At 67.9% G+C, this 103,938-nt stretch carries 97 protein-coding genes and 3 tRNA genes; 29 read left to right on the plus strand and 71 right to left on the minus strand.

What is annotated here, in order from left to right:
- Positions 1 to 140: 140 nt before the first annotated feature.
- From A5756_RS10565 to A5756_RS10575, 3 genes are all read right to left on the minus strand, one after another.
- Positions 141 to 1,019, minus strand: coding sequence for a DUF4436 domain-containing protein (locus A5756_RS10565; RefSeq protein ID WP_066951897.1), 879 nt, complete (start codon positions 1,017 to 1,019; stop codon positions 141 to 143).
- Between the two features lie 216 nt (positions 1,020 to 1,235).
- Complete coding sequence (locus tag A5756_RS10570; RefSeq protein WP_066951900.1) at positions 1,236 to 2,150, minus strand: formylglycine-generating enzyme family protein; 915 nt, start codon at positions 2,148 to 2,150, stop codon at positions 1,236 to 1,238.
- Positions 2,151 to 2,170: 20 nt separating this feature from the next.
- On the minus strand, positions 2,171 to 3,124 hold the full coding sequence (locus A5756_RS10575) for a DUF4436 domain-containing protein (protein WP_066951903.1): 954 nt from the start codon (positions 3,122 to 3,124) through the stop codon (positions 2,171 to 2,173).
- 339 nt (positions 3,125 to 3,463) lie between these two features.
- Here A5756_RS10575 and pstS point away from each other — a divergent pair, with 339 nt between their 5' ends.
- On the plus strand, positions 3,464 to 4,594 hold the full coding sequence (gene pstS / locus A5756_RS10580) for a phosphate ABC transporter substrate-binding protein PstS (RefSeq protein WP_066952045.1): 1,131 nt from the start codon (positions 3,464 to 3,466) through the stop codon (positions 4,592 to 4,594).
- Positions 4,595 to 4,597: 3 nt separating this feature from the next.
- Here the strand turns inward: pstS and A5756_RS10585 are convergent, their stop codons facing one another.
- The 15 genes from A5756_RS10585 to A5756_RS10655 form a co-directional block, all read right to left on the minus strand.
- Positions 4,598 to 5,533, minus strand: coding sequence for a DUF4436 domain-containing protein (locus A5756_RS10585; RefSeq protein WP_066951906.1), 936 nt, complete (start codon positions 5,531 to 5,533; stop codon positions 4,598 to 4,600).
- 43 nt (positions 5,534 to 5,576) lie between these two features.
- Positions 5,577 to 6,251, minus strand: coding sequence for a hypothetical protein (locus A5756_RS26220; RefSeq protein WP_232001820.1), 675 nt, complete (start codon positions 6,249 to 6,251; stop codon positions 5,577 to 5,579).
- Positions 6,226 to 8,586, minus strand: a complete 2,361-nt coding sequence (locus A5756_RS10595) for an arylsulfatase (RefSeq protein ID WP_066951909.1) — start codon at positions 8,584 to 8,586, stop codon at positions 6,226 to 6,228. The genes A5756_RS26220 and A5756_RS10595 overlap by 26 nt, the downstream gene beginning before the upstream one ends.
- Positions 8,587 to 8,702: 116 nt before the next feature.
- Positions 8,703 to 9,062, minus strand: a complete 360-nt coding sequence (rpsQ, locus tag A5756_RS10600; RefSeq protein WP_197505364.1) for a 30S ribosomal protein S17 — start codon at positions 9,060 to 9,062, stop codon at positions 8,703 to 8,705.
- The gene (gene rpmC / locus A5756_RS10605; RefSeq protein WP_066951916.1) at positions 9,059 to 9,292 is read right to left on the minus strand and encodes a 50S ribosomal protein L29; all 234 of its coding nucleotides are present in this window, start codon (positions 9,290 to 9,292) and stop codon (positions 9,059 to 9,061) included. Before rpmC ends, rpsQ begins: the two co-directional genes overlap by 4 nt.
- A complete protein-coding gene (rplP, locus tag A5756_RS10610; protein ID WP_007167840.1) occupies positions 9,292 to 9,708 on the minus strand; it encodes a 50S ribosomal protein L16 in 417 nt (138 codons plus the stop codon). The genes rpmC and rplP overlap by 1 nt, the downstream gene beginning before the upstream one ends.
- A 3-nt stretch (positions 9,709 to 9,711) precedes the next feature.
- A complete protein-coding gene (rpsC, locus tag A5756_RS10615; protein WP_066951917.1) occupies positions 9,712 to 10,551 on the minus strand; it encodes a 30S ribosomal protein S3 in 840 nt (279 codons plus the stop codon).
- A complete protein-coding gene (gene rplV, locus A5756_RS10620; protein ID WP_066951918.1) occupies positions 10,551 to 11,105 on the minus strand; it encodes a 50S ribosomal protein L22 in 555 nt (184 codons plus the stop codon). Before rplV ends, rpsC begins: the two co-directional genes overlap by 1 nt.
- A complete protein-coding gene (gene rpsS / locus A5756_RS10625; RefSeq protein WP_066951921.1) occupies positions 11,102 to 11,383 on the minus strand; it encodes a 30S ribosomal protein S19 in 282 nt (93 codons plus the stop codon). Before rpsS ends, rplV begins: the two co-directional genes overlap by 4 nt.
- Positions 11,384 to 11,412: 29 nt before the next feature.
- Complete coding sequence (gene rplB / locus A5756_RS10630) at positions 11,413 to 12,255, minus strand: 50S ribosomal protein L2 (protein WP_066951922.1); 843 nt, start codon at positions 12,253 to 12,255, stop codon at positions 11,413 to 11,415.
- Positions 12,256 to 12,284: 29 nt separating this feature from the next.
- Positions 12,285 to 12,587, minus strand: coding sequence for a 50S ribosomal protein L23 (rplW, locus tag A5756_RS10635; protein ID WP_066951923.1), 303 nt, complete (start codon positions 12,585 to 12,587; stop codon positions 12,285 to 12,287).
- The gene (gene rplD, locus A5756_RS10640) at positions 12,588 to 13,268 is read right to left on the minus strand and encodes a 50S ribosomal protein L4 (protein ID WP_066951925.1); all 681 of its coding nucleotides are present in this window, start codon (positions 13,266 to 13,268) and stop codon (positions 12,588 to 12,590) included. It lies immediately after the preceding gene.
- Entirely contained in the window at positions 13,268 to 13,921 is a 654-nt protein-coding gene (gene rplC, locus A5756_RS10645) for a 50S ribosomal protein L3 (RefSeq protein WP_066951926.1), read from the minus strand. The genes rplD and rplC overlap by 1 nt, the downstream gene beginning before the upstream one ends.
- Before the next feature lie 15 nt (positions 13,922 to 13,936).
- Positions 13,937 to 14,242, minus strand: a complete 306-nt coding sequence (rpsJ, locus tag A5756_RS10650) for a 30S ribosomal protein S10 (RefSeq protein WP_003873519.1) — start codon at positions 14,240 to 14,242, stop codon at positions 13,937 to 13,939.
- A 384-nt stretch (positions 14,243 to 14,626) separates the two neighbouring features.
- Entirely contained in the window at positions 14,627 to 15,235 is a 609-nt protein-coding gene (locus tag A5756_RS10655; protein ID WP_082948155.1) for a TetR/AcrR family transcriptional regulator, read from the minus strand.
- A 143-nt stretch (positions 15,236 to 15,378) separates the two neighbouring features.
- Here A5756_RS10655 and A5756_RS10660 point away from each other — a divergent pair, with 143 nt between their 5' ends.
- Complete coding sequence (locus A5756_RS10660) at positions 15,379 to 16,974, plus strand: MFS transporter (protein ID WP_066951928.1); 1,596 nt, start codon at positions 15,379 to 15,381, stop codon at positions 16,972 to 16,974.
- Between the two features lie 651 nt (positions 16,975 to 17,625).
- Here the strand turns inward: A5756_RS10660 and mftG are convergent.
- The 7 genes from mftG to mftA form a co-directional block, all read right to left on the minus strand.
- Entirely contained in the window at positions 17,626 to 19,065 is a 1,440-nt protein-coding gene (gene mftG / locus A5756_RS10670; RefSeq protein WP_066951931.1) for a mycofactocin system GMC family oxidoreductase MftG, read from the minus strand.
- A 19-nt stretch (positions 19,066 to 19,084) separates the two neighbouring features.
- Positions 19,085 to 20,497 carry a mycofactocin biosynthesis glycosyltransferase MftF gene (mftF, locus tag A5756_RS10675; RefSeq protein ID WP_066951933.1) on the minus strand — a complete coding sequence of 471 codons (1,413 nt, stop codon included), beginning with the start codon at positions 20,495 to 20,497 and terminating at the stop codon, positions 19,085 to 19,087.
- Complete coding sequence (gene mftE, locus A5756_RS10680; protein ID WP_066951935.1) at positions 20,494 to 21,237, minus strand: mycofactocin biosynthesis peptidyl-dipeptidase MftE; 744 nt, start codon at positions 21,235 to 21,237, stop codon at positions 20,494 to 20,496. The genes mftF and mftE overlap by 4 nt, the downstream gene beginning before the upstream one ends.
- 163 nt (positions 21,238 to 21,400) lie before the next feature.
- Positions 21,401 to 22,591: a pre-mycofactocin synthase MftD gene (gene mftD / locus A5756_RS10685; protein ID WP_066951937.1), complete on the minus strand. Its 1,191-nt coding sequence runs from the start codon at positions 22,589 to 22,591 to the stop codon at positions 21,401 to 21,403.
- A gap of 2 nt (positions 22,592 to 22,593) precedes the next feature.
- Entirely contained in the window at positions 22,594 to 23,790 is a 1,197-nt protein-coding gene (gene mftC, locus A5756_RS10690) for a mycofactocin radical SAM maturase (protein WP_066951938.1), read from the minus strand.
- Positions 23,787 to 24,059, minus strand: coding sequence for a mycofactocin biosynthesis chaperone MftB (mftB, locus tag A5756_RS10695; protein ID WP_231588695.1), 273 nt, complete (start codon positions 24,057 to 24,059; stop codon positions 23,787 to 23,789). Before mftB ends, mftC begins: the two co-directional genes overlap by 4 nt.
- Positions 24,060 to 24,064: 5 nt before the next feature.
- Positions 24,065 to 24,154: a mycofactocin precursor MftA gene (gene mftA / locus A5756_RS25870; protein WP_040621348.1), complete on the minus strand. Its 90-nt coding sequence runs from the start codon at positions 24,152 to 24,154 to the stop codon at positions 24,065 to 24,067.
- A 99-nt stretch (positions 24,155 to 24,253) separates the two neighbouring features.
- On the opposite strand from mftA, the gene mftR reads away from it, so the two are divergent.
- Together mftR and A5756_RS10710 are read left to right on the plus strand one after the other, a co-directional pair.
- On the plus strand, positions 24,254 to 24,850 hold the full coding sequence (gene mftR, locus A5756_RS10705) for a mycofactocin system transcriptional regulator (RefSeq protein WP_197505763.1): 597 nt from the start codon (positions 24,254 to 24,256) through the stop codon (positions 24,848 to 24,850).
- Positions 24,847 to 25,890: a DUF2332 domain-containing protein gene (locus A5756_RS10710; protein ID WP_066951939.1), complete on the plus strand. Its 1,044-nt coding sequence runs from the start codon at positions 24,847 to 24,849 to the stop codon at positions 25,888 to 25,890. The genes mftR and A5756_RS10710 overlap by 4 nt, the downstream gene beginning before the upstream one ends.
- A 45-nt stretch (positions 25,891 to 25,935) precedes the next feature.
- Here A5756_RS10710 and A5756_RS10715 read toward each other — a convergent pair whose 3' ends face one another.
- From A5756_RS10715 to A5756_RS10755, 9 genes are all read right to left on the minus strand, one after another.
- Positions 25,936 to 27,111, minus strand: coding sequence for an NAD(P)/FAD-dependent oxidoreductase (locus A5756_RS10715; protein ID WP_066951940.1), 1,176 nt, complete (start codon positions 27,109 to 27,111; stop codon positions 25,936 to 25,938).
- Positions 27,112 to 27,136: 25 nt separating this feature from the next.
- Complete coding sequence (locus A5756_RS10720; RefSeq protein ID WP_066951941.1) at positions 27,137 to 27,964, minus strand: mycofactocin-coupled SDR family oxidoreductase; 828 nt, start codon at positions 27,962 to 27,964, stop codon at positions 27,137 to 27,139.
- Positions 27,965 to 28,013: 49 nt separating this feature from the next.
- Positions 28,014 to 28,853, minus strand: coding sequence for an SHOCT domain-containing protein (locus A5756_RS10725; RefSeq protein ID WP_066951942.1), 840 nt, complete (start codon positions 28,851 to 28,853; stop codon positions 28,014 to 28,016).
- Between the two features lie 89 nt (positions 28,854 to 28,942).
- The gene (locus tag A5756_RS25445; RefSeq protein ID WP_082959048.1) at positions 28,943 to 29,695 is read right to left on the minus strand and encodes a PE family protein; all 753 of its coding nucleotides are present in this window, start codon (positions 29,693 to 29,695) and stop codon (positions 28,943 to 28,945) included.
- A 133-nt stretch (positions 29,696 to 29,828) separates the two neighbouring features.
- On the minus strand, positions 29,829 to 31,019 hold the full coding sequence (gene tuf / locus A5756_RS10735) for an elongation factor Tu (RefSeq protein WP_066951944.1): 1,191 nt from the start codon (positions 31,017 to 31,019) through the stop codon (positions 29,829 to 29,831).
- Between the two features lie 109 nt (positions 31,020 to 31,128).
- Positions 31,129 to 33,234, minus strand: a complete 2,106-nt coding sequence (gene fusA, locus A5756_RS10740) for an elongation factor G (RefSeq protein ID WP_082948158.1) — start codon at positions 33,232 to 33,234, stop codon at positions 31,129 to 31,131.
- A gap of 70 nt (positions 33,235 to 33,304) precedes the next feature.
- Positions 33,305 to 33,775 carry a 30S ribosomal protein S7 gene (rpsG, locus tag A5756_RS10745; protein ID WP_007167813.1) on the minus strand — a complete coding sequence of 157 codons (471 nt, stop codon included), beginning with the start codon at positions 33,773 to 33,775 and terminating at the stop codon, positions 33,305 to 33,307.
- Positions 33,775 to 34,149 (minus strand): 30S ribosomal protein S12, encoded by a 375-nt coding sequence (rpsL, locus tag A5756_RS10750; RefSeq protein ID WP_007167812.1) that lies wholly within the window; start codon positions 34,147 to 34,149, stop codon positions 33,775 to 33,777. Before rpsL ends, rpsG begins: the two co-directional genes overlap by 1 nt.
- 232 nt (positions 34,150 to 34,381) lie before the next feature.
- Positions 34,382 to 35,026: a TetR/AcrR family transcriptional regulator gene (locus A5756_RS10755; RefSeq protein WP_066951946.1), complete on the minus strand. Its 645-nt coding sequence runs from the start codon at positions 35,024 to 35,026 to the stop codon at positions 34,382 to 34,384.
- Positions 35,027 to 35,164: 138 nt separating this feature from the next.
- Here A5756_RS10755 and A5756_RS10760 point away from each other — a divergent pair, with 138 nt between their 5' ends.
- The 3 genes from A5756_RS10760 to A5756_RS10770 all read left to right on the plus strand — a co-directional run bounded on the left by A5756_RS10760 (position 35,165) and on the right by A5756_RS10770 (position 37,023).
- The gene (locus tag A5756_RS10760) at positions 35,165 to 35,533 is read left to right on the plus strand and encodes a DUF3060 domain-containing protein (RefSeq protein ID WP_066951948.1); all 369 of its coding nucleotides are present in this window, start codon (positions 35,165 to 35,167) and stop codon (positions 35,531 to 35,533) included.
- A gap of 62 nt (positions 35,534 to 35,595) precedes the next feature.
- Entirely contained in the window at positions 35,596 to 36,081 is a 486-nt protein-coding gene (locus A5756_RS10765) for a DUF3060 domain-containing protein (RefSeq protein WP_066951950.1), read from the plus strand.
- A gap of 201 nt (positions 36,082 to 36,282) precedes the next feature.
- A complete protein-coding gene (locus A5756_RS10770; RefSeq protein WP_066951952.1) occupies positions 36,283 to 37,023 on the plus strand; it encodes a DUF732 domain-containing protein in 741 nt (246 codons plus the stop codon).
- 20 nt (positions 37,024 to 37,043) lie between these two features.
- Here A5756_RS10770 and A5756_RS10775 read toward each other — a convergent pair whose 3' ends face one another.
- The 11 genes from A5756_RS10775 to A5756_RS10825 all read right to left on the minus strand — a co-directional run bounded on the left by A5756_RS10775 (position 37,044) and on the right by A5756_RS10825 (position 54,199).
- A complete protein-coding gene (locus A5756_RS10775; protein ID WP_066951954.1) occupies positions 37,044 to 37,811 on the minus strand; it encodes a crotonase/enoyl-CoA hydratase family protein in 768 nt (255 codons plus the stop codon).
- Positions 37,808 to 38,527 carry a PaaX family transcriptional regulator C-terminal domain-containing protein gene (locus tag A5756_RS10780; RefSeq protein ID WP_066951956.1) on the minus strand — a complete coding sequence of 240 codons (720 nt, stop codon included), beginning with the start codon at positions 38,525 to 38,527 and terminating at the stop codon, positions 37,808 to 37,810. The genes A5756_RS10775 and A5756_RS10780 overlap by 4 nt, the downstream gene beginning before the upstream one ends.
- A 2-nt stretch (positions 38,528 to 38,529) precedes the next feature.
- Entirely contained in the window at positions 38,530 to 39,468 is a 939-nt protein-coding gene (locus A5756_RS10785) for a crotonase/enoyl-CoA hydratase family protein (RefSeq protein WP_066951958.1), read from the minus strand.
- Positions 39,469 to 39,476: 8 nt separating this feature from the next.
- Positions 39,477 to 41,105, minus strand: coding sequence for an acyl-CoA dehydrogenase family protein (locus tag A5756_RS10790; RefSeq protein WP_066951960.1), 1,629 nt, complete (start codon positions 41,103 to 41,105; stop codon positions 39,477 to 39,479).
- Positions 41,106 to 41,156: 51 nt separating this feature from the next.
- Positions 41,157 to 41,996 carry a PHB depolymerase family esterase gene (locus A5756_RS10795; protein WP_066951962.1) on the minus strand — a complete coding sequence of 280 codons (840 nt, stop codon included), beginning with the start codon at positions 41,994 to 41,996 and terminating at the stop codon, positions 41,157 to 41,159.
- A 10-nt stretch (positions 41,997 to 42,006) separates the two neighbouring features.
- Positions 42,007 to 42,762, minus strand: a complete 756-nt coding sequence (locus A5756_RS10800) for a deoxyribonuclease IV (RefSeq protein WP_066951964.1) — start codon at positions 42,760 to 42,762, stop codon at positions 42,007 to 42,009.
- Between the two features lie 27 nt (positions 42,763 to 42,789).
- Entirely contained in the window at positions 42,790 to 43,437 is a 648-nt protein-coding gene (locus tag A5756_RS10805) for a dihydrofolate reductase family protein (RefSeq protein WP_066951965.1), read from the minus strand.
- Positions 43,438 to 43,621: 184 nt separating this feature from the next.
- Positions 43,622 to 47,569 (minus strand): DNA-directed RNA polymerase subunit beta', encoded by a 3,948-nt coding sequence (locus tag A5756_RS10810; RefSeq protein WP_066951966.1) that lies wholly within the window; start codon positions 47,567 to 47,569, stop codon positions 43,622 to 43,624.
- 41 nt (positions 47,570 to 47,610) lie between these two features.
- Positions 47,611 to 51,132, minus strand: a complete 3,522-nt coding sequence (locus A5756_RS10815; RefSeq protein WP_156659432.1) for a DNA-directed RNA polymerase subunit beta — start codon at positions 51,130 to 51,132, stop codon at positions 47,611 to 47,613.
- A gap of 393 nt (positions 51,133 to 51,525) precedes the next feature.
- Positions 51,526 to 52,536, minus strand: coding sequence for an ABC transporter ATP-binding protein (locus A5756_RS10820; RefSeq protein ID WP_066951969.1), 1,011 nt, complete (start codon positions 52,534 to 52,536; stop codon positions 51,526 to 51,528).
- Between the two features lie 169 nt (positions 52,537 to 52,705).
- Positions 52,706 to 54,199: a carotenoid oxygenase family protein gene (locus tag A5756_RS10825; RefSeq protein WP_066951971.1), complete on the minus strand. Its 1,494-nt coding sequence runs from the start codon at positions 54,197 to 54,199 to the stop codon at positions 52,706 to 52,708.
- A gap of 71 nt (positions 54,200 to 54,270) precedes the next feature.
- Here A5756_RS10825 and A5756_RS10830 point away from each other — a divergent pair, with 71 nt between their 5' ends.
- On the plus strand, positions 54,271 to 54,963 hold the full coding sequence (locus A5756_RS10830; RefSeq protein ID WP_066952055.1) for a TetR/AcrR family transcriptional regulator: 693 nt from the start codon (positions 54,271 to 54,273) through the stop codon (positions 54,961 to 54,963).
- 56 nt (positions 54,964 to 55,019) lie between these two features.
- Here the strand turns inward: A5756_RS10830 and rplL are convergent, their stop codons facing one another.
- From rplL to A5756_RS10855, 5 genes are all read right to left on the minus strand, one after another.
- Entirely contained in the window at positions 55,020 to 55,412 is a 393-nt protein-coding gene (rplL, locus tag A5756_RS10835; RefSeq protein ID WP_066951972.1) for a 50S ribosomal protein L7/L12, read from the minus strand.
- A 33-nt stretch (positions 55,413 to 55,445) separates the two neighbouring features.
- Positions 55,446 to 56,039 carry a 50S ribosomal protein L10 gene (gene rplJ / locus A5756_RS10840; protein WP_066951974.1) on the minus strand — a complete coding sequence of 198 codons (594 nt, stop codon included), beginning with the start codon at positions 56,037 to 56,039 and terminating at the stop codon, positions 55,446 to 55,448.
- A 266-nt stretch (positions 56,040 to 56,305) separates the two neighbouring features.
- Positions 56,306 to 57,214 (minus strand): ROK family protein, encoded by a 909-nt coding sequence (locus A5756_RS10845; protein ID WP_066951976.1) that lies wholly within the window; start codon positions 57,212 to 57,214, stop codon positions 56,306 to 56,308.
- Between the two features lie 5 nt (positions 57,215 to 57,219).
- Positions 57,220 to 57,831, minus strand: a complete 612-nt coding sequence (locus A5756_RS10850; RefSeq protein WP_066951978.1) for a malonyl CoA-ACP transacylase — start codon at positions 57,829 to 57,831, stop codon at positions 57,220 to 57,222.
- Positions 57,828 to 62,000 carry an NEW3 domain-containing protein gene (locus tag A5756_RS10855; RefSeq protein WP_066951980.1) on the minus strand — a complete coding sequence of 1,391 codons (4,173 nt, stop codon included), beginning with the start codon at positions 61,998 to 62,000 and terminating at the stop codon, positions 57,828 to 57,830. The genes A5756_RS10850 and A5756_RS10855 overlap by 4 nt, the downstream gene beginning before the upstream one ends.
- Before the next feature lie 45 nt (positions 62,001 to 62,045).
- Between A5756_RS10855 and A5756_RS10860 the strand changes: the two genes are divergently transcribed.
- The 9 genes from A5756_RS10860 (at position 62,046) to A5756_RS10900 (ending at position 70,455) form a co-directional block, all read left to right on the plus strand.
- Positions 62,046 to 62,579 (plus strand): DinB family protein, encoded by a 534-nt coding sequence (locus tag A5756_RS10860; RefSeq protein WP_066951983.1) that lies wholly within the window; start codon positions 62,046 to 62,048, stop codon positions 62,577 to 62,579.
- Positions 62,580 to 62,581: 2 nt separating this feature from the next.
- Positions 62,582 to 63,175, plus strand: coding sequence for a DinB family protein (locus tag A5756_RS10865; protein ID WP_066951985.1), 594 nt, complete (start codon positions 62,582 to 62,584; stop codon positions 63,173 to 63,175).
- 42 nt (positions 63,176 to 63,217) lie between these two features.
- Positions 63,218 to 64,564, plus strand: coding sequence for an AarF/ABC1/UbiB kinase family protein (locus A5756_RS10870; RefSeq protein WP_066951987.1), 1,347 nt, complete (start codon positions 63,218 to 63,220; stop codon positions 64,562 to 64,564).
- Between the two features lie 10 nt (positions 64,565 to 64,574).
- Positions 64,575 to 65,480, plus strand: a complete 906-nt coding sequence (locus A5756_RS10875; protein ID WP_066951989.1) for an alpha/beta fold hydrolase — start codon at positions 64,575 to 64,577, stop codon at positions 65,478 to 65,480.
- Positions 65,481 to 65,567: 87 nt separating this feature from the next.
- Positions 65,568 to 66,428, plus strand: a complete 861-nt coding sequence (locus A5756_RS10880; RefSeq protein ID WP_066951991.1) for a cyclopropane mycolic acid synthase family methyltransferase — start codon at positions 65,568 to 65,570, stop codon at positions 66,426 to 66,428.
- A gap of 145 nt (positions 66,429 to 66,573) precedes the next feature.
- A complete protein-coding gene (locus A5756_RS10885) occupies positions 66,574 to 67,455 on the plus strand; it encodes a cyclopropane mycolic acid synthase family methyltransferase (protein ID WP_066951993.1) in 882 nt (293 codons plus the stop codon).
- A gap of 83 nt (positions 67,456 to 67,538) precedes the next feature.
- Complete coding sequence (mmaA4, locus tag A5756_RS10890) at positions 67,539 to 68,435, plus strand: hydroxymycolate synthase MmaA4 (RefSeq protein ID WP_066952057.1); 897 nt, start codon at positions 67,539 to 67,541, stop codon at positions 68,433 to 68,435.
- Positions 68,436 to 68,529: 94 nt separating this feature from the next.
- Entirely contained in the window at positions 68,530 to 69,225 is a 696-nt protein-coding gene (locus A5756_RS10895) for a YciI family protein (protein ID WP_066951995.1), read from the plus strand.
- A 9-nt stretch (positions 69,226 to 69,234) separates the two neighbouring features.
- Positions 69,235 to 70,455, plus strand: a complete 1,221-nt coding sequence (locus A5756_RS10900) for an RNA polymerase sigma factor (protein ID WP_066951996.1) — start codon at positions 69,235 to 69,237, stop codon at positions 70,453 to 70,455.
- Between the two features lie 3 nt (positions 70,456 to 70,458).
- On the opposite strand, the gene rplA is transcribed toward A5756_RS10900, so the two are convergent.
- The 11 genes from rplA to A5756_RS10955 all read right to left on the minus strand — a co-directional run bounded on the left by rplA (position 70,459) and on the right by A5756_RS10955 (position 75,212).
- Positions 70,459 to 71,166, minus strand: a complete 708-nt coding sequence (gene rplA / locus A5756_RS10905; RefSeq protein ID WP_066951999.1) for a 50S ribosomal protein L1 — start codon at positions 71,164 to 71,166, stop codon at positions 70,459 to 70,461.
- A gap of 74 nt (positions 71,167 to 71,240) precedes the next feature.
- Positions 71,241 to 71,669, minus strand: coding sequence for a 50S ribosomal protein L11 (gene rplK, locus A5756_RS10910; RefSeq protein WP_066952006.1), 429 nt, complete (start codon positions 71,667 to 71,669; stop codon positions 71,241 to 71,243).
- A 44-nt stretch (positions 71,670 to 71,713) separates the two neighbouring features.
- Positions 71,714 to 72,496: a transcription termination/antitermination protein NusG gene (gene nusG / locus A5756_RS10915; RefSeq protein ID WP_066952007.1), complete on the minus strand. Its 783-nt coding sequence runs from the start codon at positions 72,494 to 72,496 to the stop codon at positions 71,714 to 71,716.
- Positions 72,497 to 72,523: 27 nt separating this feature from the next.
- Positions 72,524 to 72,979, minus strand: a complete 456-nt coding sequence (gene secE, locus A5756_RS10920) for a preprotein translocase subunit SecE (protein WP_066952009.1) — start codon at positions 72,977 to 72,979, stop codon at positions 72,524 to 72,526.
- Between the two features lie 147 nt (positions 72,980 to 73,126).
- A tRNA-Trp gene (locus A5756_RS10925) sits at positions 73,127 to 73,199 on the minus strand.
- 145 nt (positions 73,200 to 73,344) lie between these two features.
- Entirely contained in the window at positions 73,345 to 73,845 is a 501-nt protein-coding gene (gene hadC, locus A5756_RS10930) for a (3R)-hydroxyacyl-ACP dehydratase subunit HadC (RefSeq protein WP_066952012.1), read from the minus strand.
- 13 nt (positions 73,846 to 73,858) lie between these two features.
- A complete protein-coding gene (gene hadB / locus A5756_RS10935; protein ID WP_066952014.1) occupies positions 73,859 to 74,287 on the minus strand; it encodes a (3R)-hydroxyacyl-ACP dehydratase subunit HadB in 429 nt (142 codons plus the stop codon).
- Positions 74,274 to 74,753, minus strand: coding sequence for a (3R)-hydroxyacyl-ACP dehydratase subunit HadA (gene hadA / locus A5756_RS10940; protein WP_066952016.1), 480 nt, complete (start codon positions 74,751 to 74,753; stop codon positions 74,274 to 74,276). Before hadA ends, hadB begins: the two co-directional genes overlap by 14 nt.
- 49 nt (positions 74,754 to 74,802) lie before the next feature.
- The gene (rpmG, locus tag A5756_RS10945; RefSeq protein ID WP_007167776.1) at positions 74,803 to 74,970 is read right to left on the minus strand and encodes a 50S ribosomal protein L33; all 168 of its coding nucleotides are present in this window, start codon (positions 74,968 to 74,970) and stop codon (positions 74,803 to 74,805) included.
- Between the two features lie 43 nt (positions 74,971 to 75,013).
- Positions 75,014 to 75,087 (minus strand) — tRNA-Met (locus A5756_RS10950).
- Between the two features lie 52 nt (positions 75,088 to 75,139).
- A tRNA-Thr gene (locus A5756_RS10955) sits at positions 75,140 to 75,212 on the minus strand.
- A gap of 135 nt (positions 75,213 to 75,347) precedes the next feature.
- Between A5756_RS10955 and A5756_RS10960 the strand changes: the two genes are divergently transcribed.
- From A5756_RS10960 to A5756_RS10980, 5 genes are all read left to right on the plus strand, one after another.
- Positions 75,348 to 76,061: an MBL fold metallo-hydrolase gene (locus A5756_RS10960; RefSeq protein WP_066952018.1), complete on the plus strand. Its 714-nt coding sequence runs from the start codon at positions 75,348 to 75,350 to the stop codon at positions 76,059 to 76,061.
- Positions 76,062 to 76,130: 69 nt separating this feature from the next.
- Positions 76,131 to 76,964, plus strand: a complete 834-nt coding sequence (locus A5756_RS10965) for a hypothetical protein (protein ID WP_066952020.1) — start codon at positions 76,131 to 76,133, stop codon at positions 76,962 to 76,964.
- Between the two features lie 20 nt (positions 76,965 to 76,984).
- Positions 76,985 to 77,680: a crotonase/enoyl-CoA hydratase family protein gene (locus A5756_RS10970; RefSeq protein WP_066952022.1), complete on the plus strand. Its 696-nt coding sequence runs from the start codon at positions 76,985 to 76,987 to the stop codon at positions 77,678 to 77,680.
- Positions 77,681 to 77,730: 50 nt separating this feature from the next.
- Complete coding sequence (locus A5756_RS10975) at positions 77,731 to 80,184, plus strand: molybdopterin oxidoreductase family protein (RefSeq protein WP_066952024.1); 2,454 nt, start codon at positions 77,731 to 77,733, stop codon at positions 80,182 to 80,184.
- Positions 80,181 to 80,660, plus strand: coding sequence for a hypothetical protein (locus tag A5756_RS10980; RefSeq protein WP_066952026.1), 480 nt, complete (start codon positions 80,181 to 80,183; stop codon positions 80,658 to 80,660). The genes A5756_RS10975 and A5756_RS10980 overlap by 4 nt, the downstream gene beginning before the upstream one ends.
- Positions 80,661 to 80,765: 105 nt before the next feature.
- Here the strand turns inward: A5756_RS10980 and A5756_RS10985 are convergent, their stop codons facing one another.
- The 4 genes from A5756_RS10985 to A5756_RS11000 are packed head-to-tail and all read right to left on the minus strand — an operon-like array spanning position 80,766 to position 83,561.
- The gene (locus tag A5756_RS10985) at positions 80,766 to 81,761 is read right to left on the minus strand and encodes a patatin-like phospholipase family protein (protein WP_066952028.1); all 996 of its coding nucleotides are present in this window, start codon (positions 81,759 to 81,761) and stop codon (positions 80,766 to 80,768) included.
- A gap of 1 nt (position 81,762) precedes the next feature.
- Positions 81,763 to 82,230 (minus strand): cyanase, encoded by a 468-nt coding sequence (gene cynS, locus A5756_RS10990; protein ID WP_066952030.1) that lies wholly within the window; start codon positions 82,228 to 82,230, stop codon positions 81,763 to 81,765.
- Positions 82,231 to 82,271: 41 nt separating this feature from the next.
- Positions 82,272 to 83,021: a class I SAM-dependent methyltransferase gene (locus A5756_RS10995; RefSeq protein ID WP_066952031.1), complete on the minus strand. Its 750-nt coding sequence runs from the start codon at positions 83,019 to 83,021 to the stop codon at positions 82,272 to 82,274.
- A gap of 24 nt (positions 83,022 to 83,045) precedes the next feature.
- Positions 83,046 to 83,561: a nitroreductase family protein gene (locus tag A5756_RS11000; RefSeq protein WP_066952032.1), complete on the minus strand. Its 516-nt coding sequence runs from the start codon at positions 83,559 to 83,561 to the stop codon at positions 83,046 to 83,048.
- A gap of 178 nt (positions 83,562 to 83,739) precedes the next feature.
- Here A5756_RS11000 and A5756_RS11005 point away from each other — a divergent pair, with 178 nt between their 5' ends.
- On the plus strand, positions 83,740 to 84,606 hold the full coding sequence (locus tag A5756_RS11005) for a cyclopropane mycolic acid synthase family methyltransferase (protein ID WP_066952033.1): 867 nt from the start codon (positions 83,740 to 83,742) through the stop codon (positions 84,604 to 84,606).
- A gap of 7 nt (positions 84,607 to 84,613) precedes the next feature.
- On the opposite strand, the gene A5756_RS11010 is transcribed toward A5756_RS11005, so the two are convergent.
- Positions 84,614 to 85,048 (minus strand): SRPBCC family protein, encoded by a 435-nt coding sequence (locus tag A5756_RS11010; protein ID WP_066952035.1) that lies wholly within the window; start codon positions 85,046 to 85,048, stop codon positions 84,614 to 84,616.
- A complete protein-coding gene (locus A5756_RS11015) occupies positions 85,048 to 85,881 on the minus strand; it encodes a lysophospholipid acyltransferase family protein (protein ID WP_066952036.1) in 834 nt (277 codons plus the stop codon). The genes A5756_RS11010 and A5756_RS11015 overlap by 1 nt, the downstream gene beginning before the upstream one ends.
- 156 nt (positions 85,882 to 86,037) lie before the next feature.
- On the opposite strand from A5756_RS11015, the gene recC reads away from it, so the two are divergent.
- The 3 genes from recC to recD are packed head-to-tail and all read left to right on the plus strand — an operon-like array spanning position 86,038 to position 94,374.
- Positions 86,038 to 89,337, plus strand: a complete 3,300-nt coding sequence (gene recC / locus A5756_RS11020) for an exodeoxyribonuclease V subunit gamma (RefSeq protein WP_066952037.1) — start codon at positions 86,038 to 86,040, stop codon at positions 89,335 to 89,337.
- Between the two features lie 13 nt (positions 89,338 to 89,350).
- Positions 89,351 to 92,650: an exodeoxyribonuclease V subunit beta gene (gene recB, locus A5756_RS11025; protein ID WP_066952062.1), complete on the plus strand. Its 3,300-nt coding sequence runs from the start codon at positions 89,351 to 89,353 to the stop codon at positions 92,648 to 92,650.
- Positions 92,651 to 92,676: 26 nt separating this feature from the next.
- Positions 92,677 to 94,374 carry an exodeoxyribonuclease V subunit alpha gene (gene recD / locus A5756_RS11030; protein ID WP_066952060.1) on the plus strand — a complete coding sequence of 566 codons (1,698 nt, stop codon included), beginning with the start codon at positions 92,677 to 92,679 and terminating at the stop codon, positions 94,372 to 94,374.
- Here recD and A5756_RS11035 read toward each other — a convergent pair.
- Together A5756_RS11035 and A5756_RS11040 are read right to left on the minus strand one after the other, a co-directional pair.
- Positions 94,371 to 94,931: a phospholipase D-like domain-containing protein gene (locus A5756_RS11035; RefSeq protein WP_066952038.1), complete on the minus strand. Its 561-nt coding sequence runs from the start codon at positions 94,929 to 94,931 to the stop codon at positions 94,371 to 94,373. The genes recD and A5756_RS11035 overlap by 4 nt on opposite strands.
- Before the next feature lie 12 nt (positions 94,932 to 94,943).
- Complete coding sequence (locus A5756_RS11040; protein ID WP_066952039.1) at positions 94,944 to 96,062, minus strand: DUF2235 domain-containing protein; 1,119 nt, start codon at positions 96,060 to 96,062, stop codon at positions 94,944 to 94,946.
- A 110-nt stretch (positions 96,063 to 96,172) separates the two neighbouring features.
- On the opposite strand from A5756_RS11040, the gene A5756_RS11045 reads away from it, so the two are divergent.
- Positions 96,173 to 96,895: a TVP38/TMEM64 family protein gene (locus A5756_RS11045; protein ID WP_066952040.1), complete on the plus strand. Its 723-nt coding sequence runs from the start codon at positions 96,173 to 96,175 to the stop codon at positions 96,893 to 96,895.
- Here A5756_RS11045 and A5756_RS11050 read toward each other — a convergent pair.
- Positions 96,892 to 97,839 (minus strand): class I SAM-dependent methyltransferase, encoded by a 948-nt coding sequence (locus A5756_RS11050; RefSeq protein WP_066952064.1) that lies wholly within the window; start codon positions 97,837 to 97,839, stop codon positions 96,892 to 96,894. The genes A5756_RS11045 and A5756_RS11050 overlap by 4 nt on opposite strands.
- Before the next feature lie 161 nt (positions 97,840 to 98,000).
- On the opposite strand from A5756_RS11050, the gene A5756_RS11055 reads away from it, so the two are divergent.
- Complete coding sequence (locus A5756_RS11055; RefSeq protein WP_066952042.1) at positions 98,001 to 100,379, plus strand: lysylphosphatidylglycerol synthase transmembrane domain-containing protein; 2,379 nt, start codon at positions 98,001 to 98,003, stop codon at positions 100,377 to 100,379.
- Between the two features lie 13 nt (positions 100,380 to 100,392).
- Here A5756_RS11055 and A5756_RS11060 read toward each other — a convergent pair whose 3' ends face one another.
- The gene (locus tag A5756_RS11060) at positions 100,393 to 103,026 is read right to left on the minus strand and encodes a GH92 family glycosyl hydrolase (protein WP_066952043.1); all 2,634 of its coding nucleotides are present in this window, start codon (positions 103,024 to 103,026) and stop codon (positions 100,393 to 100,395) included.
- 188 nt (positions 103,027 to 103,214) lie between these two features.
- Here A5756_RS11060 and A5756_RS11065 point away from each other — a divergent pair, with 188 nt between their 5' ends.
- Positions 103,215 to 103,889 (plus strand): LpqN/LpqT family lipoprotein, encoded by a 675-nt coding sequence (locus A5756_RS11065; RefSeq protein ID WP_066952044.1) that lies wholly within the window; start codon positions 103,215 to 103,217, stop codon positions 103,887 to 103,889.
- Positions 103,890 to 103,938 lie beyond the last annotated feature (49 nt).

Raw genomic sequence — 103,938 nt, forward strand, 5'->3', positions numbered from 1 at the left:
CGCCGCCGACTCCGCCGTCGCAGACGGATACCGCCGCTCGAAGTGCTCATCGAACTCCGCGATCACCGCGGGCGACGACACCCTCGATTCGAACATACATTCGATTATGCCAGGGCGGTCTGACAACACCTACCTGCCCACTAGTCCCCTTGCCGGACCCAGGCAAAGATGTACAAGCTCATCGCCGTGACGAGCGCGATCAGCACCCATTGAACGATGGCCTGGTCGATCCACGAACCGGGCGGTGGTGCGCCGGGAAGGATGTTGCGCAGCGGGACGATGGCGAACAGGTTCGCGGCGTACCAGGTGGCGAACGGCGGCAGAAACTTCCTTCTGCCCAGCGCCATCGGAATGGCGACCAGCAGCGCCAGGGTGGGCAGGCTGATGAGGACCAGGCAGATGCCCAGGTCGAAGATCAGCGGGCCCTTGGCCCTCTTCAGGGTGATGACCACGTTCCCGTTGTCGGTGCCGCGCTGCGTCGGGAGCGCTCCGGGGTCGTGGACGCGGTTGACGGTGATGTCCCACCCGTCCAACTCCCCAGTCACCTCGACCCGGGCGGGCACCTTCTTCAGGTTGTCGCCCGACCCGACGAAGGCGTCGGCGGAGATCGGCTCGGTCCGGTAGGAGTCGAACGGCCAGTTGCCCGGATCGCCGTGCGCCACGACCGTGGTGCTGAGTTGCGCCGGCGCCTTGCCCTTCGGGTAGTGCAGGTCGCCCAGGTCGCTCGTCGGGTACAGGCGCACGGCGACGTCGGTGCCCAACACGTCGAATCTGTTGTCGTACGCCGAAATCCCCGGATAGACAAGCACATTCACCGCGAGCCGCTTGGCGACCGGCTTCAATTCCTCGACCTGCAGCTGCACGATGGTCGCGTCGCCCCCGCCCTGGCCCAGGTCCAGCGGAGGCAGCGGCCCCTCGGACCTCTCCAGCCAGTGGACGCCGAACAGGGAGAGCATGTAGGCCGTGACGACCACCGCCAGGACGGCGACCCCGATCACGATGCGCGGCCGCTTCGCCATGTGTTTGCGGGCCGGCGGTGCGGACGGTGTCGGTGCGTCCGATGGGGGCGGCGGTGCCGGCGCCGCGGGAGCCTCGGCGGTCATTGGTGAGCCGCTGATGTTTCAGGGCTCGTCGAGGGCCACACGTGGTCAGATGCTAGCGAACTCGCGCACACCGTGCGCGCCGATGCACGCCCCGTCACTCGCCGTCCATGCGGCGGTAACCCGCTCGTCGTTTCAGGTGTGGGCGGCGCCCCCGGGAACGGCCCGCGTTTGCTGCGTGACGCAGCGGAACCCGATGTGGGTGGTCGCGGTGTCCTGCGACTGCGGTGACCGCGCGGCCGGACGATAGCGGTGGCAGTACTCCGGCGCGCACAGGTGCGAACCGCCCTTCAGCGTCTGGCTGACGGCCGGATCCGCCGGCCCCGTTGGGGCGCAACACGCCTTCGGCGGCTCGTCGAGGCGGTGGTGCGCGGAGAACCTGGTGGCGGTCCACTCCCACACGTTGCCGATCATGTCGAGCAGGCCGAACCCGTTGGGGGGGAACGTGCCCACCGGCGATGTGCCCACCCAGCCCAGGGCGCCGTCGTTGCGGTATGGGAAGCGACCCTGCCAGGTGTTGGCCATCAGCCGACCGTCGGGGTTGGGTTCGTCCCCCCACGCGTACGTGCCCGCGCTCCCGCCGCGGGCGGCGTACTCCCACTCGGCCTCAGTCGGCAGCCGCCGACCGGCCCACCGCGCGTACGCGGCGGCGTCGGGGTAGGCCACCTGCACCACCGGGTGATCGGCCAACTCGGCGATGTCGCTGTCCGGGCCGAACGGGTGCCGCCAATTCGCACCCGGCACCCAGTCCCACCACTGCCGCCAGTCGCGCAGGTCGACCGGGCCGGGAGTGGGACGAAAGACCATGGCGCCCGGACGCAGATCGGCCGGGTCCGCCCCCGGGTACAGCGCCGGGTCGATGGGTTGCTCGGCAACCGTCACATAGCCTGTCGCGGAGACGAATTCGGCGAACTGCGCGTTGGTCACCGGGTGTCGCTCCACCGCGAATGAGGCCACGGTGACGGTGTGGATCGGCGCCTCTTCGGGATAGAAGCTGGTGCACCCCATGCGGAACGATCCGCCCGGTAGGTCGACCAGCTCGGTGAGCACCAGTCCAGGGTACGAGCGGCTCAGTCGGATTGCCGATACCACGTGAGCATGTACAGCCCCATCGCCCCGACAAGCGCGAGCAGCACCCAGATCACCAACGCCTGGTCGATCCATGCCCCGGGTGGTGGCGAGCCGGGAAGGAAGTTGCGGATGGGTATGACGGCGAACAGCATCGCCGCGAACCATGTCACGAAGGGCGGCACGAATTTGCGCCTCCCCAAGGCGATCTGGATGGCCACCGCGAACGCCAAGGTCGGCAGGGCGAAGAGGACAAGGCAGATGCCGAGGTCGAAGATCAGCGGACCTTTGGCCCGGTGCAGCGTGATGACCACGTTGTCCGGCCGGTCCGATTCCTGGCTGGCTTCACCGACGCGCTGGACGCTCACGTCCCAGCCATCCAACGCGCCGGTGACCTCGACCCGGGCGGGGATGTATTGGCGGGCGTCGCCCTGGCCAACGAGAACATCGGCCGAGAGTGTATCCGTGCGATACGAATCGAACGGCCAGTCGTTGGGGTTTCCGTGTGCCTCGATCGTGGTGGCAACCTGCGCCGGCGACTTCCCCGCCGGGTATTGCAGATCGCCCAGGTCGTTGGGCGGATCCATCCGGACCGCGGTGTCGGTCTTCAACACGTCAAGGCGTTTGTCGAACATCGAGTCTTCGGGTATCACAAGCACTTTCACCGTCAGGCGATTGGCGATGGTGTCCAGCTTCTCAAGGCGGACCAACACGACGGTGTCACCGGTTGCGTTCAAGTCCGGCGGCTTGAGTGGGGCCCCGGAATTGGCCAGCAGGTGGAAGCCGAACAGGGACAACGCATAGACCGCAACGAAGGCCAGCAGGGCGCCGAGGCCGATGACGAGGCGCCGCCTGGGCTTGCGCGACTGCGTTTCGGGCCGCGCCAACGTCGTAGTGCCGGGCGAAGGCGTTGCTGGCGTTGCGGGCTGCTGCTGCGGCGGCGTGTGATGGGTCATCTTCCTGCCTTCGTCGAGGTTGACCGATCCGCCGCCCTGGGCGGCACGAGACAGATGGTAGCGAACTCGATGTGCTCGCGGGGCGAAAATAGATATCGGTCGCCATCAGGCATGTTGAGCCGACGCCGCCAGCGGCAGGCCGCCGGGCAGCGAATCCTTCCCAGGGCGACTCATCCGCTCCCCGCGCACACCGGCATCTCGCATGGCCAAAGGATCAGTTCACCCGATGTTTGTTTGCTTGCCGGCTGGGATAACGGTAATTCTCGACGTGTGTCGAAATGGGGCGAAGCCCCTCTGCTCGCCGTCGCCGCCGGGCCCCACCCCCAGGAGCCAACCAACGTGAAGCGCAATCTACCGGCGGCAGCCATCAGCCTGTTCGCTGCGGCGGCAGTGGCGGTCTCAGCATGCAGCACCGACTCCCACCCGACGCTGGCGTATGCCGCCGGCGCAAAGGTGGAGTGCGGCGGCAAGCAGGCTCTGACCGCCAGCGGCTCGACCGCGCAGGCCAACGCGATGACGAAGTTCGTCGCCGCCTACGGGAAGGTCTGCGCCGGGCAGACCCTCAACTACACCGCGAACGGATCGGGCGCCGGAATCAGCGACTTCCTCGCCGGCAAAACGGATTTCGGCGGGTCGGACACGCCGCTGTCCGGAGACCAATATGCCGCGGCCAAACAACGCTGCGGCGGAGCCGACGCGTGGAACCTCCCGGTGGTGTTCGGCCCGCTGGCCATCACCTACAACCTCGGCTCGGTCGACTCCTTGGTGCTCGACGCGCCGACGATAGCCAAGATCTTCGACGGCACCATCACCCGATGGGATGACCCGGCGCTTACCGCGCTCAACGCATCGATGCCGGCCGAAGAGATCCGTGTCATCTACCGCAGCGACGCGTCCGGGACCACCGACAACTTCCAGTCCTACCTGCAGGCCGCGTCCGGCGGGGCCTGGAGCAAGGGCGCCGGCAAGGCGTTCAACGGCGGCGTCGGCACCGGCGCCGCCGGCAACAACGGCACCGCGGCACTGGTGAAATCGACCGAGGGCGCAATCAGTTACAACGAGCTGTCTTTCGCGCTGCAGCAAGGGCTTTACGCCGCCGAGATCAAAACCCCGGCGAGCCGCAGGTCGCTCCGGCCGGTGCGGATCGGCACCGACACCGTCGGCAAGACCATCACCGGCGCCAAGATCGTCGGCAGCGGCAACGACCTGGTGCTCGACATCTCGTCGTTCTACAACCCCGCCCAGCCGGACGTCTACCCGATCGTCTTGGCCACCTACGAGATCGTCTGCTCGAAGTACCCGACGCTGGACGTCGCCAAGGCGGTCAAGGCGTTCCTGCAGGCGGCGATCGGACCCGGCCAGGTGGAGCTGGCGAACAGCGGCTACATCCCGCTGTCGCCCAACTTCCAGGCCAGGGTCTCGAGCGCCGTCGACGCGATCAGCTCGATGGAGGCACCGAATCCGGAGTAGGCGTCAGGCCCTCTTCGGCGGCTTTTTCTCGCGGGATCGCCACCAGGCGACGATGAACAGGGACATCGCAGTGACCAGCCCTATCAGTACCCATAGGACGACGGCCTGGTCGATCCAGGAACCCGGCGGTGGAGATCCTGGCAGGAAGTTGCGCAGCGGGACGACGGCGAACAGCAGCGCTGCGAACCAGGTTCCCAACGGCGGCAGGAAGGTGGTCCGGCCCAACGCCATCGGGATGGCCACCCACAATGCGAGCACCGGCAGGGCGATGAGGACCAGGCAGATGCCGACGTCGAAGATCAGCGCGCCCTTGGACCGTTGCAGCGTGATGATCAAGTCGTCCTGCACATCGGGGTTGGCGTCCTCGGGGTCGTGGACGCGGGTGACGGTGGCGTCCCAGCCGTCCAACTTTCCGGTCGCCTCGACGCGGGCAGGTGCCTTCTCGCGGCTGGCGCCGGTACCGGTGAACACGTCGGCGGCGATGACCTCGGTCTTGTAGGCGTCGAACGGCCAGTTGGCGGGATCGCCGTGCGCGACGATGGTCGTGCTGACCTGCGCCGGCGATTTTCCTACCGGGTATTGCAGGTCGCCGAGGTCGTTGTCGGGATACAGGCGCACCGCGGCGTCGGTGGTCAGCACCCCGAAGTTCTTGTCGTACAACGAATCCTTGGGGTAGACGGTCACATTCACCGTCAGGCGGTTCGCGACGGTATCCAGCTTCTCCAGGCGGACCTGAACGACGCTGTCTTCGGCCTCCACCTTGCTCAAATCCACCGAGGGAAGCGGGGGCGCCGACTTTGCCAGCAGGTGCACGGCGATCAGCGAGAGAGCGTAGATGACGATGAGGGAGGCGACTATTCCAAAAGCGATGGCGATTTGCCGACCCCGGTGGTCGGCGGGCGCCGGCGGCGCGGGAGGCGCCGGAGTCCCGGCGGTCATTGAGGCATCACGGGCCAAATGCTAACAGGGACAACGGCGAATTTCAGGGGATAATGACGGCGAATTGCTGCATTACCGTCGATTTAGCCGCTTCGAAACCGGGCGCTTTGCCGGGCCCCTCCAGATGGATGGCGACCAGGTACGCCTGGGTGTTGGTCCAGATGTGGGCGATGCGGTCGGCGAACTCGTTTGCTCCGGCCCCGCCATTGGTCCCGCTGAGCAGCTGGCTGCTGTAGCCGCAGAATTGGGCCGCTGTGACGGTGACCTTGGCCCCGGGGTGCGCCGTCCCCAAGTCGGTGGCATAACGCAGGAACGCGCCACCGGGGTCGAGGTCGGTGCGGGCGATGGTCACCCGTACCGACATGCCGTCGGGGCCGGTCGACGTCAACGCCACGTCGCCCGTGCCGGGAACCGCATTCCAGCCGTCGGGCAACGGGACCGTGAGCACGGGCGCCACCGGGTCCGCCACGGAGGCCTTGGTCATCGACCCGCTGGTGGGCGGCGGGAAGCACACCAAGGCATTGGGCGGAATGTGGTCGGGCAGGGTGGTCTCGATGCCGGGCACCGGCTCGGCCGGGTCGGAAGCTCGCGTGGTGGCCGAAGTTGACGAGGCGGTGCCACCGATGGCCGTTCCGCCGGTGGTCTTCTCACATCCCACCGCAGCGAGCGCCAACAAGCACAGCACCAGGGCTTCAGTCGCGCGAAAAGGCAAGCGCAATTTCGGCTTCCACGTCTACATAGGGCCGGCCGGACAGGTCGACGGTGACCTGCGCGATGGTGCCCCCGGTGAACGAGAACGGCGCTTTGTAGCGGCTGCACACTGCCGAGCCGCCGTTGCGGCCGACGGTGATCCCGGCACCCGCGATCCCGAACGTTCCGGGATGGGTCTGCACGTCCGCGAGCGTGCCGACCACTTCGTCGTCGATGAACAACGTGACGTCGCCGAGCGGCGTGTGGCTGTCCGGGACGGTCCCGGTCCGCGAATAATTCACGCCGAGCAGATGCCTGCCGAGCGGCACCGCGCCCGATGAGGAGACCGTCTGCTGGCGCTCGCCCAGGAAGTTGTAGACGTAATGCAGCCGCCCGTCCTGGATGAACAACACGTGCCCGCCGTGGGCGCCGCCGTGTTTGAACAGCACCCCTTCCGCGCCGGTGGTGTCCACGCTCACCTCGGCCAGCACCGCGAACGACCTGCCGCGGATTTCTGCGGCGGCGCCGCTGCTCACGTCCGCGCAGTCGGGATAGTAGATGTAGCTGGTCCGGTCACCGACGAGGTAAGGGCGAAATCGCGTCATCGTCTCCAGGATGTTCAGGTCCGACAGCGGCAACCCGTTGTACTTGGCGGCCTCGGAGAACCACATCGCCTTGAGTTCTTCGAGTTTGTCCGGGTGCTCGGCGGCCAGGTCGTGACACTGGCTGCGGTCGGCCTCGATGTGGAACAGCTCCCAGCGGTCGGCGTCGAAGTGCGACCAGCCCGCCGGCGTGGCCGCGTGGACGGTGTTGGCGAACCAGCCCTGATGCCAGATGCCGCGGGTGCCGAGCATGGAATAGAACTGGGTCTGCTTCCCGGTGTTGGCGGCCGAATCAGCAAGGGCCGCTTTGAAACTCACGCCGTCCAGTGGCTTCTGCGCGATGCCCCGCACGGTGTCGGGGGGCGTCATGCCCAGCAGGTCGTAGACCGTGGGCGTGATGTCGCAGACGTTGACGTAGTTGTCGCGGATCTCCCCATGTGCGGCAACACCATTGGGCCACGAGATGATCGCCGTGTCGGCGATGCCGCCCTCGTGCGACGCGTACCGCTTGTACAGCTTGTACGGGGTGTTGAAGGCCATCGCCCAGCCGATCGGGTAATGGTTGTAGGTCTCCGGGCCGCCGAGGTGGTCGAACAGCTTCATGCTCTCTTCGACGGTGTCGATGTAGCCGTTGAAGAACTTGCCCTCGTTGACCGATCCGTTCGGGCCGCCCTCCCCGCTGGCGCCGTTGTCGGAGATCACCACGATGAGGGTGTTGTCCAGTTGACCGGATTCCTCCAAATAGTCCAGGATGCGGCCGATTTGGGCGTCGGTGTAGCTGAGGAAGCCGGCAAACACCTCGGCCATTCGGGAGAACAGCTTCTTCTCGTCGGCGTTCAGCGAGCCCCACGGCCGCACCGTGTCCTGCAGCGGCCAGGGCTCGCCCTGCGGTCCCTTGACGTCCAGGTACGGGTTGACCGGCGACAACTCGGTGTCCGGCGGCACGATGCCCATCGACTTCTGGTTTTCCAGCACGATCTCGCGGTAGGCCTCGTAGCCCATGTCGAAGCGGCCGGCGTAATGGTCCGCCCATTCTTTGAAGACGTGGTGCGGCGCGTGCCCGGCGCCCGGGCACACGTAGCTGAACCAGGGCTTGTCCGGCGCGATCACCTTGGCGTCGCGGATGAACTCGATGGTCTTGTCGGCGATGTCCTTCGAAAGGTGATAGCCGTCTTCCGGCGTGCCCGGCGGGTTGACCGGATGGTTGTCGTAGACCAGGTCGGGATACCACTGGTCGGTCTCGCCGCCCAGGAAACCGTAGAACCGCTCGAAGCCGCGCGAGATGGGCCAATGTCGTTTCGTCGAAGCGAGATTGGATTCTTCGAGCGGCGTCAGGTGCCACTTGCCGACGCAGTACGTGTTGTAGCCGCGCTCGGCCAGCACTTCGGAGAGCAGCGCGGTATCGAACGGGATCCGGCCGTTGGCGTTGGGGAAGGCGTCGGTGAACTCCTCGATGGTGGCCATGCCGACGGTGGTGGCGTTGCGGCCGGTCAACAACGACGCCCGGGTCGGCGAGCACAGCGCGGTGGTGTGAAATTGCGACAGCCGTACACCACGCTCGGCGATGCGGGTCATGGCGGGCATCTCGACCAGGCCGCCGAAACAGTCCCACGTCGCGATGCCGGTGTCGTCCCAGACCAGGTACAGGATGTTGGGCGAGTTCTCCGGTGCGGTCGGGGCGGCGTACGGGCCCCAGTCCGGCTCGGAGTCCCGGATATCCAGCTCGATCTTGCCTTGAAAGGCATGGGAGTCAGGCGACATGCGCCGAGCGTAGCGCCACCGCGGGAATTCCGATCCTTTTTCCCTGCGGCGTTACGCTCGGCACAGCGAAACGCCCGAGACCCTAAGGTCCCGGGCGTTTCGATGTCCCGTGGGGGCTACTTGGCCTTCTCGAGGATTTCGACGAGCCGCCACCGTTTGGTCGCCGACGTCGGACGCGTCTCCATCAGCGAGACGCGGTCGCCGATGCCCGCGGTGCTGTTCTCGTCGTGCGCCTTCACCTTCTTGGTGGTACGGATGATCTTGCCGTACAGCGGGTGACGCACGCGGTCTTCCAGCTCGACCACGATGGTCTTCTGCATCTTGTCGCTCACCACGTAACCGATGCGGACCTTGCGCCGGCCACGCACCTTCGGGTTGGCCGGAGTGTGCTTGGGGCCCTTCTCTTTCGAGGCGGTGTCCTTTGCGGCCGCCTTCGGAGCCGCCTTCGGGGCCGCCTTCTTCGCTTCTGCCATCAGGATTCCTTACCGTCGGGCCCGGAAGCCAGGCCCAGTTCTCGTTCGCGCAGCACGGTGTACACGCGCGCGATCTCCTGTCGCACCGCGCGCAGCCGGCGGTTGTTGGACAGCTGCCCCGTCGCCATCTGGAAACGCAGGTTGAACAGCTCTTCCTTGGATTCGCGCAGACGCTCGGTCAGCTCCTCGTCGGTGAGCTCACGCAGTTCGCCAGGCGAAATTCCCACTGCCATCAGAACTGATCCTCTCGGGTCACGATGCGTGCCTTGATCGGCAGCTTGTGGATTGCACGGGTAAGGGCCGCCCGGGCCACCTGCTCGTTGGGGTAGCTCAGCTCGAACAGCACGCGGCCCGGCTTGACGTTGACCACCCACCATTCCGGCGAGCCCTTACCCGAACCCATCCGGGTTTCGGCGGGCTTCTTGGTCAGCGGGCGGTCCGGGAAGACGTTGATCCACACCTTGCCGCCACGCTTGATGTGGCGGTTGATCGCGATACGCGCGGACTCGATCTGCCGGTTGGTGACGTAGGCGTGCTCCAGGGCCTGGATGCCGTAGTCACCGAAGTTCACCGCCGTGCCGCCGCTGGCGATGCCACGCTGGCGGGGGTGGTGCTGCTTGCGGTGTTTAACCCTGCGGGGAATCAACATGATTCAGCTCTCCGTGCTCTGCGGTTCTGCGGCGGGCGCGGCCTCGGCCGCTGCGGCCGCAGTGCTTTCTTCGGCGCCCGCGGCGGCCCGGCCGGCCTCGGTGCTGGTCGCCGTGGTCCCCGACGCACCGCTGCGCCGGGGGCGCGTGCCCGACGGACGCTCGCGGCGCGGACGGTCGGCGCCCGCCGGAGCGGCTACGGCCAGTTCGCGTTTCCCGCCGACGATGTCGCCCTTGTAGATCCACACCTTCACACCGATCCGGCCGAAGGTGGTCTTGGCCTCGTACAGGCCGTAGTCGATGTCGGCGCGCAGCGTGTGCAGCGGCACCCGCCCCTCGCGGTAGAACTCCGAGCGGCTCATCTCCGCACCGCCCAGGCGACCCGAGCACTGCACCCGGATGCCCTTGACGTTGGGCTGACGCATCGCCGACTGGATGGCCTTACGCATCGCGCGGCGGAACGCCACCCGGTTGCTCAGCTGCTCGGCGACGCCCTGGGCCACCAATTGCGCCTGGGACTCAGGATTGCGGACTTCGAGGATGTTGAGCTGAACCTGCTTGCCGGTCAGCTTCTCCAGGTCCGCACGGATGCGGTCGGCCTCGGTGCCGCGGCGGCCGATGACGATGCCGGGGCGCGCGGTGTGGATGTCGACGCGCACCCGGTCGCGGGTGCGCTCGATCTCCACGTCGGCGATGCCGGCGCGCTCCAGCCCGGTGGACAGCAGCTTGCGGATCGCGACGTCTTCCTTGACGTAGTCCGCGTACTGCTTGTCGGCGTACCAGCGGGACTTCCAGTCGGTGGTGATACCCAGCCGGAAGCCGTGCGGATTTATCTTCTGGCCCACTAGTCTGAGCCTCCCTTCGCTTCCGAGGTCTCAGCAGTTGCCTTCGAAGTCTTCGCCTCGGCGGTTTTCGCCGCAGCCTTCTTCGCGGGTGCCTTCTTGGCGGGTGCCTTGGTGGCGGCCTTCTTCGCGGGCGCCTTCGCGGCGGCCTTGCTGGCCTCGGCGCGGCGGGCCCTCGTCGACTTCGCCGAACGCTGGTCCTTGGCCGGCCGGCTCTCCACCACGACCGTGATGTGGCTGGTGCGCTTGCGGATCCGGAATGCGCGACCCTGGGCGCGCGGACGAATGCGCTTGGCGGTCGGGCCCTCGTCGGCGTACACCGTGGCGACCACCAGGGTGGCCGGGTCCAGCCCGTTGTTGTTCTGCGCGTTCGCCGCGGCGCTGGCGATCACCTTGGCTACCGGCTCGCTGGCCGCCTGGGGCGCCCAGCGCAGGATGTCGAGCGCGTCGGCCACCGACCGGCCCCGCACCAGGTCGATCACCCGGCGTGCCTTCGTCGGTGAGACCCGCACGAACCGCGCCTTGGCGACCGCCGACGGGAATTCAGTTGTGGTCATCGCCGTTTGGCCTTCCGGTCGTCCTTGATGTGTCCCTTGAAGGTTCGCGTCGGCGCGAATTCACCAAGCTTGTGACCGACCATCGACTCGGTGACGAACACCGGGACGTGCTTGCGTCCGTCGTGGACGGCAAAGGTGTGACCGATGAAGTCCGGGATGATCGTCGAACGCCGAGACCAGGTCTTGATGACCTGCTTGGTGTTCTTCTCGTTCTGAACGTCCACCTTCTTGAGGAGGTGGCCGTCGACGAACGGGCCCTTCTTCAGGCTGCGTGGCATGTGCTTGTACTCCTAGTCCCGGAACTTCCTCAGCGACCGTGCTTCTTGCCGGTGCGCCGGCGCCGGACGATGAGTTTGTTGCTGGCCTTGTTCGGGTGGCGGGTGCGGCCCTCCGGCTTGCCCCACGGGCTCACCGGGTGGCGACCACCGGAGGTCTTGCCCTCACCACCACCGTGCGGGTGGTCCACCGGGTTCATGACCACACCACGGACCGAGGGGCGCTTGCCCTTCCACCGCATCCGGCCGGCCTTGCCCCAGTTGATGTTTGCCTGCTCGGCGTTGCCCACCTCGCCGACCGTGGCGCGGCAGCGCACGTCGACGCGGCGGATTTCACCGCTGGGCATACGCAGCGACGCGTAGGTGCCCTCTTTACCGAGCAGCTGGATGCTCGAGCCGGCGGACCGGGCCAGCTTGGCGCCACCGCCCGGCCGCAGTTCCACGGCGTGGATCACGGTACCGGCGGGGATGTTGCGCAGTGGCAGGTTGTTGCCGGGCTTGATGTCGGCGTTCGCGCCCGACTCCACCACGTCGCCCTGCGAAAGGCCTTGCGGCGCGATGATGTAACGCTTCTCGCCGTCCAGGAAGTGCAGTAGCGCGATGTTGGCGGTCCGGTTCGGGTCGTACTCGATGTGCGCGACCTTGGCGTTGACGCCGTCCTTGTCGTTGCGACGGAAGTCGATCACCCGGTAGGCCCGCTTGTGGCCGCCGCCCTTGTGGCGGGTGGTGATGCGGCCGTGTGCGTTACGGCCACCGTGGCCGTGCAGCGGGCGCACCAACGACTTCTCCGGCTCCGACCGGGTGACCTCGGCGAAGTCGGACACGCTGGAGCCGCGGCGGCCGGGGGTCGTCGGCTTGTACTTACGAATTGCCATGTCTAATCAGGTCTTTCTCTCGCGCGCGGCTAGGCCGGGGCCCCGAACAGGTCGATGGGCTTGCTACCGGGCGCCAGCGTGACGATGGCCCGCTTAGTGCCCTTGCGCTTGCCGTATCCGGTCCTGGTGCGCTTGCGCTTACCCTGCCGGTTTGCGGTGTTCACCGATGCGACCTTGACAGAGAAGATCTTCTCGATGGCGATCTTGATCTGCGTCTTGTTCGAATCGGGGTGCACCACAAAGGTGTACACGTTGTCGTCCAGCAGCCCGTAGGACTTTTCCGAGATGACCGGGGCCAGGATGATGTCGCGGGGGTCGGTGATGGTCGCCATCTACGCCGTTACCTCCTCGGTGCTAGCGGTGCTGGCGCCCGCCTGGGCACTGATGTAGGCGTTGAGCGCCTCAACGCTGAACACCACGTCGTCGGAGCGCAGCACGTCATAGGTGTTGAGCTGGTCGGGCGTCAGGATGTGCACACCGGGCAGGTTGCGCACGCTCTTGGCGCCGGCCTCGTCGCTGCGGCCGATCACGATCAGCACCTTCTTGCGGTCGGTCAGCGTGCCCAGAAATGCCCTGGCGTTCTTGGTCGACGGCGTCTGGCCCGACACCAGCTCGGTGACCGCATGAATGCGGCCGTTGCGCGCCCGGTCCGACAAGGCGCCGCGCAACGCCGCGACGATCATCTTCTTGGGGGTGCGCTGGGCGTAATCGCGGGGCTTGGGGCCGTGCACGACGCCACCGCCGGTGAACTGCGGGGCCCGCGTCGAACCCTGACGGGCACGACCGGTTCCCTTCTGCCGGTATGGCTTACGTCCACCGCCGCTGACCTCGCCGCGGGTCTTGGTCGAGTGCGTGCCCTGGCGAGCCGCCGCCCGCTGCGCGGTGACCACCTGGTGCATCAACGCGATATTGGCCGGGGCGTCGAACAATTCGGCCGGCAATTCGACGGAGCCGTCGACCTTGCCGTCCGGCGTCTTGACGTCAATCTTGAGTGTCTGGCCTTTGGTCGCCATTACTTCTCACCTCGTTTGATCGCGCTGCGGACCACCACGAGCCCACCGGTGCGGCCTGGGACCGCGCCCTTGATCAGCAGCACGCCGTTCTCGGCATCAACCTTGTGCACCACCAGGTTCTGCACGGTCACCCGGTCGTTACCCATCCGGCCGGCCATCCGGGTGCCCTTGAAGACGCGCGCGGGAGTGGCGCAGCCGCCGATGGAACCGGGACGGCGGTGCACCGCCTGCGCACCGTGGCTGGCGCCCTGGCCCTTGAAGCCGTGGCGCTTCATGGTGCCGGCGAAGCCCTTGCCCTTGGAGGTACCGGTCACGTCGACATCGGCGCCGTCGGCGAAGATCTCCGCCGTCAGCTCCTGGCCGACTTCGTATTCGCTGGTCGCGGCCTCGTCATCCAGCCGCAGCTCGGCGAGGTGCCGGCGCGGGTTCACGCCCGCGGCGCTGTACTGACCGGTCACCGGCTTGTTCACCTTGCGGGGGCTGATCTCGCCGTAGGCCAGCTGGACGGCGCTGTAGCCGTCGCGCTCGGGCGTGCGGATGCGGGTGACCACGTTGGGCCCCGCTTTGACCACCGTCACGGGGACGACCCGGTTGTTCTCGTCGAACACCTGCGTCATGCCCAGCTTGGTACCCAGAATGCCTTTTCTTGCCATGAGTTCACCAAGCCCCTACTGGATGTTGACGTCGACACTGGCCGGAAGGTCGATGCGCATCAGCGCGTCGACGGTCTTCGGCGTCGGGTCGAGGATGTCGATCAACCGCTTGTGAGTACGCATCTCGAAGTGCTCCCGCGAGTCCTTGTACTTATGCGGAGAGCGAATGACGCAGTACACGTTCTTCTCAGTCGGCAGCGGCACCGGACCTACGACACTGGCACCCGTGCGGACGACGGTCTCGACGATTTTGCGCGCCGATGCGTCGATGGCCTCATGGTCGTAGGCCTTGAGCCTGATGCGGATCTTTTGTCCCGCCACGCTTCTCCTACCCTCACTCCACTTACAAAAATCCGTGTCCGGACCTGGTGCTCCCAGCGCGCTGATCGAGCCCGGGTCAACCCTGGGCCGATCGAGCGTCGCGCCGGATACTGCGCCGCTGTTTACCTGTCGTGGTCCACCGGCCCCCGCGGTCGGGTGTGTCACCCTCACGCAGCCTGGACCGCGGCAAAATTTGTCGCGCTCCAAGGATGGGACCGGACGCGCCCGTTTGGGCGCTGGTCGTATGCCCGACCAGGCGCAAACCCGGCCCAAGGCAACCTGAACAGTATGCCCTAGATCGTGGGTTTGGCCAAATCCCGGCCGAACGCCGCCGACGCGGCCCCGCCGGGCGGCCAACCCGCTGGTCAGCGGCCGTAGCCGGCCTCAGGCACCCGCCGATTCGACGCTCGCCGCGTCGGCCCGGTTGTGTGCGCGCTGAACATAGAGGAAACCGTCGACGGACGCGAGCGCGCACTCGCGGTAATCGAAGTCGGGAAGCGTGGAAAGGCGCCCCAGCACCAGGGGGCCGATGAGGAGCGCGATGGCCCGGGAGCGGTCCACCTCGCCGAGTTCGGCGGCCTCCGGGCTGTCGAAGATGGCGTCGAACGGGGCCGCGTACTGCTGGGCGATGCGCTCGCGCAGCGTGGTGATCGCCGCGCTGTCCGCCGCCTGACTGTCGCGGGGTTCCGGCATCTCGTCCAGGTCGCGGCCCAGGGCCAGCCACGACATCGCCGTCATGACGGCGGGCGCCTGGGCCACCGACTCGGCCTGCGCCAACACCACCGCCACCAGGCGGTCGCGCAGCGAACCCTCGGCCGGCGGCGCGGGTGACGGTGGGATGAGGCTGTTGAAAGCCGCTGCCAGCAAATCGTTTCCGCTCGGGAAGTGGCGATACAACGTGGCCCTCGCGACGTTGGCGGTACGGGTGACCGCGTCGACGGTCACCGCGCTGGGACCACCTGAACTCAGCAGCGCGGCGGCGGCCTCGAGCAAACGGGCCCGCGAGCGCGCTGGGCGGGGGTCGCTGGTACTGCCAGTGATTGTGATCCACCTCCCTGTTTGGAAACGAGACTATCGGTCTACCTACAAGACTGTCGGTCTCGAAACTTCCCAACGCCACCGTGAGGAGGCGCATCATGGTCGAAACCCTGGTCCGGCCTGACCAGCGTACTGATGCGGTCAGCATCGGCAATAGTCCCCGAGCGCGAAACTGGACGCTGGCCGTCGCCTGCATGGGAGTCGCCCTGGTTGTCGCCTCGATGACGGCCTTGAACACCGCGCTGGGAGACCTCGCGGTGGCCACCTCGGCCACCCAGTCCCAGCTGAACTGGATCGTCGACGGATACACCGTGGCCCTGGCGTGTCTGCTCTTGCCCGCCGGCGCGATCGGCGACCGCTACGGCAGGCGCGGCGCCCTGCTGATCGGTTTGGTGGTCTTCTCGGTCGGCTCGATGGCTCCGGCGATGCTGCACAGCCCGGCGCAGATCATCGCCGGCCGCGCGGCGGCCGGGATCGGCGCCGCCTTCGTGATGCCGGCGACGCTGTCGCTGCTGAGCGTGGCCTATCCGAAAGCCCAGCGCACCAAGGCGGTTGGGATCTGGGCCGGCACGGCCGGATCCGGTGGCGTGCTGGGCATGATCGGTTCCGGTTTGCTGCTTCGCTTTTGGGACTGGCACGCGATCTTCTGGTCACTGGGCGCCGCCGGGCTGGTGATCTTCGCGCTGGCGTGCACCGTCGCTTCGTCCCGCGACAGCGGCGCCCCGCGGATCGATGGGCTGGGCGCGGTCCTGATCGGCGCCGCGCTGGCGATCGCCGTGGCGGCGATCCTGGAAGCGCCGACCCGCGGATGGAGCGACCCCCTGGTCTGGGGCGGGCTTGTCGCGGGCGCGGTGCTCGCGGCGGCGTTCGGTGCCGTCGAGCTGCGCCTCGCCTGGCGCAGCAGGCAACCCCTGCTCGACGTCCGGTTGTTCGCCGACCCGAATTTCGCCACCGGCGTCGCCGCGATCGTCATCCTGTTCGGCGCCACGTTCGGGTTCTTCTACATCGGCATGCAATACGTGCAACAGATCATGGGCTACTCGGCCCTGGCGACGGCAATCTCCTTCGGCCCGTTCATGGTGCCGCTGGGCATCTTCTCGGCGCTGTCGTTCTGGTACGTGCCCAAGCTGGGCCTGCGGCTGGTGCTGTTCATCGGCACGCTGCTGATGGCGGTCGGCTTCGCGTGCATGTACCGGTTGAACCTGCACTCTTCCTATCTGGAATTCGCCTGGCCCACACTGATCCTGGCAACCGGCATCGGAATCTGCACGGCACCGACGACATCGGCGATCATGGGAGCGGTGCCCGACGAGAAGCAGGGCGTCGCCTCCGCGGTGAACGATACGTCCCGGGAGATGGGCGGCGCGTTGGGAATCGCGGTGGCGGGTTCGATTCTGGCCGGCCGCTATTCGCACGAGCTCGCCCCGAAGCTGGCGGGCTTTCCCGGGCCGGTCCGGGGGCCGGCCACCGATTCGCTGGCCAAGGCGGTCGAGGTGGCGGGCCGGATGGGGCCCCAGGGCCGCCAGCTGGCCGACATCAGCAAGTCCGCGTTCCTGGCGGCCTTGCACGCGTCGACCATCACGATGGCCGTGATCGTCGCCGCCGCCGCGCTGCTGATCGCGGTTTGGGCGCCGGGCCGCGACGGCCGGCAGCTTCGGCCGGTACGCGGGATGCTGTCCGGCCGCCATCGCTGACACGCCGCCGGGGCGCGACCGCTTCGGCCAATGCTGTTGTCCGACAGCGGGTTCAACGCTTGAAAATGTCTGCCGGTTCTGGTATCACCAGACGTATATCGACAGATACAGATCATCTCTGCGAGCGAGGTGGATGTGGTGTTGATGGGTGTTGCGAGCGTGGTCGAGCCGGTATGCCCGGTGATGCATGAGGCGGCGGCGATCGTGGAGGCCGAATGGGTACGCCTGAGGCGAGAGAGCGAGCCGGCTCGGCACCCCAGCTGTGAGTTTCCCACGGCGCGGCGCTGCCGGCGCCAGACGAGCACCCTGGTGTCCACCGAATCGACGCGCGCCGGCCGCGCGGCGCACACCCTCGGGCGGCGGACTCGCTGGCCGGCCTCCCTGATCTGGGCCCGGCAGCGTTCACCTCCGGCCTGCCGGCATGTTTCACGCATCGGCGAAGGGAGGTAACCGAGAAGAGACAAGCACGGGTAATCGAACAGTGAAATGGCGACCGTGCAGTCCACGAATATTGCGACGCTATTGTCGCGTGACGCACCACCTGCGCGCGCACTGCCACTCGACGTGGCCATCTACGTGGACCGCATGAACAATCGCCGCTCGCGGGGCGGGCCTCATGCCTCAGCCTTGAGGCCCGCCCTCACGCACGCATCACCGAACGAATTCGGCGGCGCGATGACCGAGCATGACGATGCTGGCGTGCGGCCCCCGGCTGGTGATTTCGGGCAGGATCGAGCCGTCGATCACCCAAAGGTTGTCGATACCGTGCACCCGGCAGCGATGGTCTACGACGGCTCGCGGGTCGGTATCGGCGCCCATCGGCGCTGTGCCGCAGAGATGTTGCGACGTGGACCATACGGGTTCACCGACATGCGTTGCGGTACGCGCCAATTCGCGGGCAAGTTCGGCGCCTTGGCGTAGCGCCGCGACGTCTTCGGGCTCGCTGTCGTAGCGGTGCTCGATGCGGGGCGCCGCCTCGGGATCCGCCGACGCCAGCGCAATACGCCCCCGTGCGCGCGGCCGCATGAGCGCAACCCCGATGTGCGGCCAGTCGGCATGACCGGCGGTGCCGTCCCCGGTCATCGCGACGAATCCCCCTGTGTACGGTCTGATCTCGAGCCCGTCGGCGGTGCTGAGTACGACTTCGAGCACCGGCCGGCCGGGAGCCACCGTCCAGTCGGTGGGCAACACCCATTCGGGGTGATCGCTGAACGACGTCCCCACCGGCAGCGGCTTCACCACGGGTACGCCGACGGACCGCAGCCCCTTCTCGGCTCCGATGCCGGAGAGCATCAGCAGCTGCGCCGTTTGGATGGCACCGGCACACAGCACGATCCGGTCCGCGGTCAGCGTCAAGCGGCCGTGCGGGCCGATCGCGTCGACACCCGCGGCGGCGGCGCCGGCGAAGCGCAACCGCGCGGCGCGCGTCCGGGAGTGCAATGTCAGATTCGGCCGGCGCAGCGCCGGCAGCAGAAATCCCGCGCCGGATCCGGTACGCACACCGTCCACGATGTTGAGCGGGACGGCGCCTACTCCCGAAACCAGTTCCGGCCCACAGTCATTGAGATCTTCGATCCAGTCGAACCCGGCGCGCTGCGCGGCGGTGATGAAACGCTCGGTGGTTCCCGTCATTTCGTGGGTACGACGGACCCGGATGGGACCGCTGTCGCCATGGGCCGGCCCGCTGAAGTCCAGGTCGGTCTCGATGGCGCGGAAGCTTTCGAGGACGTCGGACCAGGCCCAGCCGGGTAGCGATAACCGGTCGAAGTCGCGCGGCAATCCGCGGCAGAAGTAGCCGCCATTGATTGCGCCCGAGCCACCGACCGTCGCCCCGCGCACGATCGGATGCGCGCGCATGGGTCGATCGGTCAGGCTGGTCTGATAACGGCACACCAGCGGGCTGCCGACCCCGATCGGCAGCTGCAACCCGTTCGCGGTCTGAGCGAGCAATCCCGGATCATCGAGGGCCGGCCCCGCCTCGAGGACGGTCACCGCGCAGCCCGGCTCGGCAGAAAGACGTTCGGCGACAACCGATCCAGCGCTACCGGCACCGACGATCAGCACGTCGCTGTGCGGGGCGGCCTTACTCAAGGGCGGGTCAAGGTGGCGGCTAGCTCCGAATCTGGGGTTTCAGCGCCCGCAGGTTGCGCTCCCGCACCACTCCCCACCACAACCCGAGGCCGTACGCCAGGTCGTCGACACGCTTGAGCAACAGATAGGTCAACAGGCCGATCGGTTCGGCATCGTCGCCGATGGCGTCGCGGCGCCGCAGCCAGTCCACCACGCCGTCCATGATCGCCGCGACCAGCACGACGCGTCGGAAGTGTCGCGACAGCGTGGCGGCAAGCAGCGCCACCGGCCAATAGTGCCGACACAGGGCCGACGCCAGCTGCAGTGCCGCCGACCACAGGCCACGGGTCGCGATCATCGCCACGTCGGCGATGGACGTCTCGGCGCCGCGCATCGCCCTGGCGATCCTGCGGCCGGTCAGGACGGCGACGACGATGGACGCCAGCTGGGACAGGCTGGTCCCGAACGCCATCAGGATCCAGGTCATCAGCGCCCAGCCGGAGATCACCACCGGGGCCGTCTTGTCCGGGTGGCGAACCGAGAGCGGGGCCGCCGATCCACCATAGAACGCCTTGCGCGCGAGCCAATCCCGCAGTTCGGTGCGGTGGTCGTGGGCGACCAGCGCGATGGGTTCGTAGCGCAGCCGGGCGCCGGCCTCGATGAGCCGCCAACACAGGTCGACGTCTTCGCCGGATTGCAGGGTCTCGTCGAACCCGCCGACACTGCGCAGGGCGGAGCACCGACAGATGATCGCCGCGCTGGGCACGTAGGACACCTGGCTGTGGGGCAGCACCGGCGCTTCGCGCTCGCCGAGGTCGAGCGACGAGTGCAGCGCCTCGTAACGGGCCACCACATTCTCACTGTGCGACAAACCGACGATGCGCGGCGCGGACAGGGCCACGGTGGGATCGCAGAAATGCCCGAGCAGCGCCTCCAGCCAGCCGCGCCGCGGAGCGACGTCGGAATCCAGAAACGCGACGTAGTCGGTCCTGCAGGCGGCCAACCCGGTGTTGCGGGCGGCGGCCGGGCCTCTGGAGCGGGCGTGCCGCAACACTTCGACGTCGCAGTGCGCGCCGACGAAGTCGTCGGGCTCGATCGGCGGGCTCGAACCGTCGTCCACCACGATGACCCGCAGGCCGCGCAGCGAGCTCACCAAGCGGCGCACCCCGGAAAGGTTGTCGCGCACCGGAATTACCACGGTGACGTCGTGGTGCGACGGGCCGCCCGCCGGCCGCGGATGCGCCACCGTGGCGTCGAGCAGGGTGCGGGCCAGCTGGGCGCTGACGTCGTCGCGAACCTTCAGCCGGCCGTCGCACAGCATGTCCTGGGCGGCCGGCGCCAGCTTCAGCAGCCGGGTCGGTGAACCACCGAGCAGCGCCGAGCCATCGCCGAGCACCCGCACCCGCCGGTCGACCTGGACGGCGAAGCCATCCGGCAGCCGGGTCGCCGTCATGTAAGCATCCCGTCGCGCCCGGGCGACCACCGGGCCACTCGCCGGACACAGCCGTCGACCATCTCGGCAAGGATGCGCTTGCCTTCGGCGGCGGTCGCGGTTGTCGGGTCCCCCAGCACGCCCACGGGGCTGACCGCCGCGACTCCCCCGCGCCGCATCGACGGGAGTAATTCCGGCAGCGGCGCCCGGTTGCCGGTGAGCCATCGGTCGGTCAGCACGTCGCCGGGCGAGATGTGCAGCAACATCGATGTTTCGGTGTGCCCGGCGTGGGCATCGCCACCGTCGGCCAGGCATGGGCACCAGCCGGCGTCGCGTCCCTCGGCCCGCAGCCGCGCCACCGCAGCGGTCAGCGCGGCGACGTTGCCGCCGTGGCCGTTGACGAAGACCAGGCGATTGGCCCAGCTAGCGGCCGACCGGCCGTACTCCACGAGCAGCATCGTCAGGGCTTCGGTGCCGATGGAGATCGTTCCGGCGAAACTCTGGTGCTCGCCGCTGGCGCCGTAGGCGATGGCCGGCGCCAGCAACCACTCGCGCTCGAGGATCGCTTCGAGACCGGCCCGAACCCCCCGGGCGACCGCGGTGGCGATCCGGGTGTCGGTGTCCAACGGCAGATGCGGGCCGTGCTGTTCGGTCGACCCCAGCGGGATCAATATCGACGGCGAGGTGCCCGATAGCTGGCTTGACGTCGCCATTGCCAATTCGCCGAGTACGGGCACTCGGTGATGGTAGGACGAATTCACCTGGCGTGCACCAATTGTTGTTCGGAGAAAACATTTTTTTTCTGACTGGTTCATCAGGGGTTCTAAATTTGTGCTCGTTCGTCACGGGTACCACGCGTGTACCACCGTTTCGGGGCCGCCGAGCATTCCGGATAAATCTGCCCGGGATTCGGTGATTAGCCGATCAGGCGTCCCCGCCGGACGGGACCCCGAGCGCCCGGGTGAAGCCGGCGGGCACCAAGATGTCCTCCGGGCCGAGGTCGTGGACGCTGGCGTGGCCCAGACCCATCAGCGCCGAGTCGATGCCCCCGCGCAGGATGTCGAGCACGTTCTCCACGCCCGCCTGGCCGGCCGCGGCGAGGCCCCACAGGTAGGCGCGGCCGATCATCACCGCGCGCGCCCCGAGCGCCACGGCCTTGACGACGTCGCTGCCGCGGCGGATGCCACCATCGAGCAGCACCTCGACCTCATCGCCCACCGCGGCGGCCACGGCGGGCAGCGCGCGGATGGAGGCCGGCGTGCCGTCGAGGTTGTTACCACCGTGGTTCGACACCGAAATCGCCGAAACCCCGGCATCCACAGCCCTTTTCGCGTCGTCAACACGCATCACGCCCTTGAGCATGAAGGGACCGCCCCACAGCTCGCGTAGCCACGCGATGTCCTCCCACGTCGGGGGCGGCGTACCCATCCACTCGCCGTAGGCCGCGAAGAAGGGCGGGCCGGGTTCACCGGGGCGACCCTGGTTGGGCACCCGCAAATCCGGCGGGCGCAGTGTCTTGCCGTATTTCCACAGCCAGCGTGGCTTGAACACCGCTTCCGGAGACTGCCGCAGGACGGTCCGCAGGTTCATCGCTTCGGGAATCTGGGGACTACCCCAGTCGCGCCCGTGGGAGAACGACCAGTCGGTGGTGACGATCAAACCGACCGCACCGGCCTGGCGCGCCCGTTCCACCCGCTCGGCGATCGCGTCGCGCCCGCCCAGCCAGTACACCTGGAAGAAGATTTTGGGATTGGCGGCGACGACCTCCTCGATCGGTTTGCTGGCGAAAGAGGACAGGCCCATCGCCGTTCCCCGCGACGCCGCTGCCCGCGCGACCGCGACCTCACCGTCCGGGTCGACCGCCTGGACACCGGTTGGCGAAATCAGCACCGGCATCGAAATATCTTGTCCCATCACGGTAGTCGATAGGTCGCGCTTTTCCTGCGCGCCCACGACGTGCGGGGCGAATCCCAGTTCACCGAACGCCGCGACGTTATCGGAGACAGTGACTCCCTTTTCGCTTCCCGCAAGCAGCGCCGAGTAGACGGATTTCGGCAGTCGCCGCTTCGCGCGCTGCTGCGCGATGGCAACGGTTTCAAACCACTGGCCGGCCATGGTCACACCGGGCTTTCGTTGCACAGCCGCGCGGGTGGCACGTCCGGTGGCCGCACGGACAGCGTCAAGGGCACCGGCTGGCGAACGCGCCGCCCGTGGGAATGGTCGGCCCGGGGGCGCGGCGTCTCGCGCCGGCGGGCCAGCGCCGACGCGCTGTGGCCCTGGACGCACTCGGGATCCGGCCCGTCCATCGGCAGGCCGGTGAAGAACTTGGCCGCCATGCAGCCGCCCCGGCAGGCGTCGTAGTGGCCGCAGCTGCCACACGCGCCCGCGGACTGCGGTTCGCGGAGCTCACGGAACAGCGGTGCGTTCTTCCAGACCTGGTCGAATCCACCGTCCGACAGCACATTTCCGGCCAGGAAGCGGTCGTGGATGGCGAACGGGCAGGCGTACACGTCGCCCACCGGGTCGATCAGGCACACCACCCGGCCGGCACCGCACATGTTCAGCCCGGCCAGCGCGCCGGAGGACCCCAGCGGCGACAGGTGGAAGAAGGAGTCGCCGGTGAGGACCCGCTCCCCCTTGGCGACCAGCCAGTCGTAGAGCTGCACCTGCTGCTCGGCGGTGGGGTGCAGGTCCTCCCAGACGTCGGCGCCGCGGCCCGAGGGACGCAGCCGGGTGATCCGCAGGGTGGCACCGTAACGGCTTGCCAGCGCGGCGAATTCGTCGAGTTGGTCGACGTTGTGCCGGGTGACCACGACGGAGATCTTCGCGTCGGCGAAGCCTGCACTGGCCAGGTTCTCCAGCGCGCGCACGGCCATGGCGAAGGACCCCGGGCCCCGGACCGCGTCGTTGACCTCCGCGGTGGCCCCGTCGAGCGAGATCTGGACATCGACGTAGTCGCTGGCGGCCAGCCGGGCGGCGACCTCTTCGGTGATGCGGACCCCGTTGGTGGAGAACTTCACCCCGACGTGGTGCGCGGTGGCGTAATCGACCAGCTCCCAGAAGTCCGGGCGCACGGTCGGCTCACCGCCGCCGATGTTGACGTAGAACACCTGCATGCGTTCGAGCTCGTCGATGATGTCCATGCACTGCCGGGTGGACAGCTCCCGCGGATCACGTTTACCCGAGGACGACAGGCAGTGCACGCACGCCAGGTTGCAGGCGTACGTCAGCTCCCACGTCAGGCAGATTGGCGCATCCAGCCCGCTCTCGAACTGCTCGATGAGCCGCGGCACTCTGGCCAGTCCGGCGGTCATGGAACCTCCTGAGGTACCAACATCTTCGAATCGGCCAACACGCCCAGCGCGTGTAGGTACGGCGCCTCACCCGAGTCGTCCACACCCGCCGCGCGGCAGGCGGAATGCACATCGGGATGGTCGGCCAGCGACCGCACCACCGTCAGGATGGTGCGGTTCTTGAGAAAAGACAGCTTGCGGGTGCCGAAGTGATAGAGCAGCGCCCCGAACGGTTCGGGTCGAACCGCCACCTGGGGGTGCAACCGCCAGCCGCGGTCGGGGTCGAACACGCGGGTCAGTACACCCCGCACATGCCGTCGATGGACACCTCTTCGACCAGGGTCTCGGCGACGAGCTGGGTCTCGGTCTCGGTTTCGTGGTCCACGGGTCATTGCCTTTCGTCGGTTCTTGACAACGATGGGGATCGAGTCACAAGCTTCGTCAGAATATGGCATCGAGTGCCGAAATGGAAGGGCGGGGTGTCATGGTGCCGCAGCCACGGGTGGGCCGTCGCCGCTCGACGACTCCGCACCACATCACCGACGTGGCCATCGAACTGTTCAGCGCCCGCGGTTTCGCCGACGTCAGCGTCGACGACGTCGCGCAGGCCGCCGGCATCTCGCGGCGGACGCTGTTCCGCTACTACGCGTCCAAGAACGCCATCCCCTGGGGCGACTTCGACACCCACCTCGCGCACCTGCGCGACCTGCTCGACAACGTCGATCCGCGGGTGCCACTGGGCCAGGCTCTGCGCGATGCGCTGTTGGCGTTCAACACCTTTGACGAGTCCGAGACCGCGCGGCACCGCCAGCGGATGCGGGTGATCCTGCAGACGGCCGAACTGCAGGCCTATTCGATGACGATGTACGCGGGCTGGCGCGAGGTGATCGCCGGCTTCGTGGCCCGCCGGTCGGACAGCAAGACGACCGACCTGCTGCCCCAGACCGCCGCCTGGACCATGCTCGCGGTAGCGCTGTCGGCCTACGAGCATTGGTTGGGTGACGAGTCCGTCCCGCTGCCGACCGCGCTGGGCAACGCGTTTGACGTCGTCGGCGCCGGACTTGACAGGCTGGATCGGTGACCGGTGACCACCTGCTGCACACCCTGCGCGCGCAGGGACGGTTTTGCGCCGGCTCGGGCTCACCGATGTATGGGGAGCTTTTCGAGCTGGTGGCCATCGACGTCGCGGCCGGCGGCGTCTTCGCCGCCATCTTGTCCGGGCACGAGGACGACCCGTCGCGCCTTGCGGTGCCGCTGCGTCTGCTCGGCGGGCTGCACCGATTGGTGCTCGACGGCCGGGCAGCGCAATTGCGCCGGTGGTATCCCAGCACCGGGGGCAGCTGGGACGCCGAGTCGGCGTGGCCGGAGATCAAGGACGTCGCGGCCGGCCACTCCGAGGCGCTGCGGGCGGCGTTGCGGCAACCGCCCCAGACCAACGAGGTCGGGCGGTCCGCCGCGCTCATCGGTGGCCTGTTGCGCGTCAACCGTGAATTCGACCTGCCGATAAGGCTTTTCGAGATCGGATCGAGCGCGGGGCTGAACCTGCGCGGAGACCATTACGGTTACCGATTCGCCGGCGGCCAGTGGGGGCCGGATGATTCGCCGGTGACCATCGAGGATGCGTGGCGCGGCGCGCTGCCGCACGGCCGGGTACGGATCATCGAGCGGCACGGCTATGACATCGCACCCATCGACGTCACCGGGGCCGCCGGGGAGCTCACCGTGTTGAGCTACGTGTGGCCCGACCAGAGCGCCCGACTAGAGCGGTTGCGCGGCGCCATCGAGGTCGCCCGGCGGGTGCCGGCCGGGCTGGAGCGCCAGACGGCGGCCGACGCGGTCGCCGGCCTCACCCTGGCCGCGGGCGCGCTGACGGTGCTGTGGCATTCAATCACCTGGCAATACCTGTCCGACGGGGAGCGGGACACGGTCCGCGCCCGCGTTCACGCGCTGGGCGAGCAGGCGGATGAGCGATCGCCGTTCGTCCACCTCACCCTGGAGCCGGCGCGTGACCGGCCCGACTCACCAATCCGGTTCCTGGTGCGGGCGCGCCGCTGGCCGGGCGGCGACCTGGAGATTCTCGGCGAATGCCATCCGCATGGACCGCCGGTGCGCTGGCTGTGAGCGGTGGACACGAAAACTGCTGGGGCGCAGCGGCTTCCGCCAGAGTCAGCCCAGCACGTCCGCGATGGGCGCGCCGGCGGAGATCTTGGCGCGCACCTTCATGACTTTGCCCGGCATCCCGCCGCCCACCACCCCGACCAGCACCCCGTCGCGCTCGTAATAGGCCAGGAACTTGCGGCCGTCGTCTTCGACGAGGTGGACGGTGTCGGTGGCTTCGGGCTCTCCGAGGCACTGGATCTTGACGTCGTACTGGTCGCTCCAGAAGTAGGGGACGACCACGGCCGACGAGACGTCCTGCCCCAGCATCGCGGGCACCACCACGCGGGTCTGGTCGGCGACGTTGCTCCAATGTTCTACGCGCGCTTGATGTCCGGTCGCGTCGCGCCAGGACGCGACGTCACCGAGCGCCCACACGTTCGGCGCGCTGGTTCGTCCGGCCTCGTCGCAGAGCACGCCGTTGTCGACCTCGACGCCGCTGCCCTCGAGCCACCCCGTGGCGGGGCGGGATCCGATGCCGACGACCACCAGGTCCGCGGCGAGCTCGGTGCCGTCGCTCAGCACCACGGTGTCCACCCGCTCGTCGCCGCGCACTTCGGCCACCCCGACACCGAGGCGCACGTCGACCCCCTCCGCGCGGTGCAGGCGCGCGACCAGCTCGCCGATTCGCTCGCCGAGCACCGACGCCAGGGGCGTCGGCTGCGGCTCAACCAACACGACGTCCACCCCGAGGCTCCGTAGGCTGGCCGCCACCTCACAGCCGATGAAGCCGGCGCCGACGACGACAGCACGCTGGCACGCGGAGGCGTGCTCACGCAGCGCCATGCTCTCGTCGAACGTGCGCAGCACCCGGATGCCCGCCAGATCGGGCAGCGTCGGAATGCGCCGCGGCACCAAGCCGGTCGCGATGACGAGTTCGTCGTAGCCGATCACGGACCCGTCGGCCAGCGTCACCGTCTGGGCCACGGTGTCCAGGCCGGTGGCCGCCGCACCCAGCCGCAGGGTGATGTCGTTCTCGTCGTACCACTCGCGCGGTTTGAGGGCCACGTCGTCGACCTCTTTGCGCAGCACCTCTTTTGACAGCGGCGGGCGATCGTAGGGCACGTGCGCCTCGTCGCTGATGATCGTGACGCGGCCGGCGTACTCGGACCGCCGCAGCTGCTCGGCGGTCCGGGCGGCGGCCAGACCCCCACCGACGATCACGATTCCTTTGCTAGCGGTCACGTGGAGTTCATACCACGATCGCCGGTCAATACTTCAAGGCGCCCTTGTCCACGGGGATCTGGGTGCCGGTCACCGTGCCCGACCCGTCGCCAGCTAGCCATGCCACGACATCGGCCACCTCGTCGGGCGTCATGAAGCCGTTGGGCTGCAAGGGCATCGGGGGAAAGCTGTGCACGAAGCTGGGATGGCGGGCAAAAATCTCCATCATCGCCTCCGGCTCGATCATCGGGGTATCGACCGAGTAGGGGTGGATGGAGTTGACCCGGATGTTGTATTCGCCGAGCTCGATGGCGAGGGTGTTGGTCAGCGCGGTGAGTCCGTGCTTGCTGGCCGAGTAATGCCCGTTGCCAGGAGTGGCTTTCAGCCCCGCCGACGAGCTGACCACCACGATCGACCCCCCGTTGCCGGCCTCGATCATTGCGGGCACGGTGGCGCGCAGTGTGCGCCAGGTGCCGGTCAGGTTGACCCCGATCACCGTGTCCCACTGCTCATCGGTCAGCTCCCAAAGCCGGCCCCAGCTCAGGACTCCCGCGTTGGCCACCACGATGTCGAGCCGTCCGAATTGTTCGACGCCGTCGGCCACCAGTTGGCGCAGCGCGGCGTCGTCCCGGATGTCCGCTTCACGGGCCAGCACCTTGCGGCCCTCGGCTTCCACCAGGCGGACGGTCTCGCTGAGGTCCTCCGGCGTGGCCGGCGCGTAGGTCAGGCTCGTCGACGCCGAGGCGCAGATGTCGAGCGCGATGATGTCGGCGCCCTCCCGGGCCAGCCGCACCGCGTGCGAACGGCCCTGGGCGCGGGCGGCGCCGGTAATGAAAGCCACCCGCCCCTGCAGTGATCCAGTTTGTCCCGCCACGCAGCCAGGCTAGCAGCGAAACTGAAACCTGTTCTAACTCGCCCGCCGATCAGATTTCGGAGATGATCTGGGCCCGCCGGCTGTTGTACTCCTGGTCGGTCAGCGCGCCGCTGGCGCGCAACGTCTCGAGCTCCTGAAGCCGCTGAGCGATCGATGGCTGCGGGGGCGTCACCACCGGGGCCGGGCCGGCGGCAGCGGCCGGCTGGGCGGCCTGCGTGGCCGGCGCCTGTTGTTCGGCCGCGCGGCGCACCACCGCCTGGACCTGCTGGCGCAGCGCCGGGTTCGACCGGATGTCGACCATCCGGTTGAGCGGAACGTTGTTGGCCTTGAGGATCTGCAGGATCTCCATCAACGGGCCGGCCTGCCCGCTCAGGTCGTAGGTCCTGTTGTCCTCGGCCACGGTGAACTGCGCCGGCACCAGACCGTTGACCAACGCGCTTCGCTCCCAGTCGATTCGGTACTCGTTGGTGGTGGGGTTGACCAGCACCACCACCTTGCGGGCGCTCAGGTTGCCGAGCCGGGTCACGCTCGCGATCACCCGGTCTTCGCTGTCGAACGGCAGAAAACCCGGCCCGGAGATGTGCAGGTTCACCTTCACCACCTGCTGATTGTTGATCCACGTCCCCGTCTCGGTGACGCCGGTGATTTGAGCGAGCGCCAGCACCCCGTGCTGTTCGAGCTCCGCCGTCTTGGCCGAGGACTTCGCGCCGTAGTTGGCCAGCGCCAGCGCGATCAGCACGTCGGCCACCGTGATGAGCAGGCCGACGTAGAACATCCACTGCAGCAGGCTGCCCAGGCCGAGGGTGAAGTAGACGATCAGGAAAATCGGCCCGACCAGGCCGCCGCACAGCAAAACCACCAACTGTGCTTTCAGATAGCGCGCCAACACGAGTGTCTCCTTACCCTTGCTGGGATTTTCGTGTCAGGTTAGCCCTCGCGGTGTCACCGCGCGCGCCATAAACGCAAACCGGTCCGGCCTCAGTCCACCTTGGGAATCAGTGCCGGGGCGGGGCGCGTCGAAGACTCCGCCGACGTCGTCGCGGTGGGCGAATGGGCCGACACCATCTTCACCGGCGTGCCGGTCGATACCGGCATCGCCGGGGCCGCGGCGGCCGGCGGTGTCTGCACCTGCGCCGGCGTCGACGCGAGCGGATTGACCGGCGCCGGGGCCGGCGCCGCGGGCTGCGTGGTGGCCGGGGTATAGGCGGGGGCCACCATCCGCACCGGCGTCGCCGAAGTGGTGGCCGGGGCCACTGCGGCCGGCCCCGTGGTGGCCGCGGCTACGGTCGGGCTGGCGGGTGCCTGCGCCCCGGCGATCGCCGAGGCCGGCGCGACCGCCGACATCAGGGGACCCGCCGGTACACCCGGCGCCGAACCGCCCGCGGCCGTCGCCGCAGGCAGCTGTGCCGCCATCGACGCGGGGGCCGCCGCGGACTGCAGGGGCGTTGTGTTGGCGGCCTCGGTGGCGAGATACTGCGCAGCGCCGCCGTTCATCAGCTGCACGAACTGGTTGTGGAACGCCGCGGCTTGAGCGCTGAGCGCCTGGTAAACCTGAGAATGCGCGTCGAACAGCGCCGCGATGCCAGCCGACACCTCGTCGGCACCCGGGGCCAGCACGCTCGAGGTCGGCCCCAGCGCCATCGAGTTCGCCGACGTGATCGTCCAGCCGATCCTGGCTAAATCCGACGCCGCGGCGGCGACGTACTCGGGCGTCGCGAATACGAAGGACATCCGAACCTCCCGGCCATCTTCCCCCGACACCCTTGTCCCGGAATCGTAGCGGAATCGTCAAGATCCGGCCCGGTAAAACGCGTAAAGCCCGGACCGCCGAAATCGGCAATCCGGGCCCTACGGCGAACTGGATCTACTTGATGATCTTGACGACCCGGCCGGCGCCGACGGTGCGGCCACCCTCGCGGATCGCGAACCGCAGACCGTCGTCCATGGCGACGGGCTGGATCAGCTTGACCGAGATGTTGGTGTTGTCACCGGGCATCACCATTTCGGTGCCCTCCGGCAGCGTCACCACACCGGTCACGTCGGTGGTGCGGAAGTAGAACTGCGGGCGGTAGTTGTTGAAGAACGGCGTGTGCCGGCCGCCCTCGTCCTTGGACAGGATGTAGACGCTGCCCTCGAACTCGGTGTGCGGCGTGGTGGTGCCGGGCTTCACGACGACCTGACCGCGCTCGACGTCCTCGCGCTTGATGCCACGCAGCAACAGTCCGACGTTGTCGCCGGCCTGTCCCTGGTCGAGCAGCTTGCGGAACATCTCCACACCGGTGACGGTGGTCTTGGTGCTGGTCGGCTTGATACCGACGATCTCGACTTCCTCGTTCACGTTGATCACACCGCGCTCGACACGACCGGTGACCACGGTGCCACGACCGGTGATCGTGAAGACGTCCTCCACGGGCATCAGGAACGGCTTCTCGGTCTCGCGGACGGGGTCCGGGATCGACTCGTCGACGGCCTCCATCAGCTGCTCGACCGACTCCACCCACTTGGCGTCGCCCTCGAGCGCCTTCAGCGCCGAGACCCGAACCACCGGGGCGTCCTCGTCGAACTCCTGGGCGGCCAGCAGTTCGCGGACCTCCATCTCGACGAGCTCGAGCAGCTCCTCGTCGTCGACCATGTCGGCCTTGTTCAGGGCGACCAGGATGTAGGGCACCCCGACCTGACGCGCGAGCAGCACGTGCTCACGGGTCTGCGGCATCGGGCCGTCGGTGGCGGCAACCACCAGGATCGCGCCGTCCATCTGGGCCGCACCGGTGATCATGTTCTTGATGTAGTCGGCGTGACCCGGGGCGTCGACGTGGGCATAGTGCCGCTTGTCGGTCTGGTACTCCACGTGGGAGATGTTGATCGTGATACCGCGCTGACGCTCCTCGGGAGCGTTGTCGATCTGGTCGAACGCGCGGGACTCGTTCAGGTCCGGGTACTTGTCGTGCAGAACCTTGGTGATAGCCGCGGTCAGCGTCGTCTTGCCGTGGTCAACGTGACCGATGGTCCCAATGTTGACGTGCGGCTTCGTCCGCTCGAACTTCGCCTTCGCCACTTCGTTGTCCTCCTGGACTGTTGGTGCTCGTTAAAGCAGTGTTGGTGTTTTCAGTTGTGCCGCGCCCAAGGCTTTGCAATGACCCGGCAAGATTACTCCGAGGCGATATTTACTGACCCGTCGCCTTCGCGATGATCTCCTTCGACACGTTCGCCGGTACTTCGGCGTACGAGTCGAACACCATGGAGTAGTTCGCCCGGCCTTGGGTCTTGGACCTCAGGTCGCCGACGTAGCCGAACATCTCCGACAGCGGCACGTGCGCCTTGACGACGCGTGCACCGCTCCGCTCCTCCATGGCCTGGATCTGGCCACGGCGGGAGTTCAAGTCGCCGATCACGTCGCCCATGTAGTCCTCGGGCGTGGTGACCTCGACGGCCATGATCGGTTCCAGGATCACCGGCTGGGCCTGCTGCGCAGCCTTCTTCAGCACCTGCGAACCGGCGATCTTGAACGCCATCTCCGACGAGTCCACCTCATGGAAGGCGCCGTCGAGCAGGGTGACCTTCAAGTTCACCAGCGGGTAGCCGGCCAGCACGCCGTACTGCATCGCGTCCTGGGCGCCGGCGTCCACCGACGGGATGTACTCGCGCGGGATGCGGCCACCGGTGACCTTGTTCTCGAACTCGTAGGTCGCACCGTCCTCGCCATGGAACGGCTCGAGGTTGATCAGCACCTTCGCGAACTGTCCCGAGCCGCCGGTCTGCTTCTTATGGGTGAACTCGACCTTCTCCACCAGCCGCTTGATGGTCTCCTTGTAGGCGACCTGCGGCTTGCCGACGTTGGCCTCGACCTTGAACTCGCGGCGCATGCGGTCCACCAGGATGTCCAGGTGGAGTTCGCCCATGCCACCGATCACGGTCTGGCCGGTCTCGGCGTCCTGGTGGACCTTGAACGTCGGGTCCTCCTCGGCGAGCTTCTGGATCGACAGGCTCAGCTTCTCCTGGTCGCTCTTGGTCTTGGGCTCGATGGCCACCTCGATGACCGGGTCCGGGAACGTCATGGACTCGAGCACGACTTGGTCGTTCGGGTCGCTCAGGGTGTCGCCGGTGGTGGTGTCCTTCAGGCCGATCACCGCGTAGATGTGACCCGCCGATGCGGTCTCCACCGGGTTCTCCTTGTTGGAGTGCATCTGGAACAGCTTGCCCAGCCGCTCCTTCTTGCCCTTGGTGGAGTTGATGACCTGGCTGCCGGAATCGACCTTGCCCGAGTACACCCGGACGTAGGTCAGCTTGCCGAAGAACGGGTGCGTCGCGACCTTGAAGGCCAGCGCCGAGAACGGCTCGTCGGTCGACGGCTTGCGGATGACCTCGACGTCCTCCTTGCCGGGCGCGTGGCCGACGGCCGGGGGCACGTCCAGCGGCGAGGGCAGGTAGTCGATGACCGCGTCCAGCATCGGCTGCACGCCCTTGTTCTTGAACGCGCTGCCGCACAGCACCGGGTAGGCCTCCGAGCTGATGGTCAGCTTGCGGATCGCGCCCTTGATCTCCTCGACGGTGAGCTCCTCGCCGCCGAAATACTTCTCCAGCAGCGCCTCGTCGGTCTCGGCGACCGCCTCGAGCAGCTTGGTGCGGTACTCGTCGGCCTTCTCCTGCAGGTCGGCGGGAATGTCGACCACGTCGTACTTCTCGCCGAGCTTGGCCTCGGCGCTCCACACCTTGGCCTTCATCTCGACCAGGTCGACGACGCCCTCGAAGTCGCCCTCGGAGCCGACAGGCAGCTGGATCGGGATGACGTTCGCGCCCAGGCGCTCCTCCATGGTGCGGACCGAGAAGTAGAAGTCGGCGCCGATCTTGTCCATCTTGTTGACGAAGCAGATCCGCGGGACGTCGTACTTGTCGGCCTGGCGCCACACCTGCTCGGACTGCGGCTCGACGCCCTCCTTGCCGTCGAAGACGGCGACCGCGCCGTCGAGCACGCGCAGGCTGCGCTCCACCTCGACGGTGAAGTCGACGTGGCCGGGGGTGTCGATGATGTTGATCTGGTTGTCGTTCCAGAAGCAGGTGGTGGCGGCGGAGGTGATGGTGATCCCCCGCTCCTGTTCCTGCTCCATCCAGTCCATCGTGGCGGCGCCGTCGTGGACCTCACCGATCTTGTAGCTGATACCGGTGTAATAGAGGATGCGCTCCGTCGTCGTCGTCTTGCCGGCGTCGATATGCGCCATGATGCCGATGTTGCGGACCTTGGTGAGGTCGGTCAGCACGTCCTTCTGTGCCACAGAAGTCTTCCCACTCTTTCGATTGCTTGGTTGCTGTCTATTTAGCCTCCGGCATCATCGCCGGAAGCTGTCACCAGCGATAATGCGCGAACGCGCGGTTGGCCTCGGCCATCTTGTGGGTGTCCTCACGCCGCTTGACGGAGGCCCCCAGGCCGTTGCTGGCGTCCAGGATCTCGTTCGCCAGCCGCTCGACCATCGTCTTCTCCCGGCGTTGCCGCGAGAAGCTGACAAGCCAGCGCAGCGCGAGCGTGGTGGACCGGTCCGGACGGACCTCGACCGGCACCTGGTAGGTCGCACCGCCGACGCGGCGGCTGCGCACCTCCAGCGCGGGCTTGACGTTGTCGAGAGCGCGCTTGAGCGTGATCACAGGATCGGTGCCCGTCTTGTCCCGGGCGTTCTCGAGCGCACCATAAACAATGCGCTCGGCCAGCGATTTCTTCCCCTGCAGGAGAACTTTGTTCACCAGCTGGGTGACCAGCTGCGACCCGTAGACCGGATCGTTGACCAACGGACGCTTCGGCGCGGGCCCCTTGCGCGGCATCAGCTCTTCTCCTTCTTCGCGCCGTAACGGCTGCGGGCCTGCTTGCGGTTCTTGACCCCCTGGGTGTCGAGGGAACCGCGGATGATCTTGTACCGCACACCGGGCAGGTCCTTGACTCGGCCACCACGCACCAGCACCATCGAGTGCTCCTGCAGGTTGTGGCCCTCGCCCGGGATGTAGGCGGTGACCTCGACCTGGCTCGTCAGCTTCACGCGCGCAACCTTCCGAAGCGCCGAGTTCGGCTTCTTCGGGGTGGTGGTGTACACGCGAGTGCATACGCCACGGCGCTGCGGGCTGCCCTTCAGGGCCGCGGTCTTGACCTTGGCGATCTTGTCGCGGCGACCCTTGCGGACCAGCTGCTGAATCGTTGGCATCTACCGGCTTTCTGTGTTCATGTTGTGCGTTTTTCGGCTGTTCTCAAGTCTTCGTACTGCAGTTTTGTCCGGCCGCACTACCCCGCGGCCGGGTGTGTCGCACGCGCCGCGCACCAGAGAAGATCCGATGCATCGTGGACATGCGAATTCGCCCGGCATTCACTTCCTTACGGTTAGGCGCCGTAAGCCGCCAGGCACGAGCCTCCACAATACCCGCCGCCGGTCTTGCAGGTCAAAGCGGCGGTTGACCGTGCGCGACGCGCCGTTCCAGACCCGCCGCCAGCCGCAGCACCATGTCCGAGAACAGCGCGTCGGTGTCGATGTCGTCCATGACACCGGTCATTTCCAGAAGCACGAAGCCGTGCAGCGCGGACCAGAACTCCAGGGCCGCGTGGAACGCCTCGTCGCCGTCGAGACCGTAGGAGGACAGCACCGAGATCACCGGCGCGGCAGCGCCTCGGGTGGCCGCCGTGTACTCCGGATCGTCACCACCCAGCGGCATCCGGGTGAACGCCGAGTACCGGCCGGGGTGGTGATGGGCGTAGCTGCGGTAGGCGCCCGCCATGACCAGCACCGCGTCGTCACGGGCGCGGCCCTCGCCGACCCTGTTCAGCATCGTGATGATGTCGTCGATGACGCGGATCCGCACCGCGCGGCGCAGATCCTCCAGGCTGTCGACGTGGTTGTAGAGCGACGGTCCCTTGGTGCCCAGCTGCATCGCCAGCGCGTTGATGGTGAGGGCGTCCCAGCCCTCCCGGTCCAGGAAGGTGAGCGCGCCGTCGATGATGCCTTCGCGGCTCAGCTTTGCCGGGCGCGAGCCGGTTCTCCCCGCGCGCGGGCGCCCGCCCGCCGACGGCGTTTCCGGCTGAGCTGCCATGGCGGGGCCCTTCGCTTGCGATGATCGTGGTGCTTAACTAATGACTCTAGTTGACGCCAACCGCGAAACCGTTTCAGCCATGGCCGGATGGACGTAATCTCATCGAGCAGATCCACCCGTCACAAAAGGGGGCCCGCAGTGAACTGGACAACCGCCGCCGGGTCGCTGGCAACCTGCGTCGTCACCGTCGTCGCAGCACCCGCTCCCCCGGCTCACGCGAAGAACGGCGACACCCACGTCGTCGGGCAGGGCATCCAGCAGACGCTGGACTGCAACGACGCCACGCTGTTCGTCAACGGCTCCTTCAACAACGTCACCGCGCTGGGCAACTGCTACGCGGTCACGGTGATGGGCTCGTCCAACACCGTCGTCGCCGACTCGGTCTCGCACGACATCACTGTCTACGGCTACGACCAGACGGTGTTCTACCACAACGGCACGCCGTTCATCTGGGACCGCGGCCGCGAGCTGGGCATGACCAATCGGCTCCAGCAGGTGCCCGGCTGAACCACACACCACATCGCCACTCAAACCGTAGCTGCCATCCAATCGAGGGGAATCGAGAAACAATGTCCGCCCACATCTTTGCCCGCCCCTCGGGGTTGACCGCGCTCGCCGTGGTGCCGGCCGTCGCGTCCGTGTTGCTGGCCGGCTGCAGTTCGACCGCCAACCCGCCCGCCGGTTCCACGACCACAACGAAGAGCAGCACGACGACGACGAGCGCCGGGGCGGCCCCCACCACGGGGTCGAGCGGCGCGAGCACCACCGCGTCGGTGGAGATCGGCAACACGCTCAACTACGGGTCGATGGGCACCACCGCGACGCTTGACTGCGCCAGCGGCAAGTCGCTGAATGTGGGCGGTTCCAACAACACCCTGACCGTCACCGGCAGCTGCGTGACGGTGACCGTCGGCGGCACGGACAACAAGATCACTCTGGACAAGGTCGACACCCGCATCAGCGTGGTCGGGTTGAACAACACCATCACCTATAAAGACGGTGAGCCCAAGGTCGACAACCTGGGTTCGGGCAACACCATCACCAAGGGCGGCTAGCCGGCAATCGTGCGCAGGTAGCCTGCGAACGCGGGTTTTACCGTTGCGCCACAACGACTTTCATACCCCGATGCGTTGCGGTCGGGGCGCATGCCGCCGCTACTGCTGGGGCCGCGCGGTGTTTGACCCACACACCGCGCCGCCGAGGTGCCACGGGCAGATCCGGGGCATATGATTCTGCCAGCAGAACGGAAGCCAGCCATGTTCACCAGTACCAGCAATCACGCCCGCGCACTGGTTGCGGCCGTCGTGGTACTGACCGGCGTCGTGATGCTGCCCCACGGCGCGGCGGCGGCCGATCCCAACCCCGACGACCAGTTTTTGGCGCTGCTCGACCAGAAGCAGATCCCCGCCCTCGAGAACGTGCCGAGCCTCATCGCCACCGCCCACAGAATTTGTCGCCAACTCGATGGCGGAATGCCGGCGGACGGCGTCGTTGCCGACATGCGGGAACGGGCGTTCAATGCCAACGGGGCCGGCGGCCAATACCCTCCCGACCGCGTCGCGCGCACCATTGCCCGCTTCATCTCCGCCTCAGTCGAGGCCTACTGTCCGAACAACCAACCGAAGATTGCTTCCCTTCAGGCCATGGCGAATCCGGTGCCCGGCTCGAACGAATCGATGCCGCGGAGCCCCTCGTACATCGCAGCCAGCTGGTGGAGCGACCTTCGAGACCCGCAATCGGCAATGCGCATGGTCCCCTTGGGGGAAACCGGCCAGCCCGACCCACCGCAACTTCCCCCACCGCCGCCGCCGACGGCCCAGATCCTGACGCCACCCGCGCCGGTCGCGACGCCGTCTCCACGGCAACAACCGCCACCCCCGGCGCAGGAACCGCAACCGCAGGCGCCTGCTGCTCCCGCGCCCGGCGGTAGCGGCGCTGGTCCGGAGTCGCCGCCCACGCCGCCCACACCGCCCGGCAGGGTGCGGCTCGCGCCGTAAGGGACCGAACGATGCGCCGGCTAGCCGGCGGATGCCCCGTGCCGGCCCGCGCCCGCGGCGAACCGTCCGGCCCCCTCGTTCGCCTCGGCGGCGACGCGGGAGATGCTGGCGAATTCGAAGTCGATCGCCTCGGGTTCCGTTGTCCCCCATTGGTGTAGCGCCGAAAGCCGGTCGGACCGCAGGCACTGCTGCGGTAGCGCGGCCAGTTGCGCCGCCAGTTCCTCCGCCGCCTGCCGCGCCTGGCCGTTGGGCACGACGCGGTTGGCCAAGCCCATCGCCAGGGCTTCGTCGGCCTTGACGCCGCGGCCGGTGAGAATCATGTCCATCGCGCGGCTGTGCCCGATCAGCCGCGGCAGCCGCACGGTGCCGCCGTCGATCAACGGTACCCCCCACCGGCGGCAGAACACCCCGAACACGGCGTCCTCCTCGGCCACCCGCAGGTCGCACCAGACGGCCAACTCCAGGCCCCCTGCGACGGCGTAGCCGCTGACCGCGGCGATCACGGGTTTGGACAACACCATCCGCGTGGGACCCATCGGGCCCGGGCCCGTCCGGTGCACGGCGTTCGCGTCCGGTGTGCCGAAGGCCTTCAAATCAGCCCCGGCACAAAATGTTCCACCGTCTCCCCACAAGACGGCGACCGACGCCGTGTCGTCGCGGTCGAATTCGTCGAACGCCGCGTACAGGGCCGCGGCGGTGGGGCCGTTGACCGCGTTGCGCGCCGCCGGGCGGTTCAGGATCACCGTCGTCACCGGGCCGTTGCGTTCGATACGCACCGGATCGTTCATTTTGCCTCCGCAAATAGTGGTTCGCGCCGCTCGAGCAACTCGGTGGCGAAGTCGTGGTAAGCCGCGCGCAGCCGAGCGCCGGGCCAGTCGTCCGGCAGTAGTTCGTCGGGTAACACCGGGTCGGTGAGCAGGTGTCGCACCGTCGCCGCCGCGACCACGAATCGGCCGGGAATGTCTGGTGCGGTGGCCATCTCGTCGAGCATGCGGCTGCCGGCCCGGGCCCAGGCCGGCAGGTCCCACAGCTGGGCGGCGAGCTGCGCGGGATCGTCGTCGCGTGCCCGCAGGACGCGCACGCGAGCGTCGATCTCGGGGTCGAGGTCGAGCTCGAGGTTGTCGGGTCGCATCCAGACGCCTTCGCGCAGTTCGCCGAAGCGCTTGCCGTGCAGGGCGGTTCGAAGCGCCGCCCGGGTGCGTGCGTCGCCGCCCACGCTGGTCACGATCAGCGTGATCCACTCCCCGCGCCACGGCCTGACTCGCGGGTTGATGGCGTCGTCCTGCCGCCGCTGGCGGGCCAGCAGGCGATCCGAGAGCCGGTAGCCGTCGGCGGAGCGGATCAGGTCGCCCGCGCCTACCATCCGGGTCAGCGCCACCCGCAGGGTGGTCTCTTTGATGCCGAAATCGGCAGTGAGCCTGACCAATTCACTCGCGCTGGCGCAAGCCGGGTGGGCCCCCAGCAGCACGCTGAGCACCACCGACCGGGCCGTCATGGTGGGCATGGCTACACCTGAGACGCGCGGCGGCCGTAGTCACCGAAAGGTTCGTCGCGATGCCGCACCGCGTCCCGGAAGCCGTGCTCCACGGCGTCGGCCACGAAGGCGTGGCCCTCGGGCGTATGCCGGGCAACGCCGTCGAACACGGTGCTGACCATCCTGCTGGTGCCCACACCTTGTTGCAGCAAAGCCGAATTCAGCGCGAGCTTGACCATCATCAGCTGATTGACGGGCACCGCGGCGATCCGCTGGACGAGCCGTTCGGTGCGCTCGTCGAGGTCCGCCGGGTCCGGCGCCTCGACCGCCAGGCCCCATTCGGCGGCTTGCGCGCCGGTTATGCAATCACCGGTGAACAGCAGGCGCTTGGCGCGCTGGTCGCCGAGCCGGTGCGCCCACAGCCCGGCCGCCGGGACGCCCCACACCCGCGTGGGCGGATAGCCGATCTTGGCGTCGGCGGCGGCGATCACCTGGTCGGCATGCAACGCGATGTCGGTGCCCCCGGCCACGCAGTAACCGTGGATCTTGACGACCGTCGGCTTGTCGGCGTGCATCAGGCTGGAGAAACCACGCACGAACCGGCTCATCATCTGGTAGTCGATCATCGGGTCCCAGGGCTGGTCGGGTAAGTGGTTGACCGCCTGGGTTTTTCCGCTCAGCACGGTGCCCGCATAGGCCCCGGTCCCGCCGGCCGATCCGGTGCGGTCGGCGTAGGCGCTCAGGTCGAAACCCGCGCAGAACCCCTCGCCGCGGCCGGACACCAGGATGACGTGCACATTGGGGTCGAGGTCGGCGCGCTCGACCAGCGCCGAGAGCTCCAGCGGGGTGTCCGCGACGATCGCGTTGCCCTTCTCCGGCCGGTTGAAGGTGATCCGGGCAACCCGGTCGGTGACCTCGTAGGTCATGGTCTTCAGGTTGTCGAAGTCGACCGGCCTGATCGCGTGAGTCATATTGGAGCTCAGCCCTTGACCAGGGCACGCTCGAGGATCGGGGCCAGATCCAGGCCGGCGGGCATGGTGCCGTACGCCCCACCCCACTGGCGGTCGAGCCGGGTCGTCAGGAAGGCCTCGGCGACGGCGGGGTGGCCGTGGCGCACCAGCAGCGAGCCCTGCAGCGCCAGACAGATGTCCTCGGCCACCTTGCGGGCCCGGTGCGCGATACTGTCCAGGTCGGTCAGGTCCTGCCGCAGGCGCTCGACGTGACCGCCCAGTCGCGGGTCCGCGCCGGCGCTTTCGGCCAGTTCGGTGAACAGCACATCGACGCATTCGGGCCGAGTTGCCATGGCGCGCAACGTGTCCAGCGCGCTGACGTTGCCCGACCCCTCCCAGATTCCCATCAGCGGCGCCTCGCGGAACAGCCGCGGCATGCCCGAGTCCTCGACGTAGCCGTTGCCGCCCAGGCATTCCAGCGCTTCGGCGGCGTGCGGGGTGGCTCGCTTGCACACCCAGTACTTGCTGGCCGCCAGGCCGATGCGGCGCAGCAGCGCCTCCTGGTCGTCGCCGCGCAACGCCTTGTCGGTGGCGCCGGCCATCCGCATCGCGACGATGGTCGCGGCCTCGGCCTCCACGGCGAGGTCGGCCAGGACGTTGCGCATCAGCGGCTGGTCGATCAGGTAGGCGCCGAACGCCTTTCGGTGCTGCGCGTGGTGGATCGCGCGGGTCAATCCGGTGCGCATGCTGGTGGCGCTGCCCAGGGTGCAATCCAGCCGGGTCAGGTTGACCATCTCGATGATGGTGGGGACGCCGCGGCCCTCCTCGCCCACCAACCACGCGGTGGCGCCATCGTATTCGACCTCACTGGATGCGTTCGCGTGGTTGCCGAGCTTGTCCTTGAGCCGCTGCAGGAACATTCGGTTGCGGCTGCCATCGGGCAGCACCCGCGGCAGCAGGAAGCACGACAGCCCGCCCGGGGCCTGCGCGAGGACGAGGAAGATGTCGCACATCGGCGCCGAGGTGAACCACTTGTGGCCGGTCAAGCTGTAGCTGCCGTCGCCGTTCGGGGTCGCCTGCGTGGTGCCGGCGCGCACGTCGGATCCGCCCTGCTTCTCGGTCATCGACATGCCGGCGGTGATGCCGCGCTTGGTGGTGGCCAGCTTGAGTTCGGGGTCGTATTCGCGGCTGGTCAGCAGGGGCTCGTAGACCGCCGCGAGCTCTGGGTTGTAGCGCAGCGCGGGAACGACGGCGTAGGTCATCGAGATCGGGCAGGTGTGGCCGGGCTCGACGTTCCAGACCGACATCTTCGCCGCGCGCACCACGTGCGCGCCCGGGCGGTCGTCGGCCCACGGTGCGGCGTGGATGCCGGTGGCGATCGCCGTGCGCATCAGCTCGTGGTAGGCCGGGTCGTACTCGACCTCGTCGATCCGGTGGCCGTACTTGTCGTGGGTGTGCAGGATGGGCCGGTTGCGGTCGGCGAGCTCGCCCCATCGCTGCGCTTCGCGGCCACCCGCGATCGCGCCCACCTCGTTCACCTCTTCTGAGCCCCATCCCCCGCCCTCGCGGATCAGAGCCTCGATGAGCACCGTGGACGTCGCGGGGTTGTAGTTCTCCAGCGGAGGGACCTGGTTGGTGACGACATGCGTATCCGACATGCCACTCATGTTACATTTTTCCGACAGCCGCACAAGAGGTGTAATAGGGCGTCATCGTGGGTGCGCGGCGAAGAATTCCCAAAGCGTCCGCGCGGCGAACGGGGGCCACTCGTGGCCGCCCGCCTCGATCGTGATCAGCGTGACGCCTCGGCTGCCCGCACATCCCGCCGTCGACGTGGTGAGGGGGCCATTCATCGTGGTGGCCGGGGCGGCGCACTGATCGACGTTGCGCCAGAACGCATTCACGTCGGGTACCGAGGGCCCGTTGATGACGCTGAAACCCTGCCCGCCGCCATAGGGCACCAGCCGGTCTGCCGTGCCGTGGATGTGCATGATCGACATCGGACGTGGGTTGGGGCAGCGGTTCAGCTGCGTGCCGGCCACCGGACCGATCGCCGCGAAGATATCGGTGGTGCACGCCAGCGTGTAGGCCATGATGCCGCCGTTACTCATGCCGCTGACATAGATGCGGGCGGGGTCGGTGCCGAGGTGCTTGGCGACGTCGGCGACGGCCGCGCTGACGAAGGCGACGTCGTCGACGCCCTCCCGGCCCGGCCGGCCGCAGCAGCCCTCCCCGTCGACATTCCAGGCCCGGTCGAGTCCATCCGGGTAGGCGACGACGAACTTGGCCGAATCGGCCAATTCGTCCCAGCCGTAATCCCTTTCGACTTGCCTCGCGCTCCCGGAATAGCCGTGCAGCACCACGACGAGCGGCGCCGAAGCCGGTGCTCCCGGGGGCTCGTAGAGCCGATAGCTGCGATCGTGTCCGCCCACATTGATGTGGTGCAAGCTGGTGCCCTTGACGAAGCCCGAGGGCGGCTCAGGTTTCAGCGGCGAACAACCCACAGCCAGAAGGACTACCCCCAGAAGCGCCGCGAGCCGACCGAGCACGGGCCGTAACTCAGCCGCTGGTCTTTTCCCGCAGGAACGCGATGTCGTCCTTGCGGCCCTCGTCCGCCGTCTCGCAGATGACGGGCGCGTCCGCCGACCTGACGACCGCGGCCAGCAGCTCGGGATCGATCTGGCCGGTGCCGAAGTTGGCGTGCCGGTCGGCACCCGAGCCGGCGGCGTCGCGCGAGTCGTTGCAGTGCACCAGGTCGATGCGTCCGGTCAGGGCCCTGATCCTGTCGACCGCATCAATCAGCGCCTCCCCGGCGGCCCATGCGTGACAGGTGTCCAGGCAGAATCCAATGCCCTTGTCGCCGATGCGATCCCAGAGCCTGCCGATGGTGTCGAAGTGGCGGGCCATCGCATGGTCGCCGCCGGCGGTGTTCTCCAGGAACACCTGCACGTCTGTTTCCAGATAGTCCAGCGCCTTGACCCAGCGCTCGAAGCCGGCATCCATGTCGTTGTCGTCGGCATGGCCGCCGTGCACGATCACGGCGGTCGCGTTGATCTCCGAGGCGGCGTCGCAGGTGTCCTGCAGGATCTTGCGCGACGGGATGCGGATACGGTTGTTGGCCGATGCCACGTTGATCAGATACGGCGCGTGGACGTACAGCGGGATGGTGGACGCCTTGAGCACCTCGGCGTCGTCGCGCGGCTTGGGCTTCTTCCAGCTCTGCGGGTTACCCAGGAAGAACTGCACCGCGTCGGCGCCGTCCGCCTGCGCGGCGGCCAGCGGGTCGTCGTTGTGGACGTGTGAACCGATGAGCACGCGGCCAGTGTAGTTGGCGAGCGGCCGTCATCGCCGCCAGAACAAGTGATGCGTGACCCCACTGGCGCTGGGCACGACCTCGTGGTGGAACCTGTCCTCGAGCTCTTCAGGGGACTCCCAGAGGCGCGATCCGGCGCCGATCTCCACATCCGCGACCGCAACGTGAAGAGCGTCGACGACGCCCGCGTCCAGAAATCGGCGCACGGTGCTCGCGCCACCGCCGAGCCGGACATCCTTGCCGCCGGCGGCGAGCTTCGCCTGCTCCAGGACGCTCATCGGATCTCCCGAGACGAAGTGAAATGTCGTGTCCGACAGTGCCAACGGCGGGCGGTCATAGTGCGTCATGACGAACACCGGGGTATGGAACGGCGGCTCGTCACCCCACCACCCCTGCCAGTCGGGGTGGTCCTGCCATCGGCCGCGGTACGGGCTGAACTTGTTGCGACCCATGATCTCCGCGCCGATGTTGTTGGTGAAGTCGCGGATGAAGTAGTCGTCGAGGCCGCGATTCCCGCCGGGCTCGCTGCGGCCCACCCAACTCGCGGTCGCGCCGGCCCAGGCGAACAGGGCACCTTGGTCGGCGTCGCCGAACGGGCGCTCGAAGCACTGGTTGAGCCCGGCGCCGAACCCATCACGCGACAACATGAAATTCTGGACTCTGAGCAGTTGGGCCACGCATTCCTCCTGAGGTCTTCTACGGTCAATAGGTAGACCTGGACCGATGGCGGAACTCATCGCCGTTGGCCGCTTCGACTGACGAGCAGACACGAAATCGCGCCGGCGCAGCCAGATTCATGCAATATCTGCTCGCGAACAAGAAAAGAGCCCCCGCACTGGGCGGGAGCTCTTTCTCGTCGAACTAGCGGTAGTCGCTGTAGCCGTAGTCGTCCAGCGGCACCGCGGCACCGGTGGCCTGGCCGAAGTCCGGGCTGTAGTACTGATCCTCGTAGGACGGGATCGTGTACGCGGCGGCCCGAGCCTCCTCGGTCGGCTGCACCTGGATGTTGCGGTACCGGTTGATACCGGTACCGGCCGGGATCAGCTTTCCGATGATCACGTTCTCCTTCAGACCCTGCAGCTTGTCGCTGCGGCAGTTGATCGCCGCATCGGTCAGCACGCGCGTGGTCTCCTGGAAGGACGCCGCGCTCAGCCACGAGTCCGTGGCGAGGCTCGCCTTCGTGATACCCATCAGCACCGGACGTCCGGCGGCGGGCTCGCCGCCCTCGGCCACCACCCGGCGGTTCTCCGCCTCGAACTCCGCACGATCGATCAGCGACCCGGGCAGGAACTCCGTCGCGCCCGAGTCGATGATGGTGACGCGGCGCAGCATCTGGCGCACGATCACCTCGATGTGCTTGTCGTGGATCGACACACCCTGAGCCCGGTAGACCTCCTGGACCTCGCGGACCAGGTGGATCTGCACCTCGCGGGGGCCCTGCACGCGCAGCACCTCGTGCGGGTCGGCCGAGCCCTCCATCAGCTGCTGGCCCACCTCGACGTGGTCGCCGTCGGAAAGCACCCGCTCGGAACCGTCGTCGTGTTTGAACACCCGCAACCGCTGCCGCTTGGAGAGCTTGTCGTAGACGACCTCCTCGCTCCCGTCGTCGGGAATGACGGTGATCTTGTAGAAGCGCTCACCCTCCTCGAGGCGGATCCGCCCGGTCAGGTCGGCGATCGGGGCCTTGCCGCGCGGGACGCGGGCCTCGAACAGCTCCTGCACCCGGGGCAGACCGCCGGTGATGTCCTCACCGACACCACCCTGGTGGAAGGTACGCATGGTCAGCTGCGTGCCGGGCTCACCGATGGACTGGGCGGCGACGATACCGACGGCCTCGCCGATGTCGACCAGTTTTCCGGTGGCCATGGACCGCCCGTAGCAGGTCGCGCACACGCCGGTGCCGGTGGTACACGTCAGCACCGAGCGCACCTTGACCTGCGTGATGCCGGCCGCCAGCAGGGCGTCGATCTCCGGGTCACCCAGGTCTTCACCGCGGCGCACGACGACGTTGCCGGCCTCGTCGACCGCGTCGGCGCCCAGAGTCCGTGCGTACGCCGAGGTTTCGATGTACGGGTCGCGGATCAGGGTGCCGTCGGGCTGACGCTCGGCCAGCTCGACGAGGATGCCGCGCTCGGTCTCGCAGTCGTGCTCGCGGACGATGACGTCCTGGCTGACGTCCACCAGACGACGGGTCAGGTAACCCGAGTCGGCGGTACGCAACGCGGTGTCCGCCAGGCCCTTTCGAGCACCGTGCGTGTTGATGAAGTACTCCAGCACGGTCAGGCCCTCGCGGAACGACGACTTGACCGGACGCGGGATGAACTCACCCTTCGGGTTGGTCACCAGGCCCTTCATGCCGGCCAGCGTTCGGGTCTGGGTGAAGTTACCCGTGGCACCCGAGTCGACGATCGTGATGATCGGGTTGTCGGCAGGGTAGTGCTCGCGGAGCGCCTGACCGACCTCGTCGGTGGCTTCCTTCCAGATCTCCACCAGTGCCTCGTTGCGCTCGTCGTGGTTCAAAGCGCCGCGCTGGAACTGCTTTTCGACCTTCTCGGCCCGCTCCTCGTACTGGTCGAGGATCTCCTTCTTGCGGGGCGGCACCAACACGTCGGCCATCGAGACCGTGACACCGCTGCGGGTCGCCCAGTAGAAACCGGCGTCCTTCAGCTTGTCCACGGTCTGCGCGACCACGATCATCGGGTAGCGCTCGGCGAGGTCGTTGATGATGGCGGCCTGCACCTTCTTGTGCATCTGCTTGTTCACGAACGGGTAAGCCACCGGCAGCAGCTCGTTGAACAGCACCCGGCCCAGCGTGGTCTCGGCCATCCAGGAGTCGCCCGGCTGCCAACCGTTGGGGAACAGCTCCGCTTCGATCTCGGCGGGCGGACGCAGCTGCGTCAGTCGCACCTTGATCTTGGCCCGCACCGAGAGCACGCCGCGGTCGGCGGCCATGATCGCCTCGGCCGGCGAGGAGTACACGCCGACCTCCGGCTGATCCTTTGCGGCCGCCCGGAATTCGCCCTTGTCGCCGTCGACCTCGGTGGTGAGGAAGTACAGGCCGGTCACCATGTCCAGCCGCGGCATGGCCAGCGGACGCCCGGACGCGGGCGACAGGATGTTGTTACTGGACAGCATCAGGATGCGCGCCTCGGCCTGCGCCTCCGCGCTCAGCGGCAGGTGCACCGCCATCTGGTCACCGTCGAAGTCGGCGTTGAACGCCTCACACACCAACGGGTGCAGCTGAATCGCCTTGCCTTCCACCAGCATCGGCTCGAAGGCCTGGATGCCCAGCCGGTGCAGGGTGGGTGCGCGGTTCAGCAGCACCGGGTGCTCGGCGATGACCTCTTCGAGGACGTCCCACACCTGGGGACGCTGCCGCTCCACCATGCGCTTGGCGCTCTTGATGTTCTGCGCATGGTTGAGGTCGACGAGCCGCTTCATCACGAACGGCTTGAACAGCTCCAGCGCCATCAGCTTGGGCAGACCGCACTGGTGGAGCTTGAGCTGCGGGCCGACCACGATGACCGAACGGCCCGAGTAGTCGACACGCTTACCGAGCAGGTTCTGGCGGAACCGGCCCTGCTTACCCTTGAGCAGATCGCTCAGCGACTTCAGCGGACGGTTGCCAGGCCCGGTGACCGGGCGGCCGCGGCGACCGTTGTCGAACAGCGCGTCGACGGACTCCTGCAGCATCCGCTTCTCGTTGTTGACGATGATCTCGGGCGCACCGAGGTCGATCAGCCTCTTGAGGCGGTTGTTGCGGTTGATCACGCGGCGGTACAGGTCATTCAGGTCGCTGGTGGCGAACCGGCCACCGTCGAGCTGCACCATCGGACGCAGCTCCGGCGGGATGACCGGCACCGCGTCGAGCACCATGCCCATCGGCGAGTTGCCCGACTGTTGGAAGGCCGCGACCACCTTCAGGCGCTTGAGCGCACGAAGTTTCTTCTGCCCCTTACCGTTTCGGATGACGTCACGCAGGATGTCGGCCTCGGCGTCGATGTCGAAGTTCTCGATCAGCTTCTGGATCGACTCCGCGCCCATGGCGCCGGTGAAGTATTCACCGTAACGGTCGACGAGCTCCCGGTAGAGGTTCTCGTCGACGATCAGCTGCTTGGGGGCCAGTTTGGTGAAGGTGCTCCAGATGTCCTCCAGCCGGTCCAGCTCACGCTGGGCCCGGTCCCGAAGCTGGCGCATCTCCCGCTCGCCGCCGTCGCGAACCTTGCGGCGGGCGTCGGCCTTGGCGCCCTCGGCCTCCAGCTCGGCCAGGTCGGCCTCGAGCTTCTGCGCGCGGGCCTCCAGGTCGGCGTCGCGCTGGTCCTCAACGGCCTTGCGCTCCACCATCATTTCCGCCTCGAGCGTGGACAGCTCGTTGTGCCGCATCTCGTCGTCGACCGACGTGATCACGTACGCCGCGAAGTAGATGATCTTCTCGAGATCCTTCGGGGCCAGGTCGAGCAGGTAGCCGAGCCGGCTCGGCACACCCTTGAAGTACCAGATGTGCGTGACGGGCGCGGCCAGCTCAATGTGGCCCATCCGCTCGCGGCGGACCTTGGCGCGGGTCACCTCGACGCCGCAGCGCTCGCAGATGATGCCCTTGAAGCGGACGCGCTTGTACTTGCCGCAGTAGCACTCCCAGTCGCGAGTCGGTCCGAAGATCTTCTCGCAGAACAGGCCGTCCTTCTCAGGCTTCAGCGTGCGGTAGTTGATTGTCTCCGGCTTCTTGACCTCGCCGTAAGACCATTGCCTGATGTCCTCCGCGGTGGCCAGGCCGATACGGAGTTCATCGAAGAAGTTGACGTCGAGCACGTAACTCCCTTTCCCCTTGCGGGTTTAGTAACTAAAAGTGATTAAGCCAGGTCCTCAACGGAGGCGGATTCGTTGCGCGACAAGTTGATTCCCAAGTTGGCCGCAGCCCGCTCGAGGTCCTCGTCCTCGCCTTCGCGCAATTCGATCGCTGCGCCGTCCGACGAGAGCACCTCGACGTTCAGACACAGCGACTGCAGCTCCTTGAGCAGCACCTTGAACGACTCGGGGATGCCCGGCTCGGGGATGTTCTCGCCCTTGACGATCGCCTCGTACACCTTGACCCGGCCGACCGTGTCGTCGGACTTGATGGTCAACAGCTCCTGCAGCGTGTACGCGGCGCCGTAGGCCTGCATGGCCCAGCACTCCATCTCACCGAACCGCTGGCCACCGAACTGCGCCTTACCACCCAGCGGCTGCTGGGTGATCATCGAGTACGGACCGGTGGAGCGGGCGTGGATCTTGTCGTCCACCAGGTGGTGCAGCTTCATGATGTACATGAAGCCCACCGTCACCGGGTACGGGAACGGCTCACCGCTGCGGCCGTCGAAGAGCACCGCCTTGCCGTCGCCGTTCACCATCACCTCGTTGTCCCGGTTGGGCAGCGTGCAGGACAGCAGCCCCTGCAGCTCCGCCTCCCGGGCGCCGTCGAACACCGGCGTCGACACGATGGCGTTGGGCTCCGCGCTCTGCAGCTCCTTGGGCAGGTTGGCGGCCCAATCGGGCGAACCCTCGATGTTCCAGCCGGACTTGGCCACCCACCCGAGGTGGGTTTCCAGGATCTGGCCGATGTTCATCCGTCGCGGCACACCGTGGGTGTTCAAGATGATGTCCACCGGCGTGCCGTCCGGCAGGAACGGCATGTCCTCGACGGGCAGGATCTTGCCGATCACGCCCTTGTTGCCGTGCCGGCCGGCGAGCTTGTCGCCGTCGGAGATCTTCCGCTTCTGGGCCACGTAGACGCGCACCAGCTCGTTGACACCGGCGGGCAGCTCGTCGTCGTCCTCGCGGGAGAACACCCGGATGCCGATGACCTTGCCGGACTCGCCGTGCGGCACCTTCAGCGAAGTGTCACGGACCTCACGGGCCTTCTCACCGAAGATCGCCCGCAGCAGCCGCTCCTCCGGGGTCAGCTCGGTCTCCCCCTTCGGGGTGACCTTGCCGACCAGGATGTCGCCGTCGCGGACCTCGGCGCCGATGCGGACGATGCCGCGCTCGTCGAGGTCAGCCAGCACCTCGTCGGAGACGTTCGGGATGTCCCGGGTGATCTCCTCGGCGCCCAGCTTGGTGTCGCGGGCATCGATCTCGTGCTCCTCGATGTGGATCGAGGTGAGCACGTCCTCTTCGACCAGGCGGTTGGAGAGGATGATCGCGTCCTCGTAGTTGTGGCCCTCCCACGGCATGATCGCCACGAGCAGGTTCTTGCCCAGGGCCATCTCGCCGTTCTCGGTGCAGGGGCCGTCGGCGATGACCTGGCCGGCCTCGACCCGGTCCCCGGCGTCCACGATCGGCGACTGGTTGGCGCACGTCCCGTGGTTGGAGCGCTCGAACTTACGCATCCGGTAGGTGTGCCGGGTGCCGTCGTCGGCCATCACGGTGATGTAGTCGGCGGAGACCTCCTCGATCACCCCGGCCTTGTCCGCGACGACGACGTCGCCGGCGTCGATCGCGGCGCGCAGCTCCATGCCGGTGCCCACCAGCGGCGCCTCGCTGCGCACCAGCGGAACCGCCTGGCGCTGCATGTTGGCGCCCATCAGGGCACGGTTGGCGTCGTCGTGCTCGAGGAACGGGATCATGGCCGTGGCCACCGACACCATCTGGCGCGGCGAGACGTCCATGTAGTCCACCTCGGACGACGGCACGTACTCGACCTCGCCCGCCTTGCGGCGCACCAGTACGCGCGACTCTTCGAACCGGCCGCTGTCGTCGATCGGCGAGTTGGCCTGCGCCACGACGTGGCGGTCCTCCTCGTCGGCGGTCAGATAGTGGATCTCGTCGGTGACCACACCGTCGACCACCTTGCGGTAGGGCGTCTCGATGAAGCCGAACGGGTTGACCCGCGCGTACACCGACAGCGAGCCGATCAGACCGATGTTGGGACCCTCGGGGGTCTCGATCGGGCACATCCGGCCGTAGTGCGACGGGTGCACGTCGCGCACCTCCAGCCCGGCCCGCTCACGGGACAGACCACCGGGGCCCAGCGCCGACAACCGGCGCTTGTGGGTGAGACCCGACAGCGGGTTGTTCTGGTCCATGAACTGGGAGAGCTGGCTGGTGCCGAAGAACTCCTTGATGGCGGCGACCACCGGCCGGATGTTGATCAGCGTCTGCGGCGTGATCGCCTCGACGTCCTGCGTGGTCATCCGCTCGCGGACGACCCGCTCCATCCGGGACATGCCGACCCGGATCTGGTTCTGGATCAACTCGCCGACGGTACGCAGCCGGCGGTTGCCGAAGTGGTCGATGTCGTCGGTTTCCACCGGCACCTCGATGCCACCCGGGACCGTCATGACGGCGGCCTGGCCATCCGTACGGGCGTGGTGCAGGCGAACCAGGTACTCGATGGTGGCGACGACGTCTTCCTCGGTCAGCGTCGACGACGTGATCGGCTCACCGGCGTGCAGGCCCAACTTCTTGTTGACCTTGTAGCGGCCGACGCGGGCCAGGTCGTAGCGCTTCTCCTTGAAGAACAGGTTCTCCAGCAGCGTCTGCGCGGACTCCTTGGTCGGCGGCTCGCCCGGACGCAGCTTGCGGTAGATGTCCAGCAGCGCCTCGTCGGTGCCGGCGGTGTTGTCCTTCTCCAGCGTGCCCATCATGATCTCGGAGAAGCCGAACCGCTCGTGGATCCGCTCGTTAGTCCACCCGAGCGCCTTGAGCAGCACGGTGACGGGCTGGCGCCGCTTGCGGTCGATGCGCACGCCGACGGTGTCGCGCTTGTCGACGTCGAACTCCAGCCACGCGCCGCGGCTGGGGATCACCTTGACGCTGTGCAGCAGCTTCTCGGTGGACTTGTCGATGCTCTCGTCGAAGTACACGCCGGGCGAACGGACCAGCTGGCTGACGACCACGCGCTCGGTCCCGTTGATGATGAAGGTGCCCTTCTCGGTCATCATCGGGAAGTCACCCATGAACACCGTCTGGCTCTTGATCTCGCCGGTGTTGTTGTTGATGAACTCGGCCGTGACGAACAGCGGGGCCGCGTACGTCATGTCCTTGTCTTTGCACTCGTCGACCGGCGCCTTGACCTCGTCGAAGCGGGGGTCGGAGAACGACAGCGACATCGAGCCGGAGAAGTCCTCGATCGGGGAGAGCTCGTCGAGCACCTCCTCGAGACCACCCACCGGCTTGACGTCGCCGCGGGCGGCCGCGGCCTCGCGCCAGCGGGGCGAGCCGATCAACCACTCGAAGGAGTCGATCTGCACGTCGAGCAGGCCGGGAACCTCGAGCGGTTCGCGGAGCTTGGCGAAAGAAACTCGGTTAGGCGCTCCGGGTACGGAGCCGTTTAAGGAACTTCCATTAGAGGAACTTTGTGGGCGATCCGTTTTGCTCTGGCGGGAATCAGCCAAGATGCATCCTTCCAGCACCTCGTGCGACTCACGAGAACCGGAACCACCGGTCTGTTCGCCGCGAATTGTGTCGGTTTGGCCGGCGAACGATCTGTCCGAATCTCACGCGCACAACTAAAGAACCAAGCCGCTAGAGGGGGCTCAGGCTTAGACCACGTTGTCAAGTGGCGGGTGAGGTGGGCAGGAGGTAGCCAGCGCAACGTCCAACAATAGCGCAGGGCGGCGCATTCCTCAACTGTCCAGCACAAGCGATCCAGGGACATCGGCGCTGGCTGGCATCTCGACTTTCCACTGGATACATGCTGCCCAACAGACTGGCCGGTTTACGGCTCGTCGTCAAGAGGGCGGGCCGGGGAGTTACGCGAAGTTATCGCGAAAACTCGGACCGGGTCTTTAGTCGCCGACTTCGTGCGCGCGGTACTTGTGGGTGCCCTCCATGTCGTCGATGATCGCGGCCTGCGCCTTCTGCGGCAGGGTGTGCAGAATCTCGCGCACCCGGGCCTGGCGGCGGGCGACGGCCTTGCGCTCCGGCATACCCGGCGAGGCGACGATCTGCGGGGGCACTCCCTCGATCTCCTCGACACCGCCGGCGTGCTGGCCGGCCTCGAGGGCGGCCTGCTCCTCGGCCATGGTCGACTCGTCCTTTTCCTCGGACATGCCGATCGGCCCGATGCGGCGGCCGTTGAGGAACTGCCGCACGACCGGCTCGTCGCTGGTCAGCAGCACCTCGCGCGGGCCGAACATGACCAGCTTGCGCCGGAAAAGCATGCCCATGTTGTCCGGCACGGTGCGGGCGATGTTGATGTTGTGCGTGACGATCAGGACGGTGGCGTCGATTTGGGCGTTGATGTCGAGGATCAGCTGGCTCAGGTAGGCGGTGCGAACCGGGTCCAGACCCGAGTCGGGCTCGTCGCAAAGGATGATCTGCGGGTCCATCACCAGGGCGCGGGCCAGGCTGGCGCGCTTGCGCATACCACCCGAGATCTCGCCGGGGAACTTCTTCTCGTCGCCGCCCAGACCCACCAGGGTCAGCTTCTCCATGACGATGTCACGGATCTCGCCTTCCTTCTTCTTGGTGTGCTCGCGCAGCGGGAAGGCGGCGTTGTCGAACAGGTTCATCGAACCGAACAGCGCGCCGTCCTGGAACATGACGCCGAACAGCGTGCGGATCTCGTAGAGCTCCTTGGCCGAGCACTGCAGGATGTCGGTGCCGTCGATGACGACCGAGCCGCGCTCCGGCCGCAGCAGACCGATCAGGGACTTCAGGAACACCGATTTGCCGGTACCCGACGGCCCCAGCAGGACGCTGACCTCCCCGGCGGGGATCTCCAGCGTCACGTCTTCCCAAATCCTCGACGACCCGAAGGACTTCGTGAGGCCGTTCACCTCAATAGCGACACCCATCAGAGATCCTTCCGTCGACGCGCATGCCCGCCACCTGCCCTTTTATGTGGCATGAGTCACTGTAGCGCACGCTTGCTGCACGGCATCAGGGTTGCGCGGCACAGCCGACAAAAATTGGCTGACCTGAGATCCGGCCGCGCTCGGCGCCGGGCGTGCTATTCAACTCACGTTAGCCAGTGGGCGCCCAGTTGCCGTGGAAGCCCATCGGCACCCGCTGCGGCAGGTGCACGGTAGCCACCGGCTCGAGCGTCGCGGCGTCCAGCAAGACCAACTGGCCTTCGTCGCGGCCACGGTGATAGCCGTAGCCCAGCAGAATGCCGTCGTCCTCGGCTCGTTTTGTCGTGCCGGCGCCGGGGTTGGGCACAAAGGACATCTCGCCGAGCAAAAGGTCCGGATCGAGCGGCGCGACGACGCTGCCCCCGGTCGCGTAGTCGTGCTTGTACAGTGCCGGCGCGGCGCCCTGGAAGGACGCGCCGACGGTGTAGCCGAAGCGGTGTTCCCGGCCCAGCAGCGTCTCGTTGATCCGCGGGAATTCCTGCGGCCGGTCGTCGCGGCATTCGGTGCTCACCGCGCCGCTCGCGAGGTTGATGGTCCAGCGTTCGAGGGTCGGCGGGGATTCGCCGGGCCCGCGCCGGTCGCGGTCGAACATTCGCGCGTACCGCACCACGTCGAGCACCAAAATCTCGGTCCCGTCCCGCATCTCGGAGTAGGCGTTGAGTGGGTGGTAGACGTAGCAGGGTTCGATGTCGAACCAGCGGATGTCGGAGTTTGCGCCCTCGCGCGGCATGACCCCGATGCGCGCCGGGTAGTCGGGGTCCCAGGCGTACGGCATCCGGTCGGAGTGCTTCGGGTTCCGGTTCATCATCGCGCTGATCGGGCTCGGCACCCGTACGCGCCCGATCAGCGACTGCATCACCAGCCGGGCCGGCAGGCCGAGCCAGCGGGGCATGGCCGCCGGCAGCACCTGCATCGGGTCGAACGTCACCGGCAGGTCGTAGACGACGACGTAGGAGTCGGTCAGCGAGAAGTCGTGCATCATCGGCGACCCCGACACCTCGATGTCCACCGTGCGGCGCGCGCGCCCCTGGGTGTCGATCACCGAATACTGCACGGTCCGCCCGCGGGCGAACGAGTAAGAGACGGCGTGCAATTCGCCGGTGCGCGGATCGCGGTGCGGGTGGGCGGTGTAGCCGCCGGCCAGGGTGCCGTCGAAGTCGCAGGTCCCGATGGTGTCCAGCTCGTTGGTCAGCTCGTAGTTGGCCACACCGCCCTCGACCAGAGCCAGCGTGCGCCCGGCGTGGGCCAGGACGTTGGTGTTGGCGCCCAGCGAGAGCATCCCCGCCCGGGGGTCGAGCCGGCGCGGCGTCGGCTCGCCCAGGGCGCCGCACACCGACAGGCTGCGTACCCAGCGGTTGCGGTACCACTGGGCTTTCCCGTCGCGCAGCGCGACACCGTGCACCATCCCGTCGCCGCTGAACCAGTGATAGGTGGCGGGGTCGACCTCCTCGGCCGGGTTGGGTCCGTTGCGCAGATAGCGTCCGTCGAGGTGCTCCGGGATGTGCCCCGTGACCGGCAGGTCGGTGGCGGTCACTTCGGCGCGCACCGGCGCCAGCAAGCCCTCCAGATAGGGATTCCGGGTTTCGGCGGTTTGCACTGACGTCATCGCTGAGCTCCTATAACATCGATATGACGCTGTTATAGGTAACGTACGCCGCGGATGGGAAGATGGCAACGATGACTTCACAAGCGACTTCGGGCACCACGCCGGCCGGGCAACGCAGTGTCCGGGACGAGATGCTGTCCGCGGCCGTCGACCTGCTGAACGAGCATGGGCCCGACGCCCTGCAGACCCGCAAGGTCGCCGGCGCGGCGGGGACGTCGACGATGGCGGTGTACACCCATTTCGGCGGGATGCGGGGCCTGATCGCCGAGGTGGCCGCGGAGGGGCTGCGGCAGTTCGACGCCGCGCTGACCGTGCCGGAGACGGCCGACCCGGTCGCCGATGTGTTCGCTCTCGGCGCCGCGTACCGGCGCTATGCGATCGAGCGACCGCACATGTATCGCCTGATGTTCGGCAGTACCAGCGCTCATGGCATCCATGCCCCGGCGGGCAACGTCCTGGCCCTCACGGTCGCCGAGATCGAGCGGCACGTTCCCAGCTTCGCGCATGTGGTTCGCGCAGTGCAGCGGTCGGTGCGGGCGGGGCGAATCACCGTTGGTTCCGCAGCCGACGACGCGACCGTCGTTTCCACAGCCGCCCAGTTCTGGGCGTTGCTTCACGGATTCGTCATGCTCGAACTGGCCGGCTTCTACGGCGACGACGGCGCCGCCGTCGTGCCGGTGATGGACGAAATGACGTTGAAACTGTTTGTGGCGCTGGGTGATTCACCAGAACGGGTGGCGCAATCCCTGCGGTCGGCGGGCTGAGCACACGAAACCCCCGGGGGCGCCGCAGCGCGGTCCCGGGGGTTTTGCGAGTGGAGCTACTTGACGGTGACGGTGGCGCCGGCGGCCTCGAGCTTGGTCTTGGCCTCCTCTGCGGCCTCCTTGGCGACCTTCTCCAGCAGCGGCTTGGGCGCGCCGTCGACCAGGTCCTTGGCCTCCTTGAGGCCCAGGCCGGAGACGATCTCGCGGACCACCTTGATGACGCCGATCTTCTTGTCGCCGGCGGCCTCGAGGATGACGTCGAACTCGGACTGCTCCTCGGCGGCCTCGGCGGGGGCGCCACCGGCGGCCGGGCCGGCCGCGGCGACGGCGACCGGGGCGGCCGCGGTGACCTCGAAGGTCTCCTCGAACTTCTTGACGAAGTCGGAGAGCTCCAACAGGGTCATTTCCTTGAAGGCGTCGAGCAGGTCGTCGGTAGACATTTTCGCCATGGTGTGTGGGTCCTTCCTAATTTCCGGTTGGGGTTATTCGGCTTCGGCCGGGGTTTCCGGAGCCTCAGTGGGTGCTTCCGAAGCTGGTTCTGGGGCGGCCACCGCAGGCGCCTCTGCCGCCTTCTTTTCCTGCAGGGCGGCCGCGAGGCGGGCAACCTGCGAGGCGGGCGCGTTGAACAGGCCGGCGGCCTTGGCGAGGTTGCCCTTCATGGCGCCGGCCAGCTTGGCCAGCAGCACCTCGCGCGACTCCAGGTCGGCGATGCGCTCGACCTCGGCGACGGTCAACGCGCGGCCGTCCATGTAGCCGCCCTTGATGACCAGCGCCTTGTTGTCCTTGGCGAAGGTCTTAATCGCCTTGGCCGCGTCGACCGGTTCCCCGGTAACGAACGCGATGGCGGTGGGCCCGGCGAACAGTTCGTCGAGACCTTCCACGCCGGCTTCCGACGCCGCGCGCTTGATCAGCGTGTTCTTGGCCACCGAGTAGGTGGCCGATCCGCTCAGCGACCGGCGCAGGTCGGCCAGGTTGGCCACGGTCAAACCGCGGTACTCGGTGATCAGGGTCGCGGTCGCCTCCCTGAACTGCTCGGCGATGTCTGCAACGGCGGTGGCTTTGTCAGCCCTGGCCATGCGTACCTCCTGAAGTGAAAGCGATCCGACGTGTCGTCTGTGATTCACCCTTAGAACGAAGTACGCCCCGGCGCAGGATGCGGCCGGGGCGTGAAAGACGCCGGCGCGTGCCGGCGTTGTTGCCTCGTCCTCCTGCGTGGGCCGCCGGGATGCTCCCGGACCTTCAACCGATTTCTCGGTGACCGACGGTCTTCGGTGGATCGGCCATCAGGATAGCCTGACCCGCCCCCGTCAGCCAAAACGGGGCCTTAAGACGGCCGGGGCGGTCAGCCGAGGGCCGCCAGCCGGGCGGCGCCGACCAGTCCGGCCGCACCGCCGAGTTCGGCGGGCACCACCCGCAGACCGACCAGGAAGTCCAGCCTGGCGTACTCGGCCAGCTTCGCCCGCAAGGGGTCGAAGAGCAGCCGGCCGGAGTTCGCGACTCCTCCCCCGATGACGACGATATCCAGGTCGCAGACCGCGCCGACCGAGGCGATCATCGCCGCGAGCGCGGTAGCTCCCCGGCGGAACGCCCGAGTGGCGACGGCCTCACCCGCCGCCGCCGCGGCGGCCAGGTCCCGGGCGCCCGCGGCGGGCGGCGCGGACCAACCGTTTGCCCGCGCCCAACGCACCATCGACGGTCCGGACGCGATGGTCTCGACGCAGCCGCGACCGCCGCACACGCAGGGCGGCCCCTCGTCCTCCACCACCACGTGCCCGACGTGGCCGGCATTGCCGGTGCGGCCGGTGTAGGGGACGCCGCCGAGCACCAATCCGCCGCCCACACCGGTGGACACCACCATGCCCAGCAGGAAATCGGCGCCGCGACCCGCGCCGCGCCAATGCTCACCCAGCGCCATGCACAACCCGTCGCCGCCGAGCCGTACCGGCACACCCGGCACGGCGGCGGCCACCCTGTCGCGCAGCGGAAAGCCTTGCCAGCCCTTGATGTTGATGGGGCTGACGGTTCCGCGGCGCAGGTCGATGGGGCCGGCTGAACCGATGCCCACGGCGGCGACCGCACCGTCGGCCGCGCGCAGCGCGTCGGCGATGGCCGCGTCGACCGCCGCCCAGACCTCGTCCGCTCCGCCGCCGGCCGGCGTGGGCCGGATGACGGTGTGCACCAGCGCGCCATCGGGATCGACGAGGCCGGCGGCGATCTTGGTGCCGCCGATGTCCAGACAAAGGGTGAGCATCGCGATCAGTGCCGATGGACGTTGTCGGGTTGGCGGGGGTCGCCGGGATGCTCGTAGCCGGGAGCGAGCCGCACCAGCTCGGCGCGCCGCGCGTCCAGCCAGACCCGGAAGGCGCGCCGCCGCGCGGCGCCCCGCAGCCGGTCGGCGATCGCCGGCCGGACGTCGTCCAGCGGCGGGCCGACCGGTGCGGGGACCCGCCAGCCGTGCTGCTCGTGACGCGGTTCGGCGAACCGGAGCGGGTTGCGGGCGTGGTAGGCGGCCACCTCCTCGTCGGTGACGCTCGCCGCGGCGGTGATGTCGGCGAAGAGCGCTCGCGCACGCGCGTCGGCCAGCGCGGCCGCGGCGATGCTGCCGAGCTCCAGCCGGGCCGTCGCGTCGGGCAGCAGTTCGGCCTCGCTCGGCGCACCCGCCCCGGTCAGGCCGCGCGCGTCGGCCTCGGCCGCGACAACCCGCCCGGTCACGATCAGCTGGGTCAGCCAGCGCCGCAGTTGACGCCCCTCCGCGGTGCCGCCGGCCGGGAGCGCGGCCGCGGCCCGCCCGCCGCGCAGCCGCGCCTCGGCCGCGTCGACCTCGTCGACAAGCACCGGAACGCCGGCCACCGTCGCGACCACGCTCATGTCACCGTCACCCGTATCGCCGGGGTGTAGACCAGCCGGCCGGCGCAGCCGAACCGGACCAGGGCCCACCACTCGCCGCGGTCCAGCCCGGCCGGCGGGCTCACGTCGAAGTGAACGTCAACGGTGCCGTGGGCGGGCAGCACGGCACCCACCGCGGCGGGGCCCAGCCACTCCCACGTGCCCCACGGGCTGATCAGGTGCGCCTCGAGCGCCAGGTCCGCCCCGGCGTGGGTGCCGACCCTTACGCTCAGCGCCGCCGTACCGCCGGCGGTCACCTCGACGTCAGCCGGCCCGTCGACCAGGTAGACCGGCTGCGCCTCGTGGCACGCGCCGACCTCGACCAGGCAGACATCCTCGACCGTCTGTCGCCACGCGGGCGGGACGTCTTCCCCGCCGATGCGGAGCTGGGCGCGGACCGGGTACAGCCCCGGCTGGGCGTGGGCGGGCACCGACACCGCCACGTCGGTCTCGCGGTATTCGCCGCTGCGCAGTGTCAGGGGGAGCTCGTCGGGCTTGGCCGACCAGCCCTGCGGACACACCAGGGTGACCGCCCCGGTCAGGGTCGTGTCGCTGCAGTCGCTGGCCGCCGTGAGGCGCAGCATGACCTCGCCGCCGGGCTCGGCGGCCACCCGCGCGGGATGCAGATGAGCGACGGCCGGCAGCCCGCCGAGCGGCGCGGGGCCCCGGTTGTGCAGCCAGTAGCGCGCGTACAACGGCTGCGCGGTTTCGGCCTGCGGGGCCAGCGCGCCCGAACCCGTCCGCACGGGGGGCGCTCGGAATCGGGCCAGCACGGTGGCCACCTGATAGCCGTGCAGGTCGAGCGGCCGGCTGCCGGCGCGCGGCGATTCGAGTAGGTCGGCGTCGCGGAAGTCGCTCACCTCGCCGATGTCCGAACCGATCACCACGCTGGTTGGCGACCCCGTCGTCTCCACGAGTCGCAGGGCCACCGCGCTCGGGGCGACGGGCCGGGCGCTGCCCGCCGTGAGCGGGTTGCCGGCCGCCTTGAGCGCCGCCAGCTGCACCCGGCCGGCGGGCTCGACGCTCAGCAGGGATCCCGCCGCGGGCAACGCGCCCCCCGCCCGGCCGGATGCGCACGCCAGCAGCGGGTGGGAGAACTGTGCGCTGCGGCCGGGGATCTCGGCGCGCCGCCAGTCGCCGGCCCCGCAGACCAGCGCGTAGTCGAAAACGTGTGTCCAGTGCTGCAGTTGAAAGTTCGAGCCGTCCGGGGCGGTCCGGCGCGGCTCGTCGATCCAGATGCCCGACGGCCAACCGGTGCAGGACCGCATCAACGCGGTGTGCAGGGTGCCCTCGGCGTCGACGGCGAAGCTGGGCACGCCCCGGTTGAGCAGGGCGACGGTGCGGTCCTCGAATTCGCCGGTTCCCGCCGGCGCGCGCTGCGTGACGACGACTTCGGCGTCGCCGAGGTCGTCGGCCACCGACGCGATCTCGGCGGCCAGGCTCTCCGCGTCGCGGCCGGCGATCACCAGCACCGGCAGCGCGTCCGGCGCGCGCAGATCGGCGCTCGGCACCCACACCGCGGCCAACGGCGTCGCGGCCGGCACCCAGACCCTGGCCCGTCCCGTCGTCGCCAACTGGCGGTCGAGGTCTTCCGCGTACACCGGGTCCGCCTGCGCCAGCACCGCCTTGGTGAACGCGTTGCGGGCCGGTCCGCCCAGCGCGATGCGCACATCGGGCAGGTTCGAATCGACGTCGAGGTGGCCGTAGCGCTGCTTGTCCGCGCCGCTGCAGGTCGCCGTCACCCCGGCGCGGACCAGCGCAACCATCAGCTCGCGCGCGAGCGGACCGGACACCGCCTCGTCCGGCGACACCACCTCGGCCACCGAGATCGCGCGCACGGCTTGGCTGTGCGGCGAGCCCACCCGCACGCGCGCCGCCGAGGACAGGCCGAACCAGCCGTAGGCGGGGTTGTCCAGCGTCCACGGGTGCCGCGCGGTGTCCACCGATTCGGTCCCGTCGTGCAGCAACCCGAAACCCCGCCCCACGACGGCGTCACCGACCTCGCTGACCGGCATGGCGCCCGGCAGCGGGCACGGCCAGCGCAGCCGCACCAGGCGGTCGGCCCCGGTGAATTCGTCGATGGTGGTGCGGCAGTCCACCCGCGGCACCCCGCGCCACAGCGTCAGAGTCTGGGTGTAGCGCGCCACCGTGTCGATCCGCCCGGTGACGACGATCCGCTGCCCCAGCGGGCCGTGGTAGGTCCGCGCCCGCGCCGGTGAATCCGACGAGCAGACCACCGGCCCCTTGGGCAGCAGGTGCCACGGGCCCTCGGCCTGCGTCGGGTGCGCCGCGTATTCCTCGTAGACCGCGAGCTCGTTGCCCACCCGGCCCTCGGCGACCAGCTCGCGGCCGTCCGCGACCAGGGACACGACTCCCCCGCCGCGCGCCGGGTCGACCTCCAAGCGGTAGTGCTCGTTCGCGATCGCCGAGCCCGCCACGGGTTGCCAGCCGCTCGGGCCGTCATCGGGAACCAGCCGGTAGGCCCGCCACCCCATCGACGGCACCTCCCGCGCCAGCCAGGTGACCGACCGGCCGCCGTGCTCGACGTGCGCGGGCGACTCGGCACCGTCGGCGTCCAGCACCCGGACCCCGCCCGCGAGCGGCGCGTCGAGCCGCGCGGTGACGACGTCGGTCCGCTTCTGCGCCAGCGGATTCCACACGACGACGTCACCGCCGACCGCGCTGGACAGCAACGCCAGCGAGGCGTCACGCGTCGCTCGGCCCAGCTCCCACGCGTCGCGCCAGCCGGTCAGCAGGTCGAGGTAGACCTGGTCGGATTCCGAGCCGGTGATGCCGTCGTGGTGCGCCCCGTACGCGAGCTGCACCCACGCCTTGGCCAGCGCCGCCTGCGGGTACTCGGCGCCGGCCAACAGCCCGGCGAACACGGCGAACCGCTCGGCCTGCAGGACGGCGTTCTCCGCGGCCCGGTTCGCCTGCTTGGTGTCGATGAAGGACACGTCCTTGCCGGTGTAGATCGGGTTCATGTCCCGGGTCTGCGGCGACGGCGCGCGGCCGCGCTCGGCCAGTCCGGCGCGCACGGCCGCGAAGAACTCCCGCGGCAGCGCGCACACGAAGCGCGGCCAGGTGTAGCGGGCGGCCCAGTCGCGGTGGATGGCGGTCACCCACTTGTTCGGCGGCGTGTAGTCGGTGCCGACGGGCAGCAGCACGTTGCGCGTCAGCGCGACCCTTTTCAGCTGATCGAAGAGCGCAAAGGTGGCATCCTCGGCCTCGGCCACCGACGTGGCCGAGTCCATCCACCAGCCCGCCGAGTAGTGCGCGGGCATGTAGTGGGTGAGCAGCCCGCGGCCCGACGGCGAAATCCACTCGAACTCGCTGCTGAACTGCATCCGCTCGACGTCCCCGCCGCCCAGCGCCGGGCCCCACTGGTGGTGCGGGCCGCGGGCCCACGAGCTCGACGTCAGCCCGGCGTCGGCGGCCAGCCCGGGGAATTGCGGATCGTGGCCGAACACGTCCAGCTGCCAGGCGGTGGCCGGATCGGCGCCCAGCACGTCACGCTGAAAACCGATGCCGTGCACCAGGTTTCGAATGGTTGTTTCCGGGCTGGTCAGGTTGGTGTTGGGTTCGTTGTATGTGCCGCCCATCACCTCGACGCGACCCTGCGCGATGAACCGGCGCAGGTCGGCGCGGTCCTCGGGCCGGGTGTCCCAATAGGGCTTGAGGTAGTCGACCTCGGCCAGCACGAACTTGTACTCGGGCTCGCGGCGGGCCATTTCCAGGTGGGCGTGCACCAGCTCGAAGCCGTTCGTCTGCCGGGCGCGCCCCGGCGGGTCCTCGGTCCACTCGCTGGTGTAGGCGCCCTGGGTGTTCCACCACACCGGGTCGTAGTGGAAGTGGCTGACCATGAACATGGTCCAGCCGGGCTCGGCCACGACGAAGTCGAACGGCAGGGCGGCGCCGGCGGCGTCGACGCGCGCGGCCCGGCGCTCACCGGCGACCGGATCGCGCAGCGCGACCGGGACCTCGACCACCTCGCGGCCGGGCTGCGCGAGCGCCTCCCCGCCCAGCCCGTCGCCGCCGACGCGGACCGGCGTCGGCTCGGCGCACCCGGAGACGGCCACGCGCACCACCTGCAGCGGCGCATCCGGCGGCCCGACGAACAGCTCGGTCGAGAGGGCCGAAACCAGCTGCATCCCCGAACCTTACGGGTGTCACCCCCTGCTGGAAAGCTAGGCGCCATGGCGGACATCACCACCCAACTGGCCGACCAGCTCGACTGGCACTGGCGGGGACACCTGCGCCCTCGGCTGGAAGGCCTGACCGATCACGAGTATTTCTGGCGGCCGGTGCCGAACTGCTGGACGGTACAGCCGGACGGGTCGGTGGACTACACCTACCCGGCCCCCTCCCCGCCGCCGTTCACCACGATCGCCTGGCGCATGGCACACGTCATCGTCGGAGTTTTCGCCATGCGCAACCACAACCACTTCGGTGGCCCGCCCGCCGACTACCTGAGTTGGAACTACGCCACCGACGCCGTCACCGCATTGAGACAGCTCGATGACTGTTACGCCACGTGGATCAACGGAGTGCGGTCGCTCTCGGCGGCGGATCTCAGCCGGCGCTGCGGTCCGGCGGAGGGGCCCTACGCTGAGCACCAGCTGAGCGAGCTCGTCCTGCACATCAACCGGGAAGCGATCCACCACGGCGCCGAGATCGCTTGTCTTCGAGACCTCTACGTCCATCGCCAGATCACCGACCGGAAGGCCTGAGAATGCCCGCTCTTGCCCGGCCCGTAGCCGACGAACGCAGCGCCCTGCGCGAATACCTGGCCTACCACCAAAGCGCGTACTTCGCGGTGTCCTACGGCCTGACCGACGAACAGGCGCGGTCCACCCCCTCGGTCAGCGCGCTGTCGATCGGCGGGCTGATCAAGCACGCCACCGCGATGCAGCGCAGCTGGATGGCGCGGGTCGCCGCCGCACCGGACGCGCCGCCGAAAGACCCTCGCCCGTTCGAGCAGATCACCAAGGAGTTCGCGGATCAGCACGTGATGCGGCCCGACGAGACCCTGGCCGGTCTGCTGCGGGCATTCGAAGAACAGAACGCGACGTCGCTGCGCCTGGCGGAGACCGCGGACCTCGACGCGGCGGTGCCGGTTCCGCAGGACATCCCGTGGTTTCCCAAGGACCAGAAGGCCTGGTCGGTGCGCTGGGTGATCCTCCATGTGATCAACGAGTTGGCCCGGCACGCCGGGCACGCCGACATCATCCGCGAAACCATCGACGGCGCGACCATGTACGAGTTGATCGCGGCGCTGGAGGGCTGGGCGATCCAGGGCTGGGTGCAACCCTGGAGCCCGAGCTAGAGGAATTGGGACTGACTCCGCCGATTTGGCAGACTGCTTTAGATGAGCTCTACCAAACATCGAGACGTGGCCAGGCTTGACCGGGTGCCGCTGCCGGTGGAAGCGGCCCGGGTGGCCGTCACCGGTTGGCAGGTCACCCGCACCGCCGCGCGGATCGTCAGCAAGCTGCCGGGCAAGGGCCCGTGGCAGCAGAAGGCGATCAAGCAGCTCCCGCAGACCTTCGCCGACCTCGGCCCGACGTACGTGAAATTCGGTCAGATCATCGCGTCCAGCCCCGGGGCGTTCGGCGAATCGCTGTCCCGCGAATTCCGCGGCCTGCTCGACCGGGTGCCGCCCGCCGACACCGAAGAGGTGCACAAGCTCCTCGTCGAGGAGCTCGGGGGTGACCCCGCCGACCTGTTCGCCAAGTGGGAGGAGACGCCGTTCGCGTCGGCGTCCATCGCCCAGGTGCATTACGCCACCCTGCACACCGGCGAAGAGGTCGTCGTCAAGATCCAGCGCCCCGGCATTCGCCGCCGGGTCGCCGCCGACCTGCAGATCCTCAAGCGCTTCGCCCAGGCCGTCGAACTGGCAAAGATGGGCCGCCGGCTCTCGGCGCAGGACGTGGTCGCCGACTTCTCCGACAACCTGGCCGAGGAGCTGAACTTCCGGCTGGAGGCGCAGTCGATGGACGCGTGGGTCTCGCACCTGCACGCCTCCCCGCTGGGCCGCAACATCCGGGTGCCGCAGGTGCACTGGGACTTCACCTCCGAGCGGGTGCTGACGATGGAGCGGGTGCAGGGCATCCGCATCGACGACGTCGCCGCCATCCGCAAGGCCGGGTTCGACGGGGTCGAACTGGTGAAGGCGCTGCTGTTCTCGCTTTTCGAGGGTGGGCTGCGGCACGGGCTGTTTCACGGCGACCTGCACGCCGGCAACCTCTACGTCGACGAGGCGGGCCGCATCGTGTTCTTCGACTTCGGGATCATGGGCCGCATCGACCCGCGCACCCGCTGGCTGCTGCGCGAACTGGTGTATGCGTTGCTGGTCAAGAAGGACCACGCCGCCGCGGGCAAGATCGTGGTGCTGATGGGGGCCGTCGGGACCATGAAGCCCGAGGCTCAGGCCGCCAAGGACCTGGAGCGCTTCGCCACCCCGCTGACCATGCAGACGCTGGGCGACCTGTCCTACGCCGACATCGGGCGGCAACTGTCGGCCCTGGCCGACGCCTACGACGTCAAGCTGCCCCGCGAGCTGGTGCTGATCGGCAAGCAGTTCCTCTACGTCGAGCGGTACATGAAGCTGCTCGCCCCCAAGTGGCAGATGATGTCCGACCCGCAGCTGACCGGCTACTTCGCCAACTTCATGGTCGAGGTAAGCCGCGAGCACTCCCCCGATCTGGAGGTGTAGGGGCACTCTGATGCAGATCCGCACCGGGACCGCCACCGTCGGCGACTTGAAGCTCTATTACGAGGACATGGGCGACATCGACGACCCACCCGTGCTGCTGATCATGGGGCTGGGCGCCCAGCTGCTGCTGTGGCGAACCGCTTTCTGCGAGCGGCTGGTCGACCACGGGCTGCGCGTCATCAGGTACGACAACCGGGACGTCGGCCTGTCGAGCAAAACTCAGCACCGCAGCTCGGGGCAGCCGCTGGTGACGCGGCTGGCGCGCTCCTGGCTGGGCCTGCCGAGCGAGGCGGCATACAGGCTCGAGGACATGGCCGACGACGCCGCGGCCGTGCTGGATCACCTGGGCATCGAGCACGCACACGTCGTGGGCGCGTCGATGGGCGGCATGATCGCCCAGATTTTCGCGGCGCGATTCCATGAGCGGACGAGAACCCTCGGGGTCATCTTCTCCAGCAATAACTCGGCCTTCCTGCCACCACCCGGTCCGCGCCAGTTGCTGGCGCTCATCAAGGGGCCGCCGCCGAGCTCGCCGCGCGAGGTGATCGTCGATAACTCCATCCGGGTCAGCAAGATCATCGGCAGCCGGCGCTTTTTGGCTTCCGAGGAGCAACTTCGGGCCGAGGCCATCGAGAGCTACGAACGCAGCTATTACCCCTGGGGCGTCGCCCGGCATTTCGACGCCGTGCTGGGCAGCGGCAGCCTGAGGCGCTACAACCGCCGAACCGCCGCCCCGACCGTGGTGATTCACGGCCGGGCGGACAAGCTGATGCGGCCCTTCGGCGGCCGCGCGGTGGCCAGATCCATCGACGGCGCCCGATTGGTGTTATTCGACGGGATGGGCCATGATCTGCCACAGCAGTTGTGGGATCAGGTGATCGGCGTGTTGGCGGGCAACTTCGCCAGAGCGAACTGAGCCAAAAACACTCGAGAGAAACGCTTCCCCTGCGATCCCAGTCCGTATCGCCGGGTTGTACGGTTGTCCAAGGAGGTGGGTCCACCAATGGCCAAGCTGAAGCCGTATTACGAAGAGTCGCAGGCAACCTACGACATCTCAGACGACTTCTTCGCGCTGTTCCTCGACCCCAACATGGTGTACACCTGCGCGTACTTCGAGAACGACGACATGACGCTGGAAGAGGCGCAGCTCGCCAAGCTCGATCTGGGGCTGGACAAGCTGGAGCTCGAGCCTGGCATGACGGTGCTCGACGTCGGGTGCGGCTGGGGTGGGGCGGTGGTCCGCGCGGTTGAGAAATACGACGTGAACGTCATCGGCATCACGCTGAGCCGCAACCACTATGCGCGCACCAAGGAAAGGCTGGCCGCCATTCCCACGACGCGGCGGGCCGAGGCCCGGCTGCAGGGTTGGGAAGAGTTCGACGAGCAGGTGGATCGGATCATCAGCTTCGAGGCCTTCGACGCGTTCAAGAAGGAACGGTGGCCCGCGTTCTGGGATTGGGCCTATAAGACCCTCCCCGACAACAGCCGGATGATGATGCACAGCATATTCACGTACCCGCAGGCGAACTGGCAGGAGCGCGGCGTCCAAATCACGATGTCGGATCTGCGTTTCTTGCATTTCCTCGGCAAGGAAATCTTCCCCGGCGGGCAGATGTGCGGTGAAGCCGACATCGTCGACTATGCGCAAGCCAGCGGTTTCTCGGTCGAGCAGATCCAATACATGCAGCCGCATTACGCGCGGACCCTGGACATGTGGGCGGCCAACCTGGAGGCCAATCGCGAGCGCGCCATCGCCATCCAGTCCGAAGTGGTCTACGACCGCTTCATGCGCTATCTCACCGGCTGCGCGAACCTGTTCCGCAAGGGCATCTCCAACGTGGCCCAGTACACGCTGACCAAGTAGCGCCCAGCCGCCGGGGCCGACGGTAAAGAAGCGGACCCGTAAAAACTTCGGCGCACGCGCGCAAATGCGGGGTTTTCCATCCCCGGCGGGTAGCGTGCCCCCGGAGATGGCCACCTCTCTGGCGGCCGTCCTCTCGGGAGGACATATGTCTGACAACCCGGCCGGCGCTGTTCGTACGCGCTCCAATTTCGACGACGTACGGGCGCACTACGACCTGTCGAACGAATTCTTCGCGCTCTTCCAGGACGCGACCCGCACCTACAGCTGCGCGTATTTCCCCCGCCAGGACATGACGCTGCAGGAGGCGCAGCTCGCCAAGCTCGACCTGACCCTGGACAAGCTCCGGCTCGAGCCGGGGATGACCCTGCTCGACGTGGGCTGCGGTTGGGGTTCGATGTTGAAACGCGCCGTCGAGCGCTACGACGTCAACGTCATCGGGCTGACCCTGTCCAAAAACCAGCACTCCTATTGCCAACAGGTGCTCGACGGGATCGACACCGGCCGGTCGCGGCGGGCGCTGCTGTGCGACTGGGCCGAGTTCAGCGAACCGGTGGACCGCATCGTCACCATCGAGGCGTTGGAGCACTTCGGCTTTCACCGCTACGACGACTTCTTCAAATTCGCCTATACCGCCCTGCCCCGCAACGGTGTGATGCTGCTGCACTCGATCTCGGCATTGCACGGAAGGCAGGCCATCGAGCGCGGCCTGCCCCTGACGATGGGGGTGGCAAGGTTCATCAAGTTCATCTTGACCGAGATATTTCCGGGCGGCCGGCTGCCGATGATCGAGACCATCGAGGAGCACTCGACGAAGATCGGCTTCCGGGTGACCAACGTCCAGTCGCTGCGGACCGACTTCGCCAGGACCCTCGACCTGTGGGCCGGCGCCCTGCAGGCGCGCCGGGCCGAGGCCATCGACATCCAGTCCGAGGAGGTCTACGAGCGCTACATGAAGTACCTGACCGGCTGCGCCGGGGCCTTCCGCACGGGATACATCGACTGCAACCAATTCACGCTGGAAAAGTAGAGTTGGGTATCGTTGCACGTCACACCCCGAGGCAAAGCCGTGGGAAATACGCAGTGAACTTCATCCAGGAGAACCAGACGAAAATGGCTGATCAACCGGCTAGCCCCACGAAGATACGGACGGCTCCCGAAGACATTCAGGCGCACTACGACGTCTCCGACGACTTCTTCGCCCTGTTCCAGGACCCCACCCGGACCTACAGCTGCGCCTACTTCGAGCGTGACGACATGACGCTGGAAGAGGCCCAGTACGCCAAAATCGACCTGAACCTGGACCAGCTGGACCTCAAGCCGGGGATGACCCTGCTGGACATCGGCTGCGGCTGGGGCACCACCATGAAGCGCGCGGTCGAGCGGTTCGACGTCAACGTCATCGGCCTGACCCTGTCCAAGAACCAGCATGCCCGCTGTGAGCAGGTGTTGGCCTCCATCGACACCAACCGGTCGCGTGAGGTGCGGTTGCAGAACTGGGAGGACTTCAACGAGCCCGTCGACCGCATCGTGTCGATCGAGGCTTTCGAGCACTTCGGGCACGAGAACTACGACGACTTCTTCAAGCGGACCTTCGACATCATGCCCGACGACGGCCGGATGACCGTGCAGAGCAGCGTCAGCTATCACCCGTACGACCTGGCCGCCCGCGGCAAGAAGCTGACATTCGAGACGGCCCGGTTCATCAAGTTCATCCTCACCGAGATCTTCCCGGGTGGCCGGCTGCCCTCCACCCAGATGATGGTCGACCATGGCGAGAAGGCGGGATTCGTTGTACCCGAACCGCTTTCACTGCGACCGCACTACATCAAGACGCTGCACATCTGGGGCGACACACTGGAGTCCAACAAGCAGAAGGCCATCGAGGTCACGTCCGAAGAGGTCTACAACCGCTACATCAAGTACCTGCGCGGCTGCGAGCACTACTTCACCGACGAGGCGCTCGACGTCAGCCTGGTGACGTACCTGAAGCCCGGAGCCGTCAGCTGATTTCTCCGCCGCTGTCGGATTAGGGCTGCGTCGTTCGTCGGATAGGTAGAGAGTGGAGCACGGGGCTTCGCTCGCTATCTGGAGGTGACGAGACATGCAGTACTTCGCCTTATTGATCAGCAGGGAACAGGACCGCGCGCCCGAAGGCCCGGACGCGATGGCCGCCTGGGGAGAATTTCACGCCAAGGCCGGCGCGGCGATCAAATCCGGGGATGCCCTGGCGCCCGCCGCCGCCGCGGCGGTCATCACCGGCGGCCCGGATGCGCCGGTGGTCACCGACGGCCCCTTCGCCGAATCCGCCGAAGTGGCCTGCGGCTTCTACCTGTTCGAAGCCGAAAACCTCGACGAGGCACTGGCGTTGGCGCGTGACGTCCCGCTCGCCACGTTCGGCGCGGTGGAGGTCTGGCCCGCGGTGCACTCGGTCGAGCTGTCCCGCGAGCTCAGGGGCAACGACTGGCTCGCGCTGCTGCTGGAGCCGGCCGAATCCGCGCACACGCCGGGCACACCGGAGTGGGAAGCGGTGGCGGCAAAGCACGCCGATCTCCACGCTGCCGCGGGCGATCACATCATCGGCGGCGCCGCGCTGCACGATCGCTCCACGGCAACGACCGTGCGGGTGCGCGACGGCGAGGTCCTGATCACCGACGGGCCCTACGTGGAAGGCGCCGAAATCGCCACCGGGATCTATTTGTTGAGTGCCGCGGACCGCGACGAGGCCGTCAAGCTGGCCTCGATGATCCCCGCCTCGACGGTGCAGGTGCGGCAGCTGGCCGGGCTCTCGGGGCTCTGAGCGTCGCCGGTGTCCGACCTGGACGGCGTCTTCCGGCGGGAATGGGGACCCGCGGTCGCCGCGCTCGCGCGGTGGTCCGGCGACCTCACCGTGGCGGAGGACGCCGTCCAGGAAGCCTGCGCCGAGGCGCTTCGCACCTGGGACCGCGATGACCTGCCGGACAATCCCGGCGGATGGCTGGTGACCGTCGCCCGCAACCGGGCGCGCGACCGCCTGCGCCGCGAATCCGTCCGTCCCGGAAAGGAATTGGCGGCCGTGATCGACGAAATACGGGCGCGCACCGATCACACCGACCCGTCTCCCGTTCGTGACGACGAGTTGCGGATGATGTTCACCTGCGCGCACCCCGCCCTGGACCGCCAATCCCAACTGGCGCTCACCCTGCGGCTGGTATCCGGGCTGACCGTCCCCGAGATCGCCCGCGCGCTGCTGCAGACCGACGTGGCGATCGGGCAGCGAATCACGCGCGCCAAGAACAAGATTCGGCATGCCAACATCCCGTTGCGGGTGCCGCCCGCCGAGCTGCTGCCCGAACGCACCCCGCACGTGCTCGGCTGCGTCTACTCGGTGTTCACCGAGGGCTATTGGTCCACGGCGGGCCTGTCGGCGATCCGCGACGAGCTGTGCGACGAGGGGATCAGGCTGGCCGGCGAGCTGTGCGCGCTGATGCCGCAGGAGCCCGAGGCCCAGGCGCTGGCGGCCCTGATGCTGCTGCACGATTCGCGACGAGCCACCCGGGTCGACGACGCCGGGATGCTGGTGCCGCTCGAGGAGCAGGACCGTCGCAGGTGGGACCGCGGCCGAATCGCCCGGGGGCTGGACCGGTTACGCCGGGCCGAGGGTTCGACGGGCCCCTATCTGCCACAGGCGGTGATCGCCGCGCTGCACGCGACGGCGCCGTCCTGGGACCGGACCGACTGGGCCACCATCTGCGCGGCCTACGACCGGCTGCTGACGCTGACCGACTCACCGGTCGTGCGCGCCAACCGCGCCCTGGCGGTCGGCTTCCGCGACGGACCCGACGCCGGCCTCGCGGCCCTGGACGAGGTGGCCCACGACCCCCGGCTCGGCCGCTCCAATCTGGTCGCGACGGTGCGCGCCGACCTGCTCAGGCGCGCGGGCAGGCCGGCCGATGCTGTCACCTGGTACCGAGAAGCGTTGCGAGTCAACGGTTCCGAGCCGGGCCGCGAGTTCCTGCGCCGCCGCATCGCGGAGTGCGGCGGGCAGTAGGGCTCAGGCCTCCGCGAAGTTGCGGGTGACGGCCGGGTCCACCGGGATGCCCGGGCCCGTGGTCGTCGACACGGTGATCTTCTTCAGGTAACGGCCCTTCGAGGCGGACGGCTTGAGCCGCAACACCTCGTCGAGCGCGGCGCCGTAGTTCTCGGCGAGGGCCTTCTCGTCGAAGGACGCCTTGCCGATGACGAAGTGCAGGTTGGCCTGCTTGTCGATGCGGAAGTTGATCTTGCCGCCCTTGATGTCGGCGACGGCCTTGGCGACATCGGGGGTCACGGTGCCCGTCTTGGGGTTCGGCATCAGGCCGCGCGGGCCAAGCACGCGAGCGATGCGACCGACCTTGGCCATCTGGTCCGGGGTCGCGATCGCGGCGTCGAAGTCCAGGAAGCCGCCCTGGATCTTCTCGATCAGGTCGTCACTGCCGACGATGTCGGCGCCGGCGGCCTGCGCCTGTTCGGCTTTGTCGCCGACCGCGAACACCGCGACGCGGGCGGTCTTACCGGTGCCGTGCGGCAGGTTGACCGTGCCGCGGACCATCTGGTCCGCCTTGCGGGGGTCGACGCCGAGCCGGATCGCCACCTCGACCGTCGCGTCCTGCTTGGCCGACGCGGTCTCCTTGGCGAGCTTGGCCGCCTCGAGCGGGCTGTACAGGCTGTTGCGGTCCACCTTCTCGGCGGCGGCGCGGTATGCCTTGCTGTTCTTGCTCATTGATTCATCCAATCGGGTGTTGGGTCGTGGTTAGCGGGCCGAAGCTGGCCCTCCCACGGTGTCGGTGTTGAAAACTATTCGACGGTGATCCCCATCGACCGGGCGGTGCCGGCGATGATCTTGGCGGCGGCGTCGATGTCGTTGGCGTTGAGATCGGTCTTCTTGGTCTCGGCGATCTCACGAACCTGGTCCCAGGTGACCTTGGCGACCTTGGTCTTGTGCGGCTCGGCCGAGCCCTTGCCCACGCCGGCGGCCTTGAGCAGCAGCTTGGCGGCGGGCGGCGTCTTGAGGGCGAAGGTGAAGCTGCGGTCCTCGTAGACCGTGATCTCCACCGGGATGACCTGGCCGCGCTGGTTCTCCGTGGCCGCGTTGTAGGCCTTGCAGAACTCCATGATGTTGACGCCATGCTGGCCGAGCGCGGGTCCGACCGGCGGCGCAGGGTTGGCCTGCCCCGCCACGATCTGCAGCTTGATCAGCCCAACGACTTTCTTCTTCGGGGCCATGAGATGTTGGTGTTCCTTCCTGGGGGTGGGCGCAACGGCCCGAGCTAAATCTTGGAGACCTGGCTGAACGTCAATTCGACCGGCGTTTCGCGGCCGAAGATCGACACCAGCACCTTGAGCTTCTGCTGTTCGCCGTTGACCTCGCTGATGGTCGCCGGCAGCGTGGCGAACGGCCCGTCCATGACCGTCACCGATTCGCCGACCTCGTAGTCGACCTCGATGGCCGGACGCTCCAGCCCGCCCGCCTCGGCGGCCGCGGCGGTGGTGGCCGCGCCCTTGGCGGCCTTCTTGGTCGCGCCCCGCGGCAGCAGGAACTTGACCACGTCGTCGAGCGTCAGGGCCGACGGGCGCGACGTCGCCCCGACGAACCCGGTGACGCCCGGCGTGTTGCGCACCGCGGCCCACGAGTCGTCGGTCAGATCCATGCGCACCAGGATGTAGCCGGGCAGCACCTTGCGGTTGACCTGCTTGCGCTGACCGTTCTTGATCTCGGTGACCTCTTCGGTGGGCACCTCGACCTGGAAGATGTAGTCGCCGACGTCCAGGTTCTGCACACGGGTCTCGAGATTGGCTTTGACCTTGTTCTCGTATCCCGCGTAGGAGTGGATGACGTACCAGTCGCCGGGCTTGCGGCGCAGTTCCGCCTTGAGCGCGGCCGCCGGGTCGACCTCTTCGGCCGACTCCTCGGGAGCCTCGGCCGCCGAGGTTTCAGCGTCCGTTTCCGGGGCCGCTTCAGCCTCCGTTTCCGGGGCCTCCGCAGCGCCCTCGGCGCGCTCTTCTACGTCGACCGCTTCACCCGCGGACGTGTCACCGTCGAAGGTAGTCACGGTTTTCAGTCCTCTCTATCTTCTCGCTCAGCCGAACACCAGCAGCACAAGCTTGGTGAGGCCGAAGTCCGCGAGGCCGACCAGCGCCACCATGAAAGCCAGGAACGCCAGCACCACCGATGTGTAGGTGAGCATCTGCTTGCGGTTGGGCCAGATAACCTTCCGCATCTCTGCAACCACCTGCTTGAGGTAGTTGAAGACGAACACGAACGGGTTGGCCGAACGGTCCCCTGGCTTCTTCGGCTTCTTGGCCTTCTTGGCTTTGGCGCCCTTGGTGGCCTTGTCCTCTTTGGCAACCTCGGCCTCGTCCGCCGACTCTACGTCGACGTCCTCGCCGGCGTCGGCCGCCCGCTGCCGAGATCGTTTGCCGGTGGGGCGCTGCGGCCGCGTCACCACAGCGGTCCGACCGCCGTTTGCGCGGTCGTCCTCCCTGTCAGCGCCGTCGCTTGTGGCGTCGTTGGCAGCGTCGCCTTCGTCGCTCACCGCATGCTCCTTAAGTTTGCTAGTATCCCGCGGGCCGTCCCGTGGTGGACGGCCACTATTCCAGTGTCCACCATGGCACGCCTTTTCTATTGTCCGGCTCCTCCTCGGGCCGTTCCGGCCCGCATCGTCCCCGGACGTCGCGTTCAGCAGGGGCGACAGGACTTGAACCTGCAACCTGCGGTTTTGGAGACCGCTGCTCTGCCAGTTGAGCTACGCCCCTTCGCGGTTGGCAGGCCAACCTGCGCTTACCTACCGGGGCTTACATGACACGCGCGCCTTCCGATTGCTCGACTTCACGGAAAGCGCGCTGATGCTGGGAAAACCCCGAGGTCCGAGTGTACATCGACGCGCGAGTCAGATACTAATTACGCCGTTCTGACGACCTGCCCGGACTCCGGGTCCCAGCGCAGGTTGTCCGACTGGTCGGCGTGCTGGCTCATCAGCGTGGTGTAGGCCTCCAAGACCAACTCACCATCCTCATTGATGCAGATGTTCTTGGTGACCACGATGTCGGCGCCGAACCGCTCGACCACCGACATGACGTCCATCCGGGCCCACAGCTTGTCGCCGGCCTTGATCGGCTTGGCAAACACGAACCGCTGATCGACCTGCACGATCACCAGAGTTTCCATGCCGATGTCGACGTGCCGGAAGAAATCCAGCTGGACCAGCTTGGCGAAGATGGTCGCGAAGGTCAGCGGCGCGAGGATCGCGTCGTGGCCGAGTGCGGCGGCCGCGTCCTCCCGGTAGTGGGCGGGGTGGCGGTCCTTGACGGCCAAGGCGAACTGGCGGAGCTGTTCACGGCCCACGACGAAGTAGTCCGGATACCGCCAGATCATTCCGCGGATATCGGTTTTTAAAGCCATTAACAGGCCCGGCCTACGCGAGGGTCGCGGACGCGATGGCCCTACCGAAGATCTTCTTGCCGCCGGTGGTGGCCGTCAGCGCGATGGTCACGGACTTGGTCTCCGGGTCGACCGACTTCACCCGGCCGCTGAAGACCAGCTCGGCGCCCTTGCCGTCGTTGGGCACCGGCACCACCGCGGTGAACCGCACGTTGTACTCGGTGACCGCACCGGGGTCACCGATCCACGCGGTGACGTAGCCGCCACCGATGCCCATGGTGAGCATGCCGTGCGCGATCGCGGTGTCCAGCCCCACGACCTTGGCCATCTCGTCGTCCCAGTGGATCGGGTTCAGGTCGCCCGAGACGCCCGCGTAGTTCACCAGATCCTGACGGGTCAGCGGGTAGGTCCGCTCGGGGAGCTGGTCACCCACCTTCACCGAGCTGAACTCACGCAGTGGCATCAGAAAATCCCTCTTCTCCATCCTCACCCGCACGACCCGCCAGGGTCGTGTAGGTCTCCTGCACGACATCACCGGCGTCATTGGTGATGATGTTCTTGGTCACGATGATCTGGGTGCCGTGCGACACCCGCATCGAATCCACGTAGACGTCGCAGTACAGCTTGTCACCCGCCACGATCGGCGCGTTGAACTTCAGCACCTGGTCGACCTGAACGATCTGCGCGTCCTGCACGGCGATGTTCGCATACTTGAAGAACGCCGTCTGCGCCTTGTAGCCGAACACGCAGATGAACGTCAGCGGGGCCAGCAGCCCGTCGTACCCGAGTTCTGCCGCCGCCTTCTCCTCGAGGAATGCGGCATCGTCGTTCTGCACGGCGACCGCGTGCTCGCGGATCTTCTCCCGCTCCACGACATAATGGTCGGGATAGCGGAAGTGCATACCGACGATGTCTTCGGTTAACGGCACGGCTCTAAAATCTACCTAGTCGGTCTCAATAATCACTCGCGGGTCACCGCTAGCGCGTCTCTCGATGCGCCTGGTGCTTGCCGCAGTTCGGGCAGAACTTCTTCAGCTCCATCCGGTCCGGGTCGTTCCGGCGGTTCTTCTTGGTGATGTAGTTGCGGTGCTTGCACACCTCGCATGCCAAGGTGATCTTCGGCCGCACGTCGGTACTGGAAGCCATGACGGTTCTCTCTCAAATCTCTCAAAAATGCATTGTTGTGTTGTAGCGATGGCCGGACTCGAACCGGCGACCTAACGATTATGAGTCGTTCGCTCTAACCGACTGAGCTACATCGCCTCTGGCCACCCCATTCGGGGTTGAAGCCGCCACGCCTGCTCGGCGTCCGCCGAGCCCCCTAACGGAATCGAACCGTTGACCTTTTCCTTACCATGGAAACGCTCTACCGACTGAGCTAAGGGGGCCGTTCACCCGAATCGGCAGTGCCGTGGGCCTAAAAGAGGGTACAACCTGGCGCGCAACCGGACCAAACCACGGGCTTTGGGCCCGGCGGTCGCCTGCGCTGCGGACCCTCCGCGGGCACGCCCTAGTCTGGTCACGTGTCAACGGACCGGCTGTACTTTCGTCAACTGCTCTCGGGGCGCGATTTCGCCGCCGGCGACATGTTCGCGACCCAGATGCGCAACTTCGCCTACCTGATCGGCGACCGTGAAACGGGCGATTGCGTGGTGGTCGACCCCGCCTACGCGGCCGGCGAACTGCTCGACACGCTCGAGGCCGACGGCATGCACCTGTCGGGGGTCCTGGTGACCCATCATCATCCCGACCACGTGGGCGGATCGATGATGGGCTTCACCCTGCAGGGCCTGGCCGAGCTGCTGGAACGCAAAGCCGTGCCGGTGCATGTCAATACCCATGAAGCACAATGGATTTCGCGAGTTACCGGGATCGGCGTGGGTGATCTCACCGCCCACGAGAATCACGACAAGGTCAGCATCGGCGACATCGAGATCGAGTTGCTGCACACGCCCGGCCACACCCCCGGCAGCCAGTGCTTCCTGCTCGATGGTCGCCTCGTGGCCGGTGACACGTTGTTCCTGGAGGGCTGCGGCCGGACCGATTTTCCCGGCGGCGACTCCGACGAGATGTACCGCAGCCTGCAGCAACTCGCGACCCTGCCCGGCGACCCGACGGTTTTTCCCGGGCATTGGTATTCGGCGGAACCGAGCGCATCGTTGTCGGAAGTCAAACGGTCCAATTACGTGTATCGCGCCGCGGACCTGGCGCAGTGGCGAATGCTGATGGGCGGCTGAGGCGGGCGGCGATCGCTCGATCGGGACGGGCCGGCAACCGGCCTGTGATATAAGCGGAGGGTGGCTTCCATGGGGTGGATCCAGGACGGCTGGCACGGAATCACGCACGTTGGGTCCAGCACCTGGATCGCGTGGGCGGCATGGGCGGCGATCGCGCTCGCGGTCGTCACCCTGATCTTCACCAACCGGCAGATCACCCGTAACCGCCGGCTGGTCGCCGAGCAGACCCGGCCGCAAGTCGCGATGTTCATGGAACCGCATCCCGCCGACTGGCACGTCATCGAACTGGTGGTTCGGAACTTCGGTCAGACGGCGGCGTACGACATCACGTTCTCGTTCATGAATCCGCCGACGGTGGCCGAATACGAGAACGCCACCGACGGGTACGCCGACGTCGCCGAACTGCGACTCCCCCGCGAGGTGCCGGTGCTGGCCCCCGGCCAGGAATGGCGCATGGTGTGGGATTCGGCCCTCGACCGCGCCGAGATCGGCAGTGGCATCGAGTCTCGCTTCACCGGCACCATCAGCTACTTCGATCGCCCGGAGCGCCCGCACGGGCGACGGTTCTTCGAGCGCGAGCGCGTTCCGCTGGAGACCCAGGTGGTGCTGGACTGGGACTCCCTGCCGCCCGTCCAGCGCATCGAGCTGATGACGACCCACGACCTGGCGAAGCGCGAGAAGCAGAAGCTGGAGCTGCTGCGCGGGCTGCTGACGTACTTCCACTACGCGAGCAAGGAAACCCGTCCCGAGGTGTTCCGCAGCGAGATCGAACGGATCAACGGGGCGGTGCGGGAAACGCAGGACAGATGGCGCACCCGCCAGCTCGACGAGCCCACCGATGTCAGCCTGCGCTGGGGCGAGGCCGAGGACGACCTGGGCAAACACCACAGTCAGCCCGCGTGACGGCAAGGAGCCAGCAACCGATGAGCGGCCCGGTCCACTACAGCCTCAAGGATTCCATCGCGGTCATCAAGATGGACGACGGCAAGGTCAACGCCTTGGGTCCGACCATGCAGCAGGCGTTGGGAGAGGCGATCGACCGGGCCGAGGCGGACAACGCCGGGGCGCTGGTGATCACCGGCAACGACCGGGTGTTCAGCGGCGGCTTCGACCTGAAGATCCTCACCTCCGGCGAGGCGCAGCCGGCGATCGACATGCTGCGCGGGGGCTTCGAGCTGTCCTATCGGCTGCTGTCGCATCCCAAGCCGGTCGTGATGGCCTGCACCGGCCACGCCATCGCGATGGGGGCGTTCCTGCTGTCGTCCGGCGATCACCGGGTGGCCGCGCACGCCTACAACATTCAGGCCAACGAGGTGGCGATCGGCATGGTCATCCCGTACGCGGCGCTGGAGATCATGAAGCTGCGGCTGACGCACTCGGCGTACCAGCAAGCCGCCGGGCTCGCCAGGACGTTCTTCGGTGAGACGGCGCTGGCCGCCGGCTTCGTCGACGAGATCGTGCTGCCGGAGATGGTGGCGAGCCGGGCCGAGGAGGCCGCGCGTGAGTTCGCCGGTCTGCACCAACGCGCCCACGCCGCAACGAAATTGCGTGCCCGGGCCGACGCGCTAAAGGCCATTCGGGCCGGGATCGACGGCATCGAGGCCGAGTTCGGCCTGTAGGCGGCCTGGCCAGCACGTTTTGGACCCCGGCGGCCGGGTACGCCCCCGGCGTGACAGTAGACCGGATCGCGGAGCCCTGGGGAACGCGGACACCGTACGGACCGGGTACGCGGTGGCCCGAGCGCGTCGACACCTACCTGGCCGACGGCGTCACACCCGAGTCGGTGGACCGCTGGGTGCAGTCGGCGGCCGTGTTGCATTCCAACGGAGACGGCCTGGACATCGCCGTCAAGGACGGACGGATCGTGGGGGTACGCGGCCGCGCCGTCGACCGGGTCAACCACGGCCGGCTCGACCCCAAAGACCTGTTCGGCTGGCAGGCCAATAACTCGCGAGACCGGTTGACCAGTCCGATGATTCGAGTCGGCGGCGAACTGAGGCCGTGCGATTGGGACACCGCGATGGACCACATCGTGGCTCGCAGTAGGCGACTGCTGGACAACTACGGCCCCAGTTCCATCGGCTTCTACACCTCCGGGCAGTTGTTCCTAGAGGCGTACTACACCCAGGGGGCCATCGCGCACGGGGCGATCGGCACCAACCACGTCGACGGCAACACCCGCCTGTGCACCGCGACGGCGGCCGAGGCCCTCAAGGAATCGTTCGGCTGCGACGGGCAACCGGGTTCCTACACCGACGTCGACCATGCCGACGTCATCGCGCTGTTCGGCCACAACGTCGCCGAGACGCAAACGGTGCTGTGGGCCAGGATGCTGGACCGGCTGGCCGGCGACTCACCGCCGGCCATCGTGTGCGTCGACCCCCGGCTCACGCCGGTTGCCCGGCACGCCACCGTTCACCTCGCGCCGCTGCCCGGCACCAACGTGGCACTGATGAACGGCCTGCTACACGAGATCATCGGCCACGGCTGGATCGACCGGGACTACATCGACACGCACACAGTCGGTTTCGGCGAGCTGCGCAGCCGGGCCGAGGAGTTCCCGCCGGAACGGGTCGCCGAGATTTGCGGGGTGGCGGCCGAGGACATCCGGCGCGCGGCGCGGCTACTCGGCACCGCCGAGCGGTTGCTGTCCACCGTGTTGCAGGGTTTCTATCAATCACACCAGGCGACCGCGGCGGCCGTGCAGGTCAACAACATTCATTTGGTGCGCGGCATGCTGGGCAAGCCCGGCTGCGGAGTGCTGCAGATGAACGGGCAGCCGACCGCCGAGAACACCCGCGAGTGCGGCGCGGACGGGGACCTGGCCGGCTTCCGCAACTGGTCGAACGACTCCCACATCAAGCAGCTGGCGAAGTTGTGGAACCTGGAGCCCCTCCAGATTCCGCACTACGGCCCGCCGACCCATGCCATGCAGATGTTCCGCTTCGCCGAGGAGGGGACCCTGCGGATGTTGTGGGTCACCGCCACCAATCCCGCGGTGTCCCTGCCGGAGTTGCCGCGGATCCGTGACATCTTCTCCCAAGAGCGGTTGTTTCTCATCGTCCAGGACATCTTCATGACCGAGACCGCCGCGCTGGCCGACGTGGTGTTGCCGGCCGCGGCATGGGGGGAGAAGACCGGTGCCTTCACCAACGCGGACCGCACCGTGCACCTGTCCGAAAAGGCCGTGGAGCCACCGGGTTCCGCGCGTTCGGACCTCGACATCTTCCTGGACTATGCGCGGCGGATGGACTTCCGCGACAAGGACGGCCAACCGTTCCCGCCGTGGACCGATCCCGAGTCGGCGTTCGAGGCGTGGAAGGAATGCACCGCGGGCCGGCCGTGCGACTACACCGGCCTGAGTTATGAGAAGCTGCGCGGCGGCAGCGGCATCCAATGGCCTTGCAACGCAGAGCATCCCGACGGCACCGAACGGCTCTACGCCGACGCCGGGTTCTGGTCGGCACCGGACTACTGCGAGGCGTACGGCAAAGACCTGATCACGGGCGCCCCGTTGCAGCCGGATGAATACCGCTCCATGAATCCCTTCGGCAAGGCCATCATCAAGGCGGCCGAATACCTTCCCCCGCACGAGCGGCCCAGCTCCGAGTATCCGTTCGCGTTGATCACCGGCCGCACCGTCTACCACTTCCACACCCGCACGAAAACGGCTCGCGCACAGCAGCTTCAGGATGCGGCACCCGAGGTGTGGGTCGAGGTCTCGGAACCCGACGCCCGGCGTCTGGGCATCGGTGAGGGCGACCTTGTGGACGTGAGCACGCCGCGCGGCCGCGTCACCTGCGCCGCCCGCATCTGCGGCATCCGCGCCGGCGTTCTGTTCGTGCCCTTCCATTACGGCTATTGGGACACCGGCAGCAAGGCCCACCAGCGGGCCGGCAACGAACTCACCCTCACCGATTGGGATCCTGTTTCCAAGCAGCCGATCTACAAGACCGCGGCAGCTCGAATCCAGAAGAGTCGAGCGGGCCAGGCCGAAAGAAACGGCGCCGCGCACGCGCCCACCACAACGGCGTCCGCGCCGGTCAATGGGGCGGTGCCCGCCACGGCGGGCGGGGCGGCCGCCGCCGTGACCGAAGTCCTGGCGACCGGGGGGCGGCGATGAAGCTCAAAATGGCGATCCGCGAGCTGCACCGCTCCGAACGCAAACTGGCCCACAAACTCAACCTGGTGGCCGCCCGGCACCACAGCGACCCGGACATCGATCACCTGGCGCAAGACCTGGCCGGCTGGTCGCGACAGCACCTGAACGAACTGGCCGAGCACGGCCGCCACTACGGTCTGCACCTGTCCGCCGAGCCCCGCACCCGCGCGATCACCCGCGCCGTGCAGTCCCGGATGAGCGGCATCCTGCGGCATCGGCCGGAGCCGGGCCTGGTGCTGCTCGCCGACTTGCGGCGGATTCACCGCCTGGCGGCGGGGGTGTCACTGGATTGGGAGTTGCTGGCCCAGGGCGCGCAGGCCGCCAAGGATTCCGAACTGCTGAGCTTGGCGTCGCGCTGCCACCCCGAGACGCTGCGCCAGATGCGCTGGGCCAACGCGATGCTGAAGGAACTTTCGCCACAGGTATTGATGAACTGAATGGCGAACGCGGTGGCCGCTGCTAGCCGCCACCGCGTTCCCTTCGCCTCCTCGCCGCCAGTCTGACATGTGCGCGACGTGCCGTCACTTCACTTCCGCGACGATTCATCGGAACCGGTCCAGATACGCCGGCCAGTCCCAGGTCGACAAAAAATCCTGCGCGGCCGCGTAGCCCCTGTCGCAGAGCTCTTCCAGGCGAGCCCTGGAAATACCGAAGTCGAGAACGCTCACGTCGGTGGACGCGACTCCGATGGTGCGACATTTGACCCACGGCAGGCTCAGCTGTGCCTGGTCATGGCCGACCAGCATGGTGGTGAAGAGGCTTTGCAGCAGCGCGGACTGCTTGAGGAAACGCAGCGGGCGCAACGCGGGGAACACCTGTTCCACGCCCTCGGCGAGCTTGGGCATCACCGTGATCCCGAATGTCGGCCAGCGCGGCGGTTTGCCGTCGGTGCGGTCCAGCGAGTCGACCGGGAAGTTCGACAGCACCCCGCCGTCGACCAGGTTGGAGGTGAGCCCCATGGTGTCGGTCAGCCTGACCGGGGGGTAGAAGAACGGGATCGCCATCGAGGCGCGGACGGCGTCGGCGACGGGCTGCTCGTCGGGATCGAGCCCGTAAAGCCGCTGATAGTCCCAGGGCAGTCGCACCAGCTGCGCCGCGGTGACATCGGCGACCGTGACCGCCACCTTGTAGCGCCGTTCGGGAGGAAGGTCGGCGTCGTGGAGCGCGAGATCACCGAACGTGACAACCCCCAGGTTCTTCAGCTCGCTGCGGATCCACGCGTGGGCGAAATCGCCGCGGTACATGGCCGTGTCTCGCACCAGCCCCCACGCGGACCCGACGAAGGGCACCGGGCCCGCGTCCCGCCAACTCCGCAACGGCACCGACAGCGCGAGTTCCCTGACCTGACCACTGGTCAGTTGATCCCCGTTGGACGCGGCCGCCGAGATCACCGCGACCACCGATCCGGCCGAAACACCCGACACCCGATAGGCCGAGTACCCGGCATCCATGAGCGCGGCGACCGCACCGACCAGGCCGATGAACTTCACGCCCCCGCCGGAGAGAACGAGGTCTACCGGCTTCGCCTCGGCCGCCATTTCAGGTATCCGACGAAATCCACTGGTATGGAAGGAATTTGCCGTCCAGGGTCACCACCACGCGGTCGCCGGACGCGTCTGATTTCTTCTGCAGGTCGACGCTGAAGTTGATCGCGCTCATGATGCCGTCGCCGAACTGTTCGTGGATCAGCTCCTTGATGGCGCCGCCGTAAACCTGCAAAGCCTCGTAGAAGCGGTAGATCGTTGGGTCGGTCGGCACGGCGGTCGGCAGGCCGCCGCGCATGGGTGGTGCCGCCAGCACGGGCACCACCGATTCGTCCAAGTTCAGTTTCTCGGCGAGAATCCTTGCCAGTTCAGCGGGAATGGGGTGTTGGCCGAGCAGCGCCGCGGTGGTCCATACCGGCGGCCGGTCGATGGCATCGGCCAGCTGCTGCCACGTCAGGCCGAGCCTCAGGCGGGCCAGGACGATCTGCTCGGTGATCTCGTGTCTGTTCATGGCCCCAAGCATGCACGCCGGCGGCGACGGCCGCCGTGCGGATCCGGCGGTCCTCACCCCGGTTTCGTCGCGGTGACCAGGCGGGTGGAAAACCACGGGCCGCCGTAGTACATGCGCCATCCGAGGTTGCGGCGCCGCACGTTTCGCCAACCCAGTTCCCGTAGGTGCGCGGCATGCCGGCGCGTCTCCCACAGGTCCGCGATGGCCAGCCGCCCACCCGGGCGCAGCACCCGGACCGCTTCGTCGAGAGCCTTGCGCCGGCCGGCGTGTGTCGCGATGTTGTGGATGGCCAGGTTGCTGACGATTACGTCGACGCTGTCGTCGGCCAGGGGCAGGGCGGTCATGTCGGCGGTGTGCACCTCGACGCGATCGGCGACGTGCTCCAGCGCCGCGTTCGCCAAGGTGGCGTCCGGGGAGTTGTCAGTCTGGTCGGCGTGCCACAGATCGACCCCGATCGCCCGGCCCCCCGGCAACCGCTTGGCCGCGGCGAGCAGCACCGCGCCCCGCCCGCAGCCGAGGTCGAGCACCGTTTCGTCACCCCGCAGCCCGAGGTCGCCCAGCACCCGGTCCCACACGACGAACTTGCCCACCCGCGTCGCGTATGTGTAAAGCGCTGCGCCAGAAGCGATCCCGACGGCCGAGATCGCTGCCAGCGCCGCCCTCACCCGCTTGCCGCGCGCCCAGTTGATAGCGGCCCACCCGGCCAGGGCCGCGGTCTGCGCGGCGATGCCCATCGCCTGCCAGCGCGCCGAGACGGTGTGAAACGAGCCGTCGATTCCGTAGTCGCCCCGGTGGTCATCCACGATGAAGAGCTTAAGACCGCTTTCTCACCAACGACCGTGGTGGACGACCTCGTCGAACGGCCGCCGGTTCGGTGTGCGGATCGGGGTGAGCGGGCGGTCGGCGGGATAGCCGACGCCGAGCAGGAAGGCCACCAGCCGGTCCTCGGGGACACCCAGGATGGTTCGCGCCTTCTCCTGGTCCCCCACTGACGAATGCCCGGTCCCGATTCCCAGGTCCGTGGCCGCGATCATCATCGCCATCGTGGCCTGCCCGACGTCGTAATTGTCGGTCACCACCCGGCGCTCGTCGGGCGGCACGGGCACCACGATGGCAATCGCCGCCGCCGCGGCGGCGATGTGCCCCGCGCCCTGCCAGACGGTCGACAGTTCCTGCAGTTGCGCCCGGTCCGTGACGATCACGAAGTCCCACGGCTGGCGGTTCTTCGCCGACGGCGCGCGCCACCCGGCCTCGGCGATGCGGTTGAGGTCGTCTTCGGAAATCGCGTCCGGTTTGTACTGCCGGACGTTGCGCCGGGCGCGGATCGCGTCCCAAGCCTCCATTTGTTCCTCCTCGTTTTCCAGCCGACTCCCGGTAAACGGGGGTAGCCTCGTCGGAATTCCCCGCATACGCGCGCCGAAGTTTGATTCCGGCAATTGCGGGAAGCCAGGGGTGAACCAGCTGAGCAGCCCACTCGTGTACAGCTGAATGGCCCCGGATTCAGAAAGGCGCGTAGCTGGTATGACGGAAAACCTGACGCCGCACTTCGAGGACGTCCAGGCGCACTACGACCTGTCCGACGACTTCTTCCGGCTGTTCCTCGACCCCACCATGACCTACAGCTGCGCCTACTTCGATCGCATGCGAGATATCCCGCTCGAAGAGGCGCAGCTCCGCAAGATGGACCTGGCACTCGGCAAGCTCGGCCTGCGGCCCGGCATGACGCTGTTGGACGTGGGCTGCGGCTGGGGCGGCACCATGCGCCGCGCGATCGAGAAATACGACGTCGACGTCGTCGGCTTGACGCTGTCCGAGCACCAGGCCGCCCATGTGCAGAAGATGTTCGACGCCATGAACACCACCCACAGCAGGCGGGTGCTGCTGCAGGGCTGGGAGCAGTTCGACGAGCCCGTCGACCGGATCGTCTCCATCGGCGCCTTCGAGCACTTCGGGTACGACCGGTACGACGATTTCTTCCAGACGGCCTTCCGGGTGCTGCCCGACGACGGGGTGATGCTGCTGCACACGATCACCATGTTCACCCCGGAGCAGATCCTCGAACGCGGCCTGCCGATGACCGAGGAGCAGACCAGCTTCAACAACTTCATCGCCACCGAGATCTTCCCGGGCGGCCAGTTGCCGCCGATCGAGATGGTGGAGTTCCACGCCTCGAAGATGGGCTTCAACCTGGTCCGCAGGCAGTCGCTGCAGCTGCACTACGCGCGGACGCTCGATCTGTGGGCCGCGGCGCTCGAGGCACACCACAGCGAGGCTGTCGCGATCCAGTCCGAAGAGGTGTATCAGCGATACATGAGGTATCTGACCGGTTGCGCCAAGGCTTTCCGGGACGGCTACATCGATATCAATCAGTTCACCCTGGCCAAGTAGGCGCGGGTCACGACTCGACAAGGCGCCGAAGGTTTTTCAGGCTCTCGTCCAGGGAACGACCGACCCAGAACGCCGCCACCCGATCGGCGATCAGGCCGAGCAACCCGCCCTCCGAGCTGTAGGCGAGCCGAAATGTCACCCGGGTTCGGTCCGGCCCGGCGTCGCGCAACCGGAACCGGCCCCGCTGTGTGACGCCGGTGATGTTGATCCAGGCCAGATCCCGCGCCGCATCGAACTCCACCACTTCGGCGATGCCGCCCACGGGGATCGAGCCGATCTTCCACAGCACGGTGTAGCGGGCGCCCACCCGCGCCGGGCCATCGGTCAGGGTCTCCCAGCGCTCCAGGTGCGGCAGGAACGACGGGTAGCGATCCGGGTCGCTGAGCACCTTCCACACGGTGTCGCGGTCCGCATTGACGACGATCCGCCGTTCGACGCGCATCAGCCGATCACCGGCAATCGGCGTTCGGCGGCGAGCCGGTCGACACCGGCCTGCAGGCTGGCGATCACCGCGTCGTACACCGCCTGGTCGTCGTCGTGCACCGTGATCGGCTCCTGGACCTCGATGACGATCTTGGCGGGCAACGGGATGTGCCCGAGCAGGTCGCTGACGTTGAGGCCCCACGGCAGCGCCAGCGAGATCGGCACACTCTTGAGCCGGACCACCTTGTCGAGCAGCAACAGTTTGGCCAGCCACTGCGCGCGGCCGAGGAAGAATGCCGTCTCCTGGCCGCCGACGCTGGCCACCGGAACGATCGGCACGCCGGTTTCCCGGGCGAGCCGCACGAAGCCTTTGCGGCCACCGAAGTCGACGACGTGTCGCTGCCAGGACGGGCGGAATACCTCGTAGTCGCCGCCCGGGTACACCAGCACGGCGGCGCCGGATTCCAAAGCGAGACGGGCGTTTTCGGGGCTGGCCGCCACGGTCCCGAATTTGCGCAACCAGCGCAGCGGGGGGTAGAGGGTGACCAGGTTGTGCGCGAGCTGATAGAACGGGCGCTCCACGCCGAAGTACGAGCAGAACGCCAGGGTGAAAACGAAGGTGTCGGGCGGGACGTTGCCGCCGCTGTGGTTGCCGACCAGCAGCACCGGGCCGTGCGCCGGGATGCGGTCGAGCCTGCGAACGTCGGCCCGGAAATACAGCGACGCCACCAGCCAGGTGCCGGGCAGCTGGTCTCGGATGAAGTCTGGGTCGCGCTGATCCAGGTCCGCCTTGGGAACGCGGTCCCCGATCTGCCTACCCACCCACCCGATGGCATCCGCGACGCCGGCCATGGTTTCAGCCTGGCACAGCGGAGCCGGCCGGTGCAGGGCCTTTCGTCGCTATCGCGGCGGGCGATGGGTCACCACCGCCGGTGATCGCGGCCGTAGGCGACCTCGATGGCCGTCCCGCCTCGCGGTGTCGGTGCTGGGGTCTATCGTTGCACCGCAATGGCGCTTCATCTCCACCGTGCCGAACGCACCGATCTCCTTGCCGACGGTCTCGGCGCCCTGCTGGCAAATCCGCAGACCGACCCGTTCGCCGAAGAACTGGTGCTGGTGCCCGCACGCGGCGTGGAGCGCTGGCTCAGCCAGCGGCTCTCGCATGTGCTCGGTCGTGCCCGGGGCGGTGACGGCGTGTGCGCCGGAGTGGTATTCCGTAGCCCCGGCTCCCTGATCGCCGAACTCACCGGCACGGGGGACGAGGATCCGTGGTCACCGGACGCGATGGCCTGGCCGCTGCTGCAGGTGATCGACCGCTCGTCGGATCAGCCGTGGTGCCGCACCCTGGCAACGCATTTGGGCCACTTCGCGCCGACGGAGGCGGAGGCCGAGCTGCGCCGCGGCCGCCGCTATTCGGTGGCGCGCCGGCTCGCCGGCCTGTTCGCCTCCTACGCCAGGCAACGTCCGAGCCTGCTGGCCGATTGGCTGGCGGGCGATCCGAGTGGCATCGACCCCGACCTGGCCTGGCAACCGGAGCTCTGGCGGGCACTGGTGGCCGCCGTGCCCGCCGATCCCCCGCACATCCGCCACCAGAAGACCCTCGCCGGGTTGCGCGAAGGCCGGGCCGACCTGCCGGCGCGGCTGTCCCTGTTCGGCCATACCCGGTTGGCGTGCACCGACGTGGAGCTGCTGGACGCGTTGTCCGCCCACCACGAGTTGCACCTGTGGCTGCCGCATCCCAGCGACCAATCGTGGCGCGCGCTGGCCGGCGCCCGGGGTGCCATCCCCCGCCGCGCGGACACCGGCCATCGCACCGTGGGCCATCCGCTGCTGGCCACGCTCGGGCGGGACCTGCGTGAACTTCAGCGCGGCCTGGCCGCCGATCCGCAGACCGACGAGCATCTCCCCGCGCCGGAACGTCCCGACACGCTGCTCGGCTGGCTGCAGTCCGACATCGCCGCGAATGCCGTTCGGCCGCAAGGGCGTAACCTCGCGGACGATGACCGCTCCGTGCAGGTACACAACTGCCACGGCCCGGCACGCCAGGTCGACGTGCTGCGCGAGGTGTTGCTCGGCCTGCTGCAGGACGACCCGACGCTGGAGCCGCGCGACATCCTGGTGATGTGCCCGGACATCGAGACGTACGCGCCGCTGATCGTCGCCGATTTCGGGCTGGGCGACGTGGTGCACGGCGCGCATCCCGCGCATCGGTTGCGGGTGCGGCTCGCGGATCGCTCTCCGCTGCAGACCAATCCGCTGCTCGGCGTGGCCTCGCGGTTGCTGGCGCTGGCCGGCAGCCGGGTGACGGCCAGCGAGGTGCTCGACTTCGCCGAGGTGGCGCCCGTGCGCGCCCGCTTCGATTTCACCGACGACGACCTGGAGGCCATCACCCGCTGGGTCCGGCAGGCCAACATCCGGTGGGGGTTCGACCAGGAGCATCGGCGCCCGTACCACGTCGACTTCGTGCACAACACTTGGCGTTTCGGCATCGACCGGGTGCTGGCCGGCGTCGCGATGTCCGACGACTCGCACGCCTGGCTGGACGCGACATTGCCCCTCGACGATGTCAGCAGCAACCGCGTCCAATTGGCCGGCCAGTTCGCCGAATTCGTGGAACGGCTGCAACATACGGTCGACTCGCTCACCGGCGCGCGGCCGTTGCGCGACTGGTTGGCTGCGCTGGCTGACGGTATCGAGCTGCTGACGCGCATCGACGATTCGGACCTGTGGCAGACCAGTCAGATGCAGCGGGAGTTCGCCTCGACGCTGGCCGACGCCGGACCGCACGCCGGCACGATGCTGCGGCTGCCCGACATCCGGGCACTGCTCGAGGGGCGCCTCGCCGGGCGCCCGACACGGACCAACTTCCGCAGCGGCACGCTGACGGTCTGCACCATGGTCCCGATGCGCTCGGTGCCGCACCGGGTGGTGTGCCTGGTGGGCCTCGACGACGGCGTGTTCCCACGGCTCGGCGTCGTCGACGGCGACGACGCGCTGGCCCGCGACCCGATGACCGGCGAACGTGACATCCGTTCGGAGGACCGGCAATTGCTGCTGGACGCCATCGGCGCGGCCACCGAGAAGCTGGTGATCACCTACACCGGCGCCAACGAGTACTCGGGCCAGCCGCGCCCGCCCGCGGTGCCGCTGGCCGAGCTCCTGGACACCCTGGACATGACCGCGTCGAGCGAGAAGACGGGCAAGGTTCGCGGGCGCATCGTCGTCGAGCATCCGTTGCAGCCCTTCGACGTTCGCAACGTGATCCCGGGAAAGCTGGTGCCGAAGGTTCCCTTCAGCTTCGACCCGACCGTGCTGCGGGCGGCGCGGGCCGCCGCGGGCGATCGCGGCGAAGCGCCCAAGTTCATTTCGGGACCGCTGCCGGCACCGCCGGCCGAGGACGTCATCCTCGCCGACCTCGTGAGCTTCTTCAAGGACCCGGTCAAGGGCTTCTTCCGCGCCCTGGAGTTCACGCTGCCGCGGGATGTCGATGGCGTGCAGGACGCTATGCCCGTCGACCTCGACGGCCTCGAGGAGTGGACGGTCGGCGACCGGATGCTTAGCGACATCCTGCGCGGGTGGACACCGGACGACGCCCGGCAGGCCGAATGGCGGCGGGGGACCCTGCCACCGGGACAACTGGGCTGGCGCAGGGCAACCGAGATTCGCGATCAGGCCGCCCTGCTGGCGGCCGCCGCGCAGCAGCACCGGCGGGCCGACGCCCGCGCGTACGACGTCGACATCGATCTCGGCTCCGGACGGCGGCTCACGGGCACGGTGGCGCCGGTGTACGCGGAGCGGCTGGTGTCGGTGACCTACTCCAAGCTGGACGGCAAGCATCTGCTCGAGTCGTGGATTCCCTTGCTGGCGTTGATCGCTCACGACCCCGACCGCGACTGGTCGGCGGTGTGCATCGGCCGCCTCAAGAGGGGCACCACCCCGCGTGTGGAGGGTCTCGGGCGGCCACACGAGGACGCCCTGGCGGTGCTGCGTGAGCTGGTGACGATCTACGACGCCGGGCGCCGGGAGCCGATTCCGTTGCCCATCAAGACATCCTATGCATGGGCGGCCGCCCGGCACTGCGGCGACGATCCGCTGCGCGAGGCGCAATACCGGTGGAAATCCAGCGAGCGGTATCCCGCGGAGGACTCCGCACCCGCACACGTGCGCGCGTGGGGCAAGAACGCGCGGCTGACCGAACTGATGGGGCCGCCGCGCCCGGGTGAGGAGCACGACGGCGAAGACACCCGGCTGGGCGCGTACGCCGCCCGGGTTTGGCTGCCGATGCTGCGTGCCGAAAGGAAGCCTTGAGATGAGGCCGGTGATCGAGCGGTTCGACCTGCTCGGGCCGCTGCCCGCCGATCGGTCCACCACCGTGTTGCAGGCCAGCGCGGGCACCGGCAAGACGTTCGCGCTGGCGGGCCTGGTCACCCGCTACGTCGCCGAGGGCGTGGCGACGCTGGACCAGATGTTGCTCATCACGTTCGGCCGGGCCGCCAGCCAGGAGCTGCGGGAGCGCGTGCGCGGCCAAATGGTCGAGGCGGTGGCCGCTTTCGACGACGGTGCCGGCGCCAATGAGTTGGTGGCTCATCTTCTGGAGGGCACCGACGAGCAGCGCGCGGTGCGCAAGCAGCGCCTCCGCGACGCGCTGGCGCGCTTCGATGCGGCGACGATCGCCACCACGCACCAGTTCTGCCAGCTGGTGTTGAAGTCGCTGGGCGTGGCCGGCGACACCGCCGCGAACGTGACGCTGCTGGAGAGCCTCGACGAGCTGATCGTGGAGATCGTCGACGACCTCTACCTCGCGCACTTCGGACAGGAGCGCGAGGATCCGGCGCTGGGTTACCGGGAGGCGCTCCGGCTGGCTCGCGAGGTCGTCAGGAATCCCTCGGCGCAGCTGCGGCCGCGCGACCCCGAGCCCGGCTCGCGGGCGGCCGTGTGCGTAACCTTCGCGAAAGACGTTCTCGCGGAACTCGACACGCGCAAGCGGCGGCTGGGGGTCCTCGACTACGACGACCTGCTGAGCCGGCTCGCCGATGCGCTGGCCACCGACGACTCCCCCGCGCGGGTCCGCATGCATCACCGCTGGCCGATCGTCATGGTCGACGAGTTCCAGGACACCGACCCGGTGCAGTGGCAGGTGATCGACCGCGCGTTCAGCGGGCGCTCGACGGTGATCCTCATCGGCGATCCCAAGCAGGCCATCTACGCGTTTCGCGGCGGCGACATCGTGACGTATCTGCGGGCGGCCGAGACGGCGGGTGAGAAGAAGACGCTGGCCGTCAATTGGCGCAGCGACTCGGCCCTCATCGATCGGCTGCAGGTGGTGCTGCGCGGCGCCCAACTCGGCGACCCCGCGATCGTGGTGGACGAGGTCGACGCCTACCACCGGGGTCACCGGCTCGCCGGAGCCCCGCGCAATGACCCGTTCCGGTTGCGGGTGGTGCAACGAGAAACGTTGGGCCGTCGCGGGGTTCAAAACCTGCCCATCGACGAGTTGCGGGCGCACATCGGCACCGACCTGGCGGCCGACGTCCGCGCATTGCTGGCGAGCGGCGCCAAGTTCGACAGCGAGCCGCTGCAGGCCCGCGACATCGCCGTGATCGTGGAGAAGCACAAGGACGCCGCCGCCTGCTTCAAGGCGCTCTGCGACGCGGGCGTTCCGGCGGTATACACGGGCGACTCCGACGTGTTCTCCTCGGACGCCGCCGAGGACTGGCTCTGCCTGCTGGAGGCGTTCGACCAACCGCACCGGCCCGGCATGGTGCGCGCCGCGGCGGCGACGATGTTCTTCGGCGAGACCGCGGAATCGTTGGCGGCCGGCGGTGACGCCCTGACCGACCGGGTCGCGGAAACGTTGCGGGAGTGGGCCGGTCACGCGCGCGAACGCGGCGTTGCGGCCATCTTCGAGGCCGCGCAGCTGTCGGGCGTCGGCGATCGCGTGCTGTCCGCCCACGGCGGCGAACGCCACATGACCGACCTGGCACACATCGCGCAGTTGCTGCAGGAGGTCGCGCACCGGGAGCGCTCCAGCCTGCCCGCGCTCCGCGACTGGCTGCGCAGGCGGCGCGACGAACGCGGCGGCGCGCCCGAACGCAACCGGCGCCTGGACAGTGACGCGGCGGCCGTGCAGGTCATGACGGTCTTCGTGAGCAAGGGCCTGCAATACCCGATCGTGTATCTGCCGTTCGCGTTCAACCGCAATACCCAGGACCGCGATGTGGTGCTCTTCCATGACGAGGGCGTGCGCTGCCTGCACATCGGCGGGAAGGACAGTCCGGACTTCCACACCGTCGAGAGGCTGGGCCGCCAGGAGGACGCCAGCGACGACAGCCGGCTGACCTATGTCGCGCTGACCCGCGCCCAGGCGCAGGTCGTGGCGTGGTGGTCGCCGGCATTCGACGAGCCCAACGGCGGACTGTCGCGGCTCCTGCGCGGCCGCCGACCGGGAGAGGCCTTCGTACCCGACCGATGCGAACCGGCCAAGATCTCCGACGACGACGCGATGGCCCGATTGCGCGAATGGGAGGCGGCGGGCGGTCCGGTGATCGAGCGGTCGGTGGTGGGCGCGGCGCCGTCCGTGCCGCCCGAGCCGGTGCCGTCCGGCCTGGACAGCCGCCACTTTCACCGCGGCATCGACACGGGGTGGCGACGCACCTCGTACTCCGGCCTGATCCGGGTGGCGGAGACCTTCGGGTCGATCGGGGTGAGCAGCGAGCCGGAGGTCACCGAACTGGACGACGAAGCCGGTGATATTCCGTTGGCCCAGACCGTATCCGGGCCGGAAGTGCCGTCGCCGATGGCGGACCTGCCGATGGGCGCGAAGTTCGGCACGCTGGTGCACGCCGTGCTGGAGACGACCGACCCGTTGGCCACCGACCTGGCCGCCGAGTTGGAGTCGCACATCCGCGGCCACTCGGTGTGGTGGCCGGTCGACGTGCCCCCGGATGTGCTGGCGGCGGCCATGGTACCCATGCACGACACGCCGTTGGGTCCGCTGGCCGGTGATCTGACCCTGCGCCGGATCGGGCTCCGGGATCGGTTGCGCGAGTTGGACTTCGAATTCCCGCTGGTAGGCGGCGATCTACGCTCGACCTCGCCCGAGATCCGTCTGGCGGACATGGGCGCGCTACTGCGCGCGCACCTTCCGGCCGACGACGCGCTGGCGTCCTATGCCGATCGGTTGATCAGCCGCCCCCTTGGTGATCAGCCGTTGCGCGGCTATCTCACCGGCTCCGTCGACGCCGTGCTGCGCGTGCCCGACGGCGCGGCGCACCGCTATCTGGTGGTCGACTACAAAACCAACTGGCTCGGCGATCCCGACCGGCCGCTGACGTCCGCCGATTACGAGCGGCCACGGCTGGTCGAGGCGATGCTGCACTCGGACTACCCGCTGCAGGCGCTGCTGTACAGCGTTGTGCTGCACCGGTTCCTGCGGTGGCGGCTGCCCGACTACGACCCGGCCCGGCATCTGGGCGGGGTCCTCTACCTCTTCGTGCGCGGGATGTGCGGCGCGGCCACACCCGTGGCCGACGGTCACCCCGCGGGGGTGTTCAGCTGGCGGCCGCCGTCGTCGTTGGTAGCCGAATTGTCGGACCTGCTCGACGGGAGGGCGGTCGCTTGACGCTGGAGACGATCGCCGCCGAGGGCATGCTGCGCACGTACACCGAGGCCGGCGTCTTCGAGGCCGCCGATGTCCATGTGGCGCGGCGGCTTACGACGCTCGCAGGCGAGCCCGACGAGCGGGTGGCCCTGGCGGTCGCGCTGCTGGTGCGCGCGCTGCGGGGCGGGTCGGTGTGCGTGGACCTGCGGGCGGTTGCCGCGCAAGTCGGCGATGCGGACCTGCCCTGGCCCGATGCCGACGAGTGGATGGCCGCCGTGCGGTGCAGTCCGCTGCTCGGCTCTCCGCCGGTGCTGCGGCTGTTCGGGGAACTGGTGTACCTGGACCGGTACTGGCTCGAGGAGGAGCAGGTGTGCGCCGACCTGCTCGCGCTCTCCGTTCCCCGGGCGAAAGGCGATGCGTCCGCCCTCGAGCGGCTCTTTCCACCCGGATATGACGAGCAACGCGCGGCCGCCGAAATCGCGGTCTCGCAAGCGGTTACCGTGCTGACGGGCGGGCCGGGCACCGGCAAGACCACCACGGTGGCGCGGCTGCTTGCCGTGCTGGCCGGGCAGGCCGAGCTTGGTGGCCGCCCGCGGCCCCGGATCGCGCTGGCCGCGCCGACCGGCAAGGCGGCGGCGCGGCTCGCCGAGGCGGTGGCCGCCGAGGTGCAGCGGCTGGACGCCGCGGACCGGGCGCGCCTGATGGGCCTGCCGGCGACGACGCTGCATCGGCTGCTGGGCTCGCGGCCGGATACGTCGGTGCGATTCAAGCACAATCGCGGCAACCGGCTGCCGCACGACGTCATCGTCGTGGACGAGACGTCGATGGTGTCGCTGACGATGATGGCCCGCCTCCTGGAGGCGGTACGGCCCGATACGCGGCTGATCCTGGTGGGCGATCCCGACCAGCTCGCCTCGGTGGAAGCCGGCGCGGTGCTGGCCGATCTGGTGGACGGGCTCGCCACCCGCGACGACGTGCGGGTCGCGGCCCTGCGCACGCCGCATCGCTTCGGCGAGTCGATCGGTGCGCTGGCCGAAGCGATCCGGGTCGGCGATGCCGACCGCGTGCTGGAGTTGCTGCGGGCCGGCGGCGACCACGTCGAGTGGGTCGACTCCGACGGGCCGACCGACCGGCTGCGCGCGGTCCTGGTTCCGCACGCGCTGAGGGTGCGGGAGGCCGCGGTGCTCGGCGCCACCGGGGCGGCGTTGGCGACGCTCGACGAGCACCGGCTGTTGTGCGCGCACCGGCACGGGCCGTACGGGGTGTCGCACTGGAACCGGCAGGTGGAGCGCTGGCTCGCCGACGAGACGGGTCAGCCCATATCGTCGCCGTGGTATGCCGGTCGGCCAGTCCTGGTGACCGCCAACGACTATGGGCTCAAGGTCTATAACGGGGATGCCGGGGTGGTCGTTGTCGGCAGCGACGGGCTTCGGGCCGTCATCGCCGGCGCCGGCGGGGCGCTGAGCTTCGCGACCAGCCGGCTCACCGACATCGAGACCATGCATGCGATGACGATCCACAAGAGCCAGGGCAGCCAGGCCGACGAGGTGACGGTGCTGATGCCGCCGGAGGATTCGCGGCTGCTGACCCGCGAATTGTTCTACACGGCCGTGACGCGGGCGAAGACCAAGGTCCGGGTGGCAGGTTCCGAGGATTCCGTGCGCGCGGCCATCGAGCGCCGCGCCGTGCGCGCGACCGGACTGGCACAGCGGCTGCGCGCCTCAAGTCAGGGCGATGTCACCTAGGGCGCGCCGCCGGATTGCGCCTTGGCCGCCATCTGCTTGAGCATGCCGTCGTGAATGATGTCGATCCGCGACCGGGCTTCCGCGCACACGTACGGGTCCCGGATCACGGTGAGCTGGTTGTCCTGCTTGGACTCTCCGCCGGTGGACCAGTTGGTCGAACCGGTGATGACGTCGACGCCGTCGATGATCACCATCTTCAGGTGCATGATCGCCGACTTCTCGCTGTGACCGATCGCGATGCTGTTGCCGGTCTTGTCGTTGAGCCACGGGGCAAGCAGAGCACGCTCGGACTTGCCCGCGGCTTGAGTGGAGTCGAGACTCATTTGCACATAGATCTTTTCGTCGTTCAGCGACGACTGCAGCACCGAATTCAGTTCGGTGTCATCGTAGCCATACATCGCGACCACGATGCTCTTGTCGGCCGACGTCAACAAATCCTTGAGCGCCTCATGCACACGGTCGACCGGGCTGTAGAACGTTCGCGTGTTGTCGGGATAGCCGGGCGGAAACGGCGCGGCTTTGTACTGGTCGAGAGTGGTCAGCGAACTGAGCGCCATGGCGTTTCTCCTTTACAACGCGGGGGAGGTCCAGTCGGCCGGGTCGGCGCTGAGCCGTTGCGCTTCGTCGGTCAGATTCGGTAGGTAGCCCGGGTTGTCGCGACGGCGCACAAGGACGCTCGGGTGCACCAGCGCGTCGGGGCCCATCGGCCTCCGCCGGCGACCGAGGAGGTACCACAATTTGCCGTTGTCGTGGATCGGCGCGTCCGCGAAGTCTTCGGTCACCGCGCACTGCTGCCGGTAGGCCGCCGGGTCGATCGCCAGTTCGCCGACGATCCCGTCGGTGACCCACTTCAACGCGATCGTGGCAAGCCGGTGATCGGGCATGAACGTGCCGCCGACATCGGCGTGCACGCCGGCGAACCAGCGTTCCTGAAGTCCCTGCGGATGGCGCTCGACGAGGTACTCCCGGTAGGGGCGGCGACGTTCGTCGATCGAGACAGCGTGGCGAATGCGCGCCACGTTGGGCAGCGAGCGGGTGTAGGGCCAGCGCAGGTTACCCAACCTCAGGAAACCGGCCGCCTTGACGGTGTCCCACAGGCCGAGATACGCCACCGGCACCGCGTGATGCCACACCTGACTCGGGCTGTTCTGCCGAACAGTGGAAAACAGCGGCTCGCCCTCGGTGCGCCAGCAGAATGCGCGGGCGAACTCGGCCCAGTGGGCATACTCGTCCTGAGTGAAATACCGATTGATGGCGTACTTTTCGACCGCATAGGGCAGCAGGTTCTCCGAGCCGGGCCGCATCAAACCCGGCCGCAGCAGCATGCCGGCCAACGCACGCGCGGTGTAGGCGCCGCGGCTGAATCCGAAGATGTAGAGCGCGTCGCCCGGGCGCCAATGCTGCATCACGTAGCGGTAGGCCTGTGCGACATTGCCTTTCAGCCCCAGGCCGAATGCCTGCTCGAACAGTAAGTCCTTGGCGCGCGACAGCGAACAATGCGCCGATGCCGGCGCCAGGGTGCCGACGCCGGGGTCGTAGTAGGCGAGCTGGCCGGCCGGATCGTCCTTCTCCAGCATCTCGAAGAGCTTGGCGACGTTGGTGAGATTCCCGGCTCCGATTTGGTTGGCGGTGCCGTCGAGGCAGACGACAATCCGCTTGCCCCGCGGTGGTTCAGGGTGCTCGGGCATCGAGGAAGGCCTCTCACAGGTATTCAACTCCCTGATGCGTAGCACTCTACGGCGGCGGCGCACGGGCCGTGACGCCTTTCGCGGGCCGGTGCGGAAGAATCGCGGTCAGCATGGACGACAGCGACGATTCCCAACCCGACGCCCAACCCGCCTCCCGCCGCACTCACATCGTGCGGCTCGCCGTGTTCGTCGTGTTCCTCCTCGTGCTGTTCTACCTGGTGGCCGTCGCGCGAATCATCAACATCGAGGAGGTGCGGCGCGTGGTGTCGGCGACGGGTCCGGCGGCGCCGGTGACCTACGTCGCCGTATCGGCCGTCCTGGGCGCGTTGTTCGTGCCCGGCTCGATTCTGGCCGCGGCCAGCGGGCTGTTGTTCGGTCCTGTACTGGGTGTCTTCGTGACGCTCGGCGCGACCGTGGGTACCGCCGTGGTCGCCAGCCTCATCGGCCGCCGGGCGGGCCGGGACAGCGCGCGTTCGCTGTTGGGGCCGAAACGGACCGACCGCATGGACGCCTTGATCGAACGTCGCGGTCTGTGGGCGGTGGTCGGTCAGCGCTTCGTCCCGGGCATCTCCGACGCGCTCGCGTCCTATGCGTTCGGGGCATTCGGAGTTCCGTTGTGGCAGATGGCTATTGGCGCGTTTGTCGGGTCGGTCCCGCGAGCGTTCGCCTACACCGCGCTGGGCGCCTCGATCGGGAACCGGTCGTCGCCGCTGGCGTACGCCGCGATCGCGGTCTGGTGCGTCACCGCCGTCGTCGGCGCGTTCGCCGCACACCGCGGCTACCGGCATTGGCGCGCCGGCCGTCGCGAGGACTCCGAAGCGGACGGCCGCTAGTTTCCCGCTCGCTCGGCGGACACGAACAGGTTTCCCGGCACGGCGTCCTCTACCTCCTTGGGCGCCGCGCGGTCATAGCCGGCCATCAGCTTGTCGGACGGGGTGACAGTCACGCTCCAGCCATGGCGGCGGAACCACTCACCGACGTCCTCGCGCTCCTCGAAATACCACAGCTCGTCGGTCCTCGGCACCTCTCGAGCCGGGTCCACCCGCGCCATCAAGGCGCGGACCCGGTCCATCCGCGCACGGCGCTTCGCGCGGAACTCCGGATCGAGGAACTTCGGACCCAGCGCCTCCACGGCCACCCGGCTGCCGGGGGCGGCCAGCCCATGAACGCGGTCGAACAGCAGCTCCTGTGCGGCCGCAGGCAGGTACGGCATCAGCCCCTCGGCCGACCACACGCTGGGCGCCGAGGGGTCGAACCCGGCCTGCCGCAACGCCGCCGGCCAATCGTGGCGCAGGTCGACCGGGACGGCGATCCGGTGGCACGCGGGCTGCGCCCCGTGTTCGGCCAGCGTCGACAATTTGAAGTCCAGCACCCGGGGCTGGTCCAACTCGTAGACGCATCCGCCGTCCGGCCATTGCAGCCGCCATGCCCGCGCGTCCAGGCCCGCCGCCAGGATCACCGCCTGCCGGATGCCGGCGCGCGTGGCGGCCAGGAAGAACTCGTCGAAAAACGCGGTACGCGAGGCCATGTAGCCGACCATCGCCTGCATCTGCAGCGGCAACTCGGGTTCGGCCTCGACGAGTTCGTCCGGCAGCTGCGGCGCCGAATGCCAGTTCCACACCCCGTCGCCGGCGGCGTCGAGGAAAACCTGCGCAAAGGGATCGCGGATCAACGGATTCTCGCTGCGCGTCTCGGCCGCGCGGGCGGAGGCCACCCCCAACGCCGTCGCCCCCACGCTCTCGGTGATCTCCCAGGTGTCGTTGTCCGTTCTGGCCACGCTCACGCCCTCCGATTTCGCTAGCTCACCTACGTACACGACCCTACGCGCGCCAGGTTGGCGGGAGCTGTCGCGCAACCGGGTATCGGCGTTAAGTTGTCGGCGAGCCGGCGAGCGGGATCGATCAGCGGCGCCGAACGGATCCGAAGGATCGGCACAACATGCGAGTCGACGGGCGCGAGGTCAGCGTTTCCGGCAGCTTGCTGCAGCCGTTGACCCGGCGCACCAACGACATCCTGCGGCTGGCCGCGAGCGCGACCTTCCTCGCCGTGGTGATCACCAGTTCGCTGATCACCCGGCCGCAGTGGGACGCGCTGGAAAAGTCGATCTCGCAGATCGTCGGGGTGCTCTCCCCGCGACAGGCCGACCTGGTGTACCTCGCGTACGGCCTGGCGATCCTGGCCCTGCCCTTCATGATCCTGATCGGCCTTATCGTCGGGCGGCAATGGAAACTGCTCGGGGCGTATGCGGCGGCCGCGCTGCTGGCGGCGCTGCCGCTGTCGGCGGGCGGCAACGGGTTTTCGGCGCCGCGCTGGCACTTCGACCTCTCCGAACGCCTGCAGACCGTGTTGGGGCAGTTCCTCGACGACCCGCGCTGGATCGGGATGCTGGCGGCGGTGCTGACCGTCTCGGGGCCGTGGCTGCCCGCGCGCTGGCGGCGTTGGTGGTGGGCGCTGCTGCTGGCCTTCGTGCCGATCCACCTCGTCGTCAGCGCCATCGTGCCGGCCCGCGCCCTGTTGGGCCTGGCCGTCGGCTGGCTCGTCGGCTCGCTGGTGGTGCTCGTGGTCGGCACCCCAGCGCTTGAGGTGCCCCTGGAGGCGGCGGTGCGCGCGATGGCCAGGCGCGGGTTCGTGGTTTCGCGGCTCAGCGTGGTCCGGCCGGCCGGCCGCGGCCCGCTCGTCCTTTCGGCCGGATGCGACGAGCCCGACCGCGCAGCGGTCGTCGAGCTCTACGGCCCGCATCAGCGCAGCGGCGGCACGCTGCGCCAGCTGTGGATCAAGCTGCGCCTGCGCGACACCGAGACCGCACCCCTGGTGACCTCCATGCGCCGCGCCGTCGAGCATCGCGCCCTGATGACGATCGCCGTCGGGCAGGTGAACCTGGCCAACACCGCGACGATCGCCGTCGCCACCCTCGATCGGGGCTGGATCCTGTACTCGCACAAGCCGCCCGATGGCCTTCCGCTCGGTCGATGCGCACAGTCCACGCCGGTTCAGCAGGTGTGGCAAGCCCTGCGGATCCTCAACGACCAGCAGATCGCGCATGGCGACCTGCGAGGCAACGAAATCACCGTCGACGACGGCACCGTGCTCTTCGGCGGCTTTCACAGCGCCGAATACGGCGCCACCGAAGCTCAACTCCAATCCGATATCGCTCAGCTGCTGGTGACGACCTCGGCCCTGTATGACCCCAAAGCGGCGGTGGCCGCCGCGATCGAGGCGTTCGATCGGGACACCATCCTGCGCGCGTCGCGTCGATTGACGAAAGTCGCTGTGCCGCGGCCCATTCGCAGGTCAATCTCGGATGCGGGCGCCGTCATATCGGCCGCCCGCGCGGAGGTGAAGCGGCAGACCGGGGCCGACCAGATCAAACCCGAAACCATCACCCGATTCACCCGCGGCCAGATCATTCAGCTGGTGCTCTTCGGCGCCCTGGTCTATGTGGCGTACCCCTTCATCAGCACCGCGCCCACGTTCTTCTCCCAGCTGAGGACCGCGAACTGGTGGTGGGCGCTGCTGGGCCTGGGGGTCTCGGCGCTGACCTACGTCGGGGCGGCCGCCGCGCTGTGGGCGTCCGCCGACGAGACGGTGAACTTCTGGAGGCTGTCAATCGCGCAGGTGGCCAACACTTTTGCCGCCACCACCACCCCGGCGGGAGTGGGCGGCCTCGCGCTGAGCACACGGTACCTGCAAAAGGGCGGCGGGCTGTCCGCCATGCGGGCCACCACGGCGGTGGCCCTGCAGCAATCCGTGCAGGTGATCATGCACCTCGTGTTGCTGATCCTGTTCAGCACCGTCGCCGGCGCGTCGATGAACCTGTCGCACTTCGTCCCCACCGCCACGGTCCTCTACCTGATCGCGGGCCTGGCGCTCGGGATTGTCGGCACCTTTCTGTTCGTCCCCACCCTGCGACGCTGGCTGGCCACCGACGTGCGCCCCAAACTCAAAGAGGTGACAACCGACCTCGTCGAGGTCGCCCGGGAACCGAAACGACTGGCGCTGATCGTAGCCGGCTGCGCGGGAACGACTCTGGGTGCTGCGCTGGCCCTGTGGACCAGCGTCGAAGCATTCGGCGGCGGCGCTTCGTTCGTCACCTGCACCGTGGTCACCATGGTCGGCGGAACGCTGGCGTCCGCCGCGCCGACGCCCGGCGGGGTCGGGGCCGTCGAAGCCGCGCTGATCGGTGGCCTGGCCGCCTTCGGGGTGCCGGCGGCCATCGGTGTGCCGTCCGTTCTGCTGTATCGGGTGCTCACCTGTTGGCTGCCCGTGTTCGCCGGCTGGCCGGTGATGCGGTGGTTGACCAAGAACGAGATGATCTAAAGCGCGCCCCGGATCACTCGGTTCCAGGCTGCACGACCACGAGAATGGTTGAGGTGCGCGCGCTTTGGCCGACCGTAGAGGTCAAGTACACCAGGTAGTACTCCGGGGCCACCGACCGTTCGACCTTGATGGGTACGTCGATGCTCGCCGATCCGTCCGGGGAGAACTGTCCCGTCGCTGGCGTCACGCTGATACCGACGTCCGAGGCGGTGCCGGTGACGGTGTAGCCGCCGGCATCACCGATCATGCGTTGGGCGTCGATTTTCACGGTGCCCGTCGTGCCCGGCTCGATCGTGACGATGGGGCTGGGGACGTTGACGGTTACCGCCGAACTGCCCGCACCGAAGGACGGCGGCGCGGACGATTCGCTTGTGCCCCAAGTCCTGTCCGGATAGGCGACGAGCGAGAAGCTCAGGTCCCCGCCGGTGCGGATGAATGACTCGGGCAACCAGGTGTGATCGGTGGGCCGGCCGCCGACACGCAGGCCGCTGATGTATTTGAGGTGGCGCGGCCCGGAAGCTCCCGGCGCGGAGATCCGAATGGCTCTGCCGCCGGGGAGCGCGAGCACGGCACGGTCGAAGATCGGTGCGGCCACGGTGAGGATCGACGTTCCCGGCGTGCTCGGGTAGAGGCCCAGGGCCGCCCAGACGTACCAGCTGGCCAGCGCGCCCAGATCGTCGTTGCCCGGCTCCCCGTCGGCCGTCGGTCCGAACAGCCCACGCACCCGGTCGACCGTGCGCTGCGCCTTCCACGGTTGACCGACGTAGTTGTACAGCCACGGCACCCCGAAGCCGGGTTCGTTGCCGGCCCACAGGTAGGGCTCGTTGGGGCCGACGTTCAGCTTCTTGGTGAAGCCGTCGAGCCGCCCGGCCACCGCCTCGCGGCCGCCGAGCGCGGTCACCAGGCCGGCCACGTTGTGCGGCACCCACCAGACGTACTGCGTGGCGTTGCCCTCGTCGAACCCGATCTGGCCGAAATCCTTCGGGGACACCACGAACGCCGGGCCGGCGCGGAAGAAGGTGGTCCAGTTGCGGGGTGAGATGTACCCGGTGGTCGGGTTGAACAGGTTCTGCCAGTATTGCGACCGGCCTTGGAATTCGGCGGCGGTCGCCGCGTCTGGAAGTGAATCGGCGAACCGCGAGATGGTGAAGTCGTCGACCGACCACTCGAGCGTGATCGACGCGGCGGCGACCCAGCCATCGGTGCGGAACTCGAAGGAGAACGGCGCGTAACCGAATTGCAGATACGTGTCGATCCCCGGCCTTTCGACGTAACCGTTAAGCCCGACACCGCCTTTCGTCGCCGCGTTCACCATGTAGCGCAGCGCAGTCTTGGTGTCGAAGTCCTCGGCACCGAAGGCGTGCAAGTTCGCGATGAGCGGTACCACGCTGTCCCCGCTCATCTCCGCGGTCGCGGCGTTGGCCAGCGCCCACCGTGGCAGCGCTCCGCTCTGTTCGGCGTCGTTCACCAGCGATTGGGCCATGTCGCTTGCCCGGTCCGGAAACAGCAGCGCCTGCAAAGCCGCCAAACATCGGTAGGTGTCCCAGTCGGAGAAGTTGGCGTACTGCGTGTGGCCCGCGGCCACGGTGTGCACGGCGCCGTCGAATCCGATGTAGCGTCCGTCCGCGTCGTTGAAGGTGTTGGGGTGCAGCAACGATCGATAGAGCGCGGTGTAAAACGTCTCGAGGTCGTCGGCATTACGGCCGGCGACCGAGATCCGCGACAGCGTGGCGTTCCACATCCTCCACGCAGCGCCACGCACGTCGTCGAAGCTCGCCCCATCCTCGGCCGCCAGGTTGGCCCGCGCTCCGTCGATACCGACGTAGGAGATCGCGGTCCGCACCTCGAGCACGGCTCCCGCCGGGAATTCCACGTAGCCGCCGCTGTACGGCGAATTCGCGCTGCGGGTACCGGGATACACCGCATTGCCATCCCACGCTCCGTACGAAACGAATGGCTGGCTGAACTTCATCGCGAAATAGACCGTGTACGTGTTGTTCTTGCCGCAGAATCCGCCGCTGGTCGCCCAGCCGGTGATCGTGGTTTTGTCCTCACCGATCTGGATGGTCGCGCGGGAGTTGCCCGCCAGCGACGCCCCGGAGCGCACGTGCAGCAGGGCGGGGCGGCCGTTGCGCGGGTAGCTGAATCGGCCGACACCCGTGTGCGTGGTGGCGGTGAGTTCCGCCTTCACCCGGGTGCCCGGGAACCGCACAGTGTAGTAGCCCGGCACTCCCCTTTCGGTGTCGTCGTGCGCGATCCGTTCCCAGGCCTTCCATGGTTGCGAGCCAATTGCATTGGTGGTCGGCAACATCGAGATGTCACCGAATGCGGCGCAACCCACCGAGGCGTGCGTCATGCTGAACCCGCTTGCGCGCGGGTTGTCGTAGTTGTAGCCGGCGTAGTTGCCGACGGTGTCGGGCGAGTACTGCACCATCCCGAACGGCACGGCGGCGCCCGGGAAGTTGTTGATCTCCCCCACCGTCTGGCCGCCCGTCCCGGTGCCGATCAACGTGGCGACGTGGTCGGCCGGGTTGGCGACGAATGCGGGCTCACCGTCGTAAGCAATGGGCGGCGGCGCCGCGGCGATGAACGCCATGAAGACGACCGACGCCGCCAGCAGCGCGACGAGGGCCCTTCGTGACCGCATACCTGTCTCTTACTGGACAACGCGGTTCTGGGTGAGTGTTTTCCAGACGAATTGGATAACGATTTACGGGCCGCTCGCGCTAGCGCCAAAAAGAGCAAAAGATACCGGCGAAGTTGCAGGCCATTTCGGCTACTGTCATTTCGGCGTGGCCGGCGCTGGTACCGGCCCCATTTTCGGGAGATTGGATTATGAAACATTTGACGCTAGCAACCATTTCCGTAGCGCTGAGTTTGGCGCTCGTCGGTTGCGGCAACGACCACAAATCCGGCAGTCAATCGTCGACTTCGACGTCCACATCCACCTCAACGTCCACGACGTCGGCCGCAACCAGCTCCGCCCCGGCCGCGAAAGCGAAATACACCATCGCCGACTACGTCAAGGACAACCACATCACCGAGACGCCCGTTCACCACGGCGATCCCGGCCCGAACGTCGACCTGCCGGTGCCCGCCGGCTGGCAGCTCAACCAGAACGCCGGCACGTCGTACGGCGGCATCGTCTTCACCCAGCCCACCAACCCCGCCGATCCGCCCACCATCTCGGCGTTGTACTCCAGGCTCTCCGGCGACGTCGACCCGGCGAAGCTCATCCAGTACGCCCCGGGCGAGGTGCAGAACCTGCCCGGTTACCAGGGCAGCGGCGACGGGACCGCGTCCACGCTCGGCGGTTTCCAGGCGTGGCAGCTCAAAGGCACGTACCAGAAGGACGGCAGCGCCCGCGTCATCGCCCAGAAGACGGTGGTGATCCCCAGCCAGGGCGCGGTCTACGTGCTCCAGCTCAACGCCGAGGGCCCGCAGACCGATGAAGGCCCGTTGATGGACGCCGCCAACGTCATCGACGACCAGACCACCATCACCCCCTGAGCGAGGGAAGTGGTGGCGCCGCGGAGGGGTCCCCTGTCTCTTATACACA

It is taken from the genome of Mycobacterium sp. 852002-53434_SCH5985345, from assembly GCF_001667155.1.
Lineage (GTDB): Bacteria > Actinomycetota > Actinomycetes > Mycobacteriales > Mycobacteriaceae > Mycobacterium.

Bases quoted from the DNA above. Each gene is read 5' to 3' on its own strand.
- A5756_RS10565 (WP_066951897.1), bottom strand. From the start codon at position 1,019: ATGGCGAAGCGGCCGCGCATCGTGATCGGGGTCGCCGTCCTGGCGGTG.
- A5756_RS10575 (WP_066951903.1), bottom strand. From the start codon at position 3,124: ATGACCCATCACACGCCGCCGCAGCAGCAGCCCGCAACGCCAGCAACG.
- A5756_RS10585 (WP_066951906.1), bottom strand. From the start codon at position 5,533: ATGACCGCCGGGACTCCGGCGCCTCCCGCGCCGCCGGCGCCCGCCGAC.
- A5756_RS10595 (WP_066951909.1), bottom strand. From the start codon at position 8,586: ATGTCGCCTGACTCCCATGCCTTTCAAGGCAAGATCGAGCTGGATATC.
- rpmC (WP_066951916.1), bottom strand. From the start codon at position 9,292: ATGGCAGTGGGAATTTCGCCTGGCGAACTGCGTGAGCTCACCGACGAG.
- rplP (WP_007167840.1), bottom strand. From the start codon at position 9,708: ATGTTGATTCCCCGCAGGGTTAAACACCGCAAGCAGCACCACCCCCGC.
- rplV (WP_066951918.1), bottom strand. From the start codon at position 11,105: ATGACCACAACTGAATTCCCGTCGGCGGTCGCCAAGGCGCGGTTCGTG.
- rpsS (WP_066951921.1), bottom strand. From the start codon at position 11,383: ATGCCACGCAGCCTGAAGAAGGGCCCGTTCGTCGACGGCCACCTCCTC.
- rplB (WP_066951922.1), bottom strand. From the start codon at position 12,255: ATGGCAATTCGTAAGTACAAGCCGACGACCCCCGGCCGCCGCGGCTCC.
- rplW (WP_066951923.1), bottom strand. From the start codon at position 12,587: ATGGCGACCATCACCGACCCCCGCGACATCATCCTGGCCCCGGTCATC.
- rplD (WP_066951925.1), bottom strand. From the start codon at position 13,268: ATGGCGACCAAAGGCCAGACACTCAAGATTGACGTCAAGACGCCGGAC.
- rplC (WP_066951926.1), bottom strand. From the start codon at position 13,921: ATGGCAAGAAAAGGCATTCTGGGTACCAAGCTGGGCATGACGCAGGTG.
- A5756_RS10660 (WP_066951928.1), top strand. From the start codon at position 15,379: ATGGTCGAAACCCTGGTCCGGCCTGACCAGCGTACTGATGCGGTCAGC.
- mftF (WP_066951933.1), bottom strand. From the start codon at position 20,497: ATGACGGCGACCCGGCTGCCGGATGGCTTCGCCGTCCAGGTCGACCGG.
- mftD (WP_066951937.1), bottom strand. From the start codon at position 22,591: ATGGCCGGCCAGTGGTTTGAAACCGTTGCCATCGCGCAGCAGCGCGCG.
- mftC (WP_066951938.1), bottom strand. From the start codon at position 23,790: ATGACCGCCGGACTGGCCAGAGTGCCGCGGCTCATCGAGCAGTTCGAG.
- mftR (WP_197505763.1), top strand. From the start codon at position 24,254: ATGGTGCCGCAGCCACGGGTGGGCCGTCGCCGCTCGACGACTCCGCAC.
- A5756_RS25445 (WP_082959048.1), bottom strand. From the start codon at position 29,695: ATGTCCTTCGTATTCGCGACGCCCGAGTACGTCGCCGCCGCGGCGTCG.
- rpsG (WP_007167813.1), bottom strand. From the start codon at position 33,775: ATGCCGCGCAAGGGGCCCGCGCCGAAGCGTCCGTTGGTCAACGATCCG.
- rpsL (WP_007167812.1), bottom strand. From the start codon at position 34,149: ATGCCAACGATTCAGCAGCTGGTCCGCAAGGGTCGCCGCGACAAGATC.
- A5756_RS10755 (WP_066951946.1), bottom strand. From the start codon at position 35,026: ATGGCAGCTCAGCCGGAAACGCCGTCGGCGGGCGGGCGCCCGCGCGCG.
- A5756_RS10765 (WP_066951950.1), top strand. From the start codon at position 35,596: ATGTCCGCCCACATCTTTGCCCGCCCCTCGGGGTTGACCGCGCTCGCC.
- A5756_RS10770 (WP_066951952.1), top strand. From the start codon at position 36,283: ATGTTCACCAGTACCAGCAATCACGCCCGCGCACTGGTTGCGGCCGTC.
- A5756_RS10775 (WP_066951954.1), bottom strand. From the start codon at position 37,811: ATGAACGATCCGGTGCGTATCGAACGCAACGGCCCGGTGACGACGGTG.
- A5756_RS10780 (WP_066951956.1), bottom strand. From the start codon at position 38,527: ATGCCCACCATGACGGCCCGGTCGGTGGTGCTCAGCGTGCTGCTGGGG.
- A5756_RS10785 (WP_066951958.1), bottom strand. From the start codon at position 39,468: ATGACTCACGCGATCAGGCCGGTCGACTTCGACAACCTGAAGACCATG.
- A5756_RS10790 (WP_066951960.1), bottom strand. From the start codon at position 41,105: ATGTCGGATACGCATGTCGTCACCAACCAGGTCCCTCCGCTGGAGAAC.
- A5756_RS10820 (WP_066951969.1), bottom strand. From the start codon at position 52,536: ATGGGTGTCGCTATTGAGGTGAACGGCCTCACGAAGTCCTTCGGGTCG.
- A5756_RS10825 (WP_066951971.1), bottom strand. From the start codon at position 54,199: ATGACGTCAGTGCAAACCGCCGAAACCCGGAATCCCTATCTGGAGGGC.
- A5756_RS10830 (WP_066952055.1), top strand. From the start codon at position 54,271: ATGACTTCACAAGCGACTTCGGGCACCACGCCGGCCGGGCAACGCAGT.
- rplL (WP_066951972.1), bottom strand. From the start codon at position 55,412: ATGGCGAAAATGTCTACCGACGACCTGCTCGACGCCTTCAAGGAAATG.
- rplJ (WP_066951974.1), bottom strand. From the start codon at position 56,039: ATGGCCAGGGCTGACAAAGCCACCGCCGTTGCAGACATCGCCGAGCAG.
- A5756_RS10845 (WP_066951976.1), bottom strand. From the start codon at position 57,214: ATGCTCACCCTTTGTCTGGACATCGGCGGCACCAAGATCGCCGCCGGC.
- A5756_RS10850 (WP_066951978.1), bottom strand. From the start codon at position 57,831: ATGAGCGTGGTCGCGACGGTGGCCGGCGTTCCGGTGCTTGTCGACGAG.
- A5756_RS10855 (WP_066951980.1), bottom strand. From the start codon at position 62,000: ATGCAGCTGGTTTCGGCCCTCTCGACCGAGCTGTTCGTCGGGCCGCCG.
- A5756_RS10860 (WP_066951983.1), top strand. From the start codon at position 62,046: ATGGCGGACATCACCACCCAACTGGCCGACCAGCTCGACTGGCACTGG.
- A5756_RS10865 (WP_066951985.1), top strand. From the start codon at position 62,582: ATGCCCGCTCTTGCCCGGCCCGTAGCCGACGAACGCAGCGCCCTGCGC.
- A5756_RS10870 (WP_066951987.1), top strand. From the start codon at position 63,218: ATGAGCTCTACCAAACATCGAGACGTGGCCAGGCTTGACCGGGTGCCG.
- A5756_RS10875 (WP_066951989.1), top strand. From the start codon at position 64,575: ATGCAGATCCGCACCGGGACCGCCACCGTCGGCGACTTGAAGCTCTAT.
- A5756_RS10880 (WP_066951991.1), top strand. From the start codon at position 65,568: ATGGCCAAGCTGAAGCCGTATTACGAAGAGTCGCAGGCAACCTACGAC.
- A5756_RS10885 (WP_066951993.1), top strand. From the start codon at position 66,574: ATGTCTGACAACCCGGCCGGCGCTGTTCGTACGCGCTCCAATTTCGAC.
- mmaA4 (WP_066952057.1), top strand. From the start codon at position 67,539: ATGGCTGATCAACCGGCTAGCCCCACGAAGATACGGACGGCTCCCGAA.
- A5756_RS10895 (WP_066951995.1), top strand. From the start codon at position 68,530: ATGCAGTACTTCGCCTTATTGATCAGCAGGGAACAGGACCGCGCGCCC.
- rplA (WP_066951999.1), bottom strand. From the start codon at position 71,166: ATGAGCAAGAACAGCAAGGCATACCGCGCCGCCGCCGAGAAGGTGGAC.
- rplK (WP_066952006.1), bottom strand. From the start codon at position 71,669: ATGGCCCCGAAGAAGAAAGTCGTTGGGCTGATCAAGCTGCAGATCGTG.
- hadC (WP_066952012.1), bottom strand. From the start codon at position 73,845: ATGGCTTTAAAAACCGATATCCGCGGAATGATCTGGCGGTATCCGGAC.
- hadB (WP_066952014.1), bottom strand. From the start codon at position 74,287: ATGCCACTGCGTGAGTTCAGCTCGGTGAAGGTGGGTGACCAGCTCCCC.
- rpmG (WP_007167776.1), bottom strand. From the start codon at position 74,970: ATGGCTTCCAGTACCGACGTGCGGCCGAAGATCACCTTGGCATGCGAG.
- A5756_RS10965 (WP_066952020.1), top strand. From the start codon at position 76,131: ATGGGGTGGATCCAGGACGGCTGGCACGGAATCACGCACGTTGGGTCC.
- A5756_RS10970 (WP_066952022.1), top strand. From the start codon at position 76,985: ATGAGCGGCCCGGTCCACTACAGCCTCAAGGATTCCATCGCGGTCATC.
- A5756_RS10980 (WP_066952026.1), top strand. From the start codon at position 80,181: ATGAAGCTCAAAATGGCGATCCGCGAGCTGCACCGCTCCGAACGCAAA.
- A5756_RS10985 (WP_066952028.1), bottom strand. From the start codon at position 81,761: ATGGCGGCCGAGGCGAAGCCGGTAGACCTCGTTCTCTCCGGCGGGGGC.
- cynS (WP_066952030.1), bottom strand. From the start codon at position 82,230: ATGCTTGGGGCCATGAACAGACACGAGATCACCGAGCAGATCGTCCTG.
- A5756_RS11000 (WP_066952032.1), bottom strand. From the start codon at position 83,561: ATGGAGGCTTGGGACGCGATCCGCGCCCGGCGCAACGTCCGGCAGTAC.
- A5756_RS11005 (WP_066952033.1), top strand. From the start codon at position 83,740: ATGACGGAAAACCTGACGCCGCACTTCGAGGACGTCCAGGCGCACTAC.
- A5756_RS11010 (WP_066952035.1), bottom strand. From the start codon at position 85,048: ATGCGCGTCGAACGGCGGATCGTCGTCAATGCGGACCGCGACACCGTG.
- A5756_RS11015 (WP_066952036.1), bottom strand. From the start codon at position 85,881: ATGGCCGGCGTCGCGGATGCCATCGGGTGGGTGGGTAGGCAGATCGGG.
- recC (WP_066952037.1), top strand. From the start codon at position 86,038: ATGGCGCTTCATCTCCACCGTGCCGAACGCACCGATCTCCTTGCCGAC.
- recD (WP_066952060.1), top strand. From the start codon at position 92,677: ATGCTGCGCACGTACACCGAGGCCGGCGTCTTCGAGGCCGCCGATGTC.
- A5756_RS11035 (WP_066952038.1), bottom strand. From the start codon at position 94,931: ATGGCGCTCAGTTCGCTGACCACTCTCGACCAGTACAAAGCCGCGCCG.
- A5756_RS11040 (WP_066952039.1), bottom strand. From the start codon at position 96,062: ATGCCCGAGCACCCTGAACCACCGCGGGGCAAGCGGATTGTCGTCTGC.
- A5756_RS11045 (WP_066952040.1), top strand. From the start codon at position 96,173: ATGGACGACAGCGACGATTCCCAACCCGACGCCCAACCCGCCTCCCGC.
- A5756_RS11055 (WP_066952042.1), top strand. From the start codon at position 98,001: ATGCGAGTCGACGGGCGCGAGGTCAGCGTTTCCGGCAGCTTGCTGCAG.
- A5756_RS11060 (WP_066952043.1), bottom strand. From the start codon at position 103,026: ATGCGGTCACGAAGGGCCCTCGTCGCGCTGCTGGCGGCGTCGGTCGTC.
- A5756_RS11065 (WP_066952044.1), top strand. From the start codon at position 103,215: ATGAAACATTTGACGCTAGCAACCATTTCCGTAGCGCTGAGTTTGGCG.